The organism is Sporosarcina sp. BP05, from assembly GCF_014282005.1.
GTDB lineage: Bacteria > Bacillota > Bacilli > Bacillales_A > Planococcaceae > Sporosarcina.
Window position 1 is genome coordinate 57,672 of sequence record NZ_JACFTD010000006.1, and the last position, 115,343, is coordinate 173,014.

104 protein-coding genes, 2 pseudogenes and 1 riboswitch (2 of these 107 cut by a window edge) are annotated in these 115,343 nt (G+C 40.9%); of the genes and pseudogenes, 87 read left to right on the forward strand and 19 right to left on the reverse strand.

Translation table 11 applies throughout. The features are described from left to right. The 4 genes from H2672_RS08760 to H2672_RS08775 all read left to right on the forward strand — a co-directional run. Positions 1-746: the 3' portion of a plasmid pRiA4b ORF-3 family protein gene (locus H2672_RS08760; RefSeq protein WP_186670933.1), read on the forward strand. Its footprint begins 643 nt before the window's first position; the window shows 746 of its 1,389 coding nt (coding positions 644-1,389); its start codon lies off the left edge, out of view; it ends in the stop codon at positions 744-746. Between the two features lie 38 nt (positions 747-784). Next, on the forward strand, positions 785-1,300 hold the full coding sequence (locus H2672_RS08765) for a hypothetical protein (RefSeq protein WP_186670934.1): 516 nt from the start codon (positions 785-787) through the stop codon (positions 1,298-1,300). Between the two features lie 410 nt (positions 1,301-1,710). Further along, positions 1,711-2,046: a hypothetical protein gene (locus H2672_RS08770; RefSeq protein WP_186670935.1), complete on the forward strand. Its 336-nt coding sequence runs from the start codon at positions 1,711-1,713 to the stop codon at positions 2,044-2,046. Continuing rightward, a complete protein-coding gene (locus H2672_RS08775) occupies positions 2,033-2,671 on the forward strand; it encodes an O-methyltransferase (protein ID WP_186670936.1) in 639 nt (212 codons plus the stop codon). The genes H2672_RS08770 and H2672_RS08775 overlap by 14 nt, the downstream gene beginning before the upstream one ends. Before the next feature lie 230 nt (positions 2,672-2,901). Here H2672_RS08775 and H2672_RS08780 read toward each other — a convergent pair whose 3' ends face one another. Beyond that, on the reverse strand, positions 2,902-3,465 hold the full coding sequence (locus tag H2672_RS08780) for a recombinase family protein (protein ID WP_186670937.1): 564 nt from the start codon (positions 3,463-3,465) through the stop codon (positions 2,902-2,904). 120 nt (positions 3,466-3,585) lie between these two features. Between H2672_RS08780 and H2672_RS08785 the strand changes: the two genes are divergently transcribed. From H2672_RS08785 to H2672_RS08795, 3 genes are all read left to right on the forward strand, one after another. Further along, a complete protein-coding gene (locus tag H2672_RS08785; protein WP_186670938.1) occupies positions 3,586-4,995 on the forward strand; it encodes a SulP family inorganic anion transporter in 1,410 nt (469 codons plus the stop codon). Between the two features lie 13 nt (positions 4,996-5,008). Further along, complete coding sequence (locus tag H2672_RS08790) at positions 5,009-5,422, forward strand: universal stress protein (RefSeq protein WP_186670939.1); 414 nt, start codon at positions 5,009-5,011, stop codon at positions 5,420-5,422. An 812-nt stretch (positions 5,423-6,234) separates the two neighbouring features. Further along, complete coding sequence (locus H2672_RS08795) at positions 6,235-7,533, forward strand: MFS transporter (protein ID WP_255485618.1); 1,299 nt, start codon at positions 6,235-6,237, stop codon at positions 7,531-7,533. A 233-nt stretch (positions 7,534-7,766) separates the two neighbouring features. Here the strand turns inward: H2672_RS08795 and H2672_RS08800 are convergent, their stop codons facing one another. Continuing rightward, entirely contained in the window at positions 7,767-8,831 is a 1,065-nt protein-coding gene (locus H2672_RS08800; RefSeq protein ID WP_186670940.1) for a M24 family metallopeptidase, read from the reverse strand. A gap of 282 nt (positions 8,832-9,113) precedes the next feature. Here H2672_RS08800 and H2672_RS08805 point away from each other — a divergent pair, with 282 nt between their 5' ends. The 3 genes from H2672_RS08805 (at position 9,114) to H2672_RS08815 (ending at position 13,542) form a co-directional block, all read left to right on the forward strand. After that, positions 9,114-11,720 carry a cation-translocating P-type ATPase gene (locus tag H2672_RS08805; RefSeq protein WP_186670941.1) on the forward strand — a complete coding sequence of 869 codons (2,607 nt, stop codon included), beginning with the start codon at positions 9,114-9,116 and terminating at the stop codon, positions 11,718-11,720. 48 nt (positions 11,721-11,768) lie between these two features. Then, positions 11,769-12,455 carry a VCBS repeat-containing protein gene (locus tag H2672_RS08810; RefSeq protein ID WP_222439346.1) on the forward strand — a complete coding sequence of 229 codons (687 nt, stop codon included), beginning with the start codon at positions 11,769-11,771 and terminating at the stop codon, positions 12,453-12,455. A gap of 670 nt (positions 12,456-13,125) precedes the next feature. Next, entirely contained in the window at positions 13,126-13,542 is a 417-nt protein-coding gene (locus H2672_RS08815) for a DUF3888 domain-containing protein (protein WP_186670942.1), read from the forward strand. Between the two features lie 584 nt (positions 13,543-14,126). Here H2672_RS08815 and H2672_RS08820 read toward each other — a convergent pair. Next, positions 14,127-15,647 (reverse strand): CoA-acylating methylmalonate-semialdehyde dehydrogenase, encoded by a 1,521-nt coding sequence (locus H2672_RS08820; protein WP_186670943.1) that lies wholly within the window; start codon positions 15,645-15,647, stop codon positions 14,127-14,129. A gap of 22 nt (positions 15,648-15,669) precedes the next feature. Beyond that, complete coding sequence (locus tag H2672_RS08825) at positions 15,670-17,031, reverse strand: aspartate aminotransferase family protein (protein WP_186670944.1); 1,362 nt, start codon at positions 17,029-17,031, stop codon at positions 15,670-15,672. 338 nt (positions 17,032-17,369) lie between these two features. On the opposite strand from H2672_RS08825, the gene H2672_RS08830 reads away from it, so the two are divergent. The 9 genes from H2672_RS08830 (at position 17,370) to H2672_RS08870 (ending at position 28,847) form a co-directional block, all read left to right on the forward strand. Next, the gene (locus tag H2672_RS08830; protein WP_186670945.1) at positions 17,370-18,608 is read left to right on the forward strand and encodes a Zn-dependent hydrolase; all 1,239 of its coding nucleotides are present in this window, start codon (positions 17,370-17,372) and stop codon (positions 18,606-18,608) included. A 71-nt stretch (positions 18,609-18,679) separates the two neighbouring features. Further along, entirely contained in the window at positions 18,680-20,083 is a 1,404-nt protein-coding gene (hydA, locus tag H2672_RS08835; RefSeq protein WP_186670946.1) for a dihydropyrimidinase, read from the forward strand. Between the two features lie 28 nt (positions 20,084-20,111). Further along, positions 20,112-21,455: an NAD(P)-dependent oxidoreductase gene (locus tag H2672_RS08840; protein ID WP_255485619.1), complete on the forward strand. Its 1,344-nt coding sequence runs from the start codon at positions 20,112-20,114 to the stop codon at positions 21,453-21,455. A gap of 12 nt (positions 21,456-21,467) precedes the next feature. Continuing rightward, positions 21,468-22,730 (forward strand): NAD-dependent dihydropyrimidine dehydrogenase subunit PreA, encoded by a 1,263-nt coding sequence (gene preA / locus H2672_RS08845; protein ID WP_186670948.1) that lies wholly within the window; start codon positions 21,468-21,470, stop codon positions 22,728-22,730. A 57-nt stretch (positions 22,731-22,787) separates the two neighbouring features. Further along, positions 22,788-24,245 (forward strand): NCS1 family transporter, encoded by a 1,458-nt coding sequence (locus tag H2672_RS08850; protein WP_186670949.1) that lies wholly within the window; start codon positions 22,788-22,790, stop codon positions 24,243-24,245. Positions 24,246-24,263: 18 nt separating this feature from the next. Continuing rightward, the gene (locus tag H2672_RS08855; protein WP_186670950.1) at positions 24,264-24,470 is read left to right on the forward strand and encodes a hypothetical protein; all 207 of its coding nucleotides are present in this window, start codon (positions 24,264-24,266) and stop codon (positions 24,468-24,470) included. Positions 24,471-25,223: 753 nt separating this feature from the next. Next, positions 25,224-26,699, forward strand: a complete 1,476-nt coding sequence (locus H2672_RS08860) for a protein adenylyltransferase SelO (protein WP_186671120.1) — start codon at positions 25,224-25,226, stop codon at positions 26,697-26,699. 138 nt (positions 26,700-26,837) lie between these two features. Then, positions 26,838-28,286 (forward strand): DEAD/DEAH box helicase, encoded by a 1,449-nt coding sequence (locus tag H2672_RS08865; protein ID WP_186670951.1) that lies wholly within the window; start codon positions 26,838-26,840, stop codon positions 28,284-28,286. A 60-nt stretch (positions 28,287-28,346) separates the two neighbouring features. Further along, on the forward strand, positions 28,347-28,847 hold the full coding sequence (locus H2672_RS08870) for a GNAT family N-acetyltransferase (protein WP_186670952.1): 501 nt from the start codon (positions 28,347-28,349) through the stop codon (positions 28,845-28,847). A 149-nt stretch (positions 28,848-28,996) separates the two neighbouring features. On the opposite strand, the gene H2672_RS08875 is transcribed toward H2672_RS08870, so the two are convergent. The 5 genes from H2672_RS08875 to H2672_RS08895 all read right to left on the reverse strand — a co-directional run bounded on the left by H2672_RS08875 (position 28,997) and on the right by H2672_RS08895 (position 33,230). Further along, positions 28,997-29,458, reverse strand: a complete 462-nt coding sequence (locus tag H2672_RS08875; RefSeq protein WP_186670953.1) for a hypothetical protein — start codon at positions 29,456-29,458, stop codon at positions 28,997-28,999. Between the two features lie 380 nt (positions 29,459-29,838). Next, entirely contained in the window at positions 29,839-30,501 is a 663-nt protein-coding gene (locus H2672_RS08880; RefSeq protein WP_186670954.1) for a ribonuclease H family protein, read from the reverse strand. Positions 30,502-30,746: 245 nt separating this feature from the next. Beyond that, positions 30,747-32,222: a DHA2 family efflux MFS transporter permease subunit gene (locus H2672_RS08885; protein WP_186670955.1), complete on the reverse strand. Its 1,476-nt coding sequence runs from the start codon at positions 32,220-32,222 to the stop codon at positions 30,747-30,749. Between the two features lie 66 nt (positions 32,223-32,288). Then, positions 32,289-32,708, reverse strand: coding sequence for a MarR family winged helix-turn-helix transcriptional regulator (locus H2672_RS08890; protein ID WP_186670956.1), 420 nt, complete (start codon positions 32,706-32,708; stop codon positions 32,289-32,291). Between the two features lie 297 nt (positions 32,709-33,005). After that, complete coding sequence (locus H2672_RS08895; protein ID WP_186670957.1) at positions 33,006-33,230, reverse strand: small, acid-soluble spore protein tlp; 225 nt, start codon at positions 33,228-33,230, stop codon at positions 33,006-33,008. A gap of 282 nt (positions 33,231-33,512) precedes the next feature. Here H2672_RS08895 and H2672_RS08900 point away from each other — a divergent pair, with 282 nt between their 5' ends. Beyond that, positions 33,513-34,439 carry a dipeptidase gene (locus H2672_RS08900; RefSeq protein WP_186670958.1) on the forward strand — a complete coding sequence of 309 codons (927 nt, stop codon included), beginning with the start codon at positions 33,513-33,515 and terminating at the stop codon, positions 34,437-34,439. A gap of 118 nt (positions 34,440-34,557) precedes the next feature. Here the strand turns inward: H2672_RS08900 and H2672_RS08905 are convergent. The 3 genes and pseudogenes from H2672_RS08905 to H2672_RS08915 form a co-directional block, all read right to left on the reverse strand. Next, positions 34,558-34,809, reverse strand: a pseudogene (locus H2672_RS08905) (PTS sugar transporter subunit IIB); the annotation flags it as partial. A gap of 77 nt (positions 34,810-34,886) precedes the next feature. Then, positions 34,887-35,369, reverse strand: coding sequence for a PTS sugar transporter subunit IIA (locus H2672_RS08910; RefSeq protein ID WP_186670959.1), 483 nt, complete (start codon positions 35,367-35,369; stop codon positions 34,887-34,889). A gap of 250 nt (positions 35,370-35,619) precedes the next feature. Further along, positions 35,620-35,886, reverse strand: coding sequence for a YqhV family protein (locus H2672_RS08915; protein ID WP_218624999.1), 267 nt, complete (start codon positions 35,884-35,886; stop codon positions 35,620-35,622). 422 nt (positions 35,887-36,308) lie between these two features. On the opposite strand from H2672_RS08915, the gene H2672_RS08920 reads away from it, so the two are divergent. The 7 genes from H2672_RS08920 (at position 36,309) to cax (ending at position 45,427) form a co-directional block, all read left to right on the forward strand. Then, complete coding sequence (locus H2672_RS08920; RefSeq protein WP_186670960.1) at positions 36,309-37,952, forward strand: glycerol-3-phosphate dehydrogenase/oxidase; 1,644 nt, start codon at positions 36,309-36,311, stop codon at positions 37,950-37,952. Positions 37,953-38,023: 71 nt separating this feature from the next. Continuing rightward, on the forward strand, positions 38,024-39,517 hold the full coding sequence (gene glpK, locus H2672_RS08925) for a glycerol kinase GlpK (protein WP_186670961.1): 1,494 nt from the start codon (positions 38,024-38,026) through the stop codon (positions 39,515-39,517). A 127-nt stretch (positions 39,518-39,644) separates the two neighbouring features. Then, positions 39,645-41,078, forward strand: a complete 1,434-nt coding sequence (gene hpaB, locus H2672_RS08930) for a 4-hydroxyphenylacetate 3-monooxygenase, oxygenase component (RefSeq protein WP_186670962.1) — start codon at positions 39,645-39,647, stop codon at positions 41,076-41,078. A gap of 363 nt (positions 41,079-41,441) precedes the next feature. Then, positions 41,442-42,002, forward strand: a complete 561-nt coding sequence (locus tag H2672_RS08935; protein WP_186670963.1) for a DUF1697 domain-containing protein — start codon at positions 41,442-41,444, stop codon at positions 42,000-42,002. Positions 42,003-42,185: 183 nt separating this feature from the next. After that, positions 42,186-42,620, forward strand: a complete 435-nt coding sequence (locus tag H2672_RS08940; protein ID WP_186670964.1) for a YugN family protein — start codon at positions 42,186-42,188, stop codon at positions 42,618-42,620. A 322-nt stretch (positions 42,621-42,942) separates the two neighbouring features. Beyond that, positions 42,943-44,145: a YbfB/YjiJ family MFS transporter gene (locus H2672_RS08945; protein ID WP_186670965.1), complete on the forward strand. Its 1,203-nt coding sequence runs from the start codon at positions 42,943-42,945 to the stop codon at positions 44,143-44,145. Positions 44,146-44,374: 229 nt separating this feature from the next. Beyond that, on the forward strand, positions 44,375-45,427 hold the full coding sequence (gene cax / locus H2672_RS08950; protein ID WP_186670966.1) for a calcium/proton exchanger: 1,053 nt from the start codon (positions 44,375-44,377) through the stop codon (positions 45,425-45,427). A 211-nt stretch (positions 45,428-45,638) separates the two neighbouring features. On the opposite strand, the gene H2672_RS08955 is transcribed toward cax, so the two are convergent. Then, positions 45,639-46,571, reverse strand: coding sequence for an MBL fold metallo-hydrolase (locus tag H2672_RS08955; protein WP_186670967.1), 933 nt, complete (start codon positions 46,569-46,571; stop codon positions 45,639-45,641). Positions 46,572-46,935: 364 nt separating this feature from the next. On the opposite strand from H2672_RS08955, the gene H2672_RS08960 reads away from it, so the two are divergent. From H2672_RS08960 to H2672_RS09005, 10 genes are all read left to right on the forward strand, one after another. Continuing rightward, positions 46,936-47,703, forward strand: coding sequence for a formate/nitrite transporter family protein (locus tag H2672_RS08960; protein ID WP_186670968.1), 768 nt, complete (start codon positions 46,936-46,938; stop codon positions 47,701-47,703). A 256-nt stretch (positions 47,704-47,959) separates the two neighbouring features. Then, entirely contained in the window at positions 47,960-48,454 is a 495-nt protein-coding gene (locus H2672_RS08965; protein ID WP_186670969.1) for a DinB family protein, read from the forward strand. A gap of 366 nt (positions 48,455-48,820) precedes the next feature. Continuing rightward, positions 48,821-50,173, forward strand: coding sequence for an aminotransferase family protein (locus tag H2672_RS08970; RefSeq protein WP_186670970.1), 1,353 nt, complete (start codon positions 48,821-48,823; stop codon positions 50,171-50,173). Positions 50,174-50,266: 93 nt separating this feature from the next. Then, positions 50,267-51,682 (forward strand): APC family permease, encoded by a 1,416-nt coding sequence (locus H2672_RS08975; RefSeq protein WP_186670971.1) that lies wholly within the window; start codon positions 50,267-50,269, stop codon positions 51,680-51,682. A 58-nt stretch (positions 51,683-51,740) separates the two neighbouring features. Further along, positions 51,741-53,189 (forward strand): NAD-dependent succinate-semialdehyde dehydrogenase, encoded by a 1,449-nt coding sequence (locus H2672_RS08980; RefSeq protein ID WP_186670972.1) that lies wholly within the window; start codon positions 51,741-51,743, stop codon positions 53,187-53,189. Positions 53,190-53,311: 122 nt separating this feature from the next. After that, positions 53,312-53,638: a DUF3870 domain-containing protein gene (locus H2672_RS08985; protein ID WP_186670973.1), complete on the forward strand. Its 327-nt coding sequence runs from the start codon at positions 53,312-53,314 to the stop codon at positions 53,636-53,638. 250 nt (positions 53,639-53,888) lie between these two features. After that, positions 53,889-55,049: a CaiB/BaiF CoA transferase family protein gene (locus tag H2672_RS08990; RefSeq protein WP_186670974.1), complete on the forward strand. Its 1,161-nt coding sequence runs from the start codon at positions 53,889-53,891 to the stop codon at positions 55,047-55,049. A 15-nt stretch (positions 55,050-55,064) separates the two neighbouring features. Next, positions 55,065-56,282 carry an acyl-CoA dehydrogenase family protein gene (locus H2672_RS08995; RefSeq protein WP_186670975.1) on the forward strand — a complete coding sequence of 406 codons (1,218 nt, stop codon included), beginning with the start codon at positions 55,065-55,067 and terminating at the stop codon, positions 56,280-56,282. 255 nt (positions 56,283-56,537) lie between these two features. Then, a complete protein-coding gene (locus tag H2672_RS09000; RefSeq protein ID WP_186670976.1) occupies positions 56,538-58,574 on the forward strand; it encodes a hydantoinase/oxoprolinase family protein in 2,037 nt (678 codons plus the stop codon). Between the two features lie 14 nt (positions 58,575-58,588). After that, positions 58,589-60,559, forward strand: a complete 1,971-nt coding sequence (locus H2672_RS09005) for a hydantoinase B/oxoprolinase family protein (protein WP_186670977.1) — start codon at positions 58,589-58,591, stop codon at positions 60,557-60,559. Positions 60,560-60,709: 150 nt separating this feature from the next. Here the strand turns inward: H2672_RS09005 and H2672_RS09010 are convergent, their stop codons facing one another. From H2672_RS09010 to phaQ, 3 genes are all read right to left on the reverse strand, one after another. Then, positions 60,710-61,114 (reverse strand): MaoC family dehydratase, encoded by a 405-nt coding sequence (locus H2672_RS09010; RefSeq protein WP_186670978.1) that lies wholly within the window; start codon positions 61,112-61,114, stop codon positions 60,710-60,712. Positions 61,115-61,174: 60 nt separating this feature from the next. Next, positions 61,175-61,681, reverse strand: coding sequence for a hypothetical protein (locus H2672_RS09015; RefSeq protein ID WP_186670979.1), 507 nt, complete (start codon positions 61,679-61,681; stop codon positions 61,175-61,177). A gap of 81 nt (positions 61,682-61,762) precedes the next feature. Then, on the reverse strand, positions 61,763-62,173 hold the full coding sequence (phaQ, locus tag H2672_RS09020) for a poly-beta-hydroxybutyrate-responsive repressor (protein WP_186670980.1): 411 nt from the start codon (positions 62,171-62,173) through the stop codon (positions 61,763-61,765). A 386-nt stretch (positions 62,174-62,559) separates the two neighbouring features. On the opposite strand from phaQ, the gene H2672_RS09025 reads away from it, so the two are divergent. The 16 genes from H2672_RS09025 to paaX all read left to right on the forward strand — a co-directional run bounded on the left by H2672_RS09025 (position 62,560) and on the right by paaX (position 76,035). Then, positions 62,560-63,003: a DUF4349 domain-containing protein gene (locus H2672_RS09025; RefSeq protein ID WP_186670981.1), complete on the forward strand. Its 444-nt coding sequence runs from the start codon at positions 62,560-62,562 to the stop codon at positions 63,001-63,003. A gap of 61 nt (positions 63,004-63,064) precedes the next feature. Then, complete coding sequence (gene fabG / locus H2672_RS09030) at positions 63,065-63,841, forward strand: 3-oxoacyl-[acyl-carrier-protein] reductase (RefSeq protein ID WP_370569628.1); 777 nt, start codon at positions 63,065-63,067, stop codon at positions 63,839-63,841. 84 nt (positions 63,842-63,925) lie between these two features. After that, positions 63,926-65,017, forward strand: a complete 1,092-nt coding sequence (phaC, locus tag H2672_RS09035) for a class III poly(R)-hydroxyalkanoic acid synthase subunit PhaC (RefSeq protein ID WP_186670983.1) — start codon at positions 63,926-63,928, stop codon at positions 65,015-65,017. A 104-nt stretch (positions 65,018-65,121) separates the two neighbouring features. Next, positions 65,122-65,547: a hypothetical protein gene (locus H2672_RS09040; RefSeq protein ID WP_222439350.1), complete on the forward strand. Its 426-nt coding sequence runs from the start codon at positions 65,122-65,124 to the stop codon at positions 65,545-65,547. A gap of 13 nt (positions 65,548-65,560) precedes the next feature. Further along, positions 65,561-66,025, forward strand: coding sequence for a hypothetical protein (locus H2672_RS09045; RefSeq protein ID WP_186670984.1), 465 nt, complete (start codon positions 65,561-65,563; stop codon positions 66,023-66,025). Positions 66,026-66,614: 589 nt separating this feature from the next. Beyond that, positions 66,615-67,565 carry a 1,2-phenylacetyl-CoA epoxidase subunit PaaA gene (gene paaA, locus H2672_RS09050; RefSeq protein WP_186670985.1) on the forward strand — a complete coding sequence of 317 codons (951 nt, stop codon included), beginning with the start codon at positions 66,615-66,617 and terminating at the stop codon, positions 67,563-67,565. A 17-nt stretch (positions 67,566-67,582) separates the two neighbouring features. Next, positions 67,583-67,930: a 1,2-phenylacetyl-CoA epoxidase subunit PaaB gene (gene paaB, locus H2672_RS09055; RefSeq protein WP_186670986.1), complete on the forward strand. Its 348-nt coding sequence runs from the start codon at positions 67,583-67,585 to the stop codon at positions 67,928-67,930. Beyond that, positions 67,927-68,739: a 1,2-phenylacetyl-CoA epoxidase subunit PaaC gene (paaC, locus tag H2672_RS09060; RefSeq protein WP_186670987.1), complete on the forward strand. Its 813-nt coding sequence runs from the start codon at positions 67,927-67,929 to the stop codon at positions 68,737-68,739. Before paaB ends, paaC begins: the two co-directional genes overlap by 4 nt. Positions 68,740-68,765: 26 nt before the next feature. Next, on the forward strand, positions 68,766-69,266 hold the full coding sequence (gene paaD, locus H2672_RS09065; protein WP_186670988.1) for a 1,2-phenylacetyl-CoA epoxidase subunit PaaD: 501 nt from the start codon (positions 68,766-68,768) through the stop codon (positions 69,264-69,266). Between the two features lie 17 nt (positions 69,267-69,283). Further along, complete coding sequence (locus H2672_RS09070) at positions 69,284-69,586, forward strand: EthD family reductase (protein WP_186670989.1); 303 nt, start codon at positions 69,284-69,286, stop codon at positions 69,584-69,586. Then, positions 69,586-70,362, forward strand: a complete 777-nt coding sequence (locus tag H2672_RS09075) for an enoyl-CoA hydratase/isomerase family protein (protein WP_186670990.1) — start codon at positions 69,586-69,588, stop codon at positions 70,360-70,362. The genes H2672_RS09070 and H2672_RS09075 overlap by 1 nt, the downstream gene beginning before the upstream one ends. A gap of 12 nt (positions 70,363-70,374) precedes the next feature. Beyond that, positions 70,375-71,148, forward strand: a complete 774-nt coding sequence (locus H2672_RS09080) for an enoyl-CoA hydratase-related protein (protein ID WP_186670991.1) — start codon at positions 70,375-70,377, stop codon at positions 71,146-71,148. A gap of 15 nt (positions 71,149-71,163) precedes the next feature. Next, a complete protein-coding gene (locus H2672_RS09085) occupies positions 71,164-72,681 on the forward strand; it encodes an aldehyde dehydrogenase family protein (protein WP_186670992.1) in 1,518 nt (505 codons plus the stop codon). A gap of 339 nt (positions 72,682-73,020) precedes the next feature. Continuing rightward, entirely contained in the window at positions 73,021-73,893 is an 873-nt protein-coding gene (locus H2672_RS09090) for a 3-hydroxyacyl-CoA dehydrogenase (RefSeq protein WP_186670993.1), read from the forward strand. Continuing rightward, positions 73,890-75,095 carry an acetyl-CoA C-acyltransferase gene (locus H2672_RS09095; RefSeq protein ID WP_186670994.1) on the forward strand — a complete coding sequence of 402 codons (1,206 nt, stop codon included), beginning with the start codon at positions 73,890-73,892 and terminating at the stop codon, positions 75,093-75,095. Before H2672_RS09090 ends, H2672_RS09095 begins: the two co-directional genes overlap by 4 nt. Positions 75,096-75,156: 61 nt before the next feature. Next, positions 75,157-76,035, forward strand: a complete 879-nt coding sequence (paaX, locus tag H2672_RS09100; RefSeq protein ID WP_186670995.1) for a phenylacetic acid degradation operon negative regulatory protein PaaX — start codon at positions 75,157-75,159, stop codon at positions 76,033-76,035. Between the two features lie 735 nt (positions 76,036-76,770). Here paaX and H2672_RS09105 read toward each other — a convergent pair. Then, positions 76,771-77,295, reverse strand: a complete 525-nt coding sequence (locus H2672_RS09105) for a gamma carbonic anhydrase family protein (protein WP_186670996.1) — start codon at positions 77,293-77,295, stop codon at positions 76,771-76,773. A gap of 87 nt (positions 77,296-77,382) precedes the next feature. Here H2672_RS09105 and H2672_RS09110 point away from each other — a divergent pair, with 87 nt between their 5' ends. From H2672_RS09110 to H2672_RS09205, 20 genes are all read left to right on the forward strand, one after another. Then, a complete protein-coding gene (locus H2672_RS09110; RefSeq protein WP_186670997.1) occupies positions 77,383-78,348 on the forward strand; it encodes an NAD(P)H-dependent flavin oxidoreductase in 966 nt (321 codons plus the stop codon). Positions 78,349-78,392: 44 nt separating this feature from the next. After that, on the forward strand, positions 78,393-78,788 hold the full coding sequence (locus H2672_RS09115; protein WP_186670998.1) for a thioesterase family protein: 396 nt from the start codon (positions 78,393-78,395) through the stop codon (positions 78,786-78,788). Positions 78,789-78,828: 40 nt separating this feature from the next. Then, on the forward strand, positions 78,829-79,971 hold the full coding sequence (locus H2672_RS09120) for a Leu/Phe/Val dehydrogenase (RefSeq protein ID WP_186670999.1): 1,143 nt from the start codon (positions 78,829-78,831) through the stop codon (positions 79,969-79,971). A 21-nt stretch (positions 79,972-79,992) separates the two neighbouring features. Further along, positions 79,993-81,048 (forward strand): pyruvate dehydrogenase (acetyl-transferring) E1 component subunit alpha, encoded by a 1,056-nt coding sequence (gene pdhA, locus H2672_RS09125; protein ID WP_186671000.1) that lies wholly within the window; start codon positions 79,993-79,995, stop codon positions 81,046-81,048. A 3-nt stretch (positions 81,049-81,051) separates the two neighbouring features. Continuing rightward, positions 81,052-82,068, forward strand: a complete 1,017-nt coding sequence (locus H2672_RS09130) for an alpha-ketoacid dehydrogenase subunit beta (RefSeq protein WP_186671001.1) — start codon at positions 81,052-81,054, stop codon at positions 82,066-82,068. Positions 82,069-82,080: 12 nt separating this feature from the next. After that, entirely contained in the window at positions 82,081-83,301 is a 1,221-nt protein-coding gene (locus H2672_RS09135; RefSeq protein WP_186671002.1) for a dihydrolipoamide acetyltransferase family protein, read from the forward strand. 1 nt (position 83,302) lies between these two features. Then, positions 83,303-84,742, forward strand: coding sequence for a dihydrolipoyl dehydrogenase family protein (locus H2672_RS09140; RefSeq protein ID WP_186671003.1), 1,440 nt, complete (start codon positions 83,303-83,305; stop codon positions 84,740-84,742). A 25-nt stretch (positions 84,743-84,767) separates the two neighbouring features. Beyond that, positions 84,768-85,748, forward strand: coding sequence for an ABC transporter substrate-binding protein (locus tag H2672_RS09145; RefSeq protein ID WP_186671004.1), 981 nt, complete (start codon positions 84,768-84,770; stop codon positions 85,746-85,748). Between the two features lie 18 nt (positions 85,749-85,766). Then, positions 85,767-86,816, forward strand: coding sequence for an ABC transporter permease (locus H2672_RS09150; protein WP_186671005.1), 1,050 nt, complete (start codon positions 85,767-85,769; stop codon positions 86,814-86,816). After that, positions 86,794-87,594, forward strand: a complete 801-nt coding sequence (locus H2672_RS09155) for an ABC transporter ATP-binding protein (RefSeq protein ID WP_186671006.1) — start codon at positions 86,794-86,796, stop codon at positions 87,592-87,594. The genes H2672_RS09150 and H2672_RS09155 overlap by 23 nt, the downstream gene beginning before the upstream one ends. A 37-nt stretch (positions 87,595-87,631) precedes the next feature. Then, positions 87,632-88,423, forward strand: coding sequence for a fumarylacetoacetate hydrolase family protein (locus tag H2672_RS09160; RefSeq protein WP_186671007.1), 792 nt, complete (start codon positions 87,632-87,634; stop codon positions 88,421-88,423). Further along, positions 88,420-89,178: a fumarylacetoacetate hydrolase family protein gene (locus tag H2672_RS09165; RefSeq protein ID WP_186671008.1), complete on the forward strand. Its 759-nt coding sequence runs from the start codon at positions 88,420-88,422 to the stop codon at positions 89,176-89,178. Before H2672_RS09160 ends, H2672_RS09165 begins: the two co-directional genes overlap by 4 nt. A 22-nt stretch (positions 89,179-89,200) precedes the next feature. Beyond that, positions 89,201-89,590, forward strand: coding sequence for a 5-carboxymethyl-2-hydroxymuconate Delta-isomerase (locus H2672_RS09170; protein ID WP_186671009.1), 390 nt, complete (start codon positions 89,201-89,203; stop codon positions 89,588-89,590). A 587-nt stretch (positions 89,591-90,177) separates the two neighbouring features. Next, positions 90,178-91,662, forward strand: a complete 1,485-nt coding sequence (gene hpaB, locus H2672_RS09175; RefSeq protein ID WP_186671010.1) for a 4-hydroxyphenylacetate 3-monooxygenase, oxygenase component — start codon at positions 90,178-90,180, stop codon at positions 91,660-91,662. 188 nt (positions 91,663-91,850) lie between these two features. Continuing rightward, positions 91,851-92,774 (forward strand): 2,4-dihydroxyhept-2-ene-1,7-dioic acid aldolase, encoded by a 924-nt coding sequence (gene hpaI / locus H2672_RS09180; RefSeq protein WP_186671011.1) that lies wholly within the window; start codon positions 91,851-91,853, stop codon positions 92,772-92,774. Between the two features lie 437 nt (positions 92,775-93,211). After that, a complete protein-coding gene (hpaE, locus tag H2672_RS09185; protein ID WP_186671012.1) occupies positions 93,212-94,723 on the forward strand; it encodes a 5-carboxymethyl-2-hydroxymuconate semialdehyde dehydrogenase in 1,512 nt (503 codons plus the stop codon). An 18-nt stretch (positions 94,724-94,741) separates the two neighbouring features. Beyond that, positions 94,742-95,725 (forward strand): 3,4-dihydroxyphenylacetate 2,3-dioxygenase, encoded by a 984-nt coding sequence (gene hpaD / locus H2672_RS09190; RefSeq protein ID WP_186671123.1) that lies wholly within the window; start codon positions 94,742-94,744, stop codon positions 95,723-95,725. Positions 95,726-96,054: 329 nt separating this feature from the next. Then, positions 96,055-97,041, forward strand: coding sequence for an ABC transporter substrate-binding protein (locus H2672_RS09195; protein ID WP_186671013.1), 987 nt, complete (start codon positions 96,055-96,057; stop codon positions 97,039-97,041). Positions 97,042-97,193: 152 nt separating this feature from the next. Beyond that, the gene (locus tag H2672_RS09200; protein ID WP_186671014.1) at positions 97,194-97,988 is read left to right on the forward strand and encodes a VLRF1 family aeRF1-type release factor; all 795 of its coding nucleotides are present in this window, start codon (positions 97,194-97,196) and stop codon (positions 97,986-97,988) included. A gap of 358 nt (positions 97,989-98,346) precedes the next feature. Continuing rightward, entirely contained in the window at positions 98,347-100,167 is a 1,821-nt protein-coding gene (locus H2672_RS09205; protein WP_186671015.1) for a LysM peptidoglycan-binding domain-containing protein, read from the forward strand. 73 nt (positions 100,168-100,240) lie between these two features. Here the strand turns inward: H2672_RS09205 and H2672_RS09210 are convergent, their stop codons facing one another. Continuing rightward, positions 100,241-100,441 carry a hypothetical protein gene (locus H2672_RS09210; RefSeq protein ID WP_186671016.1) on the reverse strand — a complete coding sequence of 67 codons (201 nt, stop codon included), beginning with the start codon at positions 100,439-100,441 and terminating at the stop codon, positions 100,241-100,243. A gap of 844 nt (positions 100,442-101,285) precedes the next feature. Between H2672_RS09210 and H2672_RS09215 the strand changes: the two genes are divergently transcribed. The 9 genes and pseudogenes from H2672_RS09215 (at position 101,286) to H2672_RS09255 (ending at position 108,517) form a co-directional block, all read left to right on the forward strand. Continuing rightward, positions 101,286-101,450, forward strand: coding sequence for a Spo0E family sporulation regulatory protein-aspartic acid phosphatase (locus H2672_RS09215; protein WP_186671017.1), 165 nt, complete (start codon positions 101,286-101,288; stop codon positions 101,448-101,450). A 317-nt stretch (positions 101,451-101,767) separates the two neighbouring features. After that, a complete protein-coding gene (locus tag H2672_RS09220; RefSeq protein ID WP_186671018.1) occupies positions 101,768-102,781 on the forward strand; it encodes an ABC transporter substrate-binding protein in 1,014 nt (337 codons plus the stop codon). An 18-nt stretch (positions 102,782-102,799) separates the two neighbouring features. Continuing rightward, positions 102,800-103,852 (forward strand): ABC transporter permease, encoded by a 1,053-nt coding sequence (locus H2672_RS09225; RefSeq protein WP_186671019.1) that lies wholly within the window; start codon positions 102,800-102,802, stop codon positions 103,850-103,852. After that, positions 103,827-104,624, forward strand: coding sequence for an ABC transporter ATP-binding protein (locus H2672_RS09230; RefSeq protein ID WP_186671020.1), 798 nt, complete (start codon positions 103,827-103,829; stop codon positions 104,622-104,624). The genes H2672_RS09225 and H2672_RS09230 overlap by 26 nt, the downstream gene beginning before the upstream one ends. 155 nt (positions 104,625-104,779) lie before the next feature. Then, the gene (locus H2672_RS09235) at positions 104,780-105,901 is read left to right on the forward strand and encodes an NAD(P)/FAD-dependent oxidoreductase (protein WP_186671021.1); all 1,122 of its coding nucleotides are present in this window, start codon (positions 104,780-104,782) and stop codon (positions 105,899-105,901) included. A gap of 233 nt (positions 105,902-106,134) precedes the next feature. Continuing rightward, entirely contained in the window at positions 106,135-106,644 is a 510-nt protein-coding gene (locus H2672_RS09240) for a YhcN/YlaJ family sporulation lipoprotein (RefSeq protein WP_186671022.1), read from the forward strand. Positions 106,645-106,887: 243 nt separating this feature from the next. Beyond that, a complete protein-coding gene (locus H2672_RS09245) occupies positions 106,888-107,655 on the forward strand; it encodes an exodeoxyribonuclease III (RefSeq protein WP_186671023.1) in 768 nt (255 codons plus the stop codon). Between the two features lie 10 nt (positions 107,656-107,665). After that, positions 107,666-108,003: pseudogene (locus H2672_RS09250) on the forward strand (VOC family protein). A gap of 79 nt (positions 108,004-108,082) precedes the next feature. Beyond that, the gene (locus H2672_RS09255; protein WP_370569629.1) at positions 108,083-108,517 is read left to right on the forward strand and encodes an SRPBCC domain-containing protein; all 435 of its coding nucleotides are present in this window, start codon (positions 108,083-108,085) and stop codon (positions 108,515-108,517) included. Positions 108,518-108,585: 68 nt separating this feature from the next. Here H2672_RS09255 and H2672_RS09260 read toward each other — a convergent pair whose 3' ends face one another. Beyond that, positions 108,586-109,797, reverse strand: a complete 1,212-nt coding sequence (locus H2672_RS09260) for a CynX/NimT family MFS transporter (RefSeq protein WP_186671125.1) — start codon at positions 109,795-109,797, stop codon at positions 108,586-108,588. A 151-nt stretch (positions 109,798-109,948) separates the two neighbouring features. Next, a riboswitch (purine riboswitch) is annotated at positions 109,949-110,050 on the forward strand. Between the two features lie 155 nt (positions 110,051-110,205). Here H2672_RS09260 and H2672_RS09265 point away from each other — a divergent pair. The 5 genes from H2672_RS09265 to H2672_RS09285 form a co-directional block, all read left to right on the forward strand. Further along, positions 110,206-110,793 (forward strand): xanthine phosphoribosyltransferase, encoded by a 588-nt coding sequence (locus H2672_RS09265; protein ID WP_186671024.1) that lies wholly within the window; start codon positions 110,206-110,208, stop codon positions 110,791-110,793. After that, the gene (locus H2672_RS09270; RefSeq protein WP_186671025.1) at positions 110,790-112,082 is read left to right on the forward strand and encodes a nucleobase:cation symporter-2 family protein; all 1,293 of its coding nucleotides are present in this window, start codon (positions 110,790-110,792) and stop codon (positions 112,080-112,082) included. The genes H2672_RS09265 and H2672_RS09270 overlap by 4 nt, the downstream gene beginning before the upstream one ends. A gap of 184 nt (positions 112,083-112,266) precedes the next feature. After that, positions 112,267-113,001, forward strand: coding sequence for a GntR family transcriptional regulator (locus H2672_RS09275; protein WP_186671026.1), 735 nt, complete (start codon positions 112,267-112,269; stop codon positions 112,999-113,001). A gap of 83 nt (positions 113,002-113,084) precedes the next feature. After that, on the forward strand, positions 113,085-113,933 hold the full coding sequence (locus tag H2672_RS09280) for a fructoselysine 6-kinase (RefSeq protein ID WP_186671027.1): 849 nt from the start codon (positions 113,085-113,087) through the stop codon (positions 113,931-113,933). Positions 113,934-114,063: 130 nt separating this feature from the next. After that, a protein-coding gene (locus H2672_RS09285; RefSeq protein ID WP_186671028.1) for an ABC transporter substrate-binding protein crosses the window boundary here: on the forward strand, positions 114,064-115,343 show its 5' portion. It continues 16 nt past the right edge of the window; the window shows 1,280 of its 1,296 coding nt (coding positions 1-1,280); the start codon lies at positions 114,064-114,066; its stop codon lies off the right edge, out of view.

The following is a 115,343-nucleotide window of genomic DNA, read 5'->3' on the forward strand; positions in this document are numbered from 1 at the left end:
AGACGGTGAATATCGACGAGCTAGCTAACAAAAACCTTATTATCCAGTATGCTATAGCGTGTACTAAGTTATATGGATTGATTAAGTATCCGAAGTTTTTGGAGATTTACAATGCTCAAAATAAGCCATCTGTATCGAGTAGTGAACTACAGGCATTGTTAGCAGATTCCCATTATGCAAAACTGCTAGAGAAAGAAAGTGTGTTTGCACAAAAGAGGGCATTGAACCATGAAGCCATTGAATATGTCGAGAATTATTCTGCATTTATAGAAGGAACCATAGGCAAGCCATTTTATGTACCTGCAAAAGAAGAGCTATTACTCTACACAGATGATTTATATTATGAAAAGACAAGCCATCAAGAAAGGCTTGGGAAAATGCTTGCGAAAGACTTTTTCGGCGGTAGTACGCTCATGATTAAAGATGAAATTGATAAATTGGTCGGTCAATTACGAGGTGTGGATGTCAATTTCCAAGCAGTAGTGCGTGATTTTTTAGTGCGTTTTGAATGTAAAGATATGAAGCAAATGAATGAATATATGCATGTTATCGCCATGATTGCGAACTCCACGCGCATTTGGGAAAATAGAGGTCATACACCTCATGAACTTGGACAAATGGGGAAACGCCATTTAATGCCGCTACCTAGCACCCCATTTAGCATAATTGAGGGCGGAAGAACGGGCCGGAATGAACCTTGCCCATGTGGCAGTGGGAAGAAACATAAGAAATGTTGCGGAAAATAAAGCACTACTAAAATCGGTTGTTATATGGAGGAAGTAATTTGTATGATCCAACAATTTTTGAAAATCTAAAAGTAGCGTTTGAAAATCAGGTGTATGATTTAGATAATTTAGATCGGAAAATCGCGATTACTAACCGGGTTGATCGAATGGATTTTGCCATTATGGCTCGAGATTTTGCTATTCAATTTACGTTAACCGATCAACCAGACGTGACAGCCGAAATTGTGTTAGGGGCATCTGTAAACGATTTGGCAGGGGAGATATTAGAGTTACCTGGAATGAATCTTGGTTGTTCCTTGTTAGTGCGATTTACCAAACGTATTCAAAATGTAGCCATACAATGCAAACAGATTGACCAAGCACTAACTTCCATTTGGGAAAATGAGATTCAGTTAACGCAAACACTGAGCTTCGTTTATGAACAAGAAGCGTCAAGTTACCTAGACATTATTGAAGTGAAATTTAAGTCTAAATTGAATGAGGAACACATGGGCGACATTGCAGATTTTCTAGATCATGTTCTGGAATCGTTGGAAGTACTGACTGGCCTATAGGCTGCTTGTGCACCCCGAAAATGCGAATAGCGCATTGCTAAATACCGATACTAGCTCCACCCGCCACGCCTCTTTATAATGCGTACCAGTGCGGGGTTTTTTCTTTAATAAAACAAACTAAGCTGAAATACCAAATGTGATTAAGCGCATTACCTTCGGAAAACTGAAACCTCTCAAATCGTGGGTCTATTATCTAATGCCTATCAGAAGTGTAGGGGTGTTAAAATGAGAAGTTAATAGTGAATGGTCCTTACGACGAGCCTTACTACAACCAAAAGTAGTAAGGCTCGCTTTTAATATTGAACTCAAATGAATAAATATTGACGGCGTGTATACGTTTGTATACAATTAATATAATGCCGATTCGTATACGAATGTATACAGATTTGTGCGAAGAAAGGTGATTGCAATTGAGAGAGGAACATATTAAGGGAGAAGGACGTCATCGCGGCAGACCCCACGGTGGAGAAGAGGGCTCGCATCAGCGTGGAGCGAAAACTTTTCGCAGAGGTAGGGCGATTGCTTTTTTGGAGCGAATGCATCTGAAGCGTGCGACTATTAAACAGCAGCTAGATCAACCTGAGTTTCAATCAATCCAGCCGATTTTAGTCGGTGAATTAAAAGCGATAGACATGGTCATTAGTGAATTTATTCAACTATTTGAAATCAATGAGGATGAAATGGCGGATCGCAAGCTAACAGTAGATGCTAATGAGGAAGGGATTGAGTTGGATGAAAAAAATTAACGGTTATATCGATACAGTGTTTACAAAACAAGATGCTCTGTTGGAGGGAGTGATTGCGTCGATTGAGGAAAATGGCATGCCTGCCATATCGGTTTCTCCTTCTTCTGGCAAGCTGCTCACGATGCTAGTTGCCATTTCAGGGGCTAAAAATGTGCTGGAAATCGGTGCGCTTGGCGGTTATAGCGGTATTTGTCTTGCTAGGGGGTTCGGGAGTGAAGGGAAATTGATGTCCCTTGAACTGGAGGAGAGATACGCAACATTAGCGTCCAGAAATCTAGCTAAAGCGGGCTTTGGTGATCAAGTATCGTATAGGACGGGGCCTGCTTTGCAAAGTCTTGAACAACTAGTTGACAAGGGGCAGCGATTTGATTTTTTCTTTATCGATGCGGATAAAGAAAACTATGAAAATTACTTGGCAGCTTGCCTTCGACTTGCGAATGCGGGTGCGTTAATCGTGACGGATAACGTACTGGCTGGCGGAAGTGTGGTGGATCCGGAGGCGAACCCTAAACGCTATACAGAAATAATGAAGACATTCAATGAAACGGTAGCCAATCACCCGCGACTGGAATCGCTTCTTATTCCAATCGGGGATGGGCTGACGATTTCGAAAGTGAAGAAATAAAAGAAGATACACAGCGACATTAACGGGTTCTCCATTTGGAGGACTAAAGCACAAAAGAGCTACGTAAATCACAGACCTATTCGCGATATCGGATGGGTCTTTTTTTGTTGGAGTATAGCTATTCCTATGATTTTAATAGTAATAAAGGCACCAGTTTTAGTAGGAGTTTCTCAGTGTAAACAGGTTGTTGTACAATATGAGATTTCCTGATCATCTTTTGTTTATCTCTACTACTCTTTGCCATCGGATAAGGATGTAGCGCGATCATCCAAATAACGATATAGGGTAGACTTACTAATTCCCGTCGTTTCTTTTATGTCATATAGCGTATAACTCTTACTGTCATACATTGCAAAAGCCAGCTGTAAATTGTCATCTGTTTTTCGTGGACGACCAATCGATTTCCCCTGCTGTTTAGCAGCCTGTAGCGAAAATGTAGAAGAATGGCTTAGAAATTTAGATTGTAAATCTGCAAAAAAAGTTGCGCTTTGAAGTAGTGAAGCTTTTTGTATGGTTTGATTGGTTATTTGTTCATCGACGAAGTGAATGGTGAATTGATCTCGTTCTGCAAGTCGTAAAATATCTAAAAGCTGCTGCAGGGAATCGGCTAATACTGCAATGTTTTGGATGAATAGTTCGTCATCTTTTTGGACAGTCATTAATAAGTGTTCAAGTTCTGTTCTTTTCCTAGCAAGTCCATGTGTCTCTTTAAATAATGTATCAATAACAAGTTCATTTACTTGTTGGGTGCATTGTTGATCAGAGACAATCGGACGGATATATCCATATTTCATTTATTTTACTCCAGTCTTCCCAAAACTATTCACTTATGGGATTAGAAATGTTATGATATCAACATTCTAACACTGGTTTAAGCTTTTTTGTAATTTTAGACATCATGAGAGGGGAACAGTATGTACACTTTAAAACAACAGTGGTTTGGCAATGTGCGTGCCGATATTTTAGCAGGTATCGTTGTAGGACTGGCACTCATTCCTGAAGCATTGGCTTTTGCGTTCATTGTGGGTGTAGATCCACGTGTCGCGTTATATGCTTCATTTACAATTGCAGTCATTACTTCGTTTGTAGGGGGCCGACCTGGTTTAATTTCAGCTGCGACAGGTGCGATGGCTTTAGTGCTCGTCAGTTTAATGGCCAATCATGGTCTACAATATGTACTTGCAGCCACAATTTTAACAGGAATTATTCAATTAATACTCGGGGGACTTGGTGTTGCGAATTTAATGCGCTTCATCCCAAACTCCGTCATGCTTGGATTTGTGAATGCATTAGGGATTATGATTTTTATTACGCAAATGCCCTATTTACTTGGGTCAACTAGTATGACCTACGTATTTGCGATTATTACATTAATTTTAGTGTACGCGATTCCTCGATTTTTCACGGCTATTCCTGCACCTCTTGTTGCGATTGTTGTGATGACAAGTATTGCGCTCATAAGTGGTGTGAAGTTACTGACAATAGGTGATCTAGGGACGATGCCAAATTCACTACCGGCTTTTTTCCTTCCAGATATTCCACTTAACTTTGAAACGTTAAAAATTATTTTTCCTTATTCTGTGGCCTTATCGATTGTCGGTTTATTGGAATCATTACTTACATCCCAAGTATTGGATGATATGACTGATACATCGAGTAATAAAAATAAAGAGGCACGTGGACAAGGGATTGCCAATTTTGTCACTGGTTTTTTCGGTGGGATGGCAGGTTGTGCTTTGATTGGTCAATCGATTATCAATATTAAATCAGGTGGACGGGGACGCCTATCGACATTGACCGCGGGTGTATTTCTACTGTTCTTAATTATCGTTTTAGGTGATATAGTCATCAAAATTCCCATGCCTGTTCTTGTCGGGGTGATGATTATGGTTAGTATTACAACATTTAATTGGGGTTCGTTTAAGTTTCTGAAACAAGCACCTAAATCGGAATCACTTGTTATGCTCATTACAGTTGCGATTATTTTATATACACATAATTTAGCGATTGGTGTTGTTAGTGGTGTTATAGTAAGTGCACTATTCTTTGTTGCCAAAATTTCTCGTGTGACAGTAACGAATGGTTTGGATGGATATAAGGTAGAAGGTCCTTTGTTTTTTGCATCAACTACGAAATTTATTCAGTCATTTGACAACGTTACAGAAAATGAAGTCGTCATTAATTTTGAAAATAGTCAGCTATGGGATGAATCAGCAGTCGGTGCAATCGTTAAAGTGAAACAGAAGCTTGAGCAAAAAAGTGTGAAGGTACAGATTGAAGGGTTAAATTCTTCAAGTGAACAATTGTACAAACGATTAACATAAGGGAGGAATCTACATGAAGATTGCTGTAGCAATTGATGGATCAGAAAATGCTTTACGTGCAGCAAAACATGCTATTACGCTCGCCCAATACTTACCAGAGGCGCATTTAGAAGTTATTTATGTAGCGGATTATGATAAGGCGAGAGATGAGCGGCTGTTATCGCAAAGCCCTGAGAGCTTAACATTAAAGCGAGAGCAAAAAGTGCAACCTATTTTGGAATTAGCAAAAGGCGTCGGAGTGAAGGCGAAGGTTACTATGTTAAAAGGGAATCCAAGTCAAGAAATAATAAAGTATGTGAATTCAGAAGAAATTGACCAACTTGTCATTGGGAGTCGCGGCTTAAATACTCTTCAAGAAATGGTACTCGGAAGCGTCAGTCACAAAGTAATGAAGCATGTGAATTGTCCGATTACGATTGTTAAATAAAGAGAATTCATACCAAGTGCTAAATGATGAGTATGACTGGTGAGAAGTTGAGTATAGAGTACCCGCGCTTACAAACAAATAACAACTTTACCCACCGCGCCACTTCATAATGCGTACCAAGGTGGGATTGTTTAATAGAACAATAAGTCATTACATGGGATATTGAATCCCATAAAAGGTGATTTGTCACTTCAGTTGATTAACCATTTTCTTGCATAAGATATTGGCAAGGTAGGCGTAAAAGTCCTCATTTGACCGACTACGATTCCGGCCACTCTAGTTGTTTGTACAGTGTGTTCCTTGCATGCTTTTAGCAAAGAGTATGCATCTAATCATGTGATACCCTATAGAAAATGACACTTCTTTAAAATAAAAAAGAAAAAACCATAGAGCAAGCATCAGCCGCCAAAATTGCATCTTTGGCGGCTTTTCTCCAGGTAAGAAGTCAGCAATTCTTTCGTCCCAAAAAGCTTTAGCGCTCTGTGTACTTTGGCATTTGGAGCAGGGCGGATGAAGGGCCAACATATGATTACCGAAAAAACTGTGTAGGGATGCGACAAAGTCGTATCCCTACACATTCAGACATCTCGGTAATTGTATAGAAGTCATTTAATCCAAAGCAAACCAAAAGGAATTATTCAGGTTGCGCCCAGTGTGTGATTCTGCTTACTCAACACGTGTGGTGATTTGTTATATAAATCCCTTGTAGTGTACAGAGGGTGTTAAAATGAAGGCACAGACAGTATGTTAGTTGACAACACTTACGTTTGGTCCTATTGGTTTCTTTGAGTTGGTGAAGGGGGAGTTTTCATTTGAGAAAAAAAGACTCGTTAGAGCTAGCACACTATGTAGATTCAGTAGAAGCACAACAAAAGCTCTATAAGCGGTCGCTACTCGTTGTCGTGATGTCACAGATTTTTGGTGGGGCGGGACTTGCAGCTGGGATTACCGTAGGGGCACTAATAGCTAGGGATATGTTAGGCACTGCAAGCTTTGCAGGATTGCCGGCTGCCTTGTTTACGCTTGGTTCTGCGCTTGCAGCGTTCTTAGTTGGCAGGATTTCGCAGCGTTTTGGTCGTCGTTACGGGTTGTCACTTGGGTTCATCACAGGTGGTATCGGTGCGATTGGTGTCATTTTCGCAACAACTATGGACAATGTGTTGTTATTATTTATTTCGCTATTTGTCTATGGTGCAGGGACTTCGACAAATCTACAGGCACGTTATGCTGGAACAGACTTGGCCAGTGAAAAGCAGCGTGCGACTGCGATTAGCATCGCAATGGTGTCAACGACGATAGGCGCAGTGGCAGGACCTAATTTAGTGACGCCTATGGGGAACTTTGCAATGACGCTGGGGATACCGGCTCTAGCGGGGCCATTCATATTAGCGGCGGCCGCGTACCTCGTAGCTGGATTAACGTTGTTCTTTTATTTGCGACCTGATCCATTTCTAGTTGCCAGAGCAATTGCTATAAAGGAGGAAAAACAAGTTGAATCAAACGGTACAGTAGTAAATAAACCACTGCAAATTAAAATAAATCGAATCGGTATTTTTGTTGGTGCAATTGTTCTCGTCTTGTCTCATCTCGTCATGGTTGCGATCATGACAATGACACCAATCCATATGCAAAATCATGGATCTGGACTGACAGTCGTTGGAATGGTGATTAGTCTACATATTGCGGCGATGTATTTACCGTCGCTTGGTACAGGTCTATTAGTCGATAAAGTCGGTCGTACAGTTATGGTCATTGCTTCGGGTGTCACGTTATCAATTGCAGGATTACTAGCAGCCTTTGCTCCAGGTGATTCCCTCGTCTGGTTGACGATTGCGTTGGTAGTGCTTGGTCTTGGATGGAATTTCGGCTTAATCAGTGGAACAGCAATCATCATCGATTCGACTGATATGACAACACGCGCAAAAACACAAGGCACTGTTGATGTGTGGGTTGCTTTAGCTGGAACAGCGGGCAGTATAATGTCAGGAATCATTGTAGCTTACTCAAGCTATGCTGTGTTAGGCTTTCTTGGCATGTATCTTTCGTTGCTGTTAATCCCGCTTATTATTTGGAAACGGTTTAAAGAGAAAAAAGAACATGACAAAACCTAATGACAGAAGCAGGAAAGTCGTGATCCTGCAGCAGTTAGCACATGTGATGGGAAACAATAAAGTTCGAGAGACTTACACCTCATTCTTTTGAATAGAAAACACCGGAAAACCATCGACTAAACGTCGGCAAGCTTCCGGTGTTTTTGAGTGTGATTCAATATAATTCATTCATTTCATATTACATCACTACAGTTAATTTCAGGTGCTTTTCTTTAAATTGTATAACGACCTTGTCACAGAATGATTAACTCTTTTTGAGATTTTGTAATAATCTCGATTCCATTTTTTTTCACGATAATATCATCCTCAATACGCACTCCGCCAAGCCCAGGTATGTAGATGCCCGGCTCTACCGTTAACACCATTCCTTCTACTATATGCTGCTCACAAGTTGGATTCATGAAAATATCTTCATGGATATATAGGCCAATCCCATGTCCCATGCCATGACCATAATAGTCGCCGTACCCTTTATCACTTATCAAATTGCGGGTTAATGCATCCGCTTCTTTCCCTGTCATTCCCACCTTAATGCCCGACAGCGCATTTTCTAGGGCGTCATGAACGATGGCATGGATTTCTTTCAACTTAGGATTGGGTTCTCCGACTGCAATAGTTCGTGTCATATCGGAGCAATACCCAAGGTAATAAGCGCCAAAATCAAGCGTAATCATATCCCCTTTTTCCACTACTTTGTCACTCGCCACACCATGCGGCAATGCGGAACGAATGCCAGATGCAACAATTATATCAAAGGAAGAAGAAGTTGCTCCTAATTTTCTCATATGAAATTCTAATTCATTCGCGATTTCAATTTCAGTTCGCCCAGGTCGAATAAAGGTTACTACATGCGCAAATGCAGCGTCTGAAATTTCAGCTGCCTTTTTCAATATGGCGATTTCGGATTCATTTTTAATCATCCGTAACTCTTCAACTACGTTGGAAACGGGCACTAAATCTGCTTTTATCGATTTAAGCAGCTGGGAATAGTAAAAATAGGATTGATGCTGCTGTTCAAATCCAAGCTTCTTGATCCCAAAACTTTCCGCGAGAGTAGAAATCTCCTCATAAATGATTGCTCGATCTATTTCTTTAACAGTAAAATTCGTAACTTGCGCATTCGCTTGACTGACATAACGGAAATCGACTAATAAATACGCGTCCGCCTTCGTCACGACCACTGTCCCCGCACTTCCAGTGAAATCCGTCAAGTATCTTCGGTTCATCGCATCCGTAATTAGAATTCCGTCAATCCCTAATTCATCAAACATTCCCCTTAACTTCACTAACTTTTCCATTATAAAACCTCCATCAAGTCGTTTTCAAACAGTTCAATACAATAGAAGTATTCCAACTACTAATATGGCATATAATTTGTTTTAAAAATAGTGTTTTGTTCAAGTCTACGCCTTCTTGTTAATTCTAATCATCTAATTTCTACATCGATTATTATCATACTGGAGTAGGACAAGGAATAGTATTGGTAGAGTAGATAGAAAAAATGAGCTGTTTACTATCGAATGCTATTTTCCGGAAATATAGTTGAGAGAATTCACTAGTAGCAGAGAAAGGGGAATCGAATGTCAAAATATCATCAACAAACATCGGTTGAAGTCATGGAAATGCTTGGCGTGACAAATCTAGGATTAAATGATTATGACGTCCAAAAGAGACTAGAGGTTTACGGAACTAATGAATTGGAGGAAGCGAAAAGGACAAGCACCTTCGCCGTTTTCTTTGGACAGTTTAAAGATTTATTGGTCATTATTTTATTGGTTGCGGCTTTCATTTCATTTTTATTAGGTGAAGTAGAAAGTACGATTGTGATTCTGATAGTCGTAATTTTAAACGCAATTCTAGGCACTGTACAGCATGTGAAGGCAGAACAGTCTTTGGACAGTCTGAAAACCTTGACCTCTCCGGTTGCAAAAGTAATGCGGAATAATCAGCTAGTAGAGATTCCTTCAGTAGATATCGTGGTTGGAGATCTTCTCTATTTGGATGCTGGTGATTATATCAGCGCTGACGGCAGATTAGTAGAAGTCTATAATCTGCATGTAAATGAAAGTTCGCTGACAGGTGAATCATTGCCTGTAGCGAAAAGTACCGCGCCCATCGAAGAAAGGCAAATAATCATTGGGGATAAAAAAAATATGGTTTTCACTGGAAGCTTTGTCACCAATGGACGTGGTATTGTCGCTGTAACCGCTATTGGAATGGAAACAGAAATCGGAGAAATCGCAAATCTACTGAATACCGCGAAAGAGAAGAGAACACCTTTACAAGTAAGTCTAGATCATTTTGGAGAAAAATTAGCTTTAGGGATTACGATAATCTGTTTAGCCATTTTCACGATTGATCTATTCAAGGGACGCGAGCTAGTAGATTCGTTTATGTTTGCCGTTTCGCTTGCAGTTGCAGCAATTCCAGAAGCGCTAAGTTCAATTGTTACCATTGTGCTGGCTTTTGGGACGCAAAAAATGGCAAAGGAAAATGCCATTATACGAAAGCTTTATGCTGTCGAAAGTCTGGGGAGTGTATCCGTTATTTGTTCCGATAAAACGGGAACTTTAACTGAAAATAAAATGATTGTTCAACAAGTATTTGTTGATCAAAAAGTCATTCCGCACGATCAACTGCATATAGAAAATGCAATTGAAAAGAAACTTATCCTGCAAGCACTATTATGTAATAACGCCTTGGAAAGAGATCATAAAGAAATCGGTGATCCTACTGAAATTGCACTTGTAAAATTGGGGAAGCAGTACAATCTTGACGAGTTAATCGTAAGAGATCGCTATCCAAGAGTGCTGGAAATTCCTTTTGATTCAGACAGAAAGTTAATGAGTACAGTGAATCAGTTCAATCAGCAAACTATCATGATTACAAAAGGAGCCGTAGATGTACTTTTACCTCAAATTGTGAAAATCGAAACTTCAACAGGGATACTTGCCATTACGGAAGAACATCAAAACAAAATCGAAGAAATGAATCGTGACTTTTCTATGAATGGGTTAAGAGTACTAGCAATTGCTTACAAAGGGGTAAGGAAAAATCAGACAATCGGTGTAGAAGACGAAAGAGATTTAATCTTTGTCGGATTACTTGCGATGATGGATCCTCCGAGAAAAGAGTCAAAATCGGCGGTTGAAAGTTGTATAAAAGCGGGTATTAAACCCGTTATGATTACAGGTGACCATAAAATAACAGCAACTGCGATAGCGAAACAAATTGGTATTTTAAAAGATCCATCAGAAGCAATTGAAGGATATGAAATTGAAGGATTAACCGATCAACAGCTTCAAGAAAAAGTTCAAGATATCTCCGTCTTCGCACGAGTCACACCTGAGCATAAAATTCGTATCGTGAAGGCATGGCAGGAAAAAGGACATGTCGTTGCGATGACGGGGGATGGTGTCAATGATGGCCCTGCCTTAAAACAAGCCGATATCGGTGTGGCGATGGGGATAACTGGGACCGAGGTAGCGAAAGATGCATCTTCCATGATTTTAACGGATGATAATTTTTCGACAATTGTCAAAGCAATTTCGAATGGAAGAAGCCTCTACACGAATATTAAAAACGCCATTCTATTCTTATTATCTGGAAATACAGGCGCTATTTTCGTTGTTTTATATGCCACCGTATTGAGCTTACCTGTTCCCTTTGCACCTGTGCATCTCTTATTTATTAACTTACTAACCGATAGTTTACCAGCCATTGCAATCGGTTTAGAACCGCATAATAAAAACACGATGAAAGACAAGCCTAGAGATATTAACACACCTTTATTAAATAAAACATTTACTACGCAAGTGGTGCTCGAAGGATCATTAATCGCTATTTCTACGATCATTGCTTTTCGACTGGGATTGTCAACGGGAGATACGCTAACAGCAAGCACAATGGCATTTGCAACATTATGTTTGTCAAGATTAGTACATGGCTTCAACTCCAGATCGATAGAATCGATCTTCACAATTGGTCTATTTACGAATAAATTTACTTGGCTCGCATTTTTGATCGGTTTTTTATCTTTACACGCAGTATTATTTATTCCATCGCTTACGGGTGTGTTTGAAGTCGCAACATTAAGTGGGGGACAATTAAGTTATATTTATATCTTGTCCTTTATGCCGTTTTTGGTGAATCAGTGGTATAAAGTGTTATTCGTGAGAAGAAAGTAATACCAATGAATGTGAACAGGAGGGATTGCATTTTACGAGAACCGGAGATTGTTAGACTGGAAGATAGGGGATGTAAACGGAGATGGTGTTTTGGACACTGTCTATTTATATGGTAATGTCGATGGATCACCAGGTATTTTTGCCGATAACATTACGCTTGTTATTCGAGATGGGCGATCTACTAAACGTACAACCGTTCATTTCAAAAACAACGCGGGATATAATGCAAGGTTGTTCCTAGGCGATTTTAACAAAGATTCTGTACCTGACATTATGGTGAGTATCGATACGGGTGGTAGTGGGGGATATGGCATCTTTTATATTTATTCCTTTAGAAATAATAGTTTACATGAACTATTTAACGTCGATGACTATAATGGAAAATACGCATTCCAAGCAAATTTTGAGGATTTCTATAAAGTACGTGTTGAAAGTCCTCGGCTTAATGTGTTGTTCACCATAGACATCAGCAACAAAGGCCATGATTACTTATCGGAGTATTACAACGATAATGGGCTACTAAAAAATCCAGTACAGGGCGGGGTTCTTGCTTTAGGAGCGTTATATCCAATTATTACGAATAACAAAAGCTACAATTTTGATTTAGTAGCTCTACAGCGCATTATTGGACCAACAAATGCAGATACATTAGGCTATGTTGAAAATCTATTGACGTGGAAAGACACCCAATTAATTTCAAATCGGTTGTCATTATCTATACCTAGTACAAATTAGTTTGGAAGTCCTTCATTACCTCTAATATGTAGATCTGTCGCAAGTTCATTGAACATGCGATAGGTCTTTTCTTCGATTTTATTATAATATGCAACATCTGTTGATTAACCATTTTATTACATGGGTTACTTGTACTAAAAGCGGGAGAATACCTATTTTCACTTGTACCTATTCGGCTCGCTTTGGACATAATGGTTACGACAACTTTACTGGGGGCTATATCCTTTTCAGTAATCCTGTTGCGACTATCTTTCCGCCGCGTATCTACAATGTTCAAGTGAAAAATGCAACTACTTTAGAAGATGAAAGAATAACTACCTTTCTATAGAGGTTGCAAGTGCCCAAAGATGAAATTTCGGGCACTCTATCGCTTTTAATAAAGCCTTCCCTGCTAATTTTAGTAATGATCATACAAGTTACTGCGTAATGCCCTATAGAAAGTGACACTTACTTAAAATCGAATAGGAAATGCTATAAATATGCATTCAGCAGCCAAAATTCCATCTTTGGCTGCTTTTTGCTAGATAGAAAAGTGGTGACTCACTCGTCCTCAGGGGCTTTAGCACTTAGTGTACTTGAGCTAACGGAGAGCGACGGATGAAACAGCGTTTAATAAAAAATGGAATTGTGGGAAGGGTAAGAAGTAAACACAAAACTGAGGTGAATCTTGATGATTAAGAAATACTTATTTTTATTGGGGTCAGGATTTTTATTTTTGGTATTTACTCTTACGCAAGTTGTTAATTCAGAAACCGTTTTAAATGAAGAAGGAATGTATGCCACGACAGAGGATATTATTTTAGACATTTTATTCCCGATTATTGACAATAGGGTGGTAAAAGAGTATGGGCAAGATACCCTTTTTGGCTGGGAATGGAAAAGGATTGTTGATATAACTTACAATGACAATCATTCCTACGATGTTTCTATAAGAATTGAAATTCCTTCAAAAAATCCTGATGATTATAAAGAAGACCTAGTTAAGGTAAGGATATCTCCACCCTGTGACAGTGATAAGTTAAATAAGTTGAGATGTGATCATGGATTCAAAATTGAAATAGTAGATTATAAACATTTATCCCCGTGAGGATAGCACCTTTTACTCAATTAAATGGTGTTTTAGGTAAAGGAGAGTAACTACTTAGGTAACTATGTTGACATGAAAAATTCTACCAACACGCTCGGCTCTTGGGGATGCCTCCCCAAGAGCCGAGCGTTGTTGATGAAATACTTTAGTCCAACGTATATATTATTAAAATGAGTTTACTAGACAGACACCCATATTTTTTGTTTGTTTCTACTACTTTTTGTCATCGGATAACGATGTAGAGCGATCATCCAAATTACGATTTAAAGTAGACTTACTAATTCCGGTCGTTTCTTTTATGTGATATAGCGTAAAAGTCTTGCTGTCATACATTGCTAAAGCCAGCTGTGAATTGTTATCTGTTGATCCCGCTTATTGTTTGGAAACGGTTTAAATAGAAAAAAGAACATCACAAAACCTAATGACAGAAGCAGGAAAGTCATGATCCTGCATCAACTAGCATATGAAATACGAAAAAGTATAGTTTGAGAGGCTTACACCTTGTTTTATTGAATAGAAAACACCGGAAATCCATCGACCAAAACTCGGCGGGATTCCGGTGTTAGTTTATTTTACGCGCACCATCAGTCGTTGTTACTTGGAAAAGCAAATGTTGACGCGGATTCGCTGTTTTCTTCAAACCACTTTTCTGAAATGGTTTTGGTCTTGGTGAAGAAGCGAACTTGGTCAGGCCCAAACATATGCCCCTCACCGAATCTAGAGCGTTTCCAGCCTGCAAAGTTATGATAACCAACAGGAATTGGAATTGGCACGTTTATCCCAACCATACCGACGTCAATCTCCGTTGTAAATTTGCGAGCGGCCGCCCCGTTATTTGTGAATATTGTGACACCGTTACCGAGCTCATGTGCATTGGTTAAGTTGATTGCTTCCTCTAGTGAATCTACCCGTACTACGTTACGAGCTGGACCGAATACCTCTTGCTCATAAATTTCCATGCCAGGTTTGACGTTGTCTAATAGGGTAGGACCTAGATAGAAGCCGTTTGAATTTTCAGCGATGTCTGGGTTGCGACCATCACATACGAGTGTAGCGCCTTCTGCTAGGCTCCGGTCTATAAAGCCAATTATTGCGTCCTTTGATTGCTTTGTAATAACGGGTCCAAAATCAACGTCTGATTCTGTGTATGGACCCACTTTCAATTTTGCGATTTTATCGGCAAGTACTTTGACAAGGTTATTCGCTGTTTCTTCGCCAACGGGAATGATTGTGGAAATGGCCATACAGCGCTGGGAAGCGGCTCCGAAAGCCGCCCCTAAAAATGCGTTTGCGACCTGTTCCAAATCTGCATCAGGCATGACGATCATATTGTTTTTCCCGCCACCTAATGCCGTAACGCGCTTGCCGTATTTTGAACCGGTCGTGTAAATAGTATCAGCGACTGCTGTGGAGCCGACAAACGAAATGGCTTCAACAGCAGGGTTTTCTAATAGCTCGTTGACCGCATCCTTGTCCCCATTGATGACTGTCCAAACACCATCTGGTAAACCTGCTTCTTTCCACAGTTCCGATAAAAATAATGCGGAGCAGGGAACGCGCTCGGACGGCTTTAAAATGACAGAATTGCCGACTGCGACCGCCATACAAGTCATGGCAAGTGGCACCATCACTGGAAAGTTGAATGGGGAAATCGCTGCAACAACGCCGAGTGGTGCTTTTGCGGAATAAGCATTAATATTCCCACCAACATTGACGGAGTACTCGCCTTTTAATAGGTGAGGGGCATTGATGGCCAAGTCGACGGATTCTATACCACGTGTGATTTCACCCCTGGCATCCTCGATTGTTTTCCCGCTTTCGATACAAATGATGTCGATGAGCGCATCCATACGTGCGGTCATCAATTGACGAAACTTCATAACAATTTCAACGCGTTTGCCAACCGACAGGGCGCGCCATGCTGGAAAGGCTGCTTTGGCTGTTGCAATTGCGCCTTGCACTTCCTCTTTCGTTGCAATAGGGACGCGTGCAATCACTGCCCCAGAACTTGGATTGAAAACATCTGAGAAATGACCACTTGTGCCTGCAACGATTTCACCATTTATAAAATGCCCAAGTTCTTTTACCTCTGTATTCGTTACCATATATTCATTTCCCCCTTGTGTTTTATGCTTTTGGCAGTAGTTCATTTAAAGCGTGCGTAAGTTTTTCAACAATCAAATCTTTTTCTGCTAATGAAATAATCAGTGGTGGAGCGAGTGTTAACGTATTGTTAAAGCCCGCAACTGTGATACCATTTTTCCCGATGATTAACCCTTGTTCTTTACATAGAGCGATGACTTTGTTGACGGCGGTACCATCAAGTGGCGCTTTGGTGTTTTTATCACTCACAAGCTCAATGCCAATCAGTAAGCCTTTCCCGCGGATGTTACCGACGTTTGGATGATTCTTTAGGCGTTCTTGTAGTTCTGTATGGATAATTGCGCCCATTTCTTCTGAGCGAGCAAATAAATTTTCATTTTCCATGATTTCGATATTTTTGAGGGCAACTGCACAAGCCGCAGGAGAACCACCGAATGTGTTGACGTGGCGGAAAAAGTCGTACTCCTCGCTTCCAGCAAAGGCCTCATAAATTTCGCGACGCACAGCTGTAGCAGATAACGGCATATAAGCGCTCGTTAAGCCTTTTGCCATTGTGACAATATCCGGCTGAATGCCATAGTTTTGGAAGCCAAATGCTTTGCCTGTACGTCCGAAGCCGCAAATTACTTCATCAACAATAAGCAGCGCCCCATGCTTTTCACAAACTGCTTTTACCCCACGCAAATAGTCCTCATGCGGCATAATCACGCCGCCGCCGGTAATAATAGGCTCGAGAATAACGCCGGCAATCGTCTCGGAAAATTCCCACGTCATGACATTATCAATCGCCTGAACAGACGGTAGAGCAGCTGCTTCTGTAATATGATCTTCGTTTGCACGGTAGGCATCTGGTGGTGCAACATGAATGAAGCCGGGTGCTAACGGTTCGTATTTATATTTGCGCTGTGCTTGCCCTGTTGCTGCTAATGCCCCCATTGTATTGCCGTGGTAGGCACGATAGCGAGAAATAAATTTGGTGCGATTTGTGTGACCTTTTTGCTGATGGTATTGACGTGCGATTTTGAACGCGGCTTCATTCGCCTCTGAACCACTATTAGAGTAAAACACAACATAATCATCGCCTAATAATTCGCTGATTTTTTCGCTTAGTTGAATGGCAGGGATATGCCCAACGGATAGGGGAGTATAGGCATTTTCCAGTAATTGCTCGTAAGCGGCTTTGGCGAGTTCCTCTCGACCGTAGCCAACGTTCACACACCATAAACCAGACATGGCATCTAAATAACGTTTCCCATCAATGTCCGTTATCCAAGCGCCTTTGGATTTCTGAATGATTGTCGTCGCGTTAGGGTTGTAGGGCTTCATGGAATGCCATACATATTGTTCATCTTTTACTTGCCAATTTTGACTCGTTAAATTCGTCATCGGACATCATCACTCCTCATTTAGATTATGCTGTAAATCTCCACTAATTCATTGGGTAGGTAAAACATGATTAAATCAATTCATTCTTCTGTGCTACTACAAATACCACTTCGATTCAAACCGCATTGTCCAACTACTAATAACTACTTTGGGAATAGAGTTTCCTTTATTATTTTGCCAATCATTCCGTAACAGCCTCTTATTATATAAACAAGCTCCTCAAAATATGCGTCGGCACCTATTTTCTTAGTATTATTTCTGCACAGTCCGAATACACTTTACTTGATAGTTTTTAACCTAAATTCCTAATTAATAACTATGAAAGAGAGGACTAGCATATGTATAAATGTAATAGTAATCGATTGCAGGGGTTAATTGAACAGTTCAGTCAATTTGGTGCAACTGCCAATGGGGGCGTAACCCGTTTGTCCCTTTCAAAAGAGGATGTATTTGCAAGAGACTATTTTTGTGAACTATGCATTGAGTTAGGCATGGATATTCAAGTAGATGATATGGCAAATATCTATGCGATTCTACCAGGAAAAAAAGATTGCCCACCAATTGTAATGGGATCACATTTAGATTCGGTTGAAAAAGGTGGCAGGTTTGATGGTGTCTTAGGTATTTTAACAGCAATAGAGGCGATACGAACGTTAAAGGAAAACGATATTGAGCTCGAGATCCCATTAATGCTTGTGAATTTTACGAATGAAGAAGGTGCGCGCTTCGATCCGGCGATGATGAGTTCTGGTGTTATTGCTTCAAAGTTCAGTAAAGAAAAAATGCTACAGTCTATCGATAAAAATGGCATTACTTTTAAAGAAGCATTACAGGCGAGTGGTTACGCGGGGGAGCAAGGAAATCGTTTAAAAGAAGCCCTTGCATATATTGAGCTGCATATTGAACAAGGACCGGTATTAGCAGCAAAGCAACGTGAAATTGGTGTAGTCGAAGGCGTTTTAGGCATGGTGTGCTATGAAATTACCGTGACAGGTGAATCAAATCACGCTGGCACAACGCCGATGTCGATGCGTAAAGATCCGATGATTGTGGCGTCTCGTATAATTTCGTCTTTGCATGAGCAACTGGGCAAAATCGACGAAGAACTTGTGTTCACATTTGGGCGTATGAACGTGGCACCAAATATTCATACAGTCATTCCGAACGAAGTAGTGTTTACCATGGATTCGCGTCATCAAAATCCAGAGGTGATGCGCAAAGTGGAGAAGCTATTGACAGGCTTAGCTTCAGAGGAAAACGGTTGCCACATTCGCTCGGTCAAGCTATGGGGGCGGGAAACGGTATTTTTTGATGTAGCTATTTGCAATGAAGTGGAAAAGTCATGTCGTGACTTTGGTTATTCCTTCCGTCGAATGTTTAGTGGGGCGGGGCACGATGCGCAGTATATCGCGAGCATCATCCCCTCGGCAATGATTTTTGTTCCAAGTATCAAGGGGAAAAGTCATTGCGAGGAGGAAGAAACGACATTTGAAGACTGTGCAAAGGGGGCAGACGTGTTACTGGAAACCGTGTTGACACTACAAACGAAGTTCAGCAAGGGCAAAAAAACACACTAAACTCAAGATGAGCCAGCATATTAATAGATTTCGCTAAACTATACATTTATTAATCGAAGGGTGAGGGTAGTATGAAAAAAGTGATAACAGGTGGACTCATTGCGACAGCAACAGATATGTATGAGGCAGATATTTTAATAGAGAATGGCAAAATCGTGCAAATCGGCAAAAACTTATCAGCTGACGGAGCGGAAATTGTAGATGCAACGGGTAAATACGTGATGCCGGGGGGGATTGATCCGCATACACATTTGGATATGCCCTTTAACAACACGGTGACAGACGATGATTGGAAGTCGGGTACAATTGCGGCTGCCTTCGGTGGCACGACGACCATTTTAGATTTTTGCTTATCTGCGGGTGAAGAAAAACTTGCGACGGCTGTGGAAAAGTGGCATGTAAAAGCAAAGGGCAAATCAGCCATTGACTACGGTTTCCATTTAATGATTAGTGATTTAACGCCTGAAACAGAGGCTGAGTTACCGTTGTTACTAGAGCAGGAAGGGATTACGTCTGTCAAGGTGTTCATGGCTTACGCGAAAGAATTCCAGGCGACAGACCGTACGCTGTTCAAAGCCTTTAAAATCGCTAAAGACGTGGGCGCTGTTGTCATGGTGCACTGTGAAAATGGCTCAGTCATCGACGAATTAGTAAATGCAGCGAAGCAAGCAGGTCAGACGGCGCCAATTTATCACGCACTGACGCGTCCCGCAGAATTAGAGGGTGAGGCGACGAAACGAGCCATTGAACTAGCGCATATCGCAGGAGCCAAGCTTTATGTTGTACATGTTACCTGTAAAGAGGCACTAGATGAAATTATCGCAGCGCGTGAAAAGGGCTATGACGTGTATGGGGAAACTTGTCCACCCTATTTAACGCTTGATCAGTCAGCGTTAGCACAGCCAGGCTTCGAGGGGGCGAAATATGTTTGGTCACCACCTCTTCGCCCGAAATATCATCAAGAGCATTTGTGGAATGCGTTAAAAGCCAAGCAACTGCAAACAATTGGCTCGGACCAATGTTCATTTAGCTTTAACGGGAAAAAGCAATTAGGGTTGAATGACTTTTCTAAAATTCCAAATGGTGGACCGTTTATCGAAGATCGTTTCAGTATTTTATTTTCTGAAGGTGTGGCGAAAGGGCGAATTACCATCAATGACTTCGTCGATATGATTTCGACAAGTGCCGCAAAAATTTTCGGCTTATATCCACAAAAAGGAACGATTGCTATTGGTTCTGACGCGGATATCGTCATTTTTGATCCTACGGTAAAACGTGAAATTTCAGCGAACACCCACCATATGAATGTCGACTACAACCCGTATGAGGGCTGGGAAGTGACAGGAGAGCCTATTAGTGTACTTGTACGTGGTGAATACGTCATTAAAAACAAACAATTTGTAGGAGCATTAGGCAGTGGCCAATATATAAAGCGTGCTCTACAGCCGTCGACTGCACAAACAATTAACGTGTAAACATCAATCCATGGGGGGGAATGTTTCAATGTCTTCGCAACTCGAACGGAATTTTGTGGAAATGAATAGCAGGATGACAAAAAATGAAGCTTTAGAAGAGGCTAATCGCTGTCTGTACTGCTATGACGCACCTTGCATTACAGCATGTCCGACAAGTATTCAAATTCCGAATTTCATCAAAAAAATTGCTTCCAATAATATGAAAGGTTCGGCCATGACGATTATGGAGGCAAATCCGGTTGGTGCAAGCTGTGCGCGAGTATGCCCCACAGAGGAATTATGTGAAGGGGCATGTGTGTTAAATTCCTCTACCAAACCTATTAAAATCGGGCACTTGCAACGTTATGCAACAGATTGGGCGATGGAATCAGATGTCGAGCTATTTAAAAAAGGTCTACCAAATGGACAAAAGGTAGCAATTGTTGGCGCTGGTCCGGCTGGTTTATCGGCAGCGCGCGAGCTTAGTCGCTTCGGCTATAGTGTCACAATTTTTGAAGCAGAAGCAAAGGCGGGTGGCTTGGGCAACTACGGCATCGTGTCATTCCGATTACCGAATGATGTAGTGGATTGGGAAGTGGCGCAAGTTGTAAAGCTTGGTGTGGACATTAGAACAAACACAACAGTAGGTGTGGAAATTTCTGCAGAGGAAATTTTAGCGCAATATGACAGCGTTATTTTAGCAGTTGGTATGGGGGCCGTTCCGAATCTTGGCATTAAAGGTGAGGAACTAGCTGGCGTTCATGATGCGATAGAGTTTGTAAAGCACACGAAAATGGGCGCACTGACAGAAGATTTAATCGGTAAACGTGTTGCCGTCATCGGTGCTGGTAACACAGCCATCGATGGTGCAACCTGTGCTGTGCGACTAGGTGCGGAGCAAGTAGACATTCTTTACAGAAGAACAGAAAAAGAGATGACTGCCTATCAGTTTGAATATGAATTTGCCAAGCAGGATGGCGTTGGATTTAAGTGGCTGACAGCGCCGAAACAAATTATCGGTGATGAAGCAGGGACAGTAGTGGGGCTTGAATGCGTCAAGATGAAGCTTGGTGAGGCGGGTGCAGACGGCAGGCAACGACCTGAAGTAATCAAGGGATCTGAGTTTATTATAGAGGTGGACGCGGTCATTAAAGCAATTGGACAAACGCGCTTTGTCTCGCTCATTGAAGCGTTTGGATTACAGCATACGAACGGAGTAGTAGACATTGACGAAACGACTATGCAAACATCGAATGACAAAGTGTTTGCCTGTGGAGATGTCGTGTTCGGCAATGGCCAAGGGGAAGCAATGGTGGTAACAGCTGCACAGCAAGGGAAAGATGCTGCTTACATCATTCATGAGCGTTTAAGAAAACCGAGCGAGATCGCATAGGGGGGATGTAGCATGGCAGACTTACGAATTGACTTTGCGGGGATTAAATCACCAAATCCATATTGGTTAGCATCGGCTCCGCCGACTAATTCGGGCTATCAAGTGCAACGTGCATTTGAAGCGGGCTGGGGTGGCGCAGTTTGGAAAACATTGGGGGAACCAATTTTAAATGTTTCATCGCGCTTTGCGGCTGTGAGCTTTAACGGCCAGAGAGTAGCGGGCTTTAATAATATTGAGCTCATTACGGATCGTCCATTAGAAGTTAATTTACAGGAAATTCTTGAAACGAAAAAAAGGTTTCCTAATCATGCCATTATCGCTTCATTAATGGTAGAGCCACAGCAGGAAAAATGGCATGAGATTGTCAAAAAAGTAGAAGCTGTGGGCGTTGATGGTCTTGAGCTTAACTTTGGTTGTCCACATGGAATGGCAGAACGGGGAATGGGGGCTGCCTCTGGTCAAGTCCCTGATTTGGTTGAAAAGCAAACACACTGGGCGAAGGAAGTTGCACGTACACCAGTTATCGTCAAGCTAACGCCAAACATTACGGATATTACGATGACGGCAGAAGCGGCAGTGCGTGGCGGGGCAGATGCCGTTAGTATGATTAATACGATTAACAGCTTAGCGGGTGTCGATTTAGATTCATGGAATACGGTGCCGCATGTTGCTGGGAAGGGGGCACATGGCGGATATTGTGGGCCTGCTGTCAAGCCGATTGCACTAAATATGGTCGCAGAATGTGCGCGGAATCCTTTCGTCAATGTACCAATTTCAGGCATTGGTGGCATTTCAAATTGGCAGGATGCTGCGGAATTTATGCTGATGGGTGCAACAGGCGTACAAGTTTGTACAGCAGCGATGCACCACGGATTTAGTATTGTCGAAGATATGATCGATGGACTTAATAATTATCTGGATGAAAAGGGCATTGCCTCGGTCATGGATTTAGTCGGTAAGTCGGTCCAACGTTATTCTAACTGGGGTGACTTAGATTTAAACTATAAAGTTGTTGCTGAAATTAATAATGATGTGTGTATTAATTGCAATAAATGCCATATTGCGTGTGAAGATACGTCACATCAATGTATTGACATGTACACAGAGAGTGGTCGTCCAATGCTAAAGGTCCGTGAACAAGACTGTGTAGGCTGTAATTTATGTTCGATTGTGTGCCCAGTAGACGGCGCGATTTCGATGGTCGAAAGAATGTCCACTATTGCGCCAATGACTTGGAACGAACGTCAGTCACTTATCAGCAGTTTTGATCGATAAAATAGAGATCAATTGTTTGGTCGTAAACTGGAAATCTACTATAGGGGAGAGACATGAATGGCTAATGGTGGAGATTATTTAAAATCACCAGATTTACTTCCAGTGACACATCAAAAAAGAAGTATCGGGACATTTGGTTTTGCAGTGATTTGGATAGGAATGGCTATCGTTTTAGCCGCCTTTGCAATTGGCGGATCAGGTATTATTAGTTTGTCATTGCCGATGGTCATTTTAGCGACTTTGATAGGTTCCGTATTAATAGGCATATTGATGACGTTAATCGGTGATATTGGAATTGAACACGGCTTGTCCTTCCCGGTTTATATGCGTGCCCCATTTGGCACAATTGGCACGCATATACCGTCGCTCGTTCGTGGGGTGACAGCTGCTTGTTGGTTCGGGCTGAACACCTATTTTGGTGCAATGGCCATCAATGGGATTTTGAATTTATTATTCGACTTTAATAATTGGTTTATATGCTTCCTTGTTTTTGCGGCATTACAGTTATTTAACACATCGCTAGGCATTAAATCCATTGAGCGCTTTGCGGATTTTGCTGCGCCGGTTATTATTTTAATATCGTGCTGGATGTACATTACGCTTGCGGATCAAGCTACGGCTTCAGGCAAAGATGTGTGGACTTGGATGGAGTTACCGACAACAGGAATGGCAGCTTTTACAGCATTCATGGTTGTGATGATGGCGAACATGGGGTTCTGGGCAACGTTAGCAGCTGATATGCCAACACTATCCCGATTCTTTAAAGCACCAAAAAATGAACGCAATTGGTTCAAGCGTAATAAGACGCAGTTAGTTGGCTCTTTGATTGTGATGCCGATTACCAATACATTTATCGTAACCATAGGTGCAGTGGCTTACATGGCAGTAGCATCTGCTGATCCGATAAATGCCTTGCAGCAAAGTGCAAGTGGAATTGTGTTAGGGATTTTATTGCTAATGATTGTGTTAGCGCAATGGTCTACAAACACGTCCGCAAACGTTATTCCTGCGGCAACGATATTCTCAAACATTGGTGGACCAAAAGTGCCATTCGGGGCTGCTGTAATAATCGCGGGGGTTATTGGGATTTTAGCACAGCCGTGGAGCTTATTTGGCGTCTTAGTAGATGCGCTATTAATCATTGGTGGTATTTTAACAGCAATTGTGGGGATATTATTCGCCGACTATTATTTAATCCGTAAACGTCGTGTGAACGTAAAAGATCTGTATGAGTTAGACGGCCAATATAAGTATATGAATGGCTTTAACTTAGCGGGGTTAATTGCTTGGGTGATTGGTGGAGCCTTAGCGAATATGTTCCCAACGTATTCAGCATTAGTGGGCTTTTTCGTGGGGGCAATTGTGTACTATGTCTTGGCGAAATATTGGTGGTTCAAAAAGTACCCGCAAGCCGAACTTAACGATCCTAGTGACGCCAAGTATTTAGGTATTACAGTTGGTCACGATTGGGATGATATCATCGCGCAAGAAATCAAAGCAAAAGGTGCTGAATAAGAAAAGCGAGGTGCGTGTATGTCGGATCATTTACTTAGCATGGATGAAATGAGACAAGTAGATGACTATTTAGAGAGGGGCTTTAAAGTCCATTATGTATATGAAAATTTAAGCGGGATGTTTGTCGAGTTTGGACGGCAGGAAGAAGAAGTTTGTTTGCAGATTCTGACCGCCGATGCGCGTAAATATTTTGCGGCAAAGCTCCAAGAACAAACGCAGTTGTAGTAAGGTATGTCAATTTAATATGAAGTGGCAAAAACTCTATTCTATTACCTACTAGAATAGAGTTTTAATGTTGTTCTTTTGTCTTCTTTGGCAAAGGGGTGGCCAATTTAAAAGTATCAATTTAGGTGATTATAGGTATGTGTTCTACGGAATGAAAAGCGTTACTAGATAGTTTTATTGTGACAGATACTTACTCACTCGGATTTGTTCTATATTAACATTGTTGTCTTGGTGCGGATTACGATTGTTTGTCACGCAGATACTCAATCTAGAACAAACTAGGTGCATATTTAATGAAGTAATATATAACGTATAGCCAGCTCAAACAACCATGTATAATTGCCCAACCGATTGACTTGTATGCTGTGTATGAAATAACCATGGAAAGACAAGTGCCGAAACTAATGCCTTTTTTAAGGACGTTTACTGTTCTTTGATTTTGATATTCTTTTTTCCGTATCTTAATTCCCCCCAGTTTGAATTCGAAATAATCGTCAACAGAATAGTAGTTCATTTAATTAAGTTTAACAGGTTGAAAAAGTAGATTACACTAGCAGGTATTAACTCTATACTCTGAAATTCAAAACTTAGACGAGGATGATATGAAAGTGATATCCAATTGAAAGCGGAAGGACAACAAGAATCGGTGCGTTATTTAGAAGAAATATATAGGGTATAATGAATTATCAGAAGTGGATACTACTAGTGATGAACTTACAAATAAATAAATGCGTAAAGAAAGTAGGCGAACCGATGATGAAGAGAAATGAAGCGATAGACGCGGGATGGAACTTAGACAACAGTTATGCTCATCTGCCAGAAATGCTTTTCACAATAATAGATCCAAATCCTGTACGCACTCCGGAGTTAATTATAGTTAATGATTCTTTGGCGACATCCCTTGGATTGAATATCGAATCGATTCGAAGCAAGGAGGGCATTGCGATATTTGCTGGTAACGAGGTTCCTGAAGGCGCTTTGCCGCTTGCTCAAGCTTACGCGGGGCATCAATTTGGGCATTTTGCAAGGCTAGGCGACGGCCGGGCCATGTTAATTGGCGAACAGATTACGCCTTTAGGTGAACGGTTTGATATTCAGCTTAAAGGTTCGGGCCGAACACCTTATTCTCGCGGTGGCGATGGCCGGGCGGCACTTGGACCGATGCTGCGTGAATATATCATTAGTGAATCTATGCATGCGCTTGGTATTCCTACCACACGTTGTCTAGCGGTGGTGACAACAGGTGAATCCATCATCCGTGAAACCGACCTTCCTGGCGCCATTATGACTCGTGTGGCTGCCAGTCATCTGCGCTTTGGAACTTTTCAATACGTTGCAAAATGGGGCACGGATGAGGAGCTTCGAGCTCTGGCTGACTATGCACTAGAGCGCCATTTCCCTGACGTTGAAGCGGATGATAATCGCTACCTTGCGCTACTTCAGGAAGTGATCAAGCGTCAGGCCGCCTTGGTTGCCAAATGGCAATTGGTTGGTTTTATCCACGGAGTGATGAATACCGATAACATGACGATAAGTGGGGAGACCATCGATTATGGTCCTTGTGCATTCATGGATACCTATGACGCGGCAACGGTTTTCAGCTCCATTGACGTCCAAGGTCGCTATTCTTATGGCAATCAGCCGAATATTGTCGGGTGGAATCTTGCGCGATTCGCTGAAACGCTAATACCACTACTGCATGAAGAGTATGCGGAGGGTGCCAAACTGGCGCAGGATGCTATTTCAGATTTTCCAGAGCAGTATCACGCGAATTGGCTTGCGGGAATGAGAGCGAAACTAGGGGTATTTAATGAAGAGATTGAGGATGAATCCCTTATTGAAGACCTTCTTCATATGATGGAGAAGAATCGAGCTGATTATACGAATACTTTCCGCGCATTAACCTTTGATAACTTGAAGGATATGGCCATTTTTGAGACTCCGGAATTTGCCGAGTGGCATGAGTTATGGCGGGCAAGACTAGGTAGGCAGCAGGAATCGAAGGTCAGCTCTGGGCAGTTGATGCAAGACAGCAATCCTGCACTAATCCCACGGAACCATCGGGTAGAAGCTGCACTAGAAGCCGCCGTGAACAAAGGTGATTATGGTGTGATGGAGCGGCTACTTGAAGTTCTTTCAAGTCCGTATGCGTACACTCCTGGCCAGGATGATTATTCCACTCTTCCTGTGCAATCAATAAGCCCGTACCAAACCTTTTGCGGTACTTAATAATTTGCTTTTAAAATCCGGTTCCAGCTGCTACCACAATTCAAAGAGCATGAATTATATCGGTAACTGGCACCGGGTATGATGCTACACTTAGTTATAAAAAAATAGGGTCAAATAATAATAAATGAGGTTACTTATATGAATGATAGAAGTTTTGAAGATTATAAATTAAGCGATGAAATAAAAAGGGCTCTTGTTTTCTTGAAATATGAAACGCCTACAGAGGTTCAAAGTGAAGTCATACCGAGGGCGCTTGAAAACCAGGATCTCATAGTGAAATCTCAAACGGGTAGTGGCAAGACGGCATCTTTTGGCATCCCGCTTTGCGAAATGATTGATTGGGAGCAGGAAAATCCACGGGCATTAATTCTCACACCTACCCGAGAGCTTGCCGTTCAAGTTCAAGAGGATGTAACAGCTATCGGGAGAGTTAAAAGAATTAGAGCTATGGCGGTTTACGGCAAAGAATCCTTTAGTAAACAAGAGGAAGCGTTGGAACGAAAAACGCATATTGTTGTCGGTACACCTGGGCGTGTGATGGACCATATTGAAAGAGGAACATTACGTGCAGATGAAATAAAATACCTGATTATAGATGAAGCTGATGAAATGCTGGCCATGGGCTTTGTCGCCCAAGTAGAAGCTATCATAAAAAAACTTCCGTTAAATAGAGTAACGATGGTATTTTCTGCCACATTCCCTAAAGCTGTTGAAAAACTTTGCCATAACTATATGAAAACCCCTATTTCTATTCAAATTGCTTCTACGGGAATCACAACGAGTGCGATTGAACATCGTGTAATTGAAGTGAATGAGGCTGGGAAAATGTCATTGCTGAAAAATGTTACTGTTGTTGAAAACCCTGATAGCTGTATTATCTTCTGCAGAACTAAAGGGCATGTGGACGCCGTGTTTAAAGAGTTGGAAAGATCAAACTATTCTTGCGAGAAAATTCACGGTGGAATTGTACAAGAAGACCGATTTGCAGTTATGGAAGGCTTCAAAATGGGGAATTTCCGTTATCTTGTAGCGACTGATGTGGCCGCAAGGGGAATCGATGTAGCTAAAATAACACTCGTGATTAACTATGACGTTCCCATGGAAAAAGAGAGCTATGTTCATCGAACTGGCAGAACCGGTCGTGCTGGTCATAAAGGAAAAGCAATAACGTTTGCAACCCCGAGTGACAGCAAAACACTTAAAGCAATTGAAGCATACATTGGCTTTGAGATTGCTATCGGGGAAGCGCCGACACAGCAGAAAGTAGTCGTTGGAAAAAATGCATTCGAGGAAAAAGTCAGTGGTCGTCAGAAATCCCAAAATACAATTCAAGTACAATCAAACAAGGATGTCATGAAACTCCATTTCAACGGCGGAAAAAAGAAAAAGCTTCGAGCCGTAGATTTTGTTGGGACAATTGCGAAACTTCCCGGCGTAACAGCAGATGATATTGGACTTATTACGATTCACGATGAGTTGACTTATGTGGATATTCTGAATGGCAGAGGTTCATTAGTTTTGCAGGCCATGAAAGAAGCTACGATTAAAGGAAAGAAGCTTAAAGTTAGCAAGGCTAAAAGAATTTGATTTTTTAAAGGTGAGCAATTAGTACCAAGTAACTAATAAAAATGGGAAGGGGAACTGGCAATGCGATTGGTAAGACCATCCATCGAATGGAAAAACGAGCATGAAGATTATTTGAAAGAGTGGGATGAACCTCGGATGACGCCGAGCAGTTTTAATTTAGCTGGTTACGAGAACTATGAAGTTTATTTGGATGCGCTGGAAATCCGGGAAAGTGGGGACGGAAAGTGGGTGCCTAGCACTAACTATTTCTTGGTAGATGATACTGATAGAGTGCTAGCGATGGTTGACATAAGGCATAGTCTGACAGATTATTTACATAATGTCGGCGGACATATAGGGTATGGTGTGAGACCTGCGGAAAGAAGGAAAGGTTATGCGACACTGATTCTTGCAGAGGCATTGAAGAAATGCGATGAACTTGAAATCGATCGGGTACTGGTAACTTGTAATGATGACAATATTGGATCTGCAAAAACGATAGTGAAGAATGGCGGCATTGAAGACAAAAGCTTTATTGAAGAAGATGGAACGGTGGTTCGGCGTTTTTGGATAGAGAGATAATTGCATGGATGTTGTCCCAATCTTGAAAATGACCGTGAAACTTTAAACAATCATGATTTTTTAGTACATATGGCTGCAATGCTAATGGGTACTGAAAAAACAACCCAGAAGTATGAGGTACTTCTGGGTTGTTTTGGGGGGATTTGAAATTAAATGAATGGTACATTTAACTTCATAAGGTCTTTTTGGTTGAAGGTTAAACCGGGAAGAGTTAAAGTCGCTGCATTTATTGCAAAAGTATTGGCAATAACATTTGGACTTCCAGGATGAAAAATTCTAACTTCATAGTGGAACGGTGTAACTGCTTGACTTAAGTTTTTGTGTTGATTCGGTAAAAGTGTTATTAATTGATTGAGCAGGATTACTGGACTGCCACTATTCCAATTGATAACTTGTACCCTTACTTGAAATGTTTTAGTTGGATCAAGGTTAGCCACTTCAATATGAGCTGCTGTTTGGTCAACAACTGTATTTAATACACCTGTAGTTAATACCATAGGTTTTAATCTAGGATGATCATTACATGGGTCTTCACACCTGCGCCTATGATTAACATTAGATGTGTAATCATGGTAATACCCAGACTTGTCTTCATTTTTATAATCACTCATTTTCTCACCTCCTTGCATGTAAGCTATTACTAATATATTAAAATTGTTGAAAAGTGTTACAAGTTGTCCCGTTTTCCAGGAATTTATTTTACGGGAATAATGATTTTTATCAAAAGTTGGAGCATTATTTGACAACGGGGGAAGGCGATGGGGAAAGTTGTTTTTACTTAGAATTAATTTCGAACTATGAAAAAATGACTCTTGCCAATTTATTCATAGTTGACTGGTGATTGCAGTTTTCGCAAACAAAACGGCAGGATAAAAAAACAAATTCACGAAGAATTACCGACTTCAATTTCATGTATATCTAATAAACAGTCATGAAAGCTAGACTTTCATGACTGTTTAGAGGTATTCTTTACATTGTTTTTTTGCACTCACTAATCCTCTGTGATTTCACTCGTTGCCGTAATCAAGACTCCATTAAGCGCCTGTGTTGCCAGCCGATCCGCTTCTGAATTTAATTTCCGCTGCACAAGTTTATACTCAGGTTGGATGCCGAGCTCTTTCAGCTTTTCTTCTATCCGGTCTGCCCAGCCCGACAGAACATTTTCGAATGTCGGCCATTCCTCGGTCAGCTGGTTAATCACCACCTGGGAATCGCCGATGAATTGGACCGGTAGATGATGGACATTTAAAAGCTCAAGCTCCTGCAGGCATAAGTAGAGTGCCGCATATTCAGCCTCATTATTAGATGTGAGTTCGGCAGAAGGTGCATTTCGCCGCAGCCTGTAGGATTTCCCACTCTGCTCATAATAAATAACGCAACCCATACCCGATGAACTTGTCTCGCGGTCGAAGCCACCGTCGAAATAAACCGTGATGTTATGTGGTTCGGTTTCGATTCCTTTCAAATAGCCCTTCATCTCTTTGACCGACCACGTGCTGTCGAAGCGATCAACGAATGTTACGCTTTTGGTACGCCCAGTCCGCTCCAGGTCTTCCGCAATCACTAGTGCTTGCGCTGCCGGCATCTCTTCAGAGCGAAAGACGGTTTCCGAGCCTCTCGATAATCTGTAAATCCATTCGATGAGAACATTCATAACCATTCCTCCTATATCAGTAAGTCTGTCTATCTAGTCATTTCATTTTTTAACTGACAAATCCTAACCACTATCAGTTTACCCGATGCAGTCCGAATTTATGAAACGACTCAACTTGTCAGCAACCCATTCAGAAAGCAAACTGCGTAAATATAGAATAAAAACCAGACATTCGAGTAAATGTCTGGTTTTTGATTGTTTTTATTCAGATGTGTGGAGTAATTGTCATCCATAAGTGCTCTTATTTAGCCTCTACCAACTAGTACTTTTTTATTTTTCTTCGTAATCGAAATAGCCAACAAAGTCATGGCAATTAGACTAATAATCGCAAATATAGTAGCAGCTAAGAAGGCGAAATTAATACCGTGCAGTAATCCATCTGCAGAAATTATGCTCAACTGTTCTGATGTCGGATTTCCTCCTGCCGTATTTATAACTTCTTTCGACACAAATAAATTCGTTTGAGTCGTCATAATGGTCGTCATGACGGCTGTTCCAATTGCGCCTGCAATGGCCTGAAGTGTATTTTGCATGGCTGTGCCATCACCGTGTAATTTACTTGGCAATGAATTTAATCCGGCAGTCGTAAGTGGCATCGTTAAGAAAGTGAGTCCAATCGACCGAACGAGATAAATAACTGCGAGTAACACGATTCCAGATGTATACGTCAAATTGGTATAAGCTGCGGTTGTACCGACAAGTACAACTGTGCCGAAAATACCTATCCACTTGATGCCGTATCGATCATACATTCTTCCAGCAATCGGTGACATAATCGCCATGGCGATACTTCCTGGTAATAGAAATAGACCTGATTCTAATGCAGTCATTCCACGATTACTTTGTAAATAAATCGGGATTAAAATCATTGCTGCATACGTAACTCCGTTTACAAAGAAACTAATAATGATAGAAAATGTAAATTCAATTGACTTAAATATTTTTAAATCAATGAGCGGCTCTTTTGTATTCAGTTGTCGTATGACAAATAATATAAGTGAGATTACACCTATAGTTAGGGGGATTATGACAGTCAAACTGCCCCAACCCGCTTTGCCAGCTATACCAAACCCGTATAAAATACCGCCGAAGCCGAACGTTGACGTAATAACGCCCAAGATATCTAACTTGGCAGGTCGTGGCTCTGAGACGTTTTTCAGCACAAAGAAAGCGGCGATTAACGCTGATAGAGAAAATGGTAAAATGGCGAAAAAGATAAAGCGCCATGATAAAGTCGTAATTAAAAAACCTGAAAGCGTAGGGCCGATTGCCGGTGCAAACATAATCGCAACCCCAACGATTCCCATTGCAGCACCGCGCTTCTCCATTGGGAAAAGTCTGAACACAACACTAATTAATAAGGGCATTACAATTCCTGCCCCAATCGCTTGCACAACACGTCCTGTTAAAAGAAGTGTAAAGCTTGGTGCAATCCCACAAATTAGCGTACCGATTGAAAAAACAATCATCGATGTAAAAAATAGTTGACGGGTTGAAAAACGAGCCATTAAAAATGCCGTAATTGGAATAAAAATTCCATTCACCAGCATATACAATGTAATCAACCATTGCGCAGTTGCTGTGGACACTTTAAATTCCTCTGATAATGTTGGTAATGCAACGTTTAGTACTGTTTGATTTAAAATTGCCGCAATCGCACCGATTAACAGCACTGTTAAAATCGGTCCTGTTTTAAAAGTAGTTGTTTCTTTAATTTCCAAATCAAATGAACTCCCTTTTCAAATAAATCTTATTTATTTAGTATGCTAAGTAATTGAGTAAAATAATCATGTATTTAAGTTGGCTTCGATTTTTTGTAGGAGACGTTTCAATATTGTTCGGTCCTCTTGGCTTATGTCATTCAACATTTTTTCTTGATGATTTCGCCATATTTCTGCGATTGAATTTTCAAGTGCGCTTCCTTTCTCCGTTAAGAAAACCCTTGTCACACGTCCATCCACCGCATCTTTCGTTCTAGTCACAAGTCCATATTCTTCTAGTTTTTTCACCATATTTGTTAAGGTCGGCGGTTCACAGCCCATGAGTTCAGACAACTCTGTTTGGCTCGCACCGTCTTTCTTCCACAGTTGCCAAAGCAGATGATCTTGCCCGACGTGGATTTTAACCTCTCTTAACGAATCTGCATAATCTTTTCTTGATTTCGCAGACGTTTTCGCGAACAATATGCGAATGTCTTCCTCAATCATGGTATCAATCCTTTATAAAATAATTAGCCTGCTAACCATACCTTAAATTGAATACCTTTGTCAATGAATTCACGGGTATCCCATTCATGAAGATAGTCAGAAAGTTAGGGTGAAATGCAGAGTGAACAGTGGGTATTTTAGCTTGGCTCGTGGGAAATCTTCAAATAGAAAATGACCCACCGTGGTCCGCATTGGTAAGAGGCGTGGTGGGTTTATCCCGTTAGCTACAACAATTTGCACAGTTTTATACACGTAGTAGAAATGAACAAGTATGCATAGTGTCGCATAAACCTATATTTACATCCTTTTTATATACCCGTTAATCCGTGATTTTTCTTCTGCACTTATTTCAGTTCGCAATCCTTCAATGCTTTCTTTCCGTCGCTCGTTTTTCTCCTTGATTGCAGCAAGTTCTTTTCCTTCAGCGAATTCCATTGCTACTTCTGCTGCTTCCATATTGCTGATGGTTTTCTTTAGCCTATTTACATTGTCATCTGAATCATTTGGTTTGATGCTAGTCATTATACTTCCTCCTTCATTTTCTAATAAAACCTTCAAGAGATAGCGTTCCCAACTTTTGAATAACTATTTATAGCGTTTAAAACCTTGTATCCATCATTGTACATGACAGGTTCTTCTTCAACTTTGGAATTTTTTCACTGTGTGGATGAAGTTGAAAAACTATTACTAATTTGCTATTATCAGTATTGACAGATATTTCTAATCATTAGTGTTCCTCGAGTACCTGGAATCTAAAGGCGGAGTAATGTTTGTGGGGATAAGCGGTGAAAGGGGGAAAATAAATTGAAAATTATCGACTTACATTGTGACGTATTGCTGAGATTATATCAATCAAAGGGGAAAATGAAGTTTCAAGATTCGTTGGAACTTGATACGAGTTATGAGAAATTAATAAAGGGTGGAGTAAGGGTACAAGCATTCGCTATATTCGTTTATCCCGAAATGAAATCAGATCAGAAATTCCAAGCTGCTTTAGATCAAATCCATTATTTCTATACAGATGTACTTGGGAACAATCCGAATATGAAACTGGTCAAGGACTGGAGCGATTTCGATCGGTTAAAAGACGGAGAAATTGGAGCGATGTTGACACTTGAAGGTGTGGATGCAATCGGAAACGATCTGCAAAAGCTATCTACTCTCCATCAATTGGGCGTCCGTTCGATTGGACTAACTTGGAACAATGCTAACTTGGCAGCAGATGGAGCGGGGGAACCACGTGGGGCGGGACTTACGTCGTTTGGCAGAGAGATTGTTCATTTCAATAACGAACATAAAATTTTGACCGATGTTTCCCATTTATGTGAAAAGGCTTTTTGGGATGTCATGAAAGAGGCAAATTATCCGATTGCGAGCCATTCGAATGCTAAGGCGCTATGCAATCATGTTCGTAATCTGACAGATGAGCAGGCAAAAGCGATGTTTGCAAAAAATGGACTTGTCCATGTTGTCTACAATCCGCCGTTTGTGAAGGAGACAGGGGAAGTAGCGATAACAGACCTTATCGAACATATTGACCATTTCTGTTCTTTAGGGGGAGAGAAACAAATTGGATTAGGCTCAGACTTCGATGGTATTTCTTCGAAGATTGTTAAGTTAGAAGATGCATCTATGCATCCGAATTTACTAAATGAGTTGCTAAAAAAATACAGTGAAGAGACGGTCAAAGGTTTTGCCTACCAAAACTTTATGGATCATCGTCCAAATTGAACGCTGATTATTAACTGAAACAGACTAAGTGAAATAGTAGAATGTACCAAGAAATAATGACGAAAATACAAAAAAGACCGAGTCTGCAGAGACCCGGTCCATTGATAATCATCCGTTATTATTTGCGGATTTTTTCGATTTCATCCGCAACGAATTGTACACTTGTTCCGACAATAACTTGAATACTTTTTGGACCTACCACATTAATTCCTGGTACACCCGTATCTTTAATTTTCTTTTGGTTGACCGCCTTCATATCTCTTACCTCTACGCGTAAGCGAGTTGCGCAGAAGTCGATAGATGTGACGTTTGCGTCTCCGCCTAAACCATCATAAATCTTAGCTGCCATGCCCGAGAATTTAGTTCCGCTTGTGGCGCTTGCTACTCCGTCTACTTCCTGACCTTCTACATCCTCACCTTCTTCGCTTCACTGGAATTAACAGTGCATCACTTAGGAGAAATGGTCATTAGAACCGTTTCCCCCATGATGCCTTCTTTTGTAACTTCCAACTGCACATTTCTTTCCGCGCTATTTGTAATCACGATAGGCGTAATAATGCTTTTTGCATGTTCACGGATGTAGTCCCAATCTACTTCGATAAGGGATTGGCCAACTGAAACCTTGTCGCCTGCTGCTACTAAAACTGTAAATCCTTCCCCTTTTAATGCAACCGTTTCCAAACCAATGTGGATGAGGATTTCTGTACCATCATTTGAACGAAGGCCAATCGCGTGCTTTGTGTCCGATACGAGAACGACGGTTCCTTCTACAGGTGCATGGATATTTCCATTGTCCGGCATGATAGCGATTCCTTCGCCCATCATTTTTTCACTGAAAACTGGATCAGGTACTTGGTCAAGTGGAACGATTTGCCCGTTAACGGGTGCGTAGATTTCTAATTTACGTTTTTTAAATAATTTTGATAACATGTCTTTGAACTCCTTTTTTTTCGTAGATGTGAACTGCGTATGCTTATTTATATTGCAAAGGCTTAAAAAGCAGAATAGAAAAAGGCATGGGGTAACACAGAAGAATGTTGAAAAACTTCTAAGTTTACCACCATGCCTGATCGTGTCAGTAACATGTGATCTGCTATTAAACCTCTATTCAGAGAATAACACCGAACTTATTATTATGCAATAGAAACGTGAAGGTTTAAGGAAATACTTACTTAGCTCGTTATTTAGATTTTAAACTGATAAGAATGAGTGTAATACCACCAAATAGGCAAATCATTCTTGTTAATGAAATCTTTTCAGATAGACCAACCAATGCTATTCCAGTCGTAATAATTAGAATGCAAGGGCCTACTAAAGCAAGTAGGGTGTTAATATAAAAGGCTTTTTCTAAATCATTAAACTTTAACATAAACATTGCTGCTGTGATATCAATACTTCCTGATACAATTCGCAATATAATTATGAAAAGAAGTGCTTTTTCTATCAATAAATAGGACGCCCCCAGCCTTTGATATTCATCTTATGTAATAAATGTTAGTACCTGACCCTTACAGTAGTTCCTATAGTGTATGTATGCTTACCAACTAAATATGTTGAAATAAAGAATTCCATTGAATCCGCTGCGGCTATCCTTTGAAAGGCGGTTTCGCTGTTTAAATAATTAGTAGAGAAATATGTATTGGTCTTAGATTGATCCTTCTACGGGGGAAGAGTGGTTTTTTATGGATAAGAGAAAAGTGATGAAACAAACTATTTTGTGATTATTTGGATATATGATAGACTAGACTTAAGTTAATAGATTAGGTTTAAGCTAATGAGAGACCCCAGGGAATGGTTGCCTATCGCAACTGATTACTTGAGGTCTTTTTTCACTTATAATACACCATATTTTAGAAGAGGATGAGATAAATGACAAGTTTTTCATCACTGGAACGAGAAAAAACAGTTGATAAATTAGCAACAGAGGAATTTGATTTACTAATTATCGGAGGCGGAATTTCAGGTGCTGGAATTGCTTTAGACGCAACGGCGCGCGGGTTGAAAACAGCGCTTGTCGAGATGCAGGACTTTGCTTCTGGCACTTCAAGCCGTTCGACAAAACTAGTTCACGGTGGATTACGGTATTTAAAACAATTCCAAATCAAAGAGGTAGCGGAGCTTGGAAAAGAGCGAGCAATCGTCTATGAAAATGGACCACATGTTACGACCCCAGAATGGATGGTCCTTCCTTTTCATAAAGGAGGAACATTTGGCAAATATTCGACTTCCCTGGGTTTGAAAGTATATGACTTTCTTGCAGGCGTTAAGAAATCGGAAAGAAGAAGGATGTTAACGAAAGAAGAAACACTTGAGAAAGCACCGCTTGTAAAAAAAGAAGGATTATTAGGCGGCGGAATTTACGTCGAATACCGTACGGATGATGCTCGCCTAACAATAGAAGTTATGAAAGCGGCCGCTGAAAAAGGTGCAACCATAGTAAACTACGCGAAAGCGGAAACCTTTATTTACAGTCAAGGAAAGATCACAGGGGTGCAAGTGTTAGATACAATAACAACTAAAAAAGTTACTATTAAGGCGAAAAAAGTTGTCAATGCGGCTGGACCTTGGGTAGATGATGTGAAAAGGATTGAAGGTAAGACTACGACTGAAAAACACTTAATTTTATCAAAAGGGGTGCATCTCGTATTCGACCAAAAAGATTTTCCACTCCACCAAGCAGTTTATTTCGATACTCCAGATAAGCGTATGATTTTTGCGGTGCCTCGTGATGGAAAAGTGTATGTGGGAACAACGGATACATTCTACGAAGGGGATCCAAAAGTGATGCAAATTACGGAAGAGGATCGCTCTTATATCTTAAACGCCATTCATTACATGTTCCCAAGCCTTAAATTGACAGCAGAGAACGTCGAGTCGAGTTGGGCAGGCGTTAGACCGCTTATCCATGAATTAGGCAAAAGTCCATCCGAAGTATCAAGAAAAGATGAAATTTGGGAATCGGAGAAAGGTCTCATTACAATTGCAGGTGGGAAATTGACGGGTTATCGTAAAATGGCGGAAACCGTAGTGGATAAAATCGTTGCTCAACTTGGTCAGGAAGAAATCCGTCATTTTAATAACTGTGTAACAAAGAATTTACCAATCTCAGGTGGAGATATGGGTGGTTCATCAAACATGAATCGTTTTATGGCCCAAGCGATTGAGAAAGGTCAATCAGTTGGATTTTCAGAACAACATAGCCGTCACTTGGCAACTCTTTATGGCACTAATGTTGATAAGGTGTTTGCGATTCCCTTCGAAGCACACACAGGAATTCCACGTATTCTTTATGTGAAACTAAGGTACGCTATCGACCATGAAATGGTTGTTAAGCCAACTGATTTCTTTGTTCGGAGAACGGGGGATATGTTCTTTACTATTGCCAATGTTAAAGCTGGGAAAACAGATGTGTTAGATGAAATGGCATACATTTTCGGGTGGACAGATGTAGAGCTTCAACGCTATGAAAAAGAACTGGTGGACGAGATTTCTACTGCAACAACTGTTAAATAAGGTATTGTAGAATAGTTAATTAAATCGGCAACAAGATGTAATGACATATCCAATATATGGGGGGATAAATAATGACTGAAAAATATATAATGGCTCTTGATCAAGGCACAACAAGTTCGCGAGCGATCCTATTCGATAAAAGCGGTAAAATATTTCACACAGCACAGCAAGAGTTTACACAATACTTCCCTAAGTCTGGATGGGTTGAACATAATGCAGATGAAATCTGGAGTTCCATTCTAGCAGTTATTGCAGGTGTGTTATCAGAAAAGAATATTGTAGCTGAACAAATCGAAGGAATTGGTATTACCAATCAGCGTGAAACAACAGTCGTGTGGGATAAAAACACAGGGAAACCGATTTACAATGCAATTGTTTGGCAATCACGACAAACTGCTGAAATTTGCCGAGAGTTAAAAGAAAACGGTTACAATGATCTGTTCCGAGATAAAACCGGTTTACTTATCGATGCCTATTTTTCAGGAACAAAAGTAAAATGGATTCTGGACAATGTAGAGGGTGCTAGAGAAAAAGCGGAACGTGGTGATCTTCTATTCGGTACCATTGATACATGGATTGTCTGGAAATTATCTAATGGAAAAAGGCATGTAACCGATTATTCCAACGCTTCCAGGACACTTATGTACAATATACACGAATTAAAATGGGATAAGGAATTGCTCTCTATCTTAGGCGTCCCTGCGTCAATGCTTCCAGAAGTCCGTCCATCCTCTGAAATTTATGCGCATACGGAAAAAAGCCACTTCTTTGGTCATGCGGCTCCGATTGCTGGAATCGCGGGTGATCAACAAGCTGCATTGTTCGGGCAAGCTTGTTTTGAGAGCGGCATGGTAAAAAACACGTACGGTACGGGTTGCTTCATGTTGATGAATACTGGGGATAAAGCAGTCAAGTCCGAACATGGTCTACTGACAACCATTGCATGGGGAATTGACGGAAAAGTAGAGTATGCACTCGAAGGCAGTATTTTCGTTGCGGGATCTGCCATTCAGTGGTTGCGTGATGGACTTAGAATGTTCCGTAATTCATCCGACAGTGAAAAATATGCAAAACGTTTTGAGTCAACAGAAGGAGTCTACGTTGTGCCAGCATTTGTTGGTTTAGGTACCCCTTACTGGGACAGCGAAGTAAGGGGTGCTGTTTTCGGATTGACACGTGGTACAGAGAAGGAACATCTTATTCGTGCAACTTTGGAATCGCTTGCTTACCAAACGAAGGATGTACTCGATGCAATGGAAGCAGATTCTGGTATTTCTTTAAAAATGTTACGTGTAGACGGTGGTGCAGTGGGAAATGATTTCCTCATGCAATTTCAAGCGGACTTATTAAATGTACCTGTCGAACGCCCAATGATTAGTGAAACGACAGCACTCGGAGCTGCTTATCTAGCAGGTCTCGCGGTCGGGTTTTGGACGAATCGCTCAGAAATCACGGCTCACTGGAATTTAGACCGACCTTTTGAACCGGAAATGGAGCAGAAACAACGCGAAGACTTGTACGCTGGATGGCAAAAAGCAGTCAAAGCTGCGATTGCTTTTAAGTGAAATTTCCTGTTAATAGGCATAGCCATATATCCGATTTGTAACAATCGAAAGAACCTAATAATAGAATATAACTAAAGAAATAGATGGATGATAATACAATCCGCTACTATTAGTTAGGGGTGTGTCTATGCCAGCGATTACAGGAAACGATTATATTGAACGAATTGATCGGCTACAAACGAATGTGTGGATAGACGGTAATCTTGTAACAGGCAATATTTCTGAGCATCCCGCATTTAAAGGGGTTATGAAAAGTCAGGCAGCGCTATATGATTTGCAGTATGATGCGCTAGTAAAAGATAGTATGACCTATCTATCACCATCAACTGGAGATTCAGTAGGCATGTCTTATTTACAGCCGACAACAAAAGAGGATTTAGTTAAAAGGCGGACAATGGTCCAACAGTGGGCTAAATCGAACAATGGCATGATGGGCAGAAGTCCAGACTATATGAATACCGTGTTAATGGCGCTTGCATCGTCTGTGGGTTTATTGGAAGGAAAAGAAAATTGTTTTCCTGAAAACATACTTGCGTTCTATGAATATGCACGTGAAAACGATTTGTCCATGACACATACCTTTATTGAGCCACAAGTAAACCGAGGGCAATTCTATTTTGAAGATTCAGATGAGCCGATTGCTGCCAAAGTGATGAACAGAAACGAAGCGGGAATCATCGTAAAGGGTGCACGGTTGCTGGCAACACAGGGCGGTATAACGGATGAAATCATGGTGATTGCTGCGGGTGGAATTGAGGATAAAGAGAAAGGTTTTGCGTTTTCTATCCCTAGTAATAGCGAAGGTCTAAAGTTTGTCTGCAGAGAATCATTTGTTGGGAGTGATTCTACATTTAACTATCCATTAAGTTCGCGGTATGAGGAAATGGATACGATTGTTGTCTTCGACAATGTATTGGTGCCGTGGGAGCGCGTATTTTACTATGATAATATAGAAGTAGCGAACAGTTTTGTGGCTTCTAGCTCGTTTTTACCACTTACACTGCATCAAGTTGTTTCTAGACAAATTGTCAAAACGGAATTTGTTTTGGGAATAGTCCAATCAATTATTGAAACCATTAATATCGGGGAATATCAGCATGTACAAGAGAAGGCTTCTGAAATTATTGTAGCTTTAGAAACGATGAAAGCATTGGTGATGAAGGCAGAGGCTGAAGCTGTAATCGATGAATGGGGATTTATGCGACCAGATCGAACAACATTGAAAATCGCGATTAATCTATTTCCACGAGTGTATCCGAGGTTTACTGAAATCATTCAGCTTTTAGGTGCAAGTGGACTGATGTCCATTCCAACAGAAAATGCATTTCAATCAAGTATTAGAAAAGATTTAGATCAATATTTGCAGGCTAAATCTAAAAATGCAGAGGATCGTGTCAAAGTTTTCCGTTTAGCATGGGATTTAACGATGAGCTCTTTTGGTACACGCGAAACGCTATATGAACGGTTTTTCTTTGGTGACCCAATTAAACTTTCCGGTGAATTATATCGTTCCTATGATAAGAAACCGTATGTGTTGCGAGTGAATGATTTATTAGAGTGAATATTCAATGGGGAATTGATTGACTCTTTTTTAAGGAGACAATCAATTTTTTTATTGAGAAAAGGGGCATGGTGGTCATAAAGTCATCCCAGACGGTCATAACCCATCTCGTGGCGATCATAATTCTCGACGGGTGAATAAACGTACAGCCATTCTAAAGTGAGTGGCATGTTACTTGCCGTTAATTCCTAATTAAACCTGCCACTCCTTGTTGTTAATCGAAAACGTATTGCAATGAGAAGACAGAGGGAATCGGATGAATGCGTCGAATTTAATAACAGAATGGTTGAAGAAGATAGACATCTTTTGTTTGGATGAGGATGGATTGAATTGTGGTTAATAATAGAAAGGGTGGATATTTAAATGACCATCAATATTGCATTACTACGCGGCATTAACGTGGGCGGGCATAATAAAATAAAAATGGGAGAACTGCGACAGATGTTTGAAATTCTTGGCTTTAGCCGAGTACAGACCTATATTCAAAGTGGCAATGTTCTGTTCGAATCCCATGAAAGTGAACAATCCCTTATTAAACGTATTGAAGGGGAGATTGAAAAGGTCTTCGGATTTTCAATCAAAGTTGTAATTAGAACGACTTCAGAGTTGGAATGGATCTCCAATAATTGCCCATTTACAGAGGAAGCTGTAGCAGAAGCGAAAGCCACTTCTGATGGAGAAAGCCTTTACGTTTCTTTATTGCAGGACAAGCCTTCGCAAGATGGAATTGATCGAATCGGTGCTTATAAAAGTGACAATGATAAATTTATGATCGAAGGGCGGGAGGTCTATCTGTTGTTCCGGCTTGGTGTTCGAAACGCTAAACTTGCGAATAATTTACATAGACTAGATGTTCCCTCCACGATGCGCAATTGGAAAACAATCAACAGGCTCACACAGTTAGCAAAAGAGATGGAGGATTAACGTTTGATGATTTGCATACGTCTTATGAGTTTGGCGGGAACAGTGGATGGAACTCGTACGTTTAACAGGCGTTAGTAAGGTGCCATAGTTTGTTCTGTCATTGTCCTTGTAAATGTTGGTAGTATTTTTCCTTCTTCTTTTGTGAATGCTGTTTATGGAGCAATTTAGAAGGAGGAAAAAATAATGTTGAAATTACAAACTGAACTTGAAGGGCAAAGGGCTTCTTTTGGTGTTGTGAGCGATTGTATTCAGGGGCTCGGTTATCATTTGGGTGGAAACTGGGATTATCATAAAGGGTGTTTTGACCATATTTTATGCCGCGAAGGCGGTGAAACCATTTATGTACGAATTCCTTTTTTCGTAACTGAAGGGGAGCTTGATGATTATAACGCTTCGATAGAATTTGAAACATCTTATATCATTAAGCATGTCGTTCATGTCGGTCTAGATAGTGATGAAAGTTCATTATTAAATGCAACTGGGTTTAGCCAATTCCAGAAACCGATTGATCCAGACGGAAAAATAATTGATAAAAACAGATGGATTCATGCAGGCGAAGTTGCCGTAAAAGAACTTATAGATTGTTTGCATGCACAACAACACCTAAAATCTAGTTAATGGGAAACTTCAATTAATGGGGGATTTTTTGACCCTTCATTAATTGAAGTTTTTTTACTACAAGCACCAGATTGAATTCAGCCTATGGATAGCCTTAAAAAGAACTATTCCACATCTAAACTACGCCTTTTGTTTCGTTAAATAGTACGAATTTCAATCCTGGTACTAGTCTTTGAAATACCACCCATTTAAATGCTTGTAAATTCAGAATTATTCACCCGCTGAAATGAATTCTTGTTATAGTAGAAGGTAGTATGCTATTGAAGAATGGAGTTAAGTGGAGTGGTATTCGGAATTAATGAAGTGAATTGGGGGTGGAGGAATGAATCAAGAACAGCCTATTTGGAAGTATGCGTTTGCAAGTGTCATGGTGACGATTAGTACACTTGGCTTTGGAAGAATGTCATATGGTATTTTAATGCCTTTCATGAAAGAGAGTTTGTCTTTATCCTATGAACAGGCAGGAATGCTAGCAATGACAAACTCAATTGGCTATTTAGGGATGGTTTTATTTGCTGGCATATTAGCTGCGAAATGGGGATCGAGAAAGCTGGTTGTTTTCGGCACATTGCTTGTTTCTGCAGGGTTACTATATATGGCGTCGGTCCAAAGCTTTTCGGCGAGTTTGGTGGGTATGAGTATACTTGGGGTTGGAACTGCGTTCACCTATACACCACTAGTTAATATTGTAGTAGGCTGGTTTCCACAGCGGCGGGGGATGATGATTGGTTTCCTTGTCAGTGGTCTTGGACTTGGAACGCTTATTTCTAGCCTGTTAATTCCGTTTTTTACTACCTGGTTTTCAATTGACGGATGGCGGTATCTGTGGTTTGTTTATGGACTTCTGTCGCTGTTGTTTGCGCTTGCGGCTCTGCTCATTTTGCGGGATCCACCTATACCATTATTGAAAAAGGAGAAGAAGGATCAATCTCTTTTGCGGGAAGTGTATTTACATAAGGGTGTGCTTCTTGTTGCTATCATATATGGGTTGATTGGTTTTGCTTATTTAATTCCGCAAAGCTTTTTGTTCAGTTTTATCTTAGAATCCAAGATTGATAGATTTGTCGCAGGCCAAATTATGGCCATAGGTGGATTAATGTCTATTTTCAGCGGCCCATTATGGGGCACGATTTCTGATAAAATTGGGCGGAGGAAGTCACTAATCATTACGCTCGTTACAGGGGCGGCGTCCATGCTTATACCTGTCATTTTTCCTGTATACATTGGGTTTGTCATCAGTCAATTTTTCTGGGGAATCACAGTCGTTGGCATGCTTTCGCTTATTCAAGCACTGTCAACGGAACAAATTCATCCCTCTTACGCACCAGTTGCTTTGGGGTATGTCACTGTTTACTTCGCGTCGGGGCAGCTTCTTGGACCTGGTCTTGGTGGTTGGCTGATTGATCATATCGGTGGAATTTCATCTGCGTTGCTTCTCTGCTGCGGTTTGTTGTTGCTTGCCTTTCTATTTTCGTTGAGACTGCAGAAAAATGAAGACGGTCAATCACTAGTAGTGAAACCTTAACAGTCGAGTTTGAAATTGATTACAGGTGCATGACGCTATTGTATAAATAGTTCACAAAGGTATAAGAGAAACTAAGAACCAACCGACAGAACTTCGGTTGGTTTTTTAACTTTCATTTCGTTACCTTACAGGTACATCAAAATAAGTTACGAACACCTTCTTACGTTTGTTTTAGCTTCATAAGGGAAAGAATAGGGAGAGATTTCAATTATTCTAAGAGGTGATTCTGTTGAAACGATTATTTGCTATCCTTGTTATCACCGGAGTCCCACTCGTGATTGCCGGTGCATTCCTAAATTGGTCGGACATCATGATGTTCATCCTTTGCTGTATTAGCGTCATTGGGCTTTCAGGATATATAGGACGGGCAACGGAAAGCCTTGCCATTGTAAGTGGGCCAAGGATTGGTGGGTTGTTGAATGCAACATTCGGCAATGCAGTCGAACTCATCATTTCAATTTTTACATTAAAGGCAGGAATGGTAGGCATCGTCTTGGCTTCGCTCACAGGCTCTGTACTTGGGAATTTGTTGCTTGTGCTCGGACTCTCCTTTTTCGCAGGGGGCATTAAATTCAAACGTCAAAATTTCAGTCTCCATGATGCGCAATATAATTCGGGATTGCTGATTTTTGCTGTCATCGTGGCATTTGTCATCCCAGAGATTTTCTCCATGTCAATGGATACACAAACGACATTTAACTTGAGTATTGGAATTGCGGTTATCCTAATCGCACTTTATCTTGCTGGGCTGTTCTTCAAACTAGTTACGCACCGTGGCGTCTTCGCCTCTTCTGATAAGGTAGTGGAGGAGCAGGAAATACCGGAGTGGACGAAGCGCAAGTCGATTATCGTGCTATTGTTGGCGACGATAACGGTTGCTTTCGTTTCAGAGCAGCTGGTTCATACATTTGAAATGCTTGGTGAAAAGTTCGGTTGGACCGAGTTGTTCATTGGTGTTATTATTGTCGCGATTGTTGGAAATGCGGCTGAGCACGTATCTGCAATCACGATGGCGGTCAAGGATAAGATGGATGTAGCCGTGGAGATAGCAGTCGGTTCCACGTTGCAGGTCGCCATGTTTGTTGCGCCAATCCTCGTATTGATTTCACTTGTCATGTCGCAGCCGATGTCACTTGTTTTCACAATACCAGAGTTAGTTGCAATGGTATCCGCAACGTTCTTGGTCATTACTCTATGCAATGACGGAGAATCAAATTGGTTCGAGGGCCTGATCCTTTTTGCGGCTTATCTGATTATGGGAATCGGCTTTTATTTACTCTAATGTCTGCTGTCAGTTGAAAAAGGTAGCTCTAAATAGAAAAAATTCCGACATATCATCAGCAAAACTGCTACCTAAATTTCACCTTAAGAGCTCAAAATCATAAAAGAGCTTTTCACGGGGATACTACGAAAATTATTTCGGAATTGACATTTAATAGTTGTCTATGTTAAAGAGCGAACCCCTTGAAAGTATAGGGAGTTCGCTCTTTTCCTCAAGTAGTTGTAGTCTCCATCTGAATGGTTTCCCCAAGTTTCATAACAGTTAACTTCTTGCCATCTAACTTTTTAGTCTCCCATTCAGCCTGTAATCGATCAAGTGCTTCTTTTGGGGTATCATCGGCCAACCGATAAGCGCCGTAATGCATTGGAATCATCACCTTTGCCTTTGTATCGATGAAAGCTTTGACAGCATCTTCTGGACTAACATGTTGGGCCGCCATAAACCATTCCGGCTCATATGCGCCAATCGGCATCAAGCAATAATCAATTGCGTACTTTTTTCCGATGGTGCGAAAATCTTCGAAATAGCCACTGTCTCCCACGAAATAGACTGTGTGATTTGAATTCTGGATAATCCATCCACCCCAATGTGAGTGATTTGTATCCGTAAGCGTTCTTTTTGACCAGTGCTGAGCTGGAACAAAGGCAATCGATAATCCGCTCATTTGATGCTCATCCCACCAGTTAAACTCCACAGTTTTGTTGAGTCCTTTTCTTTTAAACCAGTTCCCAAGTCCAATTGGCACAAAAAAGGTTGGATCACCTTTCAGCCTTTTAATAGAACCATAGCTCAGGTGGTCGTAATGGCTATGTGAAATTAGAACAATGTCGATTGGCGGTAATTCTTCAATTGCAAGACCTGGAGGTGTGAGGCGTTTATCCGTACCAAGACGATTTGCCCAAACTGGATCTGTTAGGATGTTTTGTCCATTTAGTTGGATTAAAAAGGTCGAATGGCCAATCCAAGTGATAGTCGGAGTCGTCCGGTTTGACTCCAAGAACACTGTCTCCGTTTTATCTACTAACGGCACTTTGAACGATAAATCTTTCTGTTTGCCTTTTCGTTCTTTTCGCCACTGTAGTAAATCTTTAAACGTAGCAAGTGCTGCATTTTTATCCGTATTTTCATAACGCGTTTTTTTCACAGATAGACACCTCAAATGATTTTTAGTTCCCCTTTATAAGGAGGGAAATGGGTTTAGGACTATGCTTAGTATACATGACAAACATACATACAAGTGAATTACGAAGAGGTCTGGTGTCGTTACCAAGTGCCATGAATGTTGCCCTAGAAGGAGGTTTAGTTTATTGGATGTATGGTTTGAATGAAGGACAACCCAATCCGATATCTCGTATTGGGCTTTGTATTATTATCGGGCTTTCGCTGAAAATACCTTGTTTCAGCGATTAGTAGTATAGTCATTAATGATAGAATACATACTTGAGTAAGTAGAGAATACTGGATAACCAGAATCAAAACTAAATATCTGTTAGTCGGAGGGAAAAGAGATGAAAGCAACAATCGCCGTGCTGGGTGATACAGCAATTTCGAAGGTGAATCAATTACATACGAGTAAAAGTAGATACCTTACATTGACAATGATGGCGGGATTTTTCGTCGGATTCGGGATCATTCTTATTTTTACGATTGGTGGCTTGCTTGGTCCAACTGGCTTTGCAGGAACGAAAATTATTATGGGTGTTACATTTGGTATTGCGTTAAGTTTGGTGTTAATGGCGGGATCCGACCTTTTCACAAGTAATAATATGATTATGACGATTGGTACATTGACGAAGAAAACGACTTGGTATGAAACCATACAAATTTGGACATTCAGCTATGTGGGTAACTTTGCCGGGTCTATTCTCGTTGCGGCCCTTTTTGTCTATTCGGGCCTGGCCACTGGTGGAACGGCGGACTATATCAATACGGCGGCAAGTACCAAGATGAATACGCCATTTGTAGAGTTACTTGTGCGGGGGGTTCTTTGCAATATTCTCGTCTGTCTTGCTGTTTGGTGCGCATTTAAACTTAAGGAAGAAACAGCAAAGTTGATTATGATTTTTTGGTGCTTATTCGCTTTTATCACCTCGGGGTTCGAGCATAGTATCGCAAATATGTCATTGCTCTCCCTCTCGTTGATGATCCCTCACCCAGACACTGTTTCATTGGCCGGGTTGGCGGCGAATTTAGTACCCGTAACAATCGGCAATATTATTGGTGGGGCTGTATTCATTGGGGCGGCATACTGGTTCGCGAATTCTGAAAAGAATTAATAACTTTAGAGCGATGACTATAAAAATGAACTGAAAAGTATTCTCGCCTAAAGTGATTTAAAATCGCCATAAATTGGGGTGTTTTTTTAATAAATCACTTGCGAAAAAAGAAAAAAACTACTAGTGTAGGTAAAGAAACAAAACGATGATTAAGTCAGTTGCCTACACTATTAACTGAAACGTCATGTGTAGCGTACTACACTACTAACAAATAACAACGGAAAAGACTTTTTGGGTTATCAAAGGAGATATTTAAATGAATTTAGGAAAAAACACTGTCATCCGAAAAGAACTATTTCAATCAATTGAAGAATTAACAGATGAGCAGTTTAACAGAATACCTTCAAATGGCGGATGGTCTCCAAAACAAATATTCGAACATCTTGTTCGGATGGAGACGGTGATTGCGACAAATATAGCCCAAGAACTAAAAAATCCTGATAGCCCGAAATCGATAAAAAAACCAATTGCACTTTCCACGATTCGCTTGATAAAAGTGGAAGCACCAGGCTATACTGCACCGACTGAGGCGTACAAATCAAAAATAGAGATGAAAAACGAACTCTATGATTCGCGTCTCTTCCTATTAGATGTGTATGAATCAAGCACAAAAGAAGTACTTTGTGAAAAATCATTCAAACATCCGGTTTTCGGGCAAGTTCCATTGATTCAATGGTTTCCGTTTGTGGGATTGCATGAAAAACGTCACTTAAAACAATTGAAGAAAACGATTGAAATGGACTACAGGTAAGGATTACCTTGGCTGAAACGGGGATTTTTTAAGGGTAGTAGACTATTGGCAATAGTATTAAAATACATATTCAGAACCTTCAGGAAACCATTGACAGATATATAAATGGTTGTTATATTGAATGATATAAACATTAACTAACTGCCAAGTCTAGCAGACTCTATTGCACAAATGGAGCTATAACTAGATAGGAGCCAGTTATACAGACGGGATTTCATTATTCAATCCCTTGTCTTTATAATTGGCTCTTTTTTTGGCATGAATACAATTTAACAAAAGTGTTAGCGCTTTCAGTTCAGTAGGTGTATTTAAGGGGAATTGTATGTTTGGAATTTATTAAATTAATCGAAATGGGGAGGAATTACTATGAAAGAATTAATCGAATGGGACAAGAAGCATTTTATTCACCCGACATCATCCATTAAAGAGCAACAAGAAAATGGACCGAAACTAATTATTGAAAAAGGGAATGGCATTTATTTAACAGATAGTGATGGAAATGTGTTCATTGACGGCATGTCGTCTTTATGGAATGTCAATGTTGGGCATGGGCGAACAGAGTTGGCAGAAGTGGCAAAGGAGCAAATGGAGAAGTTGGCTTTTAGCTCCACTTTTTCAACGTTCAGTCATGAACCAGCTATCCGTTTAGCGAAAAAAATAGCTGATCTGGCTCCGCCGAGTTTAAATGCAGTATTCTTCACATCTGGAGGGTCAGAGTCAAATGATTCGGCCATTAAATTGGTCCGTCATTATTGGATTATCCAAGGACAACCTGAACGGAATAAAATTATATCGCTTAAACGTGGGTACCATGGGGTTGCTGCGGGTGCGACGAGTGCTACCGGGATTCCACAGTTTTGGGATATGGCGGGGCATATGGTGACGGGCTTTGCCCATGCGAAAACGCCTTATGAAATTGGGACGAGCGAGTCGATTGCATCGATCCGAGAAGTGATTGAGGCAGAAGGACCAGAGACGGTTGCGGCATTTTTAGTTGAGCCGGTGCAAGGGGCTGGCGGAGTTCTTATCCCTCCAAGCGATTATTTTCAGGAAGTGCGTAAACTTTGTGATGAATATGGGGTTTTGTTCATCGCTGATGAAGTAATTACAGGTTTTGGCCGTACGGGAAAAATGTTTGGAATTGAAAACTGGAATGTTGAACCAGACATGATTACGTTCGCTAAGGGAGTAACGAGCGGGTATTTCCCACTTGGTGGTGTCATAGTATCGGATAAAATTCATGACATGCTAAAGGACAAGTCGCATGGGGTATTGTTCCACGGCTTTACGTATAGTGGACATCCAACTGGAGCGGCTGTTGCCATGAAAAATATCGAGATTGTAGAAACTGAGGGATTGGTTGAAAATGCCAGGGAAATGGGTGAAGAACTATTAAAAGGTTTCAAGGAAATTAAAGATGAATTGACAATCGTAGGAGATGTCCGGTCGATGGGGCTTCTAGGTGCGATGGAATTTGTCCAGGATCCTGAAACAAATGAACGTTTCTCACCTGACTTGAAAGTTGCGGCGAAGGTGATTGAAGCTTTGCATGCAAGAGGCGTAATTTGCCGAGCTGTTACGTACGACGGTACGGATATTGTCTGTTTTTCACCGCCGCTAACAATTACGAAAGAGCAAATCACAACACTTCTTGAAAAACTACGAGACGCTGTTCTCGCTGTTGAGCAGGAGTTGGCGGGTCAATTATCAAATGTTTGATAAGCACCTAAAGAAACAAGCGTTCACTATTCAATGAAAACTTCGTATTAGTAGTATCCATGAAAAGAATGCTCTTTGAATGGGGGAAAACAAATGGAAGATCGAAAATTGTTGAAAGTTTTGGGGAATAAGGATGTTATTGCTCTTGCTTTTGGGGCGATGATCGGTTGGGGATGGGTCGTCACTGCGGGCTTATGGATTACGGAAGCAGGTTCCATGGGAGCAATTCTTGCATTCTTGATAGGTGGGCTTCTCGTAATATTTGTTGGGCTTACGTATGCCGAATTAGCTTCCGCACTTCCGCTTGCGGGTGGCGAACTATTTTATAGTTACGCAGCGATGGGTAGGGTTGCTTCATTCATAACGACATGGGCGATTGTCCTTGGGTATGTTTCTGTCGTCGCATTTGAGGCGGTTGCTCTTCCAACGGTTTTTGAGTATTTAATACCAAGTTACAGTATGGGGTATATGTACACGATTGCAGGTTGGGATGTCAACTTTACGTGGGTAGCTGTTGGTGTAATCGGTTCTATTCTGATTGCTTGTATAAATTACCGTGGCATTAAGTTAACAAGTGTCATTATGTCAATTCTTACGTTGATAATTGTCATCGCTGGAATTTTGTTGGTCACTGGCAGTTCGTTAGCGGGAAATGTTGAAAATATGAAACCACTTTTTGAAAATGGACAGGCAGGAATCATGATTGTTTTAATTATGACGCCCTTTATGTTTGTTGGGTTTAATGTTATTCCACAAGCCGCGGAAGAGATTAATCTTCCGCGGAAAAGGATAGGCCAATTATTAATATTCTCTGTCGTACTGGCAATTACATGGTATGTTGCAATCATCATCGGTGTATCGCTCATATTAACGCCTTCGGAAATGTCCAATTCAAGCTTAGTGACAGCTGATGCGATGGCCAAAGCTTTTGGTGGCAGTCGTATGATGGGGAATATACTTGTGTTAGGAGGAATCGGTGGTATATTATCGAGCTGGATTGGCTTCTATGTAGGAGGAAGTCGTGCAATTTATGCGCTAGCTAAAGCGGGAATGCTACCTAAATCCTTGGGGGAGCTACATCCAAAGTATAAGACACCACATAAAGCGATTTTGTTAATCGCGGTGTTAACAACACTGGCGCCATTGTTAGGCAGACCCGCGTTGGTATGGCTTGTTGATGCAGGTGGACTTGCATTAGTTGTCGCTTGGTTAATGGTTGCTCTGTCGTTTGTCATTCTTCGTAAAAAACGTCCTGAGATGAGGCGTCCTTATCGTCTTCGGGGAGGCACAACGATAGGCTGGATTGCCACAGTTATGTCTTTCGGAATCTGTGTTCTTTATATGCCGGGAATGCCATCAGCCCTTATTTGGCCGTATGAGTGGATCATCATTTTTGTTTGGATATTACTAGGCTTCGTCTTATATCGGGTATCAATGTCTAAGTACGGGATAGAGAAGTCGGATGAACATATGAAGAAAGAAATAAAGCGTATACTTGAGGAAGGATAAGTTGCAATAAAGAAACCGAATGGTTAATTGGACAAATAAAGGATGGGGGTAGTAGAAAATGAACCAAACATTGAATGTGAAGCAACATTTATTCTATATAAACGGTGAATGGGTTGGAGAAAGTTTGGACGAATTAACTATTGTAAATCCAGCGAATGGTCAAATTATAGGTAGCGTCCCAATTGGCGGGGAAAAAGAAGCGAACGAGGCGATTGATGCTGCTTATGAGGCATTTCAAACCTGGTCGCAAACGACAGCTTATGAGCGTGCAACTTATTTGAAAAAGCTCTATGAACTAATGATAGAACATCGAGACGAATTGGCTCAAATAATGACGATGGAAATGGGCAAACCAATTAATGAATCCATTGGGGAAGTGACAAGTGCCGCTTCTTTTCTGGAATGGTTCGCTGAAGAAGGCAAACGCGTTTACGGAGAAGTCATACCTACACATACGACGAGTAAACGTTTGCAAGTGTGGAAAAAACCAGTTGGCGTCGTAGCCGCTATCACTCCTTGGAACTTTCCAGCTGCCATGTTAGCGCGGAAAATGGGTCCGGCTTTGGCGGCAGGTTGTACCATTGTGATTAAACCATCTAGTGAAAGCCCGTTGACGGCTATTAAAATGATAGAGCTATGTGAAAAAGCAGGGTTTCCTAAAGGTGTCATTAACTTGGTGACGGGATCTTCAAGTGAAATCGGAAAAGCAATCATGGAAAATGACAAAATTAGAAAAGTTACCTTTACCGGATCTACCGAAGTAGGTAAAATTCTAATCGAACAAAGTGCACATCAAGTAAAACGATTATCACTCGAACTTGGTGGACATGCGCCTTTGATTGTATTAAACGACGCGAATGTGGATTTAGCTGTGAAAGGTGCGGTTGCTTCAGCATTCAGGAACGCTGGACAGACATGCGTTTGTGCCAATCGTATTTATGTACAGTCAGGTATTCACGACGAGTTTGTAGAAAAGTTCTCTGAAGTAGTTAGTCAGATGAAGGTAGGAAATGGTGCAGATGCAACTGTAGATATTGGACCATTAATAAATCGTGCAAGTCTCGATAAGGTGATACATCATGTTGAAGATGCACTATCTAAAGGAGCAACCCTTATGACTGGAGGCAAGCTAATTACACAAGACGGGGGAACATTCTATGCCCCTACAGTGGTTAGCAACGTAGATCCGTCGATGGTCATCATGAACGAAGAAACATTTGGACCTGTAGCCCCTATTCAGAAAGTGGAAACGGTGGAAGAAGCAATCGCATTAGCGAATGACACACCGTATGGTTTAGCTGCTTATGTATTCACTGAAAGCGTTTCTACCGGCACACGTTTAATCGAACAACTTAACTTTGGTATTGTAGGTTGGAATGATGGAACTCCTTCGGCAGTACAGGCTCCCTTCGGAGGGATGAAAGAGAGCGGAGTTGGAAGGGAAGGCGGACGTGAAGGCATTGAAGCCTTCTTAGAGACGCAATATGTTTCAATCGCGATTAGTTAACGTAAGTAATTGATTGCTAAGGTATTTTAATATTTACATTATTCATCTACAAAGTGTTATCCTTAATGATGAAACATAGATAACTAGAGAGCTATAATTCGTCCAGAGGGGAATGGGATTAAATGAACACTGTTTTTATTGCGGGACATGCGAGGCTTCCATCTGGAATGGCTGCACAAAATTTATATGAAACGTTAACGATTACTGCTGAAATTGATAAGAAATATGGTGTGATTGTTACGGCAAGTTGTACGCTGGCAACGCAACATGGTCAGGACTTTGTTCATCATTTACTGCGGGGGTATAGCTTGCAGGATGGAATTGACAAGCCTGTCGAAGCGATAAGAACACATTATTTAGGTAAGGCGGGAAATGCACTAATTTCAGCTCTGAAAGACTTATACAAACAATATGAAACGAATAACACTTCAAGGAAAATAACTGTATAACAAATCAATTATTTTAAATATTTACAAATATGTGCGAATATGATAATGTAAGAGATAAGGAATCATGCTGAAACGTTTAAACGTTCATACCGCATGATCAGTATTTCATGAAAAACCATTGCTGCCTAATCTGTTCAAAATCCTTTCCGGATACTAATTCACAGATAAAAGCCAGTTCAATTAGACTTACAGCGAAACTGTAGTCTATTTGAATTGGTTTTTTGTATTGTTTAAAAAGAGGAGTGAAAATGTGACTGGAGCACTGGATACAATTCGAGTCCTTGATTTATCACGTGTGTTGGCGGGGCCATACTGCACGATGATATTAGGTGATCTCGGAGCAGAAGTGATAAAAGTGGAATCACCTAGTGGTAGTGATGAAACGCGTAAATGGGGCCCTCCATTTGAAAACGGAGTGAGTGCATATTACTTGAGTGCGAACCGTAATAAAAAAGCGATCACCGTTGATTTAAAGTCCGAAGACGGGGTTGAAATTATAAAACAACTCATTCGCGAGAGTGATGTGTTAATAAATAACTTCAAGACTGGTACGATGGAGCGTTTCGGCTTGGGCTACGATACACTTGCGGAAATCAATCCACGTCTTGTTTATTGCTCAATTACTGGTTTTGGGGAAACAGGCCCAGACAGAAATGCTCCTGGTTATGACTTCATCATTCAGGCAATGAGTGGGCTGATGAGTATTACGGGAAACAAAGAATCCGGACCACAAAAAACGGGAGTGGCCATTACAGATGTTTTGACAGGATTGTACGCATGTATTGGCATTCAAGGTGCATTACTGGAACGGGTACAGTCTGGAAAAGGGCAGAAATTGGATATAGCCCTATACGACACAGCTGTTAGTGCATTGGTTAATATAGGAAGTAACTATTTGATGTCTGGAAAGATTCCGACAGCACTTGGCAATGAACATGCCAATATCGTTCCGTATCAAACATTTCAAACATTAGATGGTGAAATTGTCATTGCAGTCGGGAATGACAATCAGTTTACATCCCTTTGCAACATAATGGATGTTCAACAACTAGCGAATGACGAACGTTTTAAGACGAATCCAAAGCGAGTAGAAAATCGAAAAGAATTGATTTCTTTATTGCAAGCTGTCTTTTCGACAAAAATGTCTGCACACTGGCATGAGTTGTGCCGAGAAAATAATATTCCATGCGGTCCAATCCAAAACTTGGAACAAGTCGTAAATGACCCGCAATTGATTTCACGCAATATGTTCATCGAGCATGAACATCCAACTGCTGGAAAGATAAAAATGATTGGCAGTCCTTTAAAATTGTCACGGACACCCGTCAAAATGAGACATCATCCACCCAATCCGGGAGAACATAATGTTGAAATAATCGGTCGTTTAGGCATACCAAATACGAATATATAAAAGGGAGATGTTAGTATGAACTTTTCATTTACAGAAGAGCAGAATATGGTACGACACACGGTAAGAGGATTTGTTGATAAGGAAATTATGCCCCATATCGGGGACTGGGATCGTGAAGGGAAATATGATCCGTCTATTTTGCCGAAACTCGCTGAACTTGGATTAATGGGTGTTTGTATACCTGAACAATACGGTGGAAGTGGGATGGATTATAATTCATTGGCAATTGTTTGCGAAGAACTTGAGCGCGGAGATACTGCTTTCCGGACTGCTGTTTCGGTCCATACGGGTTTAAATAGCATGACATTGCTTCAATGGGGTAACGAGGAACAGAAGCGTAAATATTTAATTCCGCAAGCAAAAGGTGAAAAGATTGGCGCTTTTGGACTGACTGAACCTGGAGCGGGCTCGGACGTTGCAGCAATGCAAACGACGGCTATAAAAGAGGGCAATCATTATATTTTAAATGGACAGAAGACATGGATCTCCTTGTGTGATCAAGCTGATAACTTCCTAGTATTTGCATACACAGACGATAAATCAAAGAAACATAAAGGGATATCGGCATTCATCGTAGAACGGACTTGGGAAGGCTTTTCTTCAAAGGCGATCAAAGGGAAACTAGGTATCCGAGCTGGAAATACAGGCGAGATATTTTTTGAAAATGTCAAAGTTCCTGAAGAGAACTTACTTGGAGAAGAAGGCGAAGGATTCAAAATTGCAATGGCTGCACTTGATAACGGGCGTTTTACTGTTGCAGCAGGAGCAGTCGGACAAATTATGGCTTGTATAGAAGCGAGCGTAGCTTATTGTCATGAACGTGAGACATTCGGTAAACAAATAGGCAAACATCAACTTGTCCAACAGATGATCGCAAACATGGAAGCTGGATTTGAAATGAGCCGTTTACTCGTCTACCGTGCAGGCGAACTGAAAAATGAAGGGAAACGCAATACGAGAGAAACCTCACTGGCGAAATGGCAAGCATGTGATTTTGCCAATAAAGCGGCAGATGATGCTGTTCAGATTCACGGTGCATACGGTTATTCGGATGAGTATCCAGTCGAGCGCTATTTGCGGAATTCCAAAGCGCCAGTAATTTATGAAGGAACACGCGAGATTCATACAGTCATGCAGGCTGAATATGTGTTAGGGTACCGTGAAGATAAAAAACTAAATGAAATGTTGCCTGCTTGGAAGGAAGAAGAGGAAAGCGTAAAATCTCTTGTGTAAGTGAATAAATAGGTATAGGAAGACCTTTTCTAGACGTTTTAAAGTCCTTATAACTTATCATTTTTAAGAAAGTTAATGGATTGTTGAAACGACTGGGGAAGGTCTTTTTTTAAAAAAATAGTACTTCATGCAGTTATTGTTGCAGGTGTTGGTAAGTTAGGTTATTCAAATTGATTAGGTTCTACTGGATAGCCTAGCTTTTTTGTGGTCATGAAAACGCTTTCATTGAAGTTGAGATAAAAGGAGAGGGATAGATTGGCAAATTATCGTTTCGCAGTCGATGTTGGAGGAACTTTTACAGATGTATTTGTTTTCGATGAAAAGAAGAAAGAAATGTTTATCACAAAGGTGGCTTCCACGCCAACAAAACCCGAAAAAGGAATTGTAGAAGCTATTAAAAAAACAGGATTATCTGGAAAAGATATCTTGCAATTTTCACATGGAACTACGGTTGGAACAAATGCTTTAATTGAACGGAAATTACCAAACACCGCACTAGTAACAACAAAAGGATTTCGTGATGTTACGGAGATCCGCGACGGAACAAGAGTAGACTTATGGGATGCCTACAATGACGTTGCACCACCTTATATTAAGCGCCGCGATCGATTCGAGGTAACGGAAAGAATGGACTACTCTGGGAAAATAGTAGAAAGAATTGATGAAAAAGAAGTAAGGGTTCTAGGGGCTAAGCTCAAACGACGTGGTGTTGAATCTGTTGCAATTTGCTTTATCAATGCTTATAACAATGGGGAGCATGAAGCAAGGGTGAAAGAAATTCTACAAGAAGAATTAGGTGATGTTTATATCTGTGCTTCAAGTGATATTTTACCTGAAATTTTTGAACATGAAAGAATGAGCACAACAATTATAAATGCTGTCCTCGGTCCAACGGTCAGTCATTATATTCAAAAACTTGAGGTGGAGATGGAGGGCTTAGGGTATGAGGGAGATATCTTAGTTCTTCACTCTGGAGGAGGAGTGATGACTTCGGAGACGGTTCCGCGTTATTCTGCTCGTTTGGCAGGTTCCGGAATTGCGGCGGGGGCAATTGCTAGTAAATATATTGCAAACTTATGTGGCTATGAAAACGCGATTGGATTTGATATGGGAGGAACGAGTACGGATATTTCATTAATGTATGAAAATGAGTTAAGAATAACGAAGGACTGGTGCATTGAATATGGCTATCCAATCGGATTTCCAAGTATAGAAATATTAACGATTGGAGCCGGAGGTGGGAGCATTTCTTGGATTGACGAGGGGGGATCGCTACGCAATGGACCACAAAGTGCTGGTGCTGAGCCTGGTCCTGCTTGTTATGGACTCGGCGGTTTGGAACCAACGAATACGGATGCAAACTTGGTGCTTGGAAGGTTGGATACAAAGCTACTTGGCGGTCAAATGCTATTAGATAAGGAAGCCTCCCTAAAAGCTGTTCAAGATTTCATTGGAAATCCATTTGATCTAAGCGTAGCAGAAGCAGCGAACTCGATTTTAAAAGTGGCAAATGCAAATATGTGTGATGCACTTCGTTTAATATCAGTGCGCAGAGGTTATGACCCACGCGATTTTGCACTTGTGGCATTTGGTGGTGCTGGAGGGCTTCATGGAGCTTATTTGGCAAAAGAAATGGACATCCCAACTGTTATTATCCCGCCGCATTCGGGAGTAGCGGCTGCGATGGGTTGCTTGATGGTTGACGTTCAACATGATATTACAAAAACATTTATGGCAGATGCGAAGAATGTTTCAATCGAGGAATTGGAAGCAGAGTTTGTTGAGATGGAAAAAGAGGCGAAAAACCTTTTAGAAGAAGAGAAGATTGATGAAAGTGCTATGAATTTTATTCGTTACATCGATATGCGTTACGCGGGTCAATGGCGTTCGCTGGCAATTACAATTGGTCGGACGCTAGATTCAATCGAAGGAGCACTTGAACAATTTCATCAGGAACATGAACGTGAATTTGCCTTTTCTAATAAAAATCAAAATGTAGAAATATACGGATTGCGAGTTGCGGCAATTGGTATGGTGGAGAAACCTGAACTTCCGAAGAAGATTATTGCAGGAACATTAGAGTCAGCATTTAAAGAAGCACGTTCTGTTTACTTTGAAGAGGCTGGTGGGTTTGTACCTACACCAATATATGCAAGAGAGGCTATTCCTACAGGGGTTGAAATAAAGGGACCAGCAATTATTTCGCAATTGGATTCAACGATTGTAATACCTCCATTTTTCACTGCGATAGCAGATGACTATCGAAATATTATTATTAACTACATTAAGTAAAAGGGGGAATAGCGATGACGACAAAACTAGAGTTATTTCAGAGTAAATTAGATCCCGTAACTTTTGAAGTATTAAGAAATGCATTTGTGAACTTAGTTGACCAAATGTCGGAACAAGTGTTGAGAACTTGTTATTCTTTTGTTATTTATAATCGTGATTTTAGTTCCGCGCTTTGTGATTCAGGAGGGAACACAATCGCCCAAGGGACGCAGGATATATCTGTTCATGTTGGAACCCTTCACTTAACAGCAAAAGCAGTCATTGAGGATTTTGAGGGAGATATTCATCCTGGAGATGTATTTTTAGTTAACGACCCCTATAGAGGCGGGACACATTTTAGTGATACAAGAGTTGTTCGTCCCGTTTTTCATAGGGGTGAAATAATTGCCTATATGCAAGTCAATGGTCACTGGGCAGATATGGGTGGTTCTACGCCAGGCTCATTTGATATTAAAGCCAAAAACCACTATGGAGAAGGAATGAGAATACCTCCAGTCCGAATTTATAGCAAAGGCGTGTTTTTAAAAGATGTAGCAAATTTACTTGTGTCCAATATGCGTGTTCCGCAAGAAAGACTAGGAGATTTAAGGTCACAAGTGGAGGCAACGAAAGTAGGGGAGCGGCAACTACTCGAATTGATTCATAAATATGGAGTAGAGACAGTCCTGATTGCTTTCGATGAAGTACAAGATTATGTGGAACGTGTAACAAGAGCGAATGTGAAAAATTTACCTGATGGTACATGGGAAGCAACGGATTTCATTGATATGGATCCGGAAGTGGGAGATGGACTGATTCCAATCCACGTAAAAATGACAATTAAAGATGACGAGATATTTTATGATTTAAGTGGCTCACACAGCTATATAGGTTGTTTTCTAAATTCAGGATATGGTGCTTCTCTATCGGCAACTTATGCTGGAACAAAGACTTTCTTTCCGGAAATCCCACTGAATTCAGGATTTTACAGAGTTGTTCATGTTGAATTACCTGAAGACTCAGTTGTCAATGCACCTTGTCCAGTTGCTGTTACAGGCTTTTGTTCCGGTGCCTATGAGAAAATCATGAATGCTTGTTTTGAGCTGTGGTCAACGATTCTTCCGGAACGAGCACTAGCTTGCTCGTTTAACCTAGAGTACTTACTGGTAGGTGGTTGGGATACGAGAAAGAAAGAACAAGAGTATTTTATGTGGTACGACTGGATGGCTGGAGGTCATGGGGGTAGAAATAATCGAGATGGGGCAAACGCATTATCACCAGTGTTTGGCGTAGGCTTGAGCATTCAATCTTGTGAAGGCCAAGAAAGATTATCGCCGGTTGTTACAACTAAACATGAAATTATGATGGACTCTGGTGGTCCCGGTGAATACCGTGGAGGATGCGGAATTGAAAAAGGCGGCGTTTTAACAGCCGTGACAGATACAGTTATGTCTTATTGCTGTGATCGATCAAGATCTATTACATGGGGGCTTTTTGGTGGATTACCTTCCTCGCCTCATGGTGCCTGGTTAAACCCGGAAAAAGAAAATAAGGAGTATTTAGGGGCGATATTCTCCAATGTTAAAGTAAATAGCGGAGATTCATTTTTGAGACCTTCAGCGGGCGGTGGCGGTCTTGGAGACCCGCTAAAACGAGATCCCAATGCAGTGATTGAGGATGTTATTGACGAATACGTATCAATTGAACGAGCGAAAAAGGACTATGGTGTTGTGATTACTGAAATCGATCGGGATCTAGATTTATTTGAACTTGATGAAAAAGGGACGAGAATTGCACGCGAGCATATTCGGGCTAATCGAAAGGCATGGCTGCAAGAAGATATTGAAAAGGTAGCAAAGTTGTATTTGTCAGGAGAGGTTGACCAGCTTGACCTCATACGGAAATATGGTGTTGTCTTCGATTACGAGAAAAATGAAATCCTGCCAAAGTCAACGGAACAATACCGAGAAATGCTTCACGAAAGAATGGTTCCACATTGGAGCTGAGTTTAAGGAACCCAGGAAATACGGGGATAAGTATCCCAATCAAAACTAAACCGCTGGCAGGTATTCCTGAGCCAGCGGTTTAATCATTTTCGTATCTAAAACAACATGTAAGTGCTTAAGAAAAGTGCAAATACGACATGCTTGAAAAACTCACTTCATCACAACAGCTTCTCCATCAATGACAATTTCACCATGTTGGTTTTTTACTAGTGTACGGAGGCGAATGATTTTTTTTGAGTCTTTTTTTTCTAACACTTCGACTTCCGCATTGACAGTGTCTCCAATTTTAACCGGAGCCTTAAAGAGAAGGTTCTGTGATAGATAAATCGTATCTGGTCCAGGCAGCTTCATCGCTAATACAGATGAAATGAATCCAGCGGTTAATATGCCGTGTGCAATGCGTTCTTTAAACACTGTCTTTTTTGCATATTCAGCGTCAATATGCAATGGATTGAAATCGCCAGTGATACCGGCAAATTGATAAATATCAGATTCAGAAATGGTTTTAGAAAAGCTTGCCTTATCGCCGATTTTTAACTCGTCATAGGTTGGCACTGTCCTAACTCCCCCTGTTAACCCGAATTTCAATTACGTACAGCTCGACGTTATTGACTATTAAATGGATGGTAGAAGTCCTTTTTGCGTTTGTTTCATTTGCTCGGTTAATTTTTCAATTGTTTCCAGTACTTCAGAACGCGCTTGTTGTTGCTGACTCAAAGCTTCTTTCACGCTCGTTTGAAATTGATCTTGGGACTGCGAAAACAAATCCAACATGGCTTTGTTAGGAGCCCAGGAGAGCGCTTGGACCGAATTGTTAATATCCTCAATTTGATTCATCCAGGTGGAAACAGCTGACCCGACTTGCTCTTTTTCAATCGTATTCATCGTGTTTTGCAAGCTTGTTTTCAACTCTTCAGTTTTCTTATTTGCCTCTTCTTCAATTTTGCTCAATATTCCGCGTGTAGAATTAAGCATTTCTTTTTGATTATCGATTGCTTGTAATGATTTTTCATCGATTTCAGCCTGGAATCCTTGAAGTGTTTTAAAACTGTTCAACCAGCCATCCCAGATTGAATCTATAGCGTTAAGTGATTGTTGATCTTCAGTTCTTTTCGTAGTCATACATACTTCCCCCTTTTTAGTGTAACCGTGAAACATAGCGTACTATATGTTGCATGCAACTAATGTGCATTGGACCCTTTTTTAATATTCCTCATCTGAACTTTTCGCTGGTGACTTGTAAGGAGTGAAAAATGGATTATATAAATTGAAAAACTGATCTAGCATTTTTTGGTAATGTCCAAGCGAACTTGCCCAAACCTCTAAATATTGCTCACCGGCTGCCGTAATCGTATAAATACGTTTTGCTGGTCCACCGGATGTCGTATCCCATTCAGACGTGACCATTGCATCCTTTTCAAGTTGACGTAGAATCCGATAAAGATTCCCTTGATCAACTGAATCGAATCCGAACTGTGTGATCTTTTGCATCAATTCATACCCATGAGAATTGAAATCGCGTAGATGTAACAGCATGATTGGAATCAGGAAATTCTTTGGAGTTCCTAAATTGACACTTTTATCATTCTTAGTTGTCTCCTGTTTTGAATCCATCGTTTATCACCAACCAATCATTGGAAATGTCCATACATGTAATTTACACCTATGTGATTGTTTTGTCAAATTTGAATATTTGATTATTTGGCAATGCCAATTCGTAAAGAGTCCAAGTAAATGCTTTTTTTATTCATATGTAATAGGCAACGTTCATACATTGGTAAAGTCGTCTAGAAGTGGAATGCCAACTAGAGTTCCATTACGGCTAGCCCACACAAACCTTATAATATAGTGTTTCATGTCGATTGTTGTTGGATAAGCGAGTAGAAGCAAGAATAGTTAGCCCTTTCTGTTTATTTAATCGGTAATCAATCGTCCGTATAATTATATACAGAGGATCAGTTGGTATTCACTGAGCTTAATACGAATAAGGGGATGAAGTTTTGTCACAAACATTGCCACTGGATCCGTTTAAAATGTGGAAAAACATTTATGATCAAACCGAAGCGAACTGGAATGATGCAATCCAGGAATCACTAAAGCAGGAATCATTCTCCAAAGGAATGGGGGAGACCTTAAACCATTATTTGCAATATCAGGAACTAACAAAAGAGACAACTGAGTCCTATCTGAAACAAGTAAATATACCAACGCGCGGAGAACTTGCAGACGTCGCGTCACTCGTCATTAATTTAGAAGGAAAATTGGACGATCTTGATGATAAATTCGACGAAGAACTGAGTAAACTTGATGCTACAAAAGAAATTAGCCAATTAAGAAAATCCGTCTCAAACCTTGAAAAGAAATTAGATAAAGTGCTTGAAGCGCTTGAAGTAATAGGTAAAGAAAAACCAGTGGGAACAGTGAAAGAAGAGAAAAAAGTATAAAACAACTATTCAACTAAATGGCTGAAAAATAGAGTGATTGGAAGTGTATGTATCGATGGCGATGAGTGTAATCGAACTAACTGGAAAAAGTATAAGTAGTAAACCACTTGCAGGGAAAGTGGCAGTTGTAACAGGTGGATCACGGGGAATCGGTGCAACAATCGCTAAATTATTGGCTGAAAATGGGGCATATGTTGCGATTAATTATCAATCGAGAACGGATTGTGCCGAGGCTGTTGTAAAGGAAATTGAGGAACAAGGTGGAATTTCTTGTGCAATTCAGTCTGATGTATCTAAACCGAACGATGTAAAAAGCTTTATGGAAGAAGTGAAAAACCGTTTTGGCAAGATCGATATCCTCGTGAATAATGCTGGTATTACGAGGGACCGTACGTTCCGCAAACTATCTAACGAGGATTGGAACGAGGTAATCGACGTCAATCTAAACAGTGTTTTCTATACAACTTCGGAAGTTATTAATCATATGTTAGAGCAGAAATTTGGTCGAATCATTAACGTAAGCTCAATCATCGGACAGTCGGGCGGATTCGGGCAATCAAACTATGCAGCTTCAAAAGCTGGATTAATTGGTTTAACGAAATCACTGGCATTGGAAACTGCGAGAAGCGGTATTACGGTCAATGCTGTTTGTCCTGGATTCATTGAAACAGAAATGGTTGGAGAAATGCCTGACAATGTAAAAGAAGGCATCATTTCAAAAATACCAATGCAGCGTTTGGGGCAAACGGAAGAAATCGCAGAAGCGGTGTTATTCCTTGCACAAGCTACGTATATTACAGGCCAATCAATTAATGTCAATGGCGGCTTATACATGTAATAACCTGCCATTCTTTATCTTTTTAAAAGGGGCTTCCGTGAAGGAGGCCCTTTATAAATGAATGCATTTAATAGGAGGAATAAAATGGGTTATTCAAACGTGAAGGATGTTGAGAAATGGATGGAAACAATGCCGGCTGATGTTAAAGTTGGCTTTGAACGAATTAAACGGATGACGGATGTCCTGACAAACGAACCGGAGCCTGAAGTCGGTCAAACCCCTAAAGAAGTCATCTGGACAAAGAATAAAGCAAAACTTTATCGCTATCAACCAGCGATTAAAAAAACGAACAGCGTTCCCATCTTAATGATTTATGCATTGATCAATAAACCGTATATATTGGATTTAACACCTGGTAATAGTTTAATCGAGCATCTGACAAATCAAGGCCACGACGTTTATTTGCTAGATTGGGGTACCGCGGGTTACGAGGATAGATATATGAAGTTGGATGATTATATTTTAGATTACATTCCTCGCGCTGTTAAGAAAGTATTGCAAACGTCTGAAGCGAAGGAAATAAGCTTGCTCGGATATTGCATGGGTGGAACAATGACCTCAATTTTTGCGGCACTCCATCCTGAATTGCCCATCCGAAATTTAGTCTTTATGACAAGTCCTTTTGACTTTTCAGATGCTGGTTTATATACGAATTGGTTAGATAAACGTTATTTTAACTTAAATAAATTAGTCGATACGCTTGGTATGATCCCGCATAATATGATTGATTATGGCAACAAGCTATTAAACCCGATTGCGAATTTCTATGGACCATACGTCAGTCTTGCAGATCGTGCTGATAATGAGGAATTCGTTAACAATTGGAAGTTAATGCAGAAATGGTTGAATGACGGAATACCATTCCCTGGCGAGGCCTATAGGCAGTGGATTGGTGAGTTTTATCAAGAAAATAAATTGATCAATGATGAGCTCTATGTAAGGGGACAGAAGGTAGAGTTAAGTAAAATTACAGCGAACCTGTTAAATATTGCAGGAAAGCATGATGTCATCGCTTCCCCTAACCAAGTGGAACCACTAAACGCTAAAGTTTCAAGTAAGGACAAAACGTTCCATTTGACGGATACAGGTCACGTTTCAGTTGTTGTTGGCCGTAGAGCGATTAATCATACGTATCCTTTGATTGATAAATGGCTAGCAGAACATTCAACAGATTAAATAAGTGTCAAGTGCTAACGCAATTTTAAATTGTGTTGGCACTTGGCATTTTTTTGATTCTTTTAGTCACCGTTTTCATAGAATGTCGTGGGGGGGGAATCCGTTTGTCGGCATGGATCTGGGGTTTGTTAATTTTTCAATTTCTGCTTGCTGCCGTCACTTATCGATTTTTATATAGGCGAAGAAAGCTGATTGGTTTTCATCTTGGCATGAATATCGCCATGGTAGCGGGCGGAGGAATGGCTCTTGGAACAGGGGTTCTTTTGATTTATGAGTTCCCGTTCTATTATATGGAAGTTACGGTAATAGCTGCTTTGACGGGGATGCTGGTGGGAAGTTTGTTCGGAGGAATGTTTGACAATCAAACGTTGCTCACCGGATATATTAGCGGGCTTATGACGGGAATGATGGCACCGATGATTGGGGCTGCCGCATCGTACAGTATTCCGTTTGCTATCATGATGGAACTTTTCGTTTTGTGCTCATTTATGATGCTGTTTAGAGCGACGAAATCTTCCCGAAAAACATAAGGAGCGGCGTGCAATGATCTTATTTGGGTTGTTTTTGCTCGTGTTAAGTAGTTTGTTGGGTGTTTATATGTATGCATTATTCTATAAGTCACGTTATAGAATAAGCGACAGTCTCAGCTTTACAGTTACTTTAGCCGCAGGGCAGATTACCAGTTTTGTCATCGCAATCACATTATATTTGGTTTTTCCGATAGATTTTACTGTTATCTGTACAGTTAACTTATGGATCGGCATAGTAATAGGCACTCAATTCAGTTCGGTGACCAGGAAACAATCGCTACTTGCGGGCTTTTTTAACGGAGGAGTAGCAGCGGTCATGGGGACGATGGTAGGTGCTGTTACTATCGATCCGACCCTATGCGGTTTGCCTGAATCGACCCTAACTTTACAAAATACAGGCATTGCAGTTGGGATCTTTGGATTGTTGTTGCTTTGTGCAACTACGTTGTTAGTGAGATTCTCGTTGATAAAACACTAGGCCCCCAATGTACAGGTGCTATCGGATTGTTTGGACTGAACTACTACTGCACCATTATCCGGATTTTCTTGCTGCGTAGGGATGCGACAAAGTCGCATCCCTACGCAGTCTTTTCGTTAATCGTATGGTGGCCATTCATCCGTCGCTCTCCAAAGATACAGATACACTAAGTGCTAAAGATAAAGATTTTGGGAACGAGTGAATAACCACTTTCCTATCCGTAATGGAGAAGCCAACCGGACAGCGAAGGGTTCGGTTTGTATAATTTCTGCGTTCTTTGCAGAAATTATACAATAAATGCAAAGCCGTAACTAGTTACAGCGGGAGATGTCCAGTGCTTACTCCTTCTTTATAGTATTTCCTTTATGAATTTAAGGCAGTGTCACTTTCTATATAGCGTCAAACTCTTACTTGTATGATCGCCACATTTAAGCCGGAGTAAGTTGTTGTGATCATATCGTCCAAAGCGGATTCAATGGAATTCTTTATTTCAATATATAACACAAATATAACGTTAATTTTCATTAACGTTATATTTGTGTTATATGTCATGCCGGAAACACATACCTTGAATTAGGGGGGGGATTAGATGACGAGTTTGTGCAATTCAGAAGAAGAAAAGTTAGCTCACTTTATGCATCGGATTGAAACAGGTGACAAAATTGAAGCCGATGATTGGATGCCTGAAGAATACAGACTAACATTGATTAAATTGATTTCCATGCATGGAATAAGCGAAATAATGGGGGCTCTCCCTGAGAAAGAATGGGTACCAAAAGCTCCGTCGCTTTCTCGGAAGTTAGGCATTATGGCCAAGGTACAAGATGAAATGGGTCACGGTCAACTGCTTCTCCGAGTAACCGAAGATTTACTCAAGCCATATGGAAAAAATCGCGGGGATTTAATGCAAGACTTATTCAATGGAGATTTGAAATTTCATAATGTATTTCACATGAAAACAACTACTTGGGCAGATGCGGGAATTATTGGTTGGCTCGTTGATGGCGCAGCAATTATTACACAAACCAATATGCTTGGGGCTTCTTATGGTCCTTACGGAAGAGCATTACAGCGTATTTGCGCTGAAGAGGTGTTCCATGCACAACATGGTGAATCTATTATTATGGCACTGGCGGAAGGAACAAATAATCAGAAAGCAATGATTCAGGAATCCATTAATTATTGGTGGGAATCGCTGTTAATGTTCTTTGGACCAGCGAGTAAAGAAACCACAGGTTCTTCGAAACAAGATTTAACTATTAAATATAAAATACGTACGAAAACAAACGAAGAGTTCAGGCAAATCTTTTTTGATAAATATATCCCGCGTATTTTATCTCTTGGATTAACAATCCCAGATTCGACCATAAAATTCGATGCTGACAGCAAAATATGGACGTACAAACAGCCAGATTGGAATGAATTCAAGAAAATTATTAAAAATGAAGGGCCTCGTTCTCAGGAGCGTCTGAACCTACGCCGCACTTCTTATGAAAATAATGCATGGGTACGTGATGCATTAAGTGCAGTCGTTAATTAATGGAAGGGGTCAGTAAAATGACTGGAGAAAAAACATTTTATCAAGAATATGAAGTTTTTAGTAAGCGGACACCGAGTTCAACATTCCAACACCAATTCAGTTTACTGGCTCCAAATGAAGATATGGCACTTATTTTAGCACAGGAAAATTTCATGCGACGAGAACCTGTTGCAGATATTTGGATCGTAAATCGAAAAAATGTTAGGAAAATGGATGCCGAAGAGAAAATGACGCTCGGCAGGCTAGACAATAAAGAGTACAGGACCACAAAAGGCTATGGTTATTTAAAGAAAAAGTGGCGTCAATACGAACAACAAGTACTCGATGAAAAAGAGATTTTGTCATGGGGAGGAGAACGAAAATGAGCATGACAGAAAATAGTATGAGTGCGGAATATAAAGAAGCAATCACTAGTTTACTATTCCAGTTAGCGGATGATGATTTTCTGTACGCATTCCGCGGATCTGAATGGCTCGGACTCGCTCCCCATATTGAAGAAGACGTCGCATCCTCCTCAATTAGCCAAGACAGCATGGGACATGCCGCAATGTTCTACCAATTACTTGAGGATCTTGGAGCCGGAAAAGCAGATGATTTGGCTCATTTACGCTCGGCACAGGACAGAAGCAATAGCATTTTAATTGAGCGGGTGAATGGTGAAGGTTATTATATGGAAACCCCCAATTATGACTGGGCCTATCAAGTCGTAAGAAGTTATTTTTATACACAAGCGAAAAGGGTGAAAATGGATTCCCTATGTGAAAGCTCGTATAGGCCTATTGCTGAAGTGGCGATAAAAGTGAAAATGGAACTTTATTATCATAAGTTGCACTGGGAAACGTGGTTTAAACAATTAATGAGTTCTACGGATGTAGCAAAAAAGAAAATGAATGATGCAATTACGCTCGTTATGAATGACTTTGGAGATGTATTTTCTTTTGGTAATCTGAAACAGAAGATTGAAAGCAATAACTTACTAGACAGTGAGGAAGAAATGAAGAAACGATGGCTAGCTAGCATCGGCCCAGTGTTCGATGCCCTTCAAATGGAGGTACCGGCGATTCCGAATCATCCCGTGATGAACGGTCGAAACGGTGAGCATACAAAAGACTTGGATGAAGCGCTCCTTACGCTTTCAGAAGTTTACAAACTTGACCCTGTTGCCGTCTGGTAAAAAGAAATAGTAAAGAGGTGAATAATGTGACTGCTTCCATAGATGTTTCAATAGAGCGCATTTTTGAAGTCCTTATGAATGTCAAAGATCCGGAAATTGACTCAGTGAGCATTATTGACCTTGGTATGGTAGGCGAGGTCTTAATCGAAGGAAATAAAGTTAAGATCACTTTGCTTCCGACTTTTTTAGGGTGTCCAGCACTTGAATTCATTAAAACGAATACTGTAAATGCCGTGAAAAAATTACCTGAAGTCGGGTCCGTTGAAGTAGAATTCGTCTTTCATCCGCCATGGACATCAGACCGTATAACGGAACAAGGTCATGTGAATCTTAAAAAGTTTGGGATTGCTCCACCGCCTCGCTATTTTAAGGAAGACGGGTCATGGCATGTGGATTGTGCATATTGCGGATCCAGTTATGTATCAATGGAAAACATATTTGGACCGACCGCTTGCAGAAGTATTTTTTACTGCAAAAGCTGTAAAAACGTATTTGAGGCAATGAAACCTGTGTCTACATTAATGTAAAGTGAGGAGAAGAAAAAATGGCTAAACTAATTGCATTGTACAAACACCCTGAAAACAAAGAGGCTTTTGATGATCATTATTTCAATGTACATTCACCGCTAACAGCAAAGATCCCTGGTCTCCGTGAAATGAAAGTGACAAAAGTAACGGGATCCCCAATGGGAGGAGAGGGGAAATACTATCTCACATGTGAAATGCAATATGACAATTTAGAAGCGTTGCAGGCAGGGTTACGCTCAGCGGAAGGAAAGGCATCCGGCAAGGACTTGATGGGGTTCGCGGGTGATCTTGTCACATTAATGATTGGTGAGGATGCCTAATGAACGGCTTTGAATTCATTGAAACAACATTAACGGGAAACACCGCGGTGATTGAACTAAATCGGCCACGTCAGTTAAATTCATTGAATCGAAAAATGGTTAGTGAAATTATCACGGCAATGGAAAAGTTTGACCGTGAAGAGGATATTCGCGCTATCGTACTCACTGGAAGAGGCCGTTCATTTTCAGCAGGTGCTGATATTGATGAAATGATGGGTGATGATCCTATCAGCCTTGAACTGTTGAACCAATTTGCCGATTGGGACCGTTTTTCGCTTATAAAAAAGCCAATTATCGGTGCAGTAAAAGGCTTCGTTTTAGGAGGGGGATTTGAGCTTGCACTGTGCTGTGACATTTTAATTGCCGCAAGTGGTACAGAGTTTTCATTCCCCGAAGCTGGCCTTGGCGTCATGCCAGGAGCGGGAGGAACGCAGCGATTAACGAAACTTGTCGGCCGCACGAAAGCGCTCGAATGGCTATGGACAGGTGAGCGCATTTCCGCGGAAACGGCTCTCAAACATGGGGTCATTAACAAAATCGTTGCTCCCGAACTCTTAATGGAAGAAACGATGAAATTCGCAAATCGGCTAGCCACACAACCCCCACTCTCACTGCGCCTTATTAAAGATTCGGTTAATAAAGCAGTGGACTACCCTCTGTATGAAGGAATGCAATATGAACGAAAAAATTTCTATCTTCTTTTCGCTTCACAGGATCAAAAAGAAGGTATGAAGGCATTTGTTGAAAAAAGAAAACCGGATTATACGGGAAAGTAAGGAGTGTGCTACATGTTTGAGACGATTCGTTACGATGTCAAAGATGGAATTGCATGGCTTATTTTAAATAGACCCGACAAACTGAATGCCTTTATCGCGCAAATGAATCGCGAAGTAAAAGAGGCAATCAAAGCAGCCTCTTACGATGAACAAGTGCGCTGTATTGTCATTACAGGTGAGGGACGGGCATTTTGTTCCGGACAAGATTTATCAGAAGTCGATGAACATATGGATCATGGCCAAGTGTTAAGAGAACATTATGGGCCGATGATTAAGCAAATTAGACAATGCGAAAAACCGATTGTCGCAGCAGTAAATGGGGTTGCTGCTGGGGCAGGATTTAGTCTTGCACTTGCTTGTGACTTCAGACTAATGTCAGAGCGTGCTAGCTTTTTGAACGCATTCATCCATGTCGGGCTTATTCCAGATTCGGGTAATCTATATTATTTAACACAGTTAGTCGGACAATCTAAAGCTGCAGAATTAGCTATTTTAGGTGAAAAAGTGCCGGCTACAGTGGCGGTGGCAATGGGCCTTGCAAATCGATTGATACCATCAGAAACATGGGATGCTGACGTATCTGCATTTGCAGCACGACTTGGCGCTTTACCAACAAAAGCAATCGGACTCATCAAACGCTCATTGAAGGCGACATCGGAACTTTCTTTTGAAGACTATCATGAACTAGAAGCCCAAGGACAGCGAACAGCTGGTTTAACAAAAGATCATGGTGAAGGCGTCAACGCATTTATGCAAAAAAGAAAACCTGTATTTACAGGCCAATAGGGGGAAGTAAAACATATGACAAAAACCCATGAAAATGAAATCGAACTAGAAACGATGAAGCGTGATTTTTACAAACTTTTTATCAACGGTGAACAAGTTGAAAGTAGCAGTGGTGAACGAACAAAGATTTACAATCCAGCTACAGGTGAACTGCTTGCTGAAGTGGCAAAAGCGACGAAAGAAGACGCTGAAAAAGCTGTTCAAGCTGCCAAAGAATCATTTGATAATGGGAAATGGAAAATAACTCCTGCAGGACGTCGTGCACGTGTACTAAACAAAATTGCAGCAATTATGGGCTCGCGCTTTAATGAGCTTGTAGAACTTGAAATTTTGAATACGGGTAAATCACTTGCAGCTGCTAAAGGGCAGATTTCACAAGCGATTGAAGACTTTGAATTTTACGCTGGCGCTATCGTTGGACACGGTGGATCTGTAAACAACGTACCTGGTCAGTTCCATAACTATACAGAAAAAGAACCACTTGGTGTATGTGCGCAAATTATTCCGTGGAATTATCCACTTATGATGGCTGCTTGGAAGATTGCACCGGCTATTGCAGCAGGTTGCTCGGTCGTTATTAAGCCAGCATCACTAACGCCACTTACAGCTATTATTCTGGGAGAAATTTGTTATGAAGCAGGCGTTCCAGCAGGTGTCGTTAATATATTGCCAGGATCTGGTTCTGAAATAGGTAACTACTTGGTAGAACATGATCTAGTGAATAAAGTTGCATTCACAGGTTCTACACCAATTGGAAAAGAAATTATGGCAAGAGCGGCAGGAACAGTAAAACGCGTAACACTAGAACTTGGTGGAAAATCTCCGAGCCTTGTTTTTGAAGATGCCGATATTGATGCAGCCGTTGATGGTTCGCTCTACGGAGCTTTCAATAACACAGGTCAATCTTGTGATGCACGTACTCGTATCTACATTCATGAAAATGTGTACGATGAGTTCATTGAGAAATTTATTGCTAAAACTGAAAAACTGGCAATTGGAAATCCATTCGATAAAGCAACACATATGGGTGCAGTTATCGATCAAGTCCAATTGGACACAGTGAAAATGTATGTTCAATCTGCAATCGATGAAGGTGCTGAAATTCTTACTGGTGGTAAAGAATTGAAACCAGTTGGCTTTGAAAACGGATTTTGGTATGCGCCGACAATAATCGGAAACGTAACGCAAGACATGAAAGTTGTTCGTGAAGAAATCTTTGGACCAGTTGTCGTTGTATCGAAGTTTAAAACTGAAAAAGAGGCAATTGCATTAGCGAATGACTCGGATTTTGGTTTAGCTTCTTCTATTTGGTCAACAAATACCGCAACTACAACGCGGGTTGCGAACCAAATTCAAGCGGGAATTGTTATGATCAACACGCCATTCTCGGCGTTCCCAGGTACACCATTCGGTGGCTATAAACAATCCGGATTTGGCCGTGAGCTATCAATCGGATCGCTTGATCTTTACACTGAAACGAAAAGCATCATGTCGTACTTTGGCAGTCGTCCAGTTAATCCATTTGGACTATGAAAAGCGTAAGGCGCCGTTTAGCCCCGACAGGCATAAGACGGTTTGTGAGGAGGCGTACTTCAGCCACCGCAGCAAAACGGCTTATGACCCGAGGGGCTGGCGCCTGGAGCTAGACACAAAGAAAAGCGCAAGGCGCCGTTTAGCCCCGACAGGCATAAGACGGTTTGTGAGGAGGCGTACTTCAGCCACCGCAGCAAAACGGCTTATGACCCGAGGGGCTGGCGCCTGGAGCTAGACACTGCTCCAGGTTGAAAACTTATACTTATCTTTTTAAAAACGACGGACAGGGATGTATGATTTCCTGTCCGTATTCTATCATCATAAAAAGGAGGAATACTGATGATTAATCGAATAGTTGTTGTCGGTTCCGGTGTGATGGGCAGAGGAATAGCCTACGTCGGAGCGATTGGCGGCTATACAGTAACAATTGTCGATAATAATGAATCCGCATTGGACAATGCAAAACAAGCTATTGATAGCATCTTTGAAAAAGGTCTTGCACGCGGAAAGATTTCGGCGGATCAGGCTGAACAAGGGCATCACATTGTAAGGTATGAAAATGACTTAGCTAAAGCAGCAAAGACCGCTGATTTAATCATTGAAGCCGTTCCAGAAATAACAGCGATTAAGAAGCAAGTGTTTGAAATGATGGAAGAGTATGCTCCAGCACATTGTTATTTTGCAACGAATACATCGACCATGAGCCCGACGGAAATTGCGTCATTCGGTAAACGTCCAGAAAAAACAATCGCCATGCACTTTTTCAATCCCGTACATAAAATGCCCCTTGTTGAAATTGTCCGAGGTTTGGAAACGAGTGATGAGACGGTAGAAACGATTAAACAGGTTGCTGTCAATATGGGGAAGGAAACGGTTGTTATTAATGAATTTCCTGGGTTTGTTACGAGCCGGATTAGTGCGCTTGTCGGTAACGAAGCATTTATTATGCTGCAAGAAGGACTTGGAACACCGGAAGAAATTGATAAAGCGATTAAGCTCGGCTTACATTACCCCATGGGTCCATTCGAGCTTGTGGATTTAGTGGGTCTTGACACACGTTTGAACAATTTGAACTATTTACATGAAAAGCTTGGAGAGAAGTACCGACCAGCGCCTCTCCTGGAACAATACGTCAAAGCGGGGCGTCTTGGGCGAAAAAGCGGCAGGGGTGTCTACGATTATACAGTTGGAGAAGAGTTGGTTCCGAAATGAAAGAAGTAGTCATAGTAGACGCTGTTCGTACTCCTTTTGGCAGATACAATGGCGTTTTTAAAGACGTACGTCCGGATGATTTAGGAGCCGTTGTTATTAAGGCATTAATTGATCGAAATCCTACTCTTCCCGCGGAGCAGATTGAAGAAGTCGTTCTCGGAAACGCCAATCAGGCAGGAGAAGATAACCGCAACGTTGCACGTATGGCTGGTTTGTTGGCAGGACTTCCGGTCGAAGTGGGGGGCACGACAATCAACCGTCTTTGTGGTTCAGGGCTTGACGCTGTCATTTACGCTGCACGAGCAATCGCAGTTGGGGATGGCCATATTTACATTGCAGGCGGAACGGAAAGTATGACGCGTGCTCCGCTTGTCATGGCAAAACCAGATAAGGCGTTTCCGCGCGGTAATATGGGACTGCAAGATACGACAATTGGCTGGCGCTTTACAAATGAAATACTGAAAGAAATGTACGGAGCGGATTCGATGCCGCAGACCGCTGAAAATGTCGCAGAGCGCTATACGATAACGCGAGAAAATCAGGACTTATTTGCGTATGAAAGCCAGCAACGTGCAAAGGCTGCGATAGAAGAAAACCGTTTTGTAGAAGAAATTGTTCCAGTTGTCTACAAGGATAGAAAAGGGAATGAAATCACAGTAGATCAAGATGAACATCCGCGGCCGGATAGTACGCTTGAGAAACTGGCACAATTAAAGCCATTAGTTGAAGGCGGAACGGTTACAGCAGGCAACTCATCAGGCGTCAATGATGGCGCGTGTGCATTGCTTCTTATGAGTGCCGAAAAGGCGAAGGAACTAAATCTTAAACCTTTAGCAAAATATGTTGCGGGCGCAACCGCAGGACTTGAACCGGCTGTCATGGGACTTGGCCCGATCAATGCTTCAAAAAAAGCGCTGGTACGTGCGGGGCTGACGATGAATGATATAGGGCTCGTTGAATTAAATGAAGCCTTTGCCTCCCAATCACTGGAATGTATTCGACAGTTAGGAGTAGACGCTAAAAAAGTAAACGTCAACGGCGGAGCAATCGCATTTGGACACCCACTAGGCGCGAGCGGTGCCCGAATTTTAACAACACTTCTCTATGAAATGAAAAAACAAGATGTTCAATATGGACTCGCAACGATGTGTATTGGTGTAGGCCAGGGAATTGCGGCAATTATTGAAAACGTAACGCAATAATAAAGAAACTGTCGAATCGTGATATATCGATAAGGAACGATAAAAGGAAAGAGTGAGTATCATGGCAAATACACAATCAATGATTTTTACAATCTACGGTGATTACATCCGCCATTACGGCAACAAAGTATGGATTGGCAGCCTGATACGGTTATTGAAGGAATTTGGTCACAATGAGCAATCGGTTCGAGTAGCCGTCTCAAGAATGATGAAACAAGGATGGCTTCAATCCGAAAAACAAGGGAATAAAAGCTATTATTTCTTGACAGCACGTGGAGAAGCACGTATTGAAGAAGCCGCAATTCGTATTTTTAAATTGAATCCAACTAACTGGGATGGAAAATGGCGGATGCTTATGTATACAATACCGGAAGAAAAAAGACAAATTCGTGATGAACTTCGTAAAGAGTTATTATGGAGCGGATTCGGAAGTTTTTCAAATGGATGTTGGATTTCGCCAAATAATCTCGAAAAAGAAGTGGATTTTCTTATTGAAAAGTATGAGATTCAATCTTACGTGGATTTCTTCGTATCCGACTATAAAGGACCGCAAAAGAACAAAATGCTCGTTGAAAAAAGCTGGCCACTTCAAGAAATTGAAGGTAAATATCAAGAATTCATTACGACGTACAGCAAAAAATACATTGTCCATCAAAGTATGGTAAACCGAAATGAAATGTCGGATGCGGAGTGTTTCGTGGAGCGGACCAACCTTGTGCACGAATATCGGAAGTTTCTTTTTACAGATCCAGGACTTCCTAAAGGGCTTCTGCCTGAAGTGTGGAGTGGTAATCATGCCACTCTGTTATTCGAACAATATTATAAATTGCTCGCTCAATCAGCAAGCCGTTTTTTCGAAGTTGTGTTCCAAGAAGACAATGACATGCGAAGGAAAGACAAATCGTATGACGCGGATGACCACCCGCTTATTATGGACTAAATTATCACATGTGTTGATTAACTAAAAAACCAGTGAATAACTTAATCAAACACTAGGCGCTTCGTGTCCAGTTTTATTTTTGGATTGTTTGGTTTGAACGACATCTATACGATTACCGAGATGTCTTGATGAGTAGGGATGCGACTTCGTCACATTCCTACACATTTTCTTCGGTAATCGTATAGTGGTCCTTCATCCGCCCTGCTCCAAATGCATAAGTACACGAAGTGCTAAAGCTTTTTGGGACGAAAGAATAGCGGGCTTCTTACCTGGAGAAAAGCCACCAAAGATACAATTTTGGCGGCTGATGCTTTCTTTATGGTTTTTACTTTTTTACTAGTAAAGAAGTGTCACTTTCTATAAGATATCACATGATTACATGCATAATCTTTGTTGAAAAGTAAGAAAGGAACGCATTGTACAACGTGCAAGGGTGCCCGAAATTGTATCTTCGGGTACTTATAATCTCTATAGAAAGTCATCTATTCGTTTCTTTCAAACATAACTGCATTTTTCACTTGAACATTGTAGGAACGCGACAGGCAACTATTCGTAACAGGATGACCGAAAAGGGTGTGGCTAGGAATGACAAAGTCATTTCTAGCCACACCTGCCCCTCGGTAAAGATGTCATGAATATTTAGCCGAAAGCGGACCGGAAATGATTCAGTGAAAATGGTCTTTTTTAACCCTTTAACTGCTTTTTATGCAGTTAAAGGGTTAATCAACAGATGTGTTATTTTTCTCCGTTTTTGAAAATCTCCCGATAATCATACCCTTTTTGAACATATGAATCAATCGACAATTGAATAATTTCAAAGTCTTTGTCGTTTAATTCTCTTACTACTTTTCCCGGTGAACCGACAACCAATGATCGAGGGGGGATTTTCTTGCCGGGTGGGATTAGTGTGTTGGCGCCAATAATACATTCTTCACCAATTTCCGCATGGTCAAGAATTGTAGAACCCATTCCAATAATCGATCGCTTTCCGACTTTGCAGCCATGCAGGATGACGTTATGTCCAACAGTAACTTCATCTTCTATAACGACGGGCGCATCTTCATATAAGTGAATGGTTGAATTATCCTGGATGCTGCATCTATTGCCGATCGTAATAGGCCCTTCATCTCCCCGTAGGACCGTATTAAACCAAATAGTAGATTCTGCCCCAACTTGAACGTCTCCAATAATTTTAGCACCCGGCGCGACAAAAACTGACGGATCGAGAACAGGACTTTTCCCTTTAAATGTGATTAACAAAACTATTCCCCCTCAAATTAGTTTACTAATCTTAATTATCTTTTAACTCTTCTTAGCATAACATAATTGCACAGGGGTGGAAGAAAAATGATATACGTTTGTAAAGTGCTCCAAATCACTCTTCCAATTATACAAGGTGGAATGGGGAATATTAGTAATGCAAAACTAACAGCGGCTGTTTCAGAGGCGGGAGGGCTTGGCACAATTGGATGCGGAACAATGACTCCGGATGAAGTAGAAAAAATAATAATTGAAACGAAAAAACTGACAAAAAAGAATTTCGCTATTAACATCGCAATAAGTGTTTCACCATATACAAAAGAGTTAATTAATCTTGTCTTCAAACATGCTATTTCAGTCGTTTCGCTATCAGCAGGAAATCCGGCGCCTTATATTCCCGCACTACATGAACAAGGCGTGACAGTCATTGCGCTTGTAGCATCAGTAAAACACGCACTCAAAGCGGAGGCTGCGGGGGCAGATATTCTCGTGGCAGAAGGGTTTGAAGCAGCGGGCATCAACTCTAACCTGGAACTGACGACGTTTACGCTAACCCCTCAAATAGTGAAGAATGTTAACGTGCCGGTAATTGCTGCGGGGGGAATCGGTGACGGAAAAGGATTGGCAGCTGCGCTACTGTTAGGGGCGAGTGGTGTACAAATGGGTACCCGTTTAATAGCTACAAAGGAAGCCCCATTTCATGACACGTACAAGCATAACCTTGTGAATGCAAGTGATACGGAAACGTTACTAATTGGACGCAGTGTAGGTCGGCCAAGGCGGATATTAAAGACGCCTTATGCAATGAAGCTAAATGACTTAGAAAAATCGGGAATAACACTGGAACAATATGGTGAACTGACGTCAGAACAACAACATGTCTTGGGTGCAATTGCCGGCGATATGGAAAATGGTTTTATCAACAGCGGTCAAATCGCAGGATTAATTGAAAACATCCCGACTGTGAAGGATCTACTTGATAGCATGATGGAAGAAGCAGAAAATCAACTGAATAAAACAATTGAGGAATTTAGAAAAACAAAAAATAAATAAGGAAATTGAATGGCTTTAACTATAACTTAAGTAGGGGATAGCGGATGAAACATGGGTTAAACATAGGCAGGGAAGAAACAATCGAGATAATTGTGACAGAGGATATGTTTGCGTCGTTTGAGGGGGAAGTTATACACCCCGTCTATTCAACGGTAGCAATGACATATCATATGGAGTGGGTTTCACGAAAAATTATTCTTCCATTTTTGGAAGATCATGAAGAGGGAATGGGTGCATCAGTTCAACTAAAGCATCTTGCTGCATCTCCACTTGGATCTAAAGTAATCTTGACAGCCAGTTTAATTGAGCTTTGTGATAATAGGGTTGTGACAAAAGTCACCGCGGAAAATCATTTAGGGCTTATCGGAAAAGGTGAAGTGATGCAAGTCATATTGCCAAAGGAAAAAATCGCGAAAAAGTTGAATGAAGCTTCATCCTGAAAAAGAGATTTTGATGGCCAATCTTAAAGGGGAGAATCGAATGATGCTAGCTGAAAGAACGTCAATAACAAAGGAATTTGAACTCTTTGATCGAATGAGTGAGCATGAACAAGTTGTATTTTGTAATGACCCTTCCACAGGTCTGCGTGCAATTATTGCAATTCATGACACTACGCTTGGTCCAGCACTTGGCGGGTGTCGCATGCAACCTTATAGCAGTGTCGATGAAGCATTAGAAGATGTTTTACGCCTTTCAAAAGGAATGACCTATAAATGTGCGGCTGCCGATGTCGATTTCGGGGGGGGGAAAGCCGTTATTATCGGTGATCCAAAAATAGATAAATCACCGGAATTATTCCGCGCGTTCGGTCAATTTGTGAATTCACTGGGCGGCCGTTTTTATACGGGAACGGATATGGGAACGACGATGGATGATTTCGTTCACGCGATGAAAGAAACCAATTTCGTTAATGGCCTTCCAGAAGTATATGGAGGCGGTGGCGACTCATCAATTCCAACAGCAGCAGGTGTTTTGTACGGTATTAAAGCGACCAATCAGATGCTCTATGGAAATAACGAATTAGGCCAACATATCTATGCCATTCAAGGTCTTGGAAAAGTTGGATTCAAAGTTGCAAGCGGATTACTTGATGCAGGCGCCCGCATTTTCGTAACAGATATTAATGATGAGAGTCTGCGGGCAATTGAAGAAGTAGCAACAAAAACAACGGGCAGCGTACAAATTGTTGCAAATGAAGCTATTTATTCGCAGGAAGCGGATCTATTTGTTCCGTGCGCGTTTGGTGGAATTATTAACGACGCTACAATACCTCAGTTTAAAGTAAAAGCGATTGTAGGTTCGGCTAATAATCAGTTATTAGAGGATAAACACGGTAAATTATTGAGAGATAAAGGGATATTATATGCACCAGACTATATCGTCAATTCTGGCGGGCTTATCCAAGTGGCAGATGAATTGTATGGCATTAACCATGAGCGGGTACTTGCCAAAACGAAACATATATATGATGCAATTTTGGAAGTATACAAAGATGCGGCAAGTAGTGGGACAACAACAGAGGAATCGGCGAATGCAATGTGCGAGAAGAGAATAGCTGAGCGAGGAAAAAGGAATAGCTTTTATTCAGCTCCAGCAAAACCAAAGTGGTCGTTTCGCAATTAATCCTGATTGGAGGCAAGTTAAGTGGAACATAACTATCCTATAAAAAGAATAGTAGATGATAAAGGCTTTCTTGTTGACATGAGTTTTCAAAAGCAGATAGATGAGCAATTGGTAAGAAACTTGTACTATCACATGTTACGAATTCGTACATTTGATAGAAAAGCCATTAATTTGCAACGACAGGGTCGACTAGGAACTTATGCGCCTTTTGAAGGACAAGAAGCTGCTCAAGTGGGTAGCGCACTTGCATTAAACGCAGAAGACTGGGTTTTCCCAACGTATCGTGATCATGGTGCGACGATCACGTTCGGTAAAAATATGGCCACAACTTTTTTGTACTGGAATGGGAGAGTAGAAGGGTGTGTAGCACCAGCGGATAAAAATATATTTCCACCAGCCGTTCCAATCGCGACACAACTTCCCCATGCCGTAGGTGCCGCATGGGCTGAAAAGAGAAGAGGAACACAAAATGCAGCAATTGCCTATTTCGGTGACGGCGCTACCTCGGAAGGGGATTTCCATGAAGGACTAAATTTTGCCAGCGTATTCAAAGTGCCAGTCGTCTTTTTTAATCAAAATAATGGGTACGCGATTTCGGTTCCGATTGAAAAACAGATGAATTCTGCAACGATAGCACAAAAATCAGTTGCCTATGGTATGCCAGGGTATCGGATCGATGGGAATGATTGTTTTGCAGTTTACTTTGAAACGAAAAAGGCCTTTGACTATGCTCGGAGTGGAAATGGTCCGACATTGATAGAAGCGGTTACATGGCGAAAAGGTGCCCATACGACTGCTGATGATCCGTCTAAATACCGTTCTGAAGAACAAGGGAAGAATTTTGTTGACCCGCTTATCCGATTAGAATTGTTTATGAAAAACTATGGCTACTGGAATGATGAGTGGATTCAAGCTGCTCAAGAAAAAACAACTAGTGAAGTCGAAGCCGCAGTAGTAGAAATGGAAAAGTTCCCGCCGCCAAATGTAGCTGACGTTTTCGATCATGTATACGCTGAAATGCCGGCTCAACTCGTTGAACAAAAACAAGCGTATCTTGCACATTTAGGGAGGCTGTGAGTGATGACCCAATTGAAAGAGCCGAATCGGAAAAATGAAACGACAAAACTGATGACGCTAATTCAAGCGATTAATGATGGCATGCGGTTGATACTAGCAGAGGATAATCGAACCATTATACTCGGTGAAGATATCGGTAAAAATGGCGGCGTGTTTCGTGCAACAGAAGGACTTCAGGAGCAGTTTGGTGATGACCGGGTAGTCGATACCCCACTTTCAGAGGCAGGAATAATTGGCACGTCAATTGGTCTTGCGGTAAATGGTTTTAGACCGGTTGCAGAAATCCAGTTCCTGGGTTTTATCTACCCCGCGTACGAACAGATTATGACACATGTTTCACGAATTCGAATGCGGTCGATGTCCCGTTTTACTGTGCCAATGGTTATTCGAGCACCATATGGGGCAGGAATTCGCGCGCCCGAAATCCATTCTGATAGTACGGAAATTTTATTCACGCATATGCCTGGCATCAAGGTTGTCTGTCCTTCTACTCCGTATGATGCAAAAGGGTTATTGATTGCGGCGATGGAAGATCCTGACCCTGTACTTGTTTTGGAGCCTATGAAAAACTATCGCTCAAAGAGAGAAGAAGTACCTGTTGGGAAATATACTGTGGAAATTGGTAAAGGGAAGATTGTTCGTGAAGGTTCGGATGTCACGCTTATTGCGTGGGGAGCCATGATTTCAATCGCGGAGAAAGCAGCTGAACAGGCTGAGAAACAGGGGATTAGTTGTGAAATAATCGATCTGCGAACATTGTATCCAATCGATCGTGACATTATTGCTGAGTCCGTGCAAAAGACAACGAGAGCGGTCATCATTCATGAAGCGCATCATACCGGGGGACTCGGCAACGATATCGTTTCGATTATCAATGACACTTCTTTCCTTTACCTACGTGCTCCAATTGAACGCGTTACAGGATTCGACGTACCGGTTCCATTCTTCACATTAGAAGAACATTATCTTCCAACACCGGCACGCGTCGTTGAAGGTATAGAAAAAGTGCTTCATTTTTAAGGAGGAAATGGAATGCTCGAAGTAAAGTTACATGATATTGGAGAAGGGATGACCGAAGGGGAAGTGATTCATTACTTAGTCAAAGTTGGAGATTCAGTGATGACGGATCAGCCACTTGTCGAAGTACAAACAGACAAAATGGTCGCAGAACTTACTTCCCCCTGCTCAGGTATCGTGAAAGAAATTCGAATTGAAGTAGGGCAAACCGTTCAGGTCGGAACAAGTCTACTTTACATTGAAATAGATGAAGCCGCTCGGGCAGATCGAAAATCACATGTAGAAACGAAGCAAAGTGCTGAGAAGAAAGCAATCCCGTCAATTAAACTAGGAGAAAAATCCCCTCATATGCCTTTTAAGCGTGTACTTGCTGCACCATACACACGCAAAATCGCACGCGACAACAACATAAATATTGAAGATGTCAAGGCTAGTGATTCCTCTGGAAGAATAACCGAAGACGATGTTTTTCGATTCTTACAAGGAAAACAAGCTGATACGGAACCAAACAAGGACAGTAGGCTTACTGAGGTTAGTCAAGAGATTCCTAATGAAATTCCTTTTAGAGGGATCCGGAAAAAAATTGCGGAAAAGATGACGAAATCACTCTTTACAATTCCTCATGTCACTCATTTTGACGAGGTCAATATGACGAACTTATTTAAAATGAGAGAGCAATTGAAAGCTGATGGTGAATCGGTTAGTGTTTCGGCATTTCTTATTAAGGCACTTGTTATTTCATTGAAGGATTTTCCGATATTCAATGCTGAACTTGATGAAGAAAATAATCGGATATTACTCAAGAAAAACTATCATATTGGTATTGCGACAAACACCGAAAGCGGACTAATTGTCCCTGTTATCCATGATGTCGATAAGAAATCAATCAAAGAAATTAACCAAGACGTCAAAGAGTTAACAGCAAAAGCGATCGCTGGTAAATTACGACCGTTTGAAATGCAAAATAGTACATTTACAGTGAGCAATGTAGGACCCCTTGGTAGTACAGGTGCAACACCAATTATCAACTACCCTGAAACAGCCCTTATTGCTTTCCACAAAACGAAAAAACAACCAATTGTCAATGAGCAAGATGAAATCGTTATTGGTCATATCATGACACTGTCAATGGCATTTGACCATCGTGTTGCTGACGGCGGGACGGCTATAGCTTTTACGAATCGCTTTGCAAGCCTAATTGAACAGCCTCACAAGCTGATGATGGAGATGATTTGAAATGGTTGTTGGGGAAATCAGTCAGGAAAGAGATCTCATTATCATTGGTGGGGGACCAGGCGGCTACTCTGCTGCCATACGTGGTGCACAACTTGGTCTCTCAGTGACGCTAATTGAACAGGCCAAAATGGGCGGTGTATGTCTGAATGAAGGGTGCATTCCATCTAAAATCTTTACACATGCAGCAGGAAAACGTTCAGAAACAGCCCATTTGCAAGACCTTGGAATGGGGACATTGGATAACCTATTCGATATCAAAAAGCTAGTTACCTATAAAACCAAAGTTATCGATCAGCTCAGGTCCGGCGTAGAAAGTCTATGCAATGAAAATAAAATTGAAATAATCCGTGGCAAAGTTACTTTCCTCGCAGTAGATAGAATAGGCGTAGAAAATGGCCATCAATTTGATATTTTTGAATTTAAGCAAGTCATAATCGCGACAGGAAGTTCCCCGATTATGCCATCTATAATTCAAGAAAAAGGGGAAAGAATTCTATTGCCGCATGAACTATTTAAATTGGAAGAGGTACCCAAACACCTTATTGTAAGAGGTCATGATTATATAGCACTTGAAGCAGCTTCAAGTTTTGCGGCATTAGGAGCGCAAGTCAGTGTCGTGATTGATGATCAAGCAGTTTTTCCATTTGATGAATCCATTAATAAGGAATTAAATCGTTTATTTAAAAAACGTAAATTGAAAATCCATAAAGAACTTGAATTCATAGCAACAAATGAAACAAAGCATGGAATTACACTAACGTTTCAAACGGATAAAAACGTAGAAGAGACAATAAGTGGATCACATCTATTCGTTTCTGGAACTAGGAGACCCAATTTAGAGGCTCTCGGCATAAGCCGGTTCGGAATTGTACTTACAGGCGAGGGTTTCGTAAAGGTAGACGGAAATATGCAATCATCGATACCTACTATATATGCAATTGGTGATGTAACGGGGGGACCAGTGCTTGCGGTGAAAGCGATCAAACAAGGAAAAGCTGCTGTGGCATCAATTGCAGGACAACAAACAGAAGTCGATCTGACATTTATGCCGGTTATTGCGCATACGATTCCACCAATCGTTTCTGTAGGGCTTACGGAACAACGTGCGCGCGACTTCGGGTTGGACGTTCGAGTCAGTCAATTTGCGCTTGGCGGCAACGGTTATGCAACAATTACTGGTAAAAAAGAAGGGTTTATTAAAGTTATTTCTGATGCAACAACTGAAATCATTCAAGGCATTCATATGATTGGTGAAGGGGCCGTTGAAATGTCGGGTTCGTTTGTACAGTTGCTTGAAATGGCTGCGAAAGAAGAAGATATTAAATTCCCACATTATGCACATCCAGGGTTCAATGAAGGACTACTTGAAGCGGTAGAGGGGCTAATCGGACAAGCGATTCATGCCGCGCCGGTAAGTGAGAAAGACTTGTCGACGATCTAAACGCATTTTAAAAGGGGGAATTATAATGAAGAAAGGTTCGAAAAAAGTATTGGCTGTTATTTTCAGCGCTGTATTACTACTTGCGGCATGCGGAGATGGAAAAGTTAAGAATAACGCAACTTCCTCGAAGAAATATAAAATAGGCGTTAGCCAAATTGTAGAACATCCATCACTCAATGCAGCTTTTGATGGTTTCAAAAAGGCTTTAGAGGATGCGGGTATTGATGCGGAATATGATGTTCAAATAGCCCAAGGCGATAACAGTGCCAACACGACAATCGCGACGAATCTTGTCAGCGCGGATGTTGATTTAATATTCGCAAACTCAACTCCTAGTGCTCAAGCCGCTGCCAGCGCTACTTCGGAAATTCCAATCATTTTCACTTCAGTAACAGATGCGGTTGGGGCAGAACTCGTTGACTCTATGGAAAGTCCGGGAGGTAATGTAACGGGGACAATTGATGCGCATCCTGATGCAATCACAAAAACAATGAAGTTCCTTAAAGACGAATTGGGAGCAAAAAATGTTGGAATGGTGTTTAACTCTGGTGAGCAAAACTCCCGCGCCCAAGTAGATGCTGTAAAAGAAATGTTGAAAGATATGGATATGACTGTTGTCGAAGCATCGGTTTCTACATCCGCAGATGTGAAACAAGCGACTGAATCATTGCTTGGTAAAGTAGATTCCATGTATATCATCACAGATAACACAGTTGTTTCTGCACTTGAATCCGTCATTTCAGTCGCGAATGACAATAAAATACCAATGATGGTTGGTGAATTTGACTCTGTAAAACGAGGTGGCTTAGCAGCATATGGATTTGAATACTTTGACATCGGTTATGAAGCAGGAAAAATGGCTGTGAAAATCTTAACAGGTGAAAGTAAACCAGCTGACTTACCCGTTCAAATTCCACAAAAATTAAAATTGATTATGAATAAAGGCACGGCATCTACTCTAGGGCTCGACATTAAAGACGAATGGAAAGCCGAGTTTAGTGAGTAAATAGGAGGGTGATTCTACATGTTTTCAGCTGTATTTGGCTCTGTAGAGCAAGGAATCATCTATGCAATTATGGCACTTGGCGTGTATATTTCATTCCGAGTTTTGGATTTTCCAGATTTAACGGTTGACGGAAGTTTTGTTACAGGAGCTGGGGTTGCTGCCACGATGATTATCTTCGGATATCATCCGGTGGCTGCTACAGCAGTAGCCATTGTTATCGGTTTTCTTGCTGGGTGCGTAACTGGCCTCCTACACACAAAAGGAAAAATCAATGCACTTCTATCTGGAATATTAATGATGATTGCCTTGTATTCCCTAAATTTACGCATAATGGGACTGACGTCTGCCAATTCCATTGGTCGTCCGAATATACCTTTATTAAATGCCGAAACATTGTTTGTTCAGTTCAAAACATTTTGGAGCCCTCTAGGTATCGACACGTCAATTAACAATTTTTTTAGCATGCTAGGATTCCAACACTTGCCTTCAACCTGGGGTACATTGTTCATCATGATTATTATCGTTTTGCTCATTAAATTTGTCGTCGATTGGTTTTTGAAAACGGAAGTCGGTCTTGCGATAAGGGCTACCGGTGATAACAAGAAAATGATTCGTAGTTTATCAGCTAATACAGACACACTTGTTATTGTAGGTCTTGGCTTTTCAAATGCACTCGTTGCCTTTTCTGGAGCACTGATCGCCCAGTACTCCAAGTTTGCTGACATAGGAATGGGAATCGGAATGATTATCATCGGGCTAGCTTCCGTTATTATTGGTGAAGCAATTTTCGGTACGAAAACGATTATGCGAACGACATTTGCTGTCATTGCAGGAGCCATTATTTATAGAATTGTACTCGGCCTTGCACTTAGAGTGGACTTTCTCGATACGGGTGATATGAAATTAATTACAGCTGTTATTGTAATTGGTGCATTGATTTTACCGCAGTTCTTTGAAAAGAAGCGAGAAAAAAATAGAAAAGCTAAACGCCATGCAGAGCGGTTAATAGAGCATGAACAGTTGCAAATGAAGGGGGGGAATCCCGTTGCTAAAGCTCAGTCAGATTAATAAATTGTTTAATGAAGCAACACCTGATGAAAAAGTTGCTTTGGATCAAATTAATCTGACATTAAATCCTGGAGATTTTATGACTGTGATTGGAAGCAACGGTGCCGGGAAATCGACGATGTTGAATATGATTTCAGGCGCTCTTTCTCCTGATTTTGGAGTTATTGAAATTGCTACTAATGTTGTTACAAGAATGCCTGAATACAAGCGCTCACAAATGATTGGAAGGGTATTTCAAGATCCCATGGCGGGGACAGCTCCTACAATGACAATTGAAGAAAACCTTGCAATGGCCTATTCACGAAACAAAAAACGTGCATTAAAAAAGGCCGTTGATAAGAATCGTCGTGAATTGTTCCGTGAATCGCTTGAAACCCTTCATTTAAACCTTGAAAACCGATTGAATGCAAAAGTAGGAATGCTTTCTGGCGGAGAGAGGCAAGCACTTTCACTGTTGATGGCTACCTTTACACAACCATCTATTTTGCTTCTTGATGAACACACAGCTGCACTAGATCCAGCACGAGCCGAATTAATTACAAAATTAACAAAGCAACTTGTTGAAAAGGATCAACTTACAACGCTGATGATTACCCATAATATGCAGCAAGCGCTCGACCTAGGGAACAGGCTTATTATGATGGATAAAGGGCAAATCATTTTAGAAATAGATGCCGATGAGAAAAGGAAATTAACCATTCCTAAACTGATGGATGAATTCCAACGCATACGCGGCGAAAAGTTAACGAGCGACAAAGCATTGTTATCCGTGTACTAATTTCTATTTGGTTATGCGTAGCAAAGGAGTGGAACGTATGAGCAGGGCAAGGATCAAAGTGTTGGGGGCAAATGAATTAGTTGCAGTGGATGTGAATATAGTTACGAATACCATCACGATAAAGGACAGCGTATTAAGTGCCAATGACATACAGTTTGACACCCCGATTACAGGAACAGTTTTTGGTACGCTTTTGAACTATAAAGGAGCACTTGATAGACTGGGCGATACTGTAAATGAAAAACCATATAATTCACCGCCAATTGCTCCTGTTCTTTATATAAAACCGGCAAATACCTTCAACTGGTATGGTGCTGCAATTCCTATGCCAGCGGGGATATCAAGGCTGGAAATGGGGGCGGCTCTTGGGTTGGTCATAGGAAAGCAAGCCGTCGCTGTGGATGAAGAAAATGCGCTGACTTATGTGGCGGGCTATACGATTGTCAACGATGTCAGCGTGCCGCATGATAGCGTATACCGTCCAGCTGTTCAGCACAAAGCACGTGATGGATTTTGTCCTATTGGGCCATGGATTATCGACCGGCAAGAAGTGGATAACCCGGATGATTTAACGATCCGCGTATTCATCAATGATAAACTTCAGCAGGAAAATTCTACATCGAATTTGATTCGTTCGGTCACTCGTTTACTCGCGGATGTTACTGAGTTCATGACGTTAAGTCCTGGAGATGTGTTACTCGTAGGGGTTCCTGAAGATGCACCGCAAGCCCAAATAGGCGATAAAATTCGAGTCGAAATTGCTGGTATTGGCAGTTTAGTCAACGTTATTGTAGACGAAAAAGAATTCAAATGGAGCGGGACAATATGAGAAAAGCACGAATTGCATATGGGGGTGCCATTCATGAAGCAATTGAATGGGAAGGGCAACTCAAATTAAATGATGGTCGACTAGTTGAAGAGAGCAAAGTAACTTGGCTTACGCCGATAGAGCCACGTACAGTATTTGCGCTAGGGCTTAACTATGCGGATCATGCAGCAGAACTTGCATTTGCCGCGCCAACTGAACCTCTTGTCTTTTTAAAAGGACCGAATACCTTTATCGGACACCAAGCCTATACGCGTCGTCCCGCGGATGTTACTTATATGCATTATGAGTGTGAGTTGGCCGTCATCATCGGTAAAACAGCTCGAAATGTCAAAAGAGAAGACGCCTACAACTATGTAAAAGGCTATAGTGTCGCTAATGATTATGCGATAAGAGATTATTTAGAGAACTATTACCGTCCCAATTTGCGCGTGAAAAATCGTGATTTGGGTACGCCATTCGGCCCGTGGATTGTCGATGCGGTAGATGTTGCCGACCCAATGAATTTGAAATTGACGACGCATGTCAATAACGAACTCGTTCAAGAAGGAACGACGGCGGATATGATCTTTGATATCCCGGCTCTTATTGCGTATTTAAGTAGCTTTATGACGGTGAGTGAAAATGATGTCATTCTAACAGGGACTCCTAAAGGGTCTGTCGATACAGCTGTCGGTGATATAGTCGTCACCGAAGTTGAGGGAATCGGACGCTTGGTAAATACCATTATCGGAGATGAATCTTTTATAAATCGATAGTGTGAAAAGGAGAAGAATCTGCTTGCCACATATTATTGTAGAGTACACGGATAATATTAAAAATGAAGCAAATATTGCAAAGCTATTTGAGGAGATTCATAAAGTCTTGATTGCACGAGATATGATTTTTCCTGTGGGGGGAATCCGCTCAAGGGCAATTGAACTCAAAGAGTATCGGGTGGCAGATGGTGCTGAGGATGATGCTTTTGTCCATGCCGTGTTGAAAATTGGGGCTGGACGTTCGGAAGAAATAAAGAAAGAGGTTTGTGATGCGCTATTTGAAGTGATGAAAGAACATTTCTCGCTAGTAATGGCCAAGCGTTATTTAGCCTTGTCAATGGAATTAATCGAGTTTAGTGAAGCGGGTACTTATAAGCAAAATAATATTCATGCGAGATTTAAAAAGAGGTAAGAATGCTATATAGACGGTACTTAACAAGTGGCATGTTCTTCCAACACCGCTTAGTCGCTTGGTGATGGCCTTACGCAATAAGCCCGCCAGAAGAACACTGTCGGTCTTATTACTCCGGCGCCTGCAGGATGCGGGTGTGCAGCCTTTGCCGCAGGACGCGGCGCTATTGGGCTGCCTTTCATTAGTGTCGCTTCTTCGCTATATTTGTTCGTTATACAGGTAGAGGTGTTCGCCACCTAGTTAATTCTAAATAAGAAGTAAGAAATGACTATATGTGCTGCACATATGAATTATTTAAGTTCTTACGCTTTTGGAGATTGTTTGGTGTTGCCTTTTCTCTTCAGTGTGCGGTGTGAATAACTGGAACAATGCATTTTTTTCATTGTACTAGTAATTTCCTTATCTATGTAATTGAGCGTAGGCGCCTTACAGGGGTAGCCGAAGCCCTAAGACTGGCGGCGAAGCTGCTTGGCTTAGGGCGAGAGGCATCCCCAAGCGCCGCAGCGGATTCAATGGGAATTCTTTATTTCGATACAAATAGAATGAACTGTGAAATTTCACTTTATCCAAAATAAGGAGGGAATAGAATGGGCGCACGAACGGGGAAAGAATATATTGAAGGTATTAAAGAACGGAATACGGAAGTATGGATCCATGGTAAAAAAGTAGACGACGTTACCATTCATCCAGCATTTAAAAATGTAGTGGAAAGCGTTGCGGGTCTGTATGATTTACAACATGAAAAGCCAGAAAAAATGCTCTATACGTCACCGATAACCGGTAAAAAAGTAGGGCTTTCTTTTATTGCTCCTAAAACAAAAGAAGATTTGTTTAAGAGACGTGAAATGCATACCGAATGGGCAACTTTTTCCGGAGGCATGATGGGGCGTTCCCCAGATTATTTGAACACGAGTATTATGGCCTTCGGTACAGCCAGTCAATTTTTTGCGCAAGAAGGCGGCGGAAGTGATCAATTCGCCAAAAATGCTGCAGATTACTATGAGTATGCACGTGAAAATGACATTAGCCTAACCCACACATTAATTCATCCACAGGTAAACAGGTCGATGCTAACGCAAGCAGAGCAAAAAGATCCATTTCTCTCCGCACGTATTACGAAAAAGACTTCAGACGGAATTATTGTCAATGGTTGTCGTCTCTTGGCAACATTAGGTGGTATCACTGATGAGCTAGTCGTATTCCCTTCCACTATAAATAGAACGCCAGGTACTACAGATGACCCCTTCGCATTTGCATTTGCAATCCCAAATAATACAAAAGGTTTAAAATTCCTATCCCGTGAATCCTTCGACTATGGTAAAAGCAAATGGGATCACCCACTAGGTGCTAGGTTTGATGAGAGTGATGCAATCATTTCATTTGAAGATGTGTTTGTTCCATGGGAAAGAGTTTTTGTAAGTGAAAGTACTGATATATGTAATCGTACGTATACCGAGACAAATGCGGTTATACATATGACGCATCAAGTTATTGCTAAAAACGTCGTAAAAACAGAATTTATTCTGGGTGTTGTCATTAGTATGATGGAAGCAATTGGTATTGATAAATTCATGCATGTTAAAGAAAAAGCAAGTGAAATCATGGTGATTTTAGAAGTGATGCGTTCTCATTTATATAAATCTGAGCACAATGCAAAAATTGATCAATACGGCAATATGACGCCAGATTTTGAACCGTTAAATGCAGCACGTAACTGGTTCCCGAAAATGTATCAGCGCATGAATGAAATCATTAAAATTCTAGGCGCGTCAGGATTGATGGCGCTGCCAACTGAAGCAGACTTTAGCAATACGGATGTTGGGCCGTTAGTACATCGTTACACACAAGGTGCAACTATTAACGGCGAGGAAAAAGTGCAGCTATTCCGCTTAGCATGGGATATTTCCATTAGTGCGTTCGGTAACCGACAAGCGCTCTATGAATATTATTTCTTTGGAGATCCTGTGAGAATGTCGAATGCTTATTATGATGGATTTGATAAGCAACCTTATAAAGACATGGTTACAAACTTTTTAGATAAAACGAAAAAAGAAGCTGGAATAGTATTTTAATATCAATCGAACAAATATCTACCTGTATAAACTAAGCGAAGGCGCCTTTCAAAGGGGAGCCGAAGCCCTAAGACTGGCGGCAAAGCTGCTTGGCTTAGGGCGAGAGGCATCCCCTAGCGCCGCAGCGAATTCTATGGCGTTCCATACTTCAATATTTACAGTTACTAACTTAAGAGGAGTGGGTTTTAGTGGCATATGAAGAAGCTAAAAAGAAGTTAAGAGGTTCAATTTGTCCTGTCGTTACACCCTTTACTGAAAGTGGTGCAATCGATGAAAAAGCATTTACTGACTTGATTAATTGGCAAATTGACAGCGGAAGTCATGGGATTTCTGTTACAGGAACAAGTGGTGAACCGAGTTCTTTGACAATTGCTGAAAGAAAACGAGTAATGGAACTAGCAAAAGAAACGATTGCTGGACGTGTGTTTTTTGCACCTGGAACAGGATCTACCAATCATGATGAAACAATGGAGTTAACGAAATATGCAGAAGAATTAGGTGCGGATGCTGCAATGGTTATCGTACCTTACTACAATAGGCCGAACCAGGAAGCACTTTATCAACACTTTAAAACGGTTGCGGATTCAGTTACAACGCCAATCATTATTTACAATATACCAGGTCGATCCGCCGTCAATATGGAAGTTAGCACGATGAAACGCTTAGTTGAAGATTGCCCGAACATTATCGGTGTTAAAGAAGCAAACAAAGACTTTGAACACGTAAATCGCGTGCTTCTAAATTGTGGAAGAGACTTCCTATTATTCTCAGGAATCGAACTGCTTTGCTATCCAATGCTTGCAATTGGCGGTGCTGGATTTATAAGTGCTACAGCAAATGTTGAGCCAACGAAAGTTGCCGAACTTTACAATGCGTGGGTTGCAGGAGACGTTGCTAGAGCACAAGATCTTCACTTCGAATTAATGCCATTAAATGATGCACTCTTCAAAGATACCAATCCAGCACCGGTTAAAGTAGCACTTGGGCTGATGGGGAAAATTACGCCGAAACTTCGCTTACCTTTAGGCTTACCATCAGCTGCAATCCAACAAGAAGTTCGAGAATCACTTATTGAACTTGCTATTTTACCTAGGGAAGTTAATGTGAAATAAATCTACTATATAATTACATTTAACACGTGGGTTGTTCTTCCAACACTGCTTAGTCGCTTGGTGATGGCCTTACGCAATAAGCCCGCCAGAAGATCACCAAGGAGGGATTGAACTGCATCCCTCCTTGGTCTTATTACTCCGGCGCCTTCACGATGCGGCGATATTGGGCTGCCTTTCATAAGTGTCGCTCCTTCGCTAGATTTGTTCGTTATATTGGTGAGGTATACCACTTAGTTAATTCTAAATAAGTAGTGCTAAATATATTTATGTTAATTTATTGAATTTTGAATCCGGTGCTAGTTGATGCCGCAATTCAAAGGGCTCTATTGTGTTCGTATTTGAACACAGCGCAGGCATCCCCTAAGCGCCGAAGCGTTATTTGATGGAATCATTATCTCAATCTATATAAAACAATAATAAGAAAATAGGTGATAAGTATGATATCAACCCACAAGTCAGCTTCTTACAAACATGAAACACAAAAGAATATTTTACACTATATAAATGGAGAGTTCACTCCTGCCTTTAGTGGGACAACGATCAAAAATATGAATCCGTTTACTAATGAACAAATCAATGAAGTTGCTGAAGGGCAGTCTGCTGATATAAATAAAGCAGTAGCAGCTGCGCGAGAAGCCTTTGATCATGGTCCATGGAAAACGATGAAACTTAAAAAAAGAATGGCCTACATTTATCGAATTGCTGATTTGATTGACGAAGAAATAGAGAAAATCGCTTACTTGGAATCACTTGATACGGGACTTCCAATTAGCCAAACTCGAAATATGGTAAGCCGTGCTTCTGAAAACTTTAGATTTTATGCCCGTATGGTAGAAAGTCGTCTTGTTGGAGATGCCTATCAAGTAGATGATGAATTTATCAACTACACAATTCATGTGCCTGTAGGAGTTGCAGGATTGATCACACCATGGAATGCTCCCTTTATGTTGGAGACATGGAAAGTTGCGCCAGCACTTGCGACAGGTAATACCGTTGTTTTAAAGCCAGCAGAACTTTCTCCACTTTCGGCAAATCTATTAGCTGAAGTGATTCATAAAGCTGATCTTCCAAAAGGTGTTTTCAACGTTGTTCATGGCTACGGCGAAACAGCAGGGGACGCGCTAGTTAAGCATCCTGATGTCCAGCTTATTTCATTCACAGGGGAAACAACGACGGGTTCAACGATCATTAAAAATAGTGCCGATACACTAAAAAGTTGTTCGATGGAACTTGGTGGAAAATCACCAATTATTGTCTTTGAAGATGCTGATTTCAATCGTGCATTGGATGCTTGCGTCTGGGGAATTTACTCTTTTAATGGCGAACGATGTACTGCGAACTCGCGCTTGTTTGTCCAAGAAGGGATTAAAGATAAATTTATTGATGCACTAAAGATACGTGTTGCACATATTAAAGTTGGTGACCCCCTCGACGTAGATACGGAGGTGGGGCCGCTGATCGATAAAGGGCATTATAGTAAGGTCAAAAGTTATTTAGAAATTGCAAAAGAAGAAGGTACTGAAGTGATTACTGGAGATATCCCAATTGAATTAGTTAAAGGGAACTTTGTGGCACCGACGCTTATACTACATGCCGAAAATAACATGCGCATTGCACAAGAAGAAATTTTTGGTCCAGTACTAACCGTGATGACATTTAAAGATGAAGATGAGGTTATTAAGCTGGCAAATGGCGTCGATTACGGACTTGCGGGTTATGTATGGACGAACGATATTAAACGGGGTCACCGCGTTGCGCATAAAGTTGAAGCAGGAATGCTTTGGGTGAATGCTCAAAACGTTCGTGACTTGAGAACGCCTTTCGGAGGCTCGAAATCCTCTGGAATCGGTCGTGAAGGTGGACATTACGCCTTCGGTTTTTATACTGAACAGAAAGTTATTCATGTTTCAATTGCTGATCATCACATTCAGCAGTTCGGGAAAATATAGGGGGGTATGGTGAACACGATGGACTTTTCAATCATTCGAATCGCGAGAACCGTTCTACATGTAGTAGATTTGCAGGTGTCTCGTGAGTTCTATGTTGATGGATTAGGCATGATTGAAACAGAAAGTGATGAAAATCATATTTACTTAAGAGGTTTAGAAGAACATTCGCATCACAGTTTGCTATTGAAAAAAGCAGAGAAAGCCGTTGTTGAAGTACTTAGTTATAAGGTGGAAAAAGAACAGCATCTTGATGAAATTGAAAAGCTTTTCATTTCACAAGGTCTGAAAACAAAATGGATGGCAAAAGGGGTACAACATGCAATTGGAAGAACTCTTCGAGTGCATGATATCTCAGGCATTCCATTGGAGTTTTTTGCAGAAATGACCACCGTTGACCGGATGCTGCAGCGCTATGAGCTTTATCGAGGAGCAAAAATTCAAAGGATAGATCACGTAAACTGTGCAGTACCTGATGTTCAAAAAGCCTTTGATTTTTATGTCAATCGCTTAGGATTCTCGTGTTCAGAGTATACGGATACTGAAGAGGGGGATTTGTGGGCAGCATGGCTTTATCGGAAACCGACTGTTCATGACCAAGCATTCATGAGTGGTCCTGGTCCAAAATTGCATCATTTTGCTTACTCACTGACAGATCGGCTAAGCGTGCTTGATTGCTGTGATGTCTTAGCAAGTATGGGTTATGCAGATTCAATTGAACGAGGACCTGGGCGCCATGGATTATCCAATGCCTTCTTTCTCTATTTGAGAGATCCAGATGGCCACCGCATTGAGCTTTACACGGGTGATTATTTAACAAGCGACCCAGATTTAAAACCGAAACGCTGGGATTTAAATGACCCACTTCGCCAAACGTTCTGGGGTCACAAAGCGCCAGATTGCTGGTTTAATGAAGCAAGTACGTTCATTGATATTGAAACGGGTGAAGAAATTGATTGTCAAGAACCGTTATTGGCACAAAGACAACCAAAAATGATGACTTAAGAATTGAACTAAACTAACGTATAGAATAATTATGAAGAACCTATGAAAAAGGACTAACTTTTTCGTAGGTTCTTTTTGTATTGGTGAAAACGGGCGATTACAAAACAATTGGAAGGCCTCTAAATTGAATTACGCCTTCGCTTGGGTCCAATTTGGACATGCTAGGGACAATCCAATGCGAATAACGCGAATGTAAGCGCTTAAGTATTCTAAATGTTTGGAACCTCATTGACTATCAAACTCAGTCGGTGTAGCATTATGAAAAATTACCATTTAGAATCAAATTTTTACAAAATAAGCAGATTTAATTAACTAAAGGGGGAAATGGAATGAGAAGAAACTGGATAAAAATGACGATTTTCATTATTAGTGCTGTATTACTTCTTGCGGCATGTGGAGACGGAGGGAAAAAGGAATCGAGTACTAATGAGGACACAAAAAAATATAAAATAGGTGTCACGCAAATAGTAGAACATCCCTCATTGAATGCTGCTTATGATGGCTTTAAAAAGGCATTGGAAGATGCAGGGCTTGACGTGGAATATATAGTGCAGAATGCACAAAATGACAATAGTGCTAACACAACGATTGCTACAAACCTTGTTAACTCGGGTGTAGATTTGATTTTTGCAAATTCGACACCCAGTGCACAAGCTGTAGCAAGTGCGACTCAAGAAATTCCAATTGTATTCACATCAGTCACGGATGCTGTTGGTGCTGAATTAGTAGAATCATTGGAAAATCCGGGAGGTAATGTGACGGGCACAATTGATTTGCATCCTGATGTCATTAGGCAGACACTGAAGTTCTTGAAAGAAGAATTAGGTGCGAAAAATGTAGGTATGATTTTTAATTCTGGAGAACAAAATGCACGAGCTCAAATGGATAAGGCAAAAGTATTAGCACAAGATATGGATTTAACTATTGTTGAAGCGTCTGTTGCTACTTCAGCGGATGTGAAACAAGCTGTGGACTCATTGATTGGTAAAGTCGATTCGATGTATATCATTAAAGATAACACGGTTGTTTCGGCGCTTGAAACTGTAACGTCAGCTGCGTATGAAAATAAACTGCCAATGATGGTTGGTGAGCTGGACTCCGTGAAACGAGGCGGTTTAGCAGCATACGGCTTTAATTACCATGATCTTGGCTATGAAACAGGTCAAATGGCAGTGAAAATCTTAAATGGAGAAAGCAAGCCCTCCGAATTGCCTGTTCAAGTTCCAAAAAACTTGAAATTTGTAATGAATGAAGATGCTGCATCTAAAATTGGTCTTGAGATTAAGGAAGAGTGGAAAGCTGAACGTAGTGAATAACTAGCGAATGATTCATCATGATTTCCGTGAGTTTTGGTGCTGTTAGTTAAACTTGGCGTCTTATGTAGACAGTATCCCTCATGATTCGTTTTAGACTAGACGTGCGTGGGTATGCTAGTAACGAATCAAAACTCAAGGAGGGTAATGAAATTATGTCATTAAGCAAAGAACTTCAAACCTTAAAAGACTTTCACTGTGATAACCGTTGTGTATTGAGTGTCTATTTAAACACCAATCCAGGTGATCCAGAGCAATTAAATGGGGCGTGGAGAATTCATTTGAAGAGTGGTTTGAAGCGGATTGATGAATATTTGACGGCTTCGGATGATGAAAATGAATTGAAAGCATTTAATGAGCTAAAGAAAAAAGTCGCAAAAGAAGTCGAGGATAATAAGAATGATCTAAGCAAAGGTGTCGTGATTTTTGCATCAGTTGACCCAGAGTTATGGTCGGTTCACTATGTTCAGGTCCCAGTGAAAACCAGCTTCCACTGGGAAAATCACCCGGTGACTGAAGAAATGGAGTATATGTACAAAGCGTATCCGGAAGCAGGAATTATTTTACCCAGCTTTGGGGAAGTGCGTATCTTAGACACATCAATGGGAGCTGTCCTTGCCGATTTCTCCTATGATTTCGACCCGAATCTGGAAGGGTGGGGGGAACGAAGTAAAGCTTCTGCTGCCCATAATGTAGGAATGGGAAGCTCAAAAGGTGACGCAATTGAACCACGCCTGAGAGAAAATCTGCAGAGGTTCTACAAAGGAATGGGTGAAATTATCGGAACACTGAAGAAAGAACGCGGTTGGCAAGAAATCCATGTGTCGGGTGAAGCCGATTTAGCAAACGCCTTCGCTGAAACGTTGCGAGAAAAACCAGCAAGCTGCATTTACAAAAACCTAAATAACAGTAAGCCGAATGATGTGATTCACCAAGTCTTTGAAAAGTAAATATGCGAAATTGGAAACACGAACTGCTCTTTATTAAAAGAGCAGTTCGTTTTTTTGTTCTATATATTTGGCACTACTTATTTAGAATTAACTAGGTGGTATACCTCACCAGTATAACGAGCAAATCTAGCGTGGGATTATAACCAAGCGATAAAGCGGTGTGGGAAGAACATTCCACTTGTTAAGTGCCTACTAGATACATATTGCATTCATTCATTCATTCATTCATTACATAAGACCTTAAGTTAGAACACACCGCCCGCTAGACGAATAACATAGGGTGGGTAGAGTTATGGGATTAGGGTCATATCTAACTCGGTAAATTACGATGCTGTCAAGATGAAGGGATGTGGTAACGGTGCAACTTTTTTACGTAGTTCGGACTGGTGACACATTAAATAACATAGCCAAGCGGTGGGAACTTCCCGTGAAATCCCTTATTGCCGCAAATAATTTAACGTCTCCATATAGGATCTCAGTCGGGCAACAGCTGTCAATTCCACCAGGCGTCACTAGATACCGTGTGAAGAATGGAGATTCTGTGTATCGGATTTCCCAAAGGTATGGTGTACCAGTTACTTTGATTGTGGAAAAAAATAGGCTTAGGCCACCTTATGCCATACGGGTAGGGCAGTTACTTGAAATACCGCCTGGCGTATCTTATTACGTCGTTCAACCTAGGGATACATTGGTTCAGGTTGCCAAGCGTTTCAATGTGACAACGGGAGGACAAAACAACCCTAAGTATTTACAAACTGTCAACGAACTGCCAACCACAGCCATTAAACCAGGAATGAAATTAGGTATTCCTTACGCTCCTACCGGTTATCAAGGATATCTTGCTTACACATCAAATCGAGGCGGGCAATATGATATTTGGGTGTATAATCCGCGGACTGGGGAAAATAGGAAGCTTACAAATGGTTTAGGTGATGCACGATCGCGACCAATTTGGTCGCCTGATAGCAGCCGAATCGCATTTGTGGGGAAGGATAGAATTATTTATGTTATTTATGCCGCAACGGGTTTAATTGCTGGTATAGATCAGTTGGAAGAAGGGGGAGATTTCAGTCTCGACTGGTCTCCAAATAGTTCAAGTTTGGCTTATGTGGCCCGAGGAACAATCATGTTGTATAATGCCACGCTACATGTAGCGAAGGCTCTCAGGCAACCCGGCGCATCCGATGTCAGCTGGTTTCCGAGTGGCACGGAATTATTGTTTCAAGCCCGGGATGCATCCGGTATAAGTCAGCTGTTTCGAAGTGGGATAAACGGAACAGCTAAACAGCAAATTACTAAAAATACAGATGGTCCTCTCCATGATGCGCGTCTATCGCCGGATGGTCGGTTTGTTCTTTATACAACACCAGGCGCAAGTGTTTCAATTATTTACACTGTGGATCTTGCTACAGGTGCTGTCCATGAGGTGAAAGGGGGACAGGGTGGCAAAAACTATTTCCCGGAATGGTCACCTGATTCTTTACGTATTGCGTATAGTGCAACCGCATCTGATGACAGGGGCTATTTTTCACAAGTAAGAACTGTCGAACGTCTTGGGAATGATGATCGGATATGGGCGATTTCGAATTGCTTTTCGACGCCAGTCACTTGGTCACCTGACGGAAGAAAAATTGCATACCTTTCTGGGTGTAAAGGGCAAGAATTTGCGAATGAGCTGTGGGTGCTAGATCTAACCCATCCCGTCCCGATTCGTCTCATAGATGGGGTGACTATCACGTCAGTTCAATGGTCGCCAACAGCGGTTATGGATTTGTCAAAAGCAGAATTTACGAATGATACATTTGGCGTTAACTTTCAATATCCTGCAAGTTGGCATAAGGTAAGCGATGAAAGATACGAAGGCGATGATGGCTTTTTTCAAATTTCAGCTCTTTTTGGAGCAGATTCGATTGACAAGGTATGCCATAACGAAGCTTTTCAAAAATTAATGCCCTATGGTTCAGCGCCTCGAATAATAAAATTACAGAATCCATATGAACAGTCTTGTACCATTTTACCTTCAGCCGATCAACCGGCTAACATGAATGGGCAGGCAGCTGTTATTGCACAATATCCAACTCCAATAATGATTGATGGAATTCCCTATAATTACTTTATTTTATGGGCAGATAAGGAACATATTGATGGGATTTCCTCAACGCTTTTATTTTTACCGTAGGGTGTTCGAAAAAAACCACTAGGATTGGTGATTCCTAGTGGTTCTTAGTAGCTACCCTGTTTAATTCCTTCTATTACTTGTAAGTCTTTTCAGATTCACTCTTTTGTCTGTTGTTTTGTGTCATTGGTTCGTGCTTCGGATTTAAGTTTCCGAGTTCGGCTAGTTCAAGCGAAATTTCTTCTTTCATGGTATTCGATTTTGATTTTTGTTGGTTCGATATAGGTGGCAATGATACTGATTTGTTGGTGTTTCCTTTTGGATTATCTTTTCTCATAATAAACCCTCCATTTCAATAAGTGTATTCCACTTTAATATGGCTTGAAAAACGAATTCAATTCCTATGCGTCGTGAAGAAGTATATAAAGACGAAAAAAGCATGATCCATAAAGGACCACGCTTTTTCGTTCCCCTGTGTAAGGGGTGCACTCGGAAAACTTGTTTTTTCAATAGCACAAACCGTTTTTACTGGCGATTATTTACTATTCATCTTGCAGTTTGGTGATGCTGACGCGCGTCGCCACTTTCGACAAAGCTGTCAGTAATTAATTTGCACTTAAACAAAAAACGTAACGCTTGCCTGGTCTAACACATCGTGATTAACCTGTATTGCCCAGTTAAAACATGTTGATTAAACGTAATTACTTGGTTAAAGCCTTAGTCATCAATCCATACAACTGGAAAAGTAACTATGTGATATACAACCTAAATCTAAATTAGGTGGTTTTCGTCAAGTGTAACTAGTCGGCAGTAAAGAATGTTTTCCGCCAAGGTTGTGCACTTCATCCTTAGAAGTTATGGGTAGGTTACTCGTCTACGAATTTCTTCTTCAGGTTGTTTCACCTTGTAATCTATCTATACCCAGCTGAATTTGGAGTAAACCTTATTGTTGGAATTATTAAAAAGTAAAAAACCCATGATTAAAAAGTGTTCGGAGCATTGAAAATCAACTATTACGACTTATATTCCTGCAACTTGTGACAAATTTATGAATAAGCGTAATCTTGCCTTAATACGACATAATTTTTAAATAGATTGTTGTACGATGTACTAGTAGCTTCTGAACCTACTAGATAAAACTGCATAATTTGAAGCCGAATATATTATATGGAGGAAGATTTGTGAAAAGGCTACTGAATGAAAAGGCGTTGTTGTTACAAATTGGGATTAAAAGAAAAGTGATGTATAGACGTGCGAAAACTTTCGGGTTTACACATCCTCTTGTTGTCGCATGCAGTCAAGAATTGGATGAGTTAATCAATAGATATCAAGAAAAAGTATCATAATAATGAAAGTAGTAACGCAACCCTGAGACAGGTTTACTCTACTTAGGTGAAAAAAACGGTCAAAACTCCAACGGTGGAGATTGGTCGTTTTTTTGTATGTGAATAATAACTAAGTGATCCATTGCGTTTTTATACATGAAGATGAATCGTTAAGAGTTCGCAAGCAAAATAGAATAGTCCGAAAATGTAAGCGCTTCAATGTTTAGAATACTTAAAATTCCATTGACTAACATTTGTAAACAGTGTATTGTTACGAATAATTATCGTCGTAAGGATAGATCTATAAAGAAGGCGATAATGAAAAAGGGGGAATAAAGATGAAGACTAAATGGTTAAAGTATGCAGTAGCATTATTTAGCGTCATGTTCATCCTTGCAGCATGTGGGGGGGACAAGACGGATAATGCATCCAAGTCGTCAAACGATGAAAAAGAACCAGGAACTAATGAAGAAACGCCGAAATATAAAATTGGTGTGACCCAAATTGTAGAGCATCCATCTTTGAACGCTGCTTTTGATGGTTTTAAAAAGGCAATAGAAGATGCAGGGCTTGATGTGGAATATGATATACAAAATGCACAGAACGACAACAGTGCAAATACAACAATTGCGAATAACCTTGTAAGTGCAGGCGTTGATTTGATTTTCGCGAATTCAACACCTAGTGCTCAAGCGGCAGCTAGCGTAACGCAAGAAATTCCAATTATTTTCACATCTGTTACGGATGCTGTAAGCGCTGAACTTGTGGCTTCACATGAAAGTCCTGGTGGAAATGTCACAGGTACGATTGACAATCACCCTGAAGCAATCCCGAATACGATGAAATTTCTTCAAGAAATTGGGGCGAAAAATGTTGGGATGGTATTTAACGCAGGCGAGCAGAACTCACGTGCCCAAGTAGATGCTGTTAAAGAGCTACTAAAGGATATGGATATGAAAGTTGTGGAAGCGCCAGTGGCGACATCTGCTGATGTTAAACAGGCTGCAGAATCACTAATTGGCAGAGCAGATGCATTCTATATTATTACAGATAATACAGTCGTATCTGCACTTGAATCCGTTATATCAGTTGCGAATGAAAATAAGCTCCCTATGATGGTTGGCGAATTCGACTCTGTAAAACGCGGTGGATTAGCGGCATATGGATTCGAGTATTATGACATTGGCTATGAAGCAGGTCAAATGGCGGTTAAAGTACTAAAAGGTGAAAGTGAAACAGCTACTTTACCTGTACAAATTCCACAAAATCTAAAACTTATAATAAATAAAGATACAGCTGATTCAATCGGTCTTACTATCAAAGACGAATGGAAAGCTGAATTAAGCGAATGAATTAGGAGATGATTCTGTATGTTTAGTGCTATATTTGGCTCTGTAGAGCAAGGAATCATCTATGCAATCATGGCACTCGGCGTGTATATCACATTCCGAGTGCTGGATTTTCCCGATCTAACGGTTGACGGAAGTTTCGTAACAGGGGCAGCGGTTGCGGCGACAATGATTGTCTTTGGTTATCATCCGTTATTAGCGACAGGAGCCGCCATCGTCATTGGATTTATGGCAGGTTGTATTACGGGTCTTTTACATACGAAAGGAAAGATTAATCCGTTACTTGCAGGTATCTTGATGATGATTGCTCTGTACTCAATTAATTTAAGGATTATGGGGCTGACGTCAGAAAGTTCAGTGGGACGCCCAAATATTCCATTGCTAAATGCAGAAACGTTGTTTAGTAAATTTTATGCATTTTGGAGTACGCTCGGTATCGATGAAACAATCAATCAGTTCTTCAGCACGCTTGGTGTCGAATACTTGCCATCTACATGGGGAACGTTGTTTTTAATGATTATAGCTACATTGCTCATTAAAGTCGTTGTAGATTGGTTTTTACAAACAGAAATCGGGCTTGCTATACGCGCAACCGGTGACAATAAGAAAATGATTCGCAGCTTTTCGGCGAATACAGATACGCTTGTAATCCTGGGGTTAGGTCTATCTAATGGGCTTGTCGCTTTTTCCGGTGCATTGATTGCTCAGTACTCGAAGTTTTCCGATATTGGTATGGGAATCGGAATGATTATTATCGGATTAGCTTCTGTTATTATCGGTGAAGCAATCTTTGGTACAAAAACAATTATGCGAACAACACTTGCAGTGATTGCAGGTGCTATTATTTATAGAATCGTATTGGGTCTTGCACTTCGAGTAGATTTTCTCGATACAGGAGATATGAAGTTGATCACTGCTGTTATCGTTATAGCGGCACTTATTTTACCGCAATACGTTGATAAAAGACGGGAAAACAAGAGAAAAGCGAAACGTCATGCTGAACGAGTAACAACTTATGATCAAGGACTAAACAAGGGAGGGAATGCAATTGCTGAAACTCCAACAGATAAATAAGGTATTTAACGAAGCAACTCCTGATGAAAAAATCGCGCTTGATCAAATCAACTTGCATTTAAAGAAGGGTGATTTTGTAACCGTCATCGGCAGTAACGGTGCAGGGAAATCAACAATGATGAATATGATTTCAGGAGCACTTACGCCGGATTTTGGAGTCATTGAAATCGCGGGTAAAAATGTTGTGAAACTCCCTGAATACAAACGTTCCGTAATGATTGGAAGGGTATTCCAAGATCCGATGGCAGGAACCGCTCCTTCCATGACGATTGAGGAAAACCTAGCAATGGCTTATTCGCGCAATAAAACACGCGGATTGCGCAAAGGCGTTCACAAGAAACGCCGTGACCTATTCCGTGAATCACTTGAAACACTACATTTGAACCTCGAGGATCGCTTGAATGCTAAGGTAGGTATGCTTTCAGGTGGAGAGCGCCAAGCACTCTCTTTGTTAATGGCGACTTTTACACAACCGTCTATTTTACTTCTTGATGAACATACAGCTGCTCTTGACCCATCGAGGGCGGCATTAATCACCAATCTGACGAAAGAACTCGTAGAAAAGGATCAACTGACAACGTTGATGGTCACACATAATATGCAGCAAGCAATGGATTTAGGCAATAGGCTCATTATGATGGATAAAGGGCAAATCATCTTGGAAGTTGAAGCTGAGGAGAAGAAGCAGCTGACGATTGAAAAGTTAATGGCCGAATTCCAACGCATTCGCGGTGAAAAGTTAAACAGTGATGCCGCTTTGTTATCTGTGTGAAGTGAATGAGGATAAGACACCACAACCTGAAGATGAGGTTGTGGTGTTTTTAAATGGAATTGTGGGTAAATTGCGCGAAGCCGAGTTAATTCACCAAACTTTAGTAGAAGAACTGGTATAATAGGAATTAATTCAAAGTGAAAAAGGTGTTTATTATGAAGAAGTTTATCATTATCGGCTCTGGGATTTTAGGAGCGTCGACAGCATACCATTTAGCTAAATCAGGAGTTAAAGTGACGGTTATCGATCGTCAGGACGCGGGGCAAGCGACGGATGCGGCAGCGGGCATTATCTGTCCATGGCTATCCCAACGGAGAAATAAAGCCTGGTACGCGCTTGCGAAAGGCGGGGCGGCATATTATACGTCACTCATCCAACAACTTGAAGAAGTCGGAGAAACCGAAACTGGGTACCGGCGCGTGGGTGCGGTCAGTTTGCATACGGATGCTGTCAAACTCGTTAAAATGAAAGAACGTGCGGTGAAAAGACGAGATGATGCACCTGAAATCGGCGATATCCGTCAACTGAATTCAAGTGAAACATCGGAATTATTTCCACCGCTTTCAATGGAATATGCATCCGTTAACATCAGTGGAGCGGCACGCGTAAACGGACGTGCATTAAGGGAAGCGTTAGTCAGTGCAGCTAAAAAACATGGTGCTGTATTTATTCACGGGTCAGCAAAGCTTACTTCTACTGACAACATTGTCACGGGTGTCCAAGTGGAAGATTGTCAAATTTTCGCAGATAAAGTCATTATTACTGCTGGCGCATGGGCGGCAGAATTAGTGGAGCCACTTGGTATTCATCTGCAAGTTAGTGCCCAGAAAGCACAAATTGTCCATTTACAGCTTGAAAATACACAAACCGCCGAATGGCCAGTCGTCATGCCGCCAAGTGACCAATATATTCTTGCGTTCGACGATGGAAAAGTAGTCATTGGGGCAACGCATGAAGATGATAAGCAGTTCGACATGCGCGTTACTGCTGGAGGCTTGCACGAGGTATTAGGTAAAGCCTTAGCAGTTGCACCTGGATTAGCAGACAGTACTTTTACCGAGGTACGTGTAGGATATCGTCCGTTTACCCCAGGTTTCCTACCGATTATAGGAGAAGTTCCAGGAGCAAAAAGACTTCTATTAGCAAACGGATTGGGTGCTTCAGGATTAACAGTCGGACCTTTCTTAGGCAAACAACTAGCAAAATTAGCAATGGATGAACCGGTTGAAATTGACCTTGAGTTATATAAAATTGTAAGTGCAATCAAAGCTGAGTGACAGTCACCCCAACTTATTACTATAGATTTCTTCATTCTCAAGCCTTTTTTAGCTTGAGAATTTTTTATTGCTTAGGAAACTATAAAATCTTGTACTGTGGAAAAGCTACAACATATAGATTTTACGTCCAAACTTCAGCGCTTTTGTTTTTGGCATTAAAATTTAAAACGTATACATAAAAACAGAGAAACAGACAATGCTATCCTTACTGACAAATTGAAGGAGGATTTTAAATGACTAAAATGTTGCGAGCTTTGGCCACCTTGCTCATAATATTTTCTTTGATGGGATGTGGAATGAAGAAAACTGAAGAAGTGAAGGAAAATGCAATGGGCACGGAAACGGAAACGATTGTAAAAGACGAAGTTGGCAAAGAATCAACAACAGATACCAACTTAGATAAAGAGGAAAATCATAAGCTGGCAGTAGCGGATGATGTAGCAGATAAACTTGTGAAAATGGAAGATGTGGAAAGCGCAAATGTCATCGTAACTGACACGAATGCGTATGTGGCAGTCGTGTTGAAAGAAGGAGCGAATGGTTCAGAAGCAACTGAAAACAAAATTGCGGATGAGGTCAGGTCAACTAATGCTACTTTTAAAAATGTTTATGTATCGATGAATCCCGATTTTGTAAAACAAATGAATGAATATGGAACCAAAATCAGAGCTAATGAACCAGTAGAAGGATTCTTTACAGAGTTTTCTGATGCAGTGAAGAGAGTATTTCCCGACGCTCATTAAACTATCCCTCTTTTCGGATTCCTCCATAAAGGCCCATCATTCATTCCTTGAGTGATGGGTCTTTTTACGAGTAATAAATTAGTTTCGGATTATCACTTAGCAAACCTTATAACTGGATTCTGTTAAATGAAGTCTATGCTTTAGAAGTTTTCTTTTTTTGTGAAAAATTGAACATATGTTCTTTTGTGGTATAATTTGAATAGGAACTAAGTTTATCGGGATCGACTAAAGGAGTTTATATAAATGAAATTAATTTCTTGGAATGTCAATGGATTAAGGGCGTGTGTAGGCAAAGGATTCTTGGAATACTTTAAATCGGTGGATGCTGATATTTTCTGCGTGCAGGAAATAAAATTGCAAGAAGGCCAAATCGATTTGCAAGTAGATGGTTATCATCAGTATTGGAATTATGCACTAAAAAAGGGGTACTCCGGAACAGCTGTCTTTACGAAAGAAAAACCGTTAACGGTGAAGTATGGCGTAGGGGATTTGTTAACTGAAGGAGAAGGTCGAATTCTTACATTAGAGTACCCACAATTTTATTTGGTGAACGTCTACACGCCGAACGCGCAGCGTGATTTGGCACGATTGCCATTTCGCTTGGAATGGGAAGAGGATATGAATGCATACTTAAAAAAGCTGGACAAAATGAAGCCTGTTATTTTATGCGGCGATTTAAATGTAGCGCATCAGGAAATTGATATTCGGAATGTGAAATCGAATATCGGAAACTCGGGCTTTACAGATGAAGAACGAGGTAAGATGACCGCTTTGTTAGCGGAAGGCTTTATCGACACGTTCCGTTATGTTCATCCTGATAAAACAGATGCCTACACATGGTGGTCATACATGAACAAGGTGAGGGAACGCAATATCGGTTGGCGAATCGATTATTTCATTGCATCAAAGCGGCTTGCACCTAAGCTGAAAAACGCCGACATCCATCCAGACATACTTGGTAGTGATCATTGTCCAATTGTTTTGGAAATGGATTCCACATTAATGAGGTAAAAGGGAAATGATGGGGAATACAAACCAACAAATCACGACATTTCTGATGTTCGAAAGAATAGCTGAGGAAGCGATGAATAATTACGCATCGGTATTTGCCGATTCGAAAATCGAAAAAATGCTACACAATCCGGGCGGTACAATTATGCATGCTACATTCACGTTACGCCTGCTATCCCGCTGTTTGTCTCATGCGATACAGCAGAAGAGATTGACCGGCTTTTTGAACAGTTATCATTGGATGGACAAGTTCTTATGTTGCTTTCGCCAACGCTAGTTAGCGTTAAATTCGGTTGGGTGCAAGATGGATTCGGCGTTTCTTGGAAGTTGAACCTTGCGAAAAACTAAAGAATGAAAGAGGTAGATTCAAATAATTGCTGCTATCAAACAAGTCGAGAATGGTTACATTGCCCGATATGAACGTCATATCGAGCACCCCGTAGAACATGTTTGGGCAATACTGACGGATAATGAAGAACTGAAAAAGTGGTTTCTAGAGTTAAGCGTCGGAGAACCGAGCAAAGGTGGATTCATGAAGTTCGACATGCCGGACGGTAAGTTTGAGCAACTTGAAATTTTTGAACACACGCTATTTACTGTACTAGAATTCGATTGGTTTGGAGATGTTGTTCGTTTTGAACTGCATCCTGAACAAGGTGGTTGCCTAATGATTTTCACGGAGAAATTTACAACGACAACTGAACAAAGAATAAAAGATCTTGCAGGCTGGCATGTGTGTCTAGATGTCATAAAGTCTTTGCTTGATGGCGAGCCAATCGATTTTAGAGACGCTGAATGGAAAAAGTGGCATAGTAACTATGAACAAGCTATCAATGAACTAATGATAGCTGATAAAGAATAATGCATTCAAAAAAGCTTCTGGGAGTCATACCGAGAAGCTTTTTTCATAGTTTAATTAACAAATTTCAATTACTTATTCTCTTCCAAAGTAACAAAATTATTTTTACCCGCTTTCAAGCCGGATAGCAATATGATTAAGATTCCACCGATAATAATTAGCATTGGAACTGTCCAACCAGATGTGAAATCGTGCAGTAAACCGAATAATACAGGTCCGATGGCGGCAAGCGCGTAGCCGAAAGACTGTGCCATACCTGATAAATCCGCAGCCTCATGTGGTGTTCGTGTACGTAATGAGAAAAACATCATCGAAAGGCCAAATGCTGCACCGCCTGCAATTCCAATCATAATCATCCATAAAGGAACGAGTGCAGTTCCACCTAACATGATACCCCCATAACCCATGAGATATAAAGCTGCGACACCTACTACAATCCAGCGCTGATCTTTTACTTTCCCTGCTAGAATCGGAACGATGAATGTAATCGGTAATTGCGAAAGTTGCAAGAGGGAAACCATCCATCCAGCACTATCCGCGCTTAATCCTTGCGTTTTTAGCACCTCAGGCATCCATGCCGAAGTCGTGTAAAATATCAACGATTGTAACCCCATGAAGAAAGTAACACTCCATGCCAATGGTGAACGCCATACAGTAGGGGATTTGGCCGTTTCTGCCGGCATTTTCACAGAGTCGGGCAGTCTCTTATTTTTAAGTTGAGGTAACCAGACGAGTAGAGCGATAAATGTTAGAAGCGCCCAGATGCCCAATGCACCTTCCCATCCGAACTGCGTTTCATGTGCAAGGGGTACACTGACGCCAACTGCGATGGATGCGGATAAATTCATCGAGACAGAATAAATTCCAGTAATAAGACCGATGTGAAGTGGAAAGTTGAGTTTTATTAAACCTGGTAATAAGACATTTCCAAATGCAATAGCAAGTCCTATCAGTAATGTTCCAATGAGCAAATTAGGTGTTGTACCCAGAGAACGAATAATGATGCCCGCTGTCAATAAAATAAGAGATACGAATAATGTCAGTTCCATTCCGAAGCGACGTGCAATTTTCGGAGCGAACGGTGAAATGAGTGCGAACGCGAGCAAAGGAATGGTCGTTAGAAATCCCGCTAACACATTTGAAATGGCCAAACTATCTCTAATTGAGGAGATTAATGGTCCGACAGATGTTAAGGGTGATCGAAGTGTGGAAGCTATGAAAATGATTCCGATGAGAAGAAACCACGTATTGCGTGTGAATTTCAATTTTTTAGTTGTATTCATGTAATGTGGATTGGTCAAGATAATACCCCCAACGTCTACTTGTTTCATCTACAATAACACATTCATCATGCGTAGTATGTTCATTGAATTGAATGAATCATTTTTTAACTTTGAGAGACGTTGAAATGTTAATTTCCCATGCTATACTAAAAACATTCTAATAGTATTCGCTCATATAATAGCGGGGATATGGCCCGCAAGTTTCTACCGATTTACCGTAAATAAATCGACTATGGGAAGCAACGGATTGAAAAAGTCGTACTCATTTATTTGGGTATGTCTCTTTCTTTTCCATTCGGCAAATAAGCCCGAATGACATTGCTCCACTCATGGTTTGATTGGATGCACGGTCATAGGGCTTATTTTTTTTGGCTCTTGATTGTGAAAACGAGAAGGAGGAATAGTATTTTGAAATTGTTAAAAGAGAAAATTGTGCAGGACGGTAAAGTGTTATCGAATCAGGTGTTAAAGGTAGATTCATTTTTGAACCACCAAATCGATCCACCCCTTATGCAGGCGGTAGGGGAAGAATTTGCAGCACGATTTAAAGACGCGGGTATTACAAAAGTCCTAACGATTGAATCGTCGGGTATTGCACCTTCGATGATGGCGGGCTTGATACTTAGTGTACCGGTAATTTTTGCACGTAAACGCAAATCGCTAACGTTAGTGGACCATCTGTATACGGCAAGTGTACATTCATTCACAAAAAACGAAACAAATGATATTTCCGTTTCAAAAGATTTCATCACATCACAAGATACAGTCCTGCTCATCGATGACTTCCTTGCAAATGGACAAGCCGTACTTGGATTGCTTGATATTATTGAGCAGGCTGGAGCGAAGTTGGCAGGCGTTGGTATTGTTATCGAGAAAGGTTTCCAACCTGGCGGGGCGCTCATTCGTGAACGTGGCATCCGCGTAGAATCGCTGGCGAATATAGCATCACTCGAAAACGGGAAAGTGACGTTTATTGAGGAGGAAACTTCCAAGTGAGCAATCCACTTAAGTCAACTGCTTTAGGGCTGCAACATGTTTTGGCGATGTATGCGGGGGCAGTCCTCGTACCATTAATTGTCGGGGATGCTTTGGGCTTAACGTCTACACAATTGACTTATCTCGTTTCCATCGACATTTTAATGTGTGGGATTGCAACGATTTTACAAATTATGAATAACCGTTTCTTCGGAATCGGACTGCCAGTCGTATTAGGCTGTTCGTTTACAGCGGTCGGACCGATGATTGCGATTGGCACCGAGTCTGGAATTTCCGCTATTTACGGGGCAATCATTGTATCGGGACTTTTCGTCATTGTTATTAGCCGATTTTTCGGTACGCTTGTACGATTTTTCCCTCCAGTTGTAACAGGTTCTGTCGTTACAATTATTGGGATTACTTTGATTCCCGTAGCTATTAACAATATGGGTGGAGGACAAGGTGCTAGTGATTTCGGCTCATTGTCGAATATAGCATTGTCTTTCGGAACATTGCTTTTTATTCTCCTAGTCTTTAAATTTTCCAAAGGTTTTATGCGAGCTATTTCCATTTTACTCGGCTTGGTTGTCGGGACTGTTGCAGCCACATTTATGGGGAAAGTTGACTTCTCGGCAGTTCGGGATGCAGCTTATTTCCATATGGTAGAGCCTTTCTACTTCGGTATGCCGACTTTCGAATGGCCGGCTATCGTTACAATGATCTTAGTGGCAATGGTGTCTCTTGTTGAATCGACCGGTGTTTACTTTGCATTAGGAGATATTTGTGAACGCGATATAAAGAAAAAAGATCTTGAAAAAGGTTATCGTGCGGAAGGGATTGCCGTCTTACTAGGCGGTATTTTCAATGCATTTCCGTATACGACATTCTCACAAAATGTCGGATTAATTCAAATGTCAGGTGTCAGGTCGAGAAAAATTATATTAATTGCGGGTATTATGCTAATTACGCTCGGTTTTGTTCCTAAAATCGCAGCCTTTACAACAATAATTCCGAATGCAGTTTTAGGCGGCGCGATGCTCGCAATGTTTGGAATGGTCGTTTCACAAGGAATTAAAATGTTAAGCAAAATCATTAGCGATTCTCAAGAGAATTCTATGATCATTGCTTGCGCAATCGGTATTGGACTTGGTGTGACTGTTGTACCTGAACTTTTCTCGAAATTCCCTTCAAGTCTTAAAATTTTAACGAGTAACGGTATCGTCGCGGGAAGTGTCACTGCGATTGTGTTGAATATCTTATTTAATATGTTGCCTTCGAAAAAGAAGAAACCGGCTCAGTTGTCTGAATGAGAAGTTAAATAATGAAAACTCCCTAGTTCACAGAGCTGGGGAGTTTTTATGTATTTTCTATAGAAAATACATTTGACATATTAATCAGAATATTATAAAGTGGAATAATAGTAATAGACATTAAACCATTAGATAACTAATCTAGGTACTCATAAGGTGGTATATACCAAGGGGAGAATTAATTATGCATGAGTTTATACGAAATAAAGAAAAATCTCCATTCTATAAACAACTTGGGGATAGAATAAAAGATGATATAGAAAGTGGAAGATTTAAACATGGAGATAAGCTCCCTTCAGAAAGAGAGTTAGCAGAGCAATTTAGTATTAGTCGTATGACGGCTAGACATGCATTATCAGTTTTGGAAAGAGAAGGTGTTGTGGAACGGAGGGCTGGCGCTGGAACATTTATTACAAATAACCGAATAAGTATGGATTTTATTACATTCAATAGTTTCTCTAAAGATATGTTGGCAAAAGGATTTAAGCCAACCACAAAGAAACTTTCTATTCGTCAGGAAAAAGCCAAACTTTATTTAGCAGATAAATTAAAGATTGAACCCAATGATGAAGTTACTATATTAAGAAGGGTAAGGCTAGTCGATAATATGCCAATATCTATTGAAGAGTCATTCATCCCGTCTAAATATTGTAAAGGAATCGTGGGTTTTATTAGTGATAACACGTCATTGTATCAAGTTTTAGAAGATCAATATGGAATTGTGCTCGTCAAAGCAAAAGAATATATGAAGGTCAGATTTCCAGATGAATCTGAAATTAAGCTCTTAAAAATAGGAGCTAATAGCCCGTGTATTCTTAGGGAAGCAGTTGCTTTTGACATTGATATGAAGGAAATTGAATTTTCAACATCACTTATTCGAAGCGATGTGGTCCAATTTTATTCTGAATTAAACCTGTAGCTTCGGCTGATATTAAAGCGCTTTCAATTCGTGTATATATAGTGGTATATACCAAATAAACAGATAGCAAGGGGCTAAAGTGGATGAAGGTCATTGGCATAGGAGATAATGTCGTCGATAAGTATATGGATAAAAATGAGATGTATCCAGGTGGAAATGCATTGAACTTTGGGGTCTATTCGAAACAGCTAGGAATAGACTCCGCTTACCTAGGTGTATTTGGTAATGATGAGGCATCTGAACATATTAGAGAGACGCTGATGGACCTGGACATTGATATATCCCATTGTAGGCAGCACGAAGGTGAAAATGGATATGCTCTCGTCAATTTAGTAAATGGGGACAGAGTGTTTGTTGGGGGAAATCAGGGGGGAGTACAGAAGGATTTCCCAATTCACCTTGGTTCTATGGATCTTGAATATATAAAAGAATTTCAAATCGCTCACAGCAGTATCTATAGTGGAATCGAGAAAGAACTAAAAAAACTAAAGGACACAGGAATACTTGTCTCTTTCGATTTCTCTGATGAATTTAAAGAACAATATTTAAAAGAAATCTGTCCGAACATTGATTTTAGCCTATTATCCTGCGGTGGATTAAGTGAAAATGAAGTTCGAAATTTATTGAAAAGAGTCCACTCTTATGGAAGTAGTTTTGCGATAGGAACTATGGGGGAACTGGGATCTATAGTCTATGATGGTGAGTCCTTTTACAACCAGAAACCACACTTTGTAGAACCCGTAGATACGCTAGGAGCTGGTGATTCATTTTTCACTGCATTTATTATTCATTATCTTAAGGAAATAGAAATAGAAATAGTACCAGTTGCAGAGAAGGGACCCATTATTAAGAGAAGTTTAGATGAGGCAGCTAAGTTTGCTGCAAAGACGTGCCTCGTTGAAGGTGCATTTGGATATGGAGTGCCTTTCTAATCCCATTATTTTTAGACTAGTATCATTACAAGTCTATTGGTTTATCTAACACTTGCAAGGGGGGTGAGGATTAGGATATTTATATCATGTTATTGGGTTGTTGTTATAAAACTATAAAGGGGCTGAACACATGAAATCGACAAGAATACTTCTTTTAGCATGTTTATCATTACTTTTAGTTGTCGCTGGATGTTCAAATACATCTGGTAGCAAAGCAACTGAGTCTGATTCTATAGAAATTAAGTTTCTGCATAAATGGCCACAACCGGAATTTTCTCCTTATTTTGATGAGATTGTTAAGGAGTTTGAAGATCAGAATCCAACTATCAAGGTGAAAATGGAGGCAGTTGCGGATGAACCGATGAAAGATAAACTCCGAGTTATTATGGGTGGTGGAGATGTTCCGGATATCGCATTTTCATGGTCAGGAGAGTTTGCACGTATGTTTGTACGTTCTGGCGCTGCCCTAGATTTAACGAAATACTTAGAGGAGGATCCCGAGTGGAAAGATAGCTTCATCCAAGCATCTTTACAACCATTTGAATCCGATGGAAAGAATTACGGTATTCCACTTCGTTTTAATGGGAAATTTTTTGTCTATAGCAAGGAAGTTTTCGATAGATATAACCTAGCAGAACCAACAACATGGGATGAGTTCTTGGTAGTATTGGAAACGTTAAAGACTGGCGGAGAAGTCCCAATTATGCTTGGGAATGCTAGTCCATGGGCTTCAATCCATTATTTAACGGGATTAAACCAAAAGATTGTAGAGGATGAAGTACTAAGGAAAGATTATAATCCAAAGTCGGGCGAATTTACAGATTCTGGCTATATTAAGGCGCTAGAGTATCTCAAAGAACTAGCAGATAACCAATACTTCAATAAAAATGTTAACTCGAGTTCCCATGACATGGCTAGCCAACAGTTTCTTGTGGGCACTGGGGCTATGATGTATTTCGAGCTAGAGGAGTTTCCAATGATAGAGGAAAACATACCTGGAAATTGGGGATTCTTTAAAATGCCTGATATTAAGGAAGGAAAGGGCAACCAAAATTATATAACTGGTGCACCTGATGGATTTATTGTTTCATCTAAAACAAAGCATCCAGAAGAAGCAATCAAATTTCTAAAGTTTTTAACAAGTAAAGAAAGTGCGGAAAAATTATCAGAACAACTTGGCTGGCCGAGCCCTATTATTGGGGCGACTAACAAAGATACTGCTTTAGAAGAAGTAGCAAATGGTGTTGAAACACTAAAGGATGCAGAGGGAATGGCGGAATGGTTAGATACGGACGTGCATGCAAAAATAGCTGATGTATACTTGTCAAATATTCAATTACTATTAGATGGAACAAAATCACCGGAAGAGATAATGAAAGAAGTTCAAGCTGTTGCAAAGGAAGTACAATC

Coding starts and splice junctions, on each gene's coding strand:
- H2672_RS09220 (WP_186671018.1), top strand. CDS start 101,768: ATGAAGACTAAATGGTTAAAGTATGCAGTAGCATTATTTAGCGTCATG.
- H2672_RS09140 (WP_186671003.1), top strand. CDS start 83,303: ATGGTTGTTGGGGAAATCAGTCAGGAAAGAGATCTCATTATCATTGGT.
- hpaD (WP_186671123.1), top strand. CDS start 94,742: ATGGACTTTTCAATCATTCGAATCGCGAGAACCGTTCTACATGTAGTA.
- paaC (WP_186670987.1), top strand. CDS start 67,927: ATGAGCATGACAGAAAATAGTATGAGTGCGGAATATAAAGAAGCAATC.
- H2672_RS09090 (WP_186670993.1), top strand. CDS start 73,021: ATGATTAATCGAATAGTTGTTGTCGGTTCCGGTGTGATGGGCAGAGGA.
- H2672_RS09115 (WP_186670998.1), top strand. CDS start 78,393: ATGAAACATGGGTTAAACATAGGCAGGGAAGAAACAATCGAGATAATT.
- H2672_RS08855 (WP_186670950.1), top strand. CDS start 24,264: ATGTCGGATCATTTACTTAGCATGGATGAAATGAGACAAGTAGATGAC.
- H2672_RS08940 (WP_186670964.1), top strand. CDS start 42,186: ATGTTGAAATTACAAACTGAACTTGAAGGGCAAAGGGCTTCTTTTGGT.
- H2672_RS08800 (WP_186670940.1), bottom strand. CDS start 8,831: ATGGAAAAGTTAGTGAAGTTAAGGGGAATGTTTGATGAATTAGGGATT.
- H2672_RS08815 (WP_186670942.1), top strand. CDS start 13,126: ATGATTAAGAAATACTTATTTTTATTGGGGTCAGGATTTTTATTTTTG.
- H2672_RS09130 (WP_186671001.1), top strand. CDS start 81,052: ATGACCCAATTGAAAGAGCCGAATCGGAAAAATGAAACGACAAAACTG.
- H2672_RS09240 (WP_186671022.1), top strand. CDS start 106,135: ATGACTAAAATGTTGCGAGCTTTGGCCACCTTGCTCATAATATTTTCT.
- H2672_RS08830 (WP_186670945.1), top strand. CDS start 17,370: ATGTATAAATGTAATAGTAATCGATTGCAGGGGTTAATTGAACAGTTC.
- H2672_RS08890 (WP_186670956.1), bottom strand. CDS start 32,708: ATGATTGAGGAAGACATTCGCATATTGTTCGCGAAAACGTCTGCGAAA.
- H2672_RS08910 (WP_186670959.1), bottom strand. CDS start 35,369: ATGTTATCAAAATTATTTAAAAAACGTAAATTAGAAATCTACGCACCC.
- H2672_RS09045 (WP_186670984.1), top strand. CDS start 65,561: ATGATCTTATTTGGGTTGTTTTTGCTCGTGTTAAGTAGTTTGTTGGGT.
- H2672_RS08780 (WP_186670937.1), bottom strand. CDS start 3,465: ATGAAATATGGATATATCCGTCCGATTGTCTCTGATCAACAATGCACC.
- phaQ (WP_186670980.1), bottom strand. CDS start 62,173: ATGGATTCAAAACAGGAGACAACTAAGAATGATAAAAGTGTCAATTTA.
- H2672_RS08790 (WP_186670939.1), top strand. CDS start 5,009: ATGAAGATTGCTGTAGCAATTGATGGATCAGAAAATGCTTTACGTGCA.
- H2672_RS08995 (WP_186670975.1), top strand. CDS start 55,065: ATGAACTTTTCATTTACAGAAGAGCAGAATATGGTACGACACACGGTA.
- hpaB (WP_186670962.1), top strand. CDS start 39,645: ATGCCAGCGATTACAGGAAACGATTATATTGAACGAATTGATCGGCTA.
- H2672_RS09210 (WP_186671016.1), bottom strand. CDS start 100,441: ATGAGAAAAGATAATCCAAAAGGAAACACCAACAAATCAGTATCATTG.
- H2672_RS08775 (WP_186670936.1), top strand. CDS start 2,033: ATGAAAAAAATTAACGGTTATATCGATACAGTGTTTACAAAACAAGAT.
- phaC (WP_186670983.1), top strand. CDS start 63,926: ATGGGTTATTCAAACGTGAAGGATGTTGAGAAATGGATGGAAACAATG.
- H2672_RS08870 (WP_186670952.1), top strand. CDS start 28,347: ATGCGATTGGTAAGACCATCCATCGAATGGAAAAACGAGCATGAAGAT.
- H2672_RS08975 (WP_186670971.1), top strand. CDS start 50,267: ATGGAAGATCGAAAATTGTTGAAAGTTTTGGGGAATAAGGATGTTATT.
- hydA (WP_186670946.1), top strand. CDS start 18,680: ATGAAAAAAGTGATAACAGGTGGACTCATTGCGACAGCAACAGATATG.
- hpaE (WP_186671012.1), top strand. CDS start 93,212: ATGATATCAACCCACAAGTCAGCTTCTTACAAACATGAAACACAAAAG.
- H2672_RS08880 (WP_186670954.1), bottom strand. CDS start 30,501: ATGAATGTTCTCATCGAATGGATTTACAGATTATCGAGAGGCTCGGAA.
- H2672_RS09195 (WP_186671013.1), top strand. CDS start 96,055: ATGAGAAGAAACTGGATAAAAATGACGATTTTCATTATTAGTGCTGTA.
- H2672_RS09080 (WP_186670991.1), top strand. CDS start 70,375: ATGTTTGAGACGATTCGTTACGATGTCAAAGATGGAATTGCATGGCTT.
- H2672_RS09070 (WP_186670989.1), top strand. CDS start 69,284: ATGGCTAAACTAATTGCATTGTACAAACACCCTGAAAACAAAGAGGCT.
- H2672_RS09120 (WP_186670999.1), top strand. CDS start 78,829: ATGATGCTAGCTGAAAGAACGTCAATAACAAAGGAATTTGAACTCTTT.
- H2672_RS09005 (WP_186670977.1), top strand. CDS start 58,589: ATGACGACAAAACTAGAGTTATTTCAGAGTAAATTAGATCCCGTAACT.
- H2672_RS09015 (WP_186670979.1), bottom strand. CDS start 61,681: ATGACTACGAAAAGAACTGAAGATCAACAATCACTTAACGCTATAGAT.
- H2672_RS09165 (WP_186671008.1), top strand. CDS start 88,420: ATGAGAAAAGCACGAATTGCATATGGGGGTGCCATTCATGAAGCAATT.
- H2672_RS08840 (WP_255485619.1), top strand. CDS start 20,112: ATGTCTTCGCAACTCGAACGGAATTTTGTGGAAATGAATAGCAGGATG.
- H2672_RS09160 (WP_186671007.1), top strand. CDS start 87,632: ATGAGCAGGGCAAGGATCAAAGTGTTGGGGGCAAATGAATTAGTTGCA.
- H2672_RS09200 (WP_186671014.1), top strand. CDS start 97,194: ATGTCATTAAGCAAAGAACTTCAAACCTTAAAAGACTTTCACTGTGAT.
- glpK (WP_186670961.1), top strand. CDS start 38,024: ATGACTGAAAAATATATAATGGCTCTTGATCAAGGCACAACAAGTTCG.
- H2672_RS09095 (WP_186670994.1), top strand. CDS start 73,890: ATGAAAGAAGTAGTCATAGTAGACGCTGTTCGTACTCCTTTTGGCAGA.
- H2672_RS08865 (WP_186670951.1), top strand. CDS start 26,838: ATGAATGATAGAAGTTTTGAAGATTATAAATTAAGCGATGAAATAAAA.
- H2672_RS08860 (WP_186671120.1), top strand. CDS start 25,224: ATGATGAAGAGAAATGAAGCGATAGACGCGGGATGGAACTTAGACAAC.
- H2672_RS08825 (WP_186670944.1), bottom strand. CDS start 17,031: ATGACGAATTTAACGAGTCAAAATTGGCAAGTAAAAGATGAACAATAT.
- H2672_RS08850 (WP_186670949.1), top strand. CDS start 22,788: ATGGCTAATGGTGGAGATTATTTAAAATCACCAGATTTACTTCCAGTG.
- H2672_RS09145 (WP_186671004.1), top strand. CDS start 84,768: ATGAAGAAAGGTTCGAAAAAAGTATTGGCTGTTATTTTCAGCGCTGTA.
- fabG (WP_370569628.1), top strand. CDS start 63,065: ATGAGTGTAATCGAACTAACTGGAAAAAGTATAAGTAGTAAACCACTT.
- H2672_RS08945 (WP_186670965.1), top strand. CDS start 42,943: ATGAATCAAGAACAGCCTATTTGGAAGTATGCGTTTGCAAGTGTCATG.
- H2672_RS09110 (WP_186670997.1), top strand. CDS start 77,383: ATGATATACGTTTGTAAAGTGCTCCAAATCACTCTTCCAATTATACAA.
- H2672_RS08820 (WP_186670943.1), bottom strand. CDS start 15,647: ATGGTAACGAATACAGAGGTAAAAGAACTTGGGCATTTTATAAATGGT.
- H2672_RS08965 (WP_186670969.1), top strand. CDS start 47,960: ATGAATTTAGGAAAAAACACTGTCATCCGAAAAGAACTATTTCAATCA.
- H2672_RS09150 (WP_186671005.1), top strand. CDS start 85,767: ATGTTTTCAGCTGTATTTGGCTCTGTAGAGCAAGGAATCATCTATGCA.
- H2672_RS09275 (WP_186671026.1), top strand. CDS start 112,267: ATGCATGAGTTTATACGAAATAAAGAAAAATCTCCATTCTATAAACAA.
- H2672_RS09075 (WP_186670990.1), top strand. CDS start 69,586: ATGAACGGCTTTGAATTCATTGAAACAACATTAACGGGAAACACCGCG.
- H2672_RS09260 (WP_186671125.1), bottom strand. CDS start 109,797: ATGAATACAACTAAAAAATTGAAATTCACACGCAATACGTGGTTTCTT.
- preA (WP_186670948.1), top strand. CDS start 21,468: ATGGCAGACTTACGAATTGACTTTGCGGGGATTAAATCACCAAATCCA.
- H2672_RS08895 (WP_186670957.1), bottom strand. CDS start 33,230: ATGACTAGCATCAAACCAAATGATTCAGATGACAATGTAAATAGGCTA.
- H2672_RS08805 (WP_186670941.1), top strand. CDS start 9,114: ATGTCAAAATATCATCAACAAACATCGGTTGAAGTCATGGAAATGCTT.
- H2672_RS09280 (WP_186671027.1), top strand. CDS start 113,085: ATGAAGGTCATTGGCATAGGAGATAATGTCGTCGATAAGTATATGGAT.
- H2672_RS08960 (WP_186670968.1), top strand. CDS start 46,936: ATGAAAGCAACAATCGCCGTGCTGGGTGATACAGCAATTTCGAAGGTG.
- H2672_RS08920 (WP_186670960.1), top strand. CDS start 36,309: ATGACAAGTTTTTCATCACTGGAACGAGAAAAAACAGTTGATAAATTA.
- H2672_RS08970 (WP_186670970.1), top strand. CDS start 48,821: ATGAAAGAATTAATCGAATGGGACAAGAAGCATTTTATTCACCCGACA.
- hpaB (WP_186671010.1), top strand. CDS start 90,178: ATGGGCGCACGAACGGGGAAAGAATATATTGAAGGTATTAAAGAACGG.
- H2672_RS09225 (WP_186671019.1), top strand. CDS start 102,800: ATGTTTAGTGCTATATTTGGCTCTGTAGAGCAAGGAATCATCTATGCA.
- H2672_RS08875 (WP_186670953.1), bottom strand. CDS start 29,458: ATGAGTGATTATAAAAATGAAGACAAGTCTGGGTATTACCATGATTAC.
- H2672_RS09245 (WP_186671023.1), top strand. CDS start 106,888: ATGAAATTAATTTCTTGGAATGTCAATGGATTAAGGGCGTGTGTAGGC.
- H2672_RS09085 (WP_186670992.1), top strand. CDS start 71,164: ATGACAAAAACCCATGAAAATGAAATCGAACTAGAAACGATGAAGCGT.
- H2672_RS08985 (WP_186670973.1), top strand. CDS start 53,312: ATGAACACTGTTTTTATTGCGGGACATGCGAGGCTTCCATCTGGAATG.
- H2672_RS09135 (WP_186671002.1), top strand. CDS start 82,081: ATGCTCGAAGTAAAGTTACATGATATTGGAGAAGGGATGACCGAAGGG.
- H2672_RS09235 (WP_186671021.1), top strand. CDS start 104,780: ATGAAGAAGTTTATCATTATCGGCTCTGGGATTTTAGGAGCGTCGACA.
- H2672_RS08785 (WP_186670938.1), top strand. CDS start 3,586: ATGTACACTTTAAAACAACAGTGGTTTGGCAATGTGCGTGCCGATATT.
- paaB (WP_186670986.1), top strand. CDS start 67,583: ATGACTGGAGAAAAAACATTTTATCAAGAATATGAAGTTTTTAGTAAG.
- H2672_RS08935 (WP_186670963.1), top strand. CDS start 41,442: ATGACCATCAATATTGCATTACTACGCGGCATTAACGTGGGCGGGCAT.
- paaX (WP_186670995.1), top strand. CDS start 75,157: ATGGCAAATACACAATCAATGATTTTTACAATCTACGGTGATTACATC.
- paaA (WP_186670985.1), top strand. CDS start 66,615: ATGACGAGTTTGTGCAATTCAGAAGAAGAAAAGTTAGCTCACTTTATG.
- H2672_RS08980 (WP_186670972.1), top strand. CDS start 51,741: ATGAACCAAACATTGAATGTGAAGCAACATTTATTCTATATAAACGGT.